The organism is Bacillus sp. JFL15 (assembly GCF_001184225.1).
Lineage (GTDB): Bacteria > Bacillota > Bacilli > Bacillales > Bacillaceae > Bacillus > Bacillus siamensis.
On record NZ_KQ236689.1, the window covers coordinates 401246 to 516588 of the forward strand.

Annotated in this window: 120 protein-coding genes and 2 other annotated features (2 of these 122 running past the window's edge); of the genes, 28 read left to right on the forward strand and 92 right to left on the reverse strand. The window is 46.3% G+C overall.

Annotated features, from left to right (window positions below; all coding sequences use genetic code 11):
• Together AD710_RS01930 and AD710_RS01935 are read right to left on the reverse strand one after the other, a co-directional pair.
• Window positions 1-191: the beginning of an arabinan endo-1,5-alpha-L-arabinosidase AbnA gene (locus AD710_RS01930; protein ID WP_049627149.1), read on the reverse strand. Its footprint begins 772 nt before the window's first position; the window shows 191 of its 963 coding nt (coding positions 1-191); its start codon is at window positions 189-191; the stop codon falls past the left edge of the window.
• A 141-nt stretch (window positions 192-332) separates the two neighbouring features.
• Window positions 333-1418, reverse strand: a complete 1086-nt coding sequence (locus tag AD710_RS01935; RefSeq protein WP_016938631.1) for a M42 family metallopeptidase — start codon at window positions 1416-1418, stop codon at window positions 333-335.
• A 183-nt stretch (window positions 1419-1601) separates the two neighbouring features.
• On the opposite strand from AD710_RS01935, the gene AD710_RS01940 reads away from it, so the two are divergent.
• Window positions 1602-1994 (forward strand): hypothetical protein, encoded by a 393-nt coding sequence (locus tag AD710_RS01940; protein WP_016938630.1) that lies wholly within the window; start codon window positions 1602-1604, stop codon window positions 1992-1994.
• Between the two features lie 13 nt (window positions 1995-2007).
• Here AD710_RS01940 and AD710_RS01945 read toward each other — a convergent pair whose 3' ends face one another.
• From AD710_RS01945 to AD710_RS01980, 8 genes are all read right to left on the reverse strand, one after another.
• The gene (locus tag AD710_RS01945; RefSeq protein ID WP_016938629.1) at window positions 2008-2271 is read right to left on the reverse strand and encodes a DUF1294 domain-containing protein; all 264 of its coding nucleotides are present in this window, start codon (window positions 2269-2271) and stop codon (window positions 2008-2010) included.
• Window positions 2272-2329: 58 nt separating this feature from the next.
• Window positions 2330-2689: a 50S ribosomal protein L20 gene (gene rplT / locus AD710_RS01950; RefSeq protein WP_007613019.1), complete on the reverse strand. Its 360-nt coding sequence runs from the start codon at window positions 2687-2689 to the stop codon at window positions 2330-2332.
• 31 nt (window positions 2690-2720) lie between these two features.
• Complete coding sequence (gene rpmI / locus AD710_RS01955; RefSeq protein WP_003152493.1) at window positions 2721-2921, reverse strand: 50S ribosomal protein L35; 201 nt, start codon at window positions 2919-2921, stop codon at window positions 2721-2723.
• Between the two features lie 12 nt (window positions 2922-2933).
• On the reverse strand, window positions 2934-3455 hold the full coding sequence (gene infC / locus AD710_RS01960) for a translation initiation factor IF-3 (RefSeq protein ID WP_071543361.1): 522 nt from the start codon (window positions 3453-3455) through the stop codon (window positions 2934-2936).
• Window positions 3456-3513: 58 nt separating this feature from the next.
• Window positions 3514-3644: a sequence feature (ribosomal protein L20 leader region), on the reverse strand.
• A gap of 180 nt (window positions 3645-3824) precedes the next feature.
• Window positions 3825-4508, reverse strand: a complete 684-nt coding sequence (gene lrgB / locus AD710_RS01965) for an antiholin-like protein LrgB (RefSeq protein ID WP_049627150.1) — start codon at window positions 4506-4508, stop codon at window positions 3825-3827.
• Window positions 4509-4520: 12 nt separating this feature from the next.
• Window positions 4521-4961 (reverse strand): antiholin-like murein hydrolase modulator LrgA, encoded by a 441-nt coding sequence (lrgA, locus tag AD710_RS01970; RefSeq protein ID WP_049627151.1) that lies wholly within the window; start codon window positions 4959-4961, stop codon window positions 4521-4523.
• A gap of 130 nt (window positions 4962-5091) precedes the next feature.
• Window positions 5092-5826: a LytR/AlgR family response regulator transcription factor gene (locus tag AD710_RS01975; protein ID WP_016938626.1), complete on the reverse strand. Its 735-nt coding sequence runs from the start codon at window positions 5824-5826 to the stop codon at window positions 5092-5094.
• Window positions 5804-7585, reverse strand: a complete 1782-nt coding sequence (locus tag AD710_RS01980; protein ID WP_047478306.1) for a sensor histidine kinase — start codon at window positions 7583-7585, stop codon at window positions 5804-5806. Before AD710_RS01980 ends, AD710_RS01975 begins: the two co-directional genes overlap by 23 nt.
• A 187-nt stretch (window positions 7586-7772) precedes the next feature.
• On the opposite strand from AD710_RS01980, the gene AD710_RS01985 reads away from it, so the two are divergent.
• On the forward strand, window positions 7773-8567 hold the full coding sequence (locus AD710_RS01985) for an HAD family hydrolase (protein WP_047478303.1): 795 nt from the start codon (window positions 7773-7775) through the stop codon (window positions 8565-8567).
• 44 nt (window positions 8568-8611) lie between these two features.
• Here AD710_RS01985 and thrS read toward each other — a convergent pair whose 3' ends face one another.
• From thrS to AD710_RS02030, 9 genes are all read right to left on the reverse strand, one after another.
• Entirely contained in the window at window positions 8612-10543 is a 1932-nt protein-coding gene (thrS, locus tag AD710_RS01990; protein ID WP_049628749.1) for a threonine--tRNA ligase, read from the reverse strand.
• Between the two features lie 410 nt (window positions 10544-10953).
• On the reverse strand, window positions 10954-11784 hold the full coding sequence (gene ytxC, locus AD710_RS01995; RefSeq protein ID WP_049627152.1) for a putative sporulation protein YtxC: 831 nt from the start codon (window positions 11782-11784) through the stop codon (window positions 10954-10956).
• Between the two features lie 65 nt (window positions 11785-11849).
• Window positions 11850-12491 carry a TVP38/TMEM64 family protein gene (locus AD710_RS02000; protein WP_029575352.1) on the reverse strand — a complete coding sequence of 214 codons (642 nt, stop codon included), beginning with the start codon at window positions 12489-12491 and terminating at the stop codon, window positions 11850-11852.
• Window positions 12492-12522: 31 nt separating this feature from the next.
• Window positions 12523-13458: a primosomal protein DnaI gene (dnaI, locus tag AD710_RS02005; RefSeq protein ID WP_016938619.1), complete on the reverse strand. Its 936-nt coding sequence runs from the start codon at window positions 13456-13458 to the stop codon at window positions 12523-12525.
• Between the two features lie 24 nt (window positions 13459-13482).
• Entirely contained in the window at window positions 13483-14895 is a 1413-nt protein-coding gene (locus AD710_RS02010) for a replicative helicase loading/DNA remodeling protein DnaB (protein WP_016938618.1), read from the reverse strand.
• Between the two features lie 110 nt (window positions 14896-15005).
• Entirely contained in the window at window positions 15006-15464 is a 459-nt protein-coding gene (gene nrdR / locus AD710_RS02015; RefSeq protein ID WP_003152473.1) for a transcriptional regulator NrdR, read from the reverse strand.
• Window positions 15465-15713: 249 nt separating this feature from the next.
• A complete protein-coding gene (speD, locus tag AD710_RS02020) occupies window positions 15714-16094 on the reverse strand; it encodes an adenosylmethionine decarboxylase (protein ID WP_003152471.1) in 381 nt (126 codons plus the stop codon).
• Between the two features lie 238 nt (window positions 16095-16332).
• On the reverse strand, window positions 16333-17355 hold the full coding sequence (locus AD710_RS02025) for a glyceraldehyde-3-phosphate dehydrogenase (protein ID WP_045925223.1): 1023 nt from the start codon (window positions 17353-17355) through the stop codon (window positions 16333-16335).
• A 207-nt stretch (window positions 17356-17562) separates the two neighbouring features.
• A complete protein-coding gene (locus AD710_RS02030) occupies window positions 17563-17949 on the reverse strand; it encodes a winged helix-turn-helix transcriptional regulator (RefSeq protein WP_049627153.1) in 387 nt (128 codons plus the stop codon).
• Window positions 17950-18132: 183 nt separating this feature from the next.
• Here AD710_RS02030 and AD710_RS02035 point away from each other — a divergent pair, with 183 nt between their 5' ends.
• Together AD710_RS02035 and AD710_RS02040 are read left to right on the forward strand one after the other, a co-directional pair.
• Entirely contained in the window at window positions 18133-19332 is a 1200-nt protein-coding gene (locus AD710_RS02035) for an MFS transporter (RefSeq protein ID WP_049627154.1), read from the forward strand.
• Between the two features lie 58 nt (window positions 19333-19390).
• Window positions 19391-20233, forward strand: coding sequence for an aldo/keto reductase (locus tag AD710_RS02040; RefSeq protein WP_049627155.1), 843 nt, complete (start codon window positions 19391-19393; stop codon window positions 20231-20233).
• 38 nt (window positions 20234-20271) lie between these two features.
• Here AD710_RS02040 and coaE read toward each other — a convergent pair whose 3' ends face one another.
• The 10 genes from coaE to AD710_RS02090 all read right to left on the reverse strand — a co-directional run bounded on the left by coaE (window position 20272) and on the right by AD710_RS02090 (window position 32396).
• Window positions 20272-20865 (reverse strand): dephospho-CoA kinase, encoded by a 594-nt coding sequence (gene coaE / locus AD710_RS02045; RefSeq protein WP_049627156.1) that lies wholly within the window; start codon window positions 20863-20865, stop codon window positions 20272-20274.
• Between the two features lie 15 nt (window positions 20866-20880).
• Window positions 20881-21513: a sporulation membrane protein YtaF gene (ytaF, locus tag AD710_RS02050; RefSeq protein WP_016938612.1), complete on the reverse strand. Its 633-nt coding sequence runs from the start codon at window positions 21511-21513 to the stop codon at window positions 20881-20883.
• A gap of 135 nt (window positions 21514-21648) precedes the next feature.
• On the reverse strand, window positions 21649-22479 hold the full coding sequence (gene mutM, locus AD710_RS02055) for a DNA-formamidopyrimidine glycosylase (protein WP_156187147.1): 831 nt from the start codon (window positions 22477-22479) through the stop codon (window positions 21649-21651).
• Between the two features lie 28 nt (window positions 22480-22507).
• Window positions 22508-25147 (reverse strand): DNA polymerase I, encoded by a 2640-nt coding sequence (gene polA, locus AD710_RS02060; protein ID WP_016938610.1) that lies wholly within the window; start codon window positions 25145-25147, stop codon window positions 22508-22510.
• 247 nt (window positions 25148-25394) lie between these two features.
• Window positions 25395-27134, reverse strand: coding sequence for a two-component system histidine kinase PnpS (gene pnpS, locus AD710_RS02065; RefSeq protein WP_049627158.1), 1740 nt, complete (start codon window positions 27132-27134; stop codon window positions 25395-25397).
• Complete coding sequence (locus AD710_RS02070; RefSeq protein WP_016938608.1) at window positions 27127-27846, reverse strand: response regulator transcription factor; 720 nt, start codon at window positions 27844-27846, stop codon at window positions 27127-27129. Before AD710_RS02070 ends, pnpS begins: the two co-directional genes overlap by 8 nt.
• 215 nt (window positions 27847-28061) lie before the next feature.
• On the reverse strand, window positions 28062-29000 hold the full coding sequence (mdh, locus tag AD710_RS02075) for a malate dehydrogenase (RefSeq protein ID WP_003152455.1): 939 nt from the start codon (window positions 28998-29000) through the stop codon (window positions 28062-28064).
• 45 nt (window positions 29001-29045) lie between these two features.
• A complete protein-coding gene (icd, locus tag AD710_RS02080) occupies window positions 29046-30317 on the reverse strand; it encodes an NADP-dependent isocitrate dehydrogenase (protein ID WP_016938607.1) in 1272 nt (423 codons plus the stop codon).
• Between the two features lie 160 nt (window positions 30318-30477).
• Window positions 30478-31596 carry a citrate synthase gene (gene citZ / locus AD710_RS02085; protein ID WP_016938606.1) on the reverse strand — a complete coding sequence of 373 codons (1119 nt, stop codon included), beginning with the start codon at window positions 31594-31596 and terminating at the stop codon, window positions 30478-30480.
• A gap of 335 nt (window positions 31597-31931) precedes the next feature.
• Entirely contained in the window at window positions 31932-32396 is a 465-nt protein-coding gene (locus AD710_RS02090; RefSeq protein ID WP_007408072.1) for a DUF441 domain-containing protein, read from the reverse strand.
• 97 nt (window positions 32397-32493) lie between these two features.
• Between AD710_RS02090 and ytvI the strand changes: the two genes are divergently transcribed.
• Complete coding sequence (gene ytvI, locus AD710_RS02095) at window positions 32494-33609, forward strand: sporulation integral membrane protein YtvI (protein ID WP_016938604.1); 1116 nt, start codon at window positions 32494-32496, stop codon at window positions 33607-33609.
• A 31-nt stretch (window positions 33610-33640) separates the two neighbouring features.
• Here the strand turns inward: ytvI and AD710_RS02100 are convergent, their stop codons facing one another.
• The 7 genes from AD710_RS02100 to dnaE all read right to left on the reverse strand — a co-directional run bounded on the left by AD710_RS02100 (window position 33641) and on the right by dnaE (window position 43954).
• Window positions 33641-34024 (reverse strand): FxsA family protein, encoded by a 384-nt coding sequence (locus AD710_RS02100; protein ID WP_045926841.1) that lies wholly within the window; start codon window positions 34022-34024, stop codon window positions 33641-33643.
• Window positions 34025-34134: 110 nt separating this feature from the next.
• Window positions 34135-35892 carry a pyruvate kinase gene (pyk, locus tag AD710_RS02105; protein WP_047476898.1) on the reverse strand — a complete coding sequence of 586 codons (1758 nt, stop codon included), beginning with the start codon at window positions 35890-35892 and terminating at the stop codon, window positions 34135-34137.
• Window positions 35893-35931: 39 nt separating this feature from the next.
• Window positions 35932-36891 carry a 6-phosphofructokinase gene (gene pfkA / locus AD710_RS02110; RefSeq protein ID WP_016938601.1) on the reverse strand — a complete coding sequence of 320 codons (960 nt, stop codon included), beginning with the start codon at window positions 36889-36891 and terminating at the stop codon, window positions 35932-35934.
• A 191-nt stretch (window positions 36892-37082) separates the two neighbouring features.
• A complete protein-coding gene (accA, locus tag AD710_RS02115) occupies window positions 37083-38060 on the reverse strand; it encodes an acetyl-CoA carboxylase carboxyl transferase subunit alpha (RefSeq protein WP_016938600.1) in 978 nt (325 codons plus the stop codon).
• Entirely contained in the window at window positions 38045-38917 is an 873-nt protein-coding gene (accD, locus tag AD710_RS02120; protein WP_016938599.1) for an acetyl-CoA carboxylase, carboxyltransferase subunit beta, read from the reverse strand. The genes accA and accD overlap by 16 nt, the downstream gene beginning before the upstream one ends.
• Window positions 38918-39243: 326 nt before the next feature.
• Window positions 39244-40476, reverse strand: a complete 1233-nt coding sequence (gene maeB / locus AD710_RS02125) for an NADP-dependent malic enzyme (protein WP_016938598.1) — start codon at window positions 40474-40476, stop codon at window positions 39244-39246.
• Between the two features lie 139 nt (window positions 40477-40615).
• On the reverse strand, window positions 40616-43954 hold the full coding sequence (gene dnaE / locus AD710_RS02130) for a DNA polymerase III subunit alpha (RefSeq protein WP_049627159.1): 3339 nt from the start codon (window positions 43952-43954) through the stop codon (window positions 40616-40618).
• A 143-nt stretch (window positions 43955-44097) separates the two neighbouring features.
• On the opposite strand from dnaE, the gene AD710_RS02135 reads away from it, so the two are divergent.
• From AD710_RS02135 to AD710_RS02145, 3 genes are all read left to right on the forward strand, one after another.
• A complete protein-coding gene (locus tag AD710_RS02135; protein ID WP_016938596.1) occupies window positions 44098-44439 on the forward strand; it encodes a sporulation membrane protein YtrH in 342 nt (113 codons plus the stop codon).
• The gene (ytrI, locus tag AD710_RS02140; RefSeq protein ID WP_016938595.1) at window positions 44436-44939 is read left to right on the forward strand and encodes a sporulation membrane protein YtrI; all 504 of its coding nucleotides are present in this window, start codon (window positions 44436-44438) and stop codon (window positions 44937-44939) included. Before AD710_RS02135 ends, ytrI begins: the two co-directional genes overlap by 4 nt.
• Window positions 44940-45044: 105 nt before the next feature.
• Window positions 45045-45236: a YtzJ family protein gene (locus tag AD710_RS02145; protein WP_049627160.1), complete on the forward strand. Its 192-nt coding sequence runs from the start codon at window positions 45045-45047 to the stop codon at window positions 45234-45236.
• Window positions 45237-45253: 17 nt separating this feature from the next.
• On the opposite strand, the gene AD710_RS02150 is transcribed toward AD710_RS02145, so the two are convergent.
• On the reverse strand, window positions 45254-46195 hold the full coding sequence (locus AD710_RS02150) for a DHH family phosphoesterase (RefSeq protein WP_016938594.1): 942 nt from the start codon (window positions 46193-46195) through the stop codon (window positions 45254-45256).
• A 115-nt stretch (window positions 46196-46310) separates the two neighbouring features.
• Between AD710_RS02150 and AD710_RS02155 the strand changes: the two genes are divergently transcribed.
• Window positions 46311-46613, forward strand: coding sequence for a YtpI family protein (locus AD710_RS02155; RefSeq protein ID WP_003152434.1), 303 nt, complete (start codon window positions 46311-46313; stop codon window positions 46611-46613).
• 28 nt (window positions 46614-46641) lie between these two features.
• On the opposite strand, the gene AD710_RS02160 is transcribed toward AD710_RS02155, so the two are convergent.
• The 14 genes from AD710_RS02160 to sppA form a co-directional block, all read right to left on the reverse strand.
• Window positions 46642-47958: a CBS domain-containing protein gene (locus AD710_RS02160; RefSeq protein ID WP_045926836.1), complete on the reverse strand. Its 1317-nt coding sequence runs from the start codon at window positions 47956-47958 to the stop codon at window positions 46642-46644.
• Between the two features lie 138 nt (window positions 47959-48096).
• Entirely contained in the window at window positions 48097-48783 is a 687-nt protein-coding gene (locus AD710_RS02165; RefSeq protein WP_049627161.1) for a metal-dependent hydrolase, read from the reverse strand.
• Window positions 48784-48843: 60 nt separating this feature from the next.
• Window positions 48844-49611, reverse strand: coding sequence for an SDR family oxidoreductase (locus AD710_RS02170; protein ID WP_016938591.1), 768 nt, complete (start codon window positions 49609-49611; stop codon window positions 48844-48846).
• A 135-nt stretch (window positions 49612-49746) separates the two neighbouring features.
• A complete protein-coding gene (locus AD710_RS20160) occupies window positions 49747-49875 on the reverse strand; it encodes a hypothetical protein (RefSeq protein WP_014470818.1) in 129 nt (42 codons plus the stop codon).
• A gap of 73 nt (window positions 49876-49948) precedes the next feature.
• The gene (gene argH / locus AD710_RS02175; RefSeq protein ID WP_047476892.1) at window positions 49949-51325 is read right to left on the reverse strand and encodes an argininosuccinate lyase; all 1377 of its coding nucleotides are present in this window, start codon (window positions 51323-51325) and stop codon (window positions 49949-49951) included.
• Entirely contained in the window at window positions 51322-52533 is a 1212-nt protein-coding gene (locus AD710_RS02180) for an argininosuccinate synthase (RefSeq protein ID WP_016938589.1), read from the reverse strand. Before AD710_RS02180 ends, argH begins: the two co-directional genes overlap by 4 nt.
• 151 nt (window positions 52534-52684) lie before the next feature.
• Window positions 52685-53197: a MogA/MoaB family molybdenum cofactor biosynthesis protein gene (locus AD710_RS02185; protein ID WP_016938588.1), complete on the reverse strand. Its 513-nt coding sequence runs from the start codon at window positions 53195-53197 to the stop codon at window positions 52685-52687.
• A 101-nt stretch (window positions 53198-53298) separates the two neighbouring features.
• Complete coding sequence (locus AD710_RS02190) at window positions 53299-54486, reverse strand: acetate kinase (protein ID WP_016938587.1); 1188 nt, start codon at window positions 54484-54486, stop codon at window positions 53299-53301.
• Window positions 54487-54798: 312 nt separating this feature from the next.
• Window positions 54799-55785 (reverse strand): class I SAM-dependent methyltransferase, encoded by a 987-nt coding sequence (locus AD710_RS02195; protein WP_045926834.1) that lies wholly within the window; start codon window positions 55783-55785, stop codon window positions 54799-54801.
• Window positions 55786-55846: 61 nt separating this feature from the next.
• A complete protein-coding gene (gene tpx / locus AD710_RS02200; protein WP_007408050.1) occupies window positions 55847-56350 on the reverse strand; it encodes a thiol peroxidase in 504 nt (167 codons plus the stop codon).
• Between the two features lie 114 nt (window positions 56351-56464).
• Window positions 56465-56905, reverse strand: coding sequence for a GerW family sporulation protein (gene ytfJ, locus AD710_RS02205; RefSeq protein WP_016938584.1), 441 nt, complete (start codon window positions 56903-56905; stop codon window positions 56465-56467).
• Between the two features lie 12 nt (window positions 56906-56917).
• Window positions 56918-57607, reverse strand: a complete 690-nt coding sequence (locus AD710_RS02210) for a DUF2953 domain-containing protein (protein ID WP_047476889.1) — start codon at window positions 57605-57607, stop codon at window positions 56918-56920.
• A gap of 76 nt (window positions 57608-57683) precedes the next feature.
• Complete coding sequence (locus tag AD710_RS02215; protein ID WP_049627162.1) at window positions 57684-58175, reverse strand: RDD family protein; 492 nt, start codon at window positions 58173-58175, stop codon at window positions 57684-57686.
• Window positions 58176-58188: 13 nt separating this feature from the next.
• The gene (sppA, locus tag AD710_RS02220; RefSeq protein WP_016938581.1) at window positions 58189-59196 is read right to left on the reverse strand and encodes a signal peptide peptidase SppA; all 1008 of its coding nucleotides are present in this window, start codon (window positions 59194-59196) and stop codon (window positions 58189-58191) included.
• 182 nt (window positions 59197-59378) lie between these two features.
• On the opposite strand from sppA, the gene AD710_RS02225 reads away from it, so the two are divergent.
• The gene (locus AD710_RS02225) at window positions 59379-60185 is read left to right on the forward strand and encodes an NAD kinase (protein ID WP_049627163.1); all 807 of its coding nucleotides are present in this window, start codon (window positions 59379-59381) and stop codon (window positions 60183-60185) included.
• A 16-nt stretch (window positions 60186-60201) separates the two neighbouring features.
• On the opposite strand, the gene AD710_RS02230 is transcribed toward AD710_RS02225, so the two are convergent.
• The 5 genes from AD710_RS02230 to AD710_RS02250 all read right to left on the reverse strand — a co-directional run bounded on the left by AD710_RS02230 (window position 60202) and on the right by AD710_RS02250 (window position 66211).
• Complete coding sequence (locus AD710_RS02230; protein WP_049627164.1) at window positions 60202-61797, reverse strand: amidohydrolase; 1596 nt, start codon at window positions 61795-61797, stop codon at window positions 60202-60204.
• Between the two features lie 22 nt (window positions 61798-61819).
• Window positions 61820-63406 carry an acyl-CoA synthetase MbcS gene (gene mbcS / locus AD710_RS02235; RefSeq protein WP_049627165.1) on the reverse strand — a complete coding sequence of 529 codons (1587 nt, stop codon included), beginning with the start codon at window positions 63404-63406 and terminating at the stop codon, window positions 61820-61822.
• Between the two features lie 148 nt (window positions 63407-63554).
• Window positions 63555-63776, reverse strand: a complete 222-nt coding sequence (locus AD710_RS02240) for an alpha/beta-type small acid-soluble spore protein (RefSeq protein WP_007408043.1) — start codon at window positions 63774-63776, stop codon at window positions 63555-63557.
• Between the two features lie 80 nt (window positions 63777-63856).
• Window positions 63857-65062, reverse strand: a complete 1206-nt coding sequence (gene thiI, locus AD710_RS02245; protein WP_049627166.1) for a tRNA uracil 4-sulfurtransferase ThiI — start codon at window positions 65060-65062, stop codon at window positions 63857-63859.
• A gap of 3 nt (window positions 65063-65065) precedes the next feature.
• Window positions 65066-66211 (reverse strand): cysteine desulfurase family protein, encoded by a 1146-nt coding sequence (locus AD710_RS02250; RefSeq protein WP_049627167.1) that lies wholly within the window; start codon window positions 66209-66211, stop codon window positions 65066-65068.
• Window positions 66212-66404: 193 nt separating this feature from the next.
• Here AD710_RS02250 and brnQ point away from each other — a divergent pair, with 193 nt between their 5' ends.
• Window positions 66405-67745 (forward strand): branched-chain amino acid transport system II carrier protein, encoded by a 1341-nt coding sequence (brnQ, locus tag AD710_RS02255; RefSeq protein WP_049627168.1) that lies wholly within the window; start codon window positions 66405-66407, stop codon window positions 67743-67745.
• Between the two features lie 112 nt (window positions 67746-67857).
• Here brnQ and ezrA read toward each other — a convergent pair whose 3' ends face one another.
• Window positions 67858-69549 (reverse strand): septation ring formation regulator EzrA, encoded by a 1692-nt coding sequence (ezrA, locus tag AD710_RS02260; protein ID WP_049627169.1) that lies wholly within the window; start codon window positions 69547-69549, stop codon window positions 67858-67860.
• A 195-nt stretch (window positions 69550-69744) separates the two neighbouring features.
• On the opposite strand from ezrA, the gene hisJ reads away from it, so the two are divergent.
• Window positions 69745-70557 (forward strand): histidinol-phosphatase HisJ, encoded by an 813-nt coding sequence (gene hisJ / locus AD710_RS02265; RefSeq protein ID WP_049627170.1) that lies wholly within the window; start codon window positions 69745-69747, stop codon window positions 70555-70557.
• Here hisJ and refZ read toward each other — a convergent pair.
• Window positions 70547-71170: a forespore capture DNA-binding protein RefZ gene (refZ, locus tag AD710_RS02270; protein ID WP_049627171.1), complete on the reverse strand. Its 624-nt coding sequence runs from the start codon at window positions 71168-71170 to the stop codon at window positions 70547-70549. The genes hisJ and refZ overlap by 11 nt on opposite strands.
• 126 nt (window positions 71171-71296) lie before the next feature.
• Here refZ and AD710_RS02275 point away from each other — a divergent pair, with 126 nt between their 5' ends.
• Entirely contained in the window at window positions 71297-71779 is a 483-nt protein-coding gene (locus AD710_RS02275; RefSeq protein WP_049627172.1) for a GAF domain-containing protein, read from the forward strand.
• 33 nt (window positions 71780-71812) lie between these two features.
• On the opposite strand, the gene AD710_RS02280 is transcribed toward AD710_RS02275, so the two are convergent.
• Entirely contained in the window at window positions 71813-73561 is a 1749-nt protein-coding gene (locus tag AD710_RS02280; protein WP_049627173.1) for a sensor domain-containing diguanylate cyclase, read from the reverse strand.
• A 290-nt stretch (window positions 73562-73851) separates the two neighbouring features.
• Between AD710_RS02280 and rpsD the strand changes: the two genes are divergently transcribed.
• Entirely contained in the window at window positions 73852-74454 is a 603-nt protein-coding gene (rpsD, locus tag AD710_RS02285) for a 30S ribosomal protein S4 (protein WP_003152406.1), read from the forward strand.
• Window positions 74455-74597: 143 nt separating this feature from the next.
• On the opposite strand, the gene AD710_RS19935 is transcribed toward rpsD, so the two are convergent.
• The 6 genes from AD710_RS19935 to AD710_RS02315 form a co-directional block, all read right to left on the reverse strand.
• Complete coding sequence (locus tag AD710_RS19935; protein WP_049627174.1) at window positions 74598-74828, reverse strand: PhrK family phosphatase-inhibitory pheromone; 231 nt, start codon at window positions 74826-74828, stop codon at window positions 74598-74600.
• A gap of 53 nt (window positions 74829-74881) precedes the next feature.
• Window positions 74882-75439, reverse strand: a complete 558-nt coding sequence (locus tag AD710_RS02295) for an SMI1/KNR4 family protein (RefSeq protein WP_049627175.1) — start codon at window positions 75437-75439, stop codon at window positions 74882-74884.
• Window positions 75440-76330: 891 nt separating this feature from the next.
• Complete coding sequence (locus tag AD710_RS02305; protein WP_049627176.1) at window positions 76331-77155, reverse strand: hypothetical protein; 825 nt, start codon at window positions 77153-77155, stop codon at window positions 76331-76333.
• Window positions 77156-77268: 113 nt separating this feature from the next.
• Entirely contained in the window at window positions 77269-77787 is a 519-nt protein-coding gene (locus AD710_RS02310) for a hypothetical protein (protein WP_049627177.1), read from the reverse strand.
• A 132-nt stretch (window positions 77788-77919) separates the two neighbouring features.
• Window positions 77920-78108, reverse strand: coding sequence for a hypothetical protein (locus AD710_RS18855; protein ID WP_082197854.1), 189 nt, complete (start codon window positions 78106-78108; stop codon window positions 77920-77922).
• 216 nt (window positions 78109-78324) lie between these two features.
• Window positions 78325-78825, reverse strand: coding sequence for a DUF4944 domain-containing protein (locus tag AD710_RS02315; protein ID WP_049627178.1), 501 nt, complete (start codon window positions 78823-78825; stop codon window positions 78325-78327).
• Window positions 78826-78910: 85 nt separating this feature from the next.
• Here AD710_RS02315 and AD710_RS02320 point away from each other — a divergent pair, with 85 nt between their 5' ends.
• Window positions 78911-79960 carry an amidase domain-containing protein gene (locus tag AD710_RS02320; RefSeq protein WP_049627179.1) on the forward strand — a complete coding sequence of 350 codons (1050 nt, stop codon included), beginning with the start codon at window positions 78911-78913 and terminating at the stop codon, window positions 79958-79960.
• Between the two features lie 567 nt (window positions 79961-80527).
• On the opposite strand, the gene hmpA is transcribed toward AD710_RS02320, so the two are convergent.
• Window positions 80528-81718, reverse strand: coding sequence for an NO-inducible flavohemoprotein (gene hmpA, locus AD710_RS02325; protein ID WP_049627180.1), 1191 nt, complete (start codon window positions 81716-81718; stop codon window positions 80528-80530).
• A 231-nt stretch (window positions 81719-81949) separates the two neighbouring features.
• Between hmpA and AD710_RS19745 the strand changes: the two genes are divergently transcribed.
• The 3 genes from AD710_RS19745 to AD710_RS20165 all read left to right on the forward strand — a co-directional run bounded on the left by AD710_RS19745 (window position 81950) and on the right by AD710_RS20165 (window position 83088).
• Window positions 81950-82123: a hypothetical protein gene (locus AD710_RS19745; protein WP_016938565.1), complete on the forward strand. Its 174-nt coding sequence runs from the start codon at window positions 81950-81952 to the stop codon at window positions 82121-82123.
• 180 nt (window positions 82124-82303) lie between these two features.
• Window positions 82304-82813, forward strand: coding sequence for a type 1 glutamine amidotransferase domain-containing protein (locus AD710_RS02330; RefSeq protein WP_016938563.1), 510 nt, complete (start codon window positions 82304-82306; stop codon window positions 82811-82813).
• Between the two features lie 146 nt (window positions 82814-82959).
• A complete protein-coding gene (locus AD710_RS20165; protein WP_269430475.1) occupies window positions 82960-83088 on the forward strand; it encodes a hypothetical protein in 129 nt (42 codons plus the stop codon).
• A gap of 15 nt (window positions 83089-83103) precedes the next feature.
• On the opposite strand, the gene AD710_RS02335 is transcribed toward AD710_RS20165, so the two are convergent.
• The 3 genes from AD710_RS02335 to AD710_RS02345 all read right to left on the reverse strand — a co-directional run bounded on the left by AD710_RS02335 (window position 83104) and on the right by AD710_RS02345 (window position 85503).
• A complete protein-coding gene (locus AD710_RS02335; RefSeq protein WP_016938561.1) occupies window positions 83104-83859 on the reverse strand; it encodes an SGNH/GDSL hydrolase family protein in 756 nt (251 codons plus the stop codon).
• Window positions 83860-84027: 168 nt separating this feature from the next.
• Entirely contained in the window at window positions 84028-84474 is a 447-nt protein-coding gene (locus AD710_RS19465) for a CotG/ExsB N-terminal domain-containing protein (RefSeq protein ID WP_049627181.1), read from the reverse strand.
• 159 nt (window positions 84475-84633) lie between these two features.
• Window positions 84634-85503, reverse strand: a complete 870-nt coding sequence (locus AD710_RS02345; RefSeq protein WP_049627182.1) for a cation diffusion facilitator family transporter — start codon at window positions 85501-85503, stop codon at window positions 84634-84636.
• A gap of 222 nt (window positions 85504-85725) precedes the next feature.
• Here AD710_RS02345 and AD710_RS02350 point away from each other — a divergent pair, with 222 nt between their 5' ends.
• The 3 genes from AD710_RS02350 to AD710_RS02360 all read left to right on the forward strand — a co-directional run bounded on the left by AD710_RS02350 (window position 85726) and on the right by AD710_RS02360 (window position 87655).
• Complete coding sequence (locus AD710_RS02350; protein WP_049627183.1) at window positions 85726-86532, forward strand: TrmB family transcriptional regulator; 807 nt, start codon at window positions 85726-85728, stop codon at window positions 86530-86532.
• 71 nt (window positions 86533-86603) lie between these two features.
• Entirely contained in the window at window positions 86604-87335 is a 732-nt protein-coding gene (locus AD710_RS02355; RefSeq protein ID WP_016938557.1) for an AzlC family ABC transporter permease, read from the forward strand.
• Entirely contained in the window at window positions 87332-87655 is a 324-nt protein-coding gene (locus AD710_RS02360; RefSeq protein WP_016938556.1) for an AzlD domain-containing protein, read from the forward strand. Before AD710_RS02355 ends, AD710_RS02360 begins: the two co-directional genes overlap by 4 nt.
• A gap of 41 nt (window positions 87656-87696) precedes the next feature.
• Here the strand turns inward: AD710_RS02360 and sr7p are convergent, their stop codons facing one another.
• The 3 genes from sr7p to acsA form a co-directional block, all read right to left on the reverse strand.
• Window positions 87697-87822, reverse strand: a complete 126-nt coding sequence (gene sr7p / locus AD710_RS20170; RefSeq protein ID WP_269430476.1) for a small protein SR7P — start codon at window positions 87820-87822, stop codon at window positions 87697-87699.
• A gap of 119 nt (window positions 87823-87941) precedes the next feature.
• The gene (gene tyrS / locus AD710_RS02365; protein ID WP_016938554.1) at window positions 87942-89207 is read right to left on the reverse strand and encodes a tyrosine--tRNA ligase; all 1266 of its coding nucleotides are present in this window, start codon (window positions 89205-89207) and stop codon (window positions 87942-87944) included.
• A gap of 50 nt (window positions 89208-89257) precedes the next feature.
• Window positions 89258-89490 (reverse strand) — a binding site (T-box leader).
• Between the two features lie 55 nt (window positions 89491-89545).
• Window positions 89546-91264 carry an acetate--CoA ligase gene (gene acsA, locus AD710_RS02370; RefSeq protein ID WP_049627184.1) on the reverse strand — a complete coding sequence of 573 codons (1719 nt, stop codon included), beginning with the start codon at window positions 91262-91264 and terminating at the stop codon, window positions 89546-89548.
• Between the two features lie 158 nt (window positions 91265-91422).
• Between acsA and AD710_RS02375 the strand changes: the two genes are divergently transcribed.
• Genes AD710_RS02375 through AD710_RS02385 form a run of 3 tightly spaced genes read left to right on the forward strand, consistent with a single transcriptional unit; the run spans window position 91423 to window position 93887 of the window.
• Entirely contained in the window at window positions 91423-92055 is a 633-nt protein-coding gene (locus tag AD710_RS02375; protein WP_045926814.1) for a GNAT family N-acetyltransferase, read from the forward strand.
• Between the two features lie 24 nt (window positions 92056-92079).
• Window positions 92080-92724, forward strand: a complete 645-nt coding sequence (locus AD710_RS02380) for an acetoin utilization AcuB family protein (protein ID WP_049627185.1) — start codon at window positions 92080-92082, stop codon at window positions 92722-92724.
• Window positions 92721-93887, forward strand: a complete 1167-nt coding sequence (locus AD710_RS02385; protein ID WP_049627186.1) for an acetoin utilization protein AcuC — start codon at window positions 92721-92723, stop codon at window positions 93885-93887. Before AD710_RS02380 ends, AD710_RS02385 begins: the two co-directional genes overlap by 4 nt.
• 11 nt (window positions 93888-93898) lie before the next feature.
• On the opposite strand, the gene motS is transcribed toward AD710_RS02385, so the two are convergent.
• From motS to AD710_RS02445, 12 genes are all read right to left on the reverse strand, one after another.
• Window positions 93899-94588 carry a flagellar motor protein MotS gene (gene motS, locus AD710_RS02390; RefSeq protein ID WP_049627187.1) on the reverse strand — a complete coding sequence of 230 codons (690 nt, stop codon included), beginning with the start codon at window positions 94586-94588 and terminating at the stop codon, window positions 93899-93901.
• Complete coding sequence (gene motP / locus AD710_RS02395; protein WP_049627188.1) at window positions 94578-95393, reverse strand: flagellar motor protein MotP; 816 nt, start codon at window positions 95391-95393, stop codon at window positions 94578-94580. Before motP ends, motS begins: the two co-directional genes overlap by 11 nt.
• A 68-nt stretch (window positions 95394-95461) precedes the next feature.
• Complete coding sequence (gene ccpA, locus AD710_RS02400; RefSeq protein WP_016938547.1) at window positions 95462-96466, reverse strand: catabolite control protein A; 1005 nt, start codon at window positions 96464-96466, stop codon at window positions 95462-95464.
• A gap of 278 nt (window positions 96467-96744) precedes the next feature.
• Entirely contained in the window at window positions 96745-97821 is a 1077-nt protein-coding gene (locus AD710_RS02405) for a bifunctional 3-deoxy-7-phosphoheptulonate synthase/chorismate mutase (RefSeq protein ID WP_016938546.1), read from the reverse strand.
• 236 nt (window positions 97822-98057) lie between these two features.
• A complete protein-coding gene (gene ytxJ / locus AD710_RS02410) occupies window positions 98058-98384 on the reverse strand; it encodes a bacillithiol system redox-active protein YtxJ (RefSeq protein WP_016938545.1) in 327 nt (108 codons plus the stop codon).
• Between the two features lie 25 nt (window positions 98385-98409).
• A complete protein-coding gene (locus AD710_RS02415; RefSeq protein WP_049627189.1) occupies window positions 98410-98823 on the reverse strand; it encodes a YtxH domain-containing protein in 414 nt (137 codons plus the stop codon).
• Window positions 98824-98855: 32 nt separating this feature from the next.
• Window positions 98856-99278, reverse strand: coding sequence for a DUF948 domain-containing protein (locus AD710_RS02420; RefSeq protein WP_016938543.1), 423 nt, complete (start codon window positions 99276-99278; stop codon window positions 98856-98858).
• Window positions 99279-99435: 157 nt separating this feature from the next.
• A complete protein-coding gene (gene murC, locus AD710_RS02425; RefSeq protein WP_016938542.1) occupies window positions 99436-100734 on the reverse strand; it encodes a UDP-N-acetylmuramate--L-alanine ligase in 1299 nt (432 codons plus the stop codon).
• 239 nt (window positions 100735-100973) lie between these two features.
• Window positions 100974-103556: a DNA translocase FtsK gene (locus AD710_RS02430; RefSeq protein WP_049627190.1), complete on the reverse strand. Its 2583-nt coding sequence runs from the start codon at window positions 103554-103556 to the stop codon at window positions 100974-100976.
• Between the two features lie 167 nt (window positions 103557-103723).
• Entirely contained in the window at window positions 103724-104329 is a 606-nt protein-coding gene (gene ytpR / locus AD710_RS02435) for a YtpR family tRNA-binding protein (protein WP_049627191.1), read from the reverse strand.
• Window positions 104330-104343: 14 nt separating this feature from the next.
• A complete protein-coding gene (locus tag AD710_RS02440) occupies window positions 104344-105153 on the reverse strand; it encodes a DUF1444 domain-containing protein (RefSeq protein WP_016938539.1) in 810 nt (269 codons plus the stop codon).
• A 15-nt stretch (window positions 105154-105168) separates the two neighbouring features.
• Window positions 105169-105492, reverse strand: a complete 324-nt coding sequence (locus AD710_RS02445; protein ID WP_049627192.1) for a thioredoxin family protein — start codon at window positions 105490-105492, stop codon at window positions 105169-105171.
• Window positions 105493-105689: 197 nt separating this feature from the next.
• On the opposite strand from AD710_RS02445, the gene AD710_RS02450 reads away from it, so the two are divergent.
• Window positions 105690-106136 (forward strand): YtoQ family protein, encoded by a 447-nt coding sequence (locus tag AD710_RS02450; RefSeq protein WP_016938538.1) that lies wholly within the window; start codon window positions 105690-105692, stop codon window positions 106134-106136.
• A gap of 32 nt (window positions 106137-106168) precedes the next feature.
• Here AD710_RS02450 and AD710_RS02455 read toward each other — a convergent pair whose 3' ends face one another.
• Window positions 106169-107242, reverse strand: coding sequence for a M42 family metallopeptidase (locus AD710_RS02455; protein ID WP_049627193.1), 1074 nt, complete (start codon window positions 107240-107242; stop codon window positions 106169-106171).
• 158 nt (window positions 107243-107400) lie between these two features.
• Between AD710_RS02455 and AD710_RS02460 the strand changes: the two genes are divergently transcribed.
• Entirely contained in the window at window positions 107401-107718 is a 318-nt protein-coding gene (locus AD710_RS02460; RefSeq protein ID WP_049627194.1) for a PepSY domain-containing protein, read from the forward strand.
• A 55-nt stretch (window positions 107719-107773) separates the two neighbouring features.
• On the opposite strand, the gene AD710_RS02465 is transcribed toward AD710_RS02460, so the two are convergent.
• The 3 genes from AD710_RS02465 to trmB all read right to left on the reverse strand — a co-directional run bounded on the left by AD710_RS02465 (window position 107774) and on the right by trmB (window position 111108).
• Window positions 107774-109471, reverse strand: coding sequence for an NAD-dependent malic enzyme (locus AD710_RS02465; RefSeq protein ID WP_049627195.1), 1698 nt, complete (start codon window positions 109469-109471; stop codon window positions 107774-107776).
• A gap of 79 nt (window positions 109472-109550) precedes the next feature.
• Window positions 109551-110396, reverse strand: a complete 846-nt coding sequence (locus tag AD710_RS02470; protein ID WP_049627196.1) for a YtnP family quorum-quenching lactonase — start codon at window positions 110394-110396, stop codon at window positions 109551-109553.
• 58 nt (window positions 110397-110454) lie between these two features.
• On the reverse strand, window positions 110455-111108 hold the full coding sequence (trmB, locus tag AD710_RS02475) for a tRNA (guanosine(46)-N7)-methyltransferase TrmB (protein ID WP_016938534.1): 654 nt from the start codon (window positions 111106-111108) through the stop codon (window positions 110455-110457).
• Window positions 111109-111293: 185 nt separating this feature from the next.
• On the opposite strand from trmB, the gene AD710_RS02480 reads away from it, so the two are divergent.
• Complete coding sequence (locus AD710_RS02480; protein ID WP_003152357.1) at window positions 111294-111572, forward strand: YtzH-like family protein; 279 nt, start codon at window positions 111294-111296, stop codon at window positions 111570-111572.
• Here AD710_RS02480 and AD710_RS02485 read toward each other — a convergent pair whose 3' ends face one another.
• The 4 genes from AD710_RS02485 to thpR all read right to left on the reverse strand — a co-directional run bounded on the left by AD710_RS02485 (window position 111573) and on the right by thpR (window position 115131).
• The gene (locus AD710_RS02485; protein ID WP_029575350.1) at window positions 111573-112370 is read right to left on the reverse strand and encodes a phosphotransferase family protein; all 798 of its coding nucleotides are present in this window, start codon (window positions 112368-112370) and stop codon (window positions 111573-111575) included.
• A 268-nt stretch (window positions 112371-112638) separates the two neighbouring features.
• Window positions 112639-113568 carry a YegS/Rv2252/BmrU family lipid kinase gene (locus AD710_RS02490; RefSeq protein ID WP_049627197.1) on the reverse strand — a complete coding sequence of 310 codons (930 nt, stop codon included), beginning with the start codon at window positions 113566-113568 and terminating at the stop codon, window positions 112639-112641.
• 52 nt (window positions 113569-113620) lie between these two features.
• Window positions 113621-114553, reverse strand: a complete 933-nt coding sequence (locus AD710_RS02495) for a hypothetical protein (protein WP_049627198.1) — start codon at window positions 114551-114553, stop codon at window positions 113621-113623.
• A gap of 26 nt (window positions 114554-114579) precedes the next feature.
• Window positions 114580-115131: an RNA 2',3'-cyclic phosphodiesterase gene (gene thpR, locus AD710_RS02500; RefSeq protein WP_047476840.1), complete on the reverse strand. Its 552-nt coding sequence runs from the start codon at window positions 115129-115131 to the stop codon at window positions 114580-114582.
• 88 nt (window positions 115132-115219) lie between these two features.
• On the opposite strand from thpR, the gene cysK reads away from it, so the two are divergent.
• Window positions 115220-115343: the beginning of a cysteine synthase A gene (gene cysK, locus AD710_RS02505; RefSeq protein ID WP_095241479.1), read on the forward strand. The gene runs 848 nt beyond the window's last position; only the first 124 of its 972 coding nucleotides appear in the window; it begins with the start codon at window positions 115220-115222; the stop codon falls past the right edge of the window.

The following is a 115343-nucleotide window of genomic DNA, read 5'->3' on the forward strand; positions in this document are numbered from 1 at the left end:
AGTCCCCTCTCACCTTCCAAACCGGTTCCGAATGCGTACCACGTGTTTCCTTCTTTCGCCATTGTCGGATCGTGCAGCAATTCATTCGACGCACCCCAAAACGCGGCAGATGCAGGAGATGAAGACAGCAGCAGCCCGGCTGTTACGGCTGCGCACGAAAAGCGGATCATGCGTTTGAATCTGTTTTTCATTTCATAACTCCTCCCTTTTTTAAAGCGCTTACAAAAATATTCTGTAAGATTTTTCTATGTCTTTTCTTATTGTAGTCATCGTGATCATATTTGTACATACAAAAAAAGAATCTGCTTAAAAAAAGCAGATTCTTCCGTTCATTATTGATATGTAATACGGTCAACCGTTTCCCGGTCTAATTTTTTAATTACTTCTGTGATCAATTTTACCGTATTCTCATAATCATCCCGATGCAAAATAGCGGCATGAGTGTGAATGTAGCGCGTTGCGATCGTAATAGACAGCGCCGGCACTCCGTTTGCGGTTAAATGAATGGAACCTGAATCCGTCCCGCCCCCGGCAATGGAATCGAATTGATACGGAATTCCCGCTTCTTCCGCCGTGTTTACGACAAGGTCGCGCAGCCCTTTGTGAGAGACCATAGATGCGTCATACAGAATAATTTGCGGCCCTTCGCCGATTTTACTTTGCGCTTCTTTTTCAGAAATTCCCGGTGTATCTCCGGCAATTCCGACATCCACACCGAACGCGATGTCAGGCTGGATGGTATGCGCCGCTGTTTTCGCCCCGCGCAGCCCGACTTCTTCTTGAACCGTTCCCACTCCGTATACTTCATTCGGATGATCGCTGTTTTTCAGATTTTTTAATACATCGATGGCAATCGCACAGCCGATACGGTTGTCCCATGCTTTCGCCAATAAATGTTTTTCATTGTTCATCACTGTAAATTCAAAATACGGCACAACCTGGTCACCCGGAAGAACGCCCCATTCCATTGCTTCTTCACGGCTGGACGCCCCGATATCGATGAACATCTCTTTGATATCGGCGGCTTTTTTTCTGGCGTCAGGCGGTAAAATATGCGGCGGCTTCGAACCGATGATTCCCGTGATGTCTCCTTTTTTTGTCACGACGGTGACGCGCTGGGCCAGCATCACCTGAGACCACCAGCCGCCGACGGTTTGGAAGCGGAGAAAGCCTTTATCAGTGATTTGCGTCACCATAAAACCGACTTCGTCTAAATGCCCTGAGATCATGATTTTCGGACCGTTTTCTTCGCCGGTTTTTTTGGCGATTAAGCTTCCCAGCCGGTCGGTTGTGACCTCATCGGCAAATGGTTCTATGTATGATTTCATCACTTGTCTGACTTCTCTCTCATTTCCCGGTATCCCTTTTGCGTCCGTTAACGCTTTCAGCATGGTGAGCGTTTCATCTAATTTTGTCATCAATAAACCTCCTTTTTTTCACTACCCTTCTTATTATACAGAACCGATGCAGAAGCATACGATTAATTCGCCTGAAAAACGGGTAAATGTTTTTATCTATTTCTTTTAAAAAAATGAAACCTTTTGTTTTGTTTTTCGTATTACATCAGATCATGACAAAGGTGAGGAGGTGCCTTCACACAGATGGCCATTACAGTATTCAGGATTGTCTTGCTTGCACTTCTTATTTATTTTATTTACATGGCGGTCAAATTCTACGCAAATCCGAAGAGAAGGCTCAGACTGGCACAATCAAAAGAAAATTTTTATTTTATTGATGAACAGAAAAACACGCGAAAAAATCTCCAGCTTACTTATAAAGGAGTGCTCTTTGAAGGAGAGAAGCATATCCCTTCCAAAGACCATCCGCTGTTTATTCATACGATATTTGTATGGACTGAGACTCCGGAAAAGCTGAGCAGCTTTTCTGCAGATGATTTCGAAGAAGTTGAGAAAAAGGTATTGGAGCGGTACCCGAATTGCAAGATTGATTGGGACCAGCCCATTAAAAAAGCAAAAAAAGCAGGCGGGCGCTGAGCCCTCCTGCTTTTTATTTATCATTCAAATAGATCACCACAAGAGCGGCTTCAACGAGAAAAAGCAGCGGCACCCCGTATAAAAAAGCTTTGTGCTTTGTCTTATGCCTGAAGGTGCGCATGCCGAGCCATACGCCGAGTGAGCCGAACATGGCGGCTGTGAGCCATATTCGTTTCTCTGATATTCTCCATCTGTGCGCTTTCGCTCTTCTTTTATCAGCGCCCATGATCCAAAAGCCGTATCCGTTTATCAGTACGGCATAAATGAAGAGAGCCATTAATTGTCACCCTTTACGTAAAAAAACCGCTCCCGGAAAGAGAGCGGCTTTTTTCAACTTACTTGTCTAACTGAGCTTTAGCAGCATCAGCAAGCTGATTGAAAGCAGTAAGATCGTTTACAGCAAGATCAGCAAGCATTTTGCGGTTTACTTCGATGCCTGAAAGCTTAAGACCGTGCATTAAACGGCTGTAAGAAAGACCGTTCATACGAGCAGCTGCGTTGATACGAGTGATCCAAAGCTTACGGAAGTCACGTTTTTTCTGACGACGGTCACGGAAAGCGTAGTTTCCAGATTTCATGACCTGCTGGTTTGCTACTTTGTATAATCTATGTTTTGAACCGAAATAACCTTTTGCTAATTTAAGAACCTTTTTACGACGCTGACGCGACACAGTTCCGCCTTTTACTCTTGGCATTATATTTCCCTCCTAATTGTTCCTTGTCCGATTACTTGATGTTAGCAAGCTGTTGTTTGATACGTTTGAAGTCTCCTGCGCTTACAATAGCACCCTTGCGAAGCTTACGCTTTTGCTTTTGGGATTTGTTGGCGAATAAGTGACTTGTATATGCATGAGAACGTTTTAACTTCCCAGAACCTGTCTTTTTAAAACGTTTAGCAGATCCGCGGTGAGTTTTCATTTTTGGCATGGGATTTCCTCCTTATTGCTTTTCGTTTTTCGGCGCGAGCATTAAGAACATGCTGCGGCCGTCCATTTTTGGTTTTGTTTCGACTGTCGCAACTTCCGCACATGCTTCAGAGAAACGGTCCAATACGCGCTGGCCGATTTCTTTATGAGTGATTGCGCGTCCTTTAAAGCGGATAGAAGCTTTCACTTTATCGCCTTTTTCAAGGAATTTAATCGCATTTCGCAATTTCGTGTTAAAGTCATGCTCATCGATTGTCGGACTTAATCTAACTTCTTTTAAGTTAATGATTTTTTGATTTTTGCGTGCTTCTTTGTCCTTTTTCTGCTGCTCGAATCTGAACTTACCGTAGTCCATGATGCGGCATACAGGCGGTTTTGCATTCGCTGCAACTAACACAAGGTCAAGATTTGCGCGGCCGGCGATTTCAAGTGCTTCCTGACGGGACTTGATGCCGAGCTGATCGCCATTTTGTCCGATCAGACGAACTTCACGTGCACGGATACCCTCATTAACCAATTGATCTTTGCTAATAATGAGCCACCTCCATAGTTTCTTCGAATTGATTCACAACGCGTTTTGACTGCATTCTGCAGGCAAACAAAAAGTGCGGGCATGACAACACACCCACACTACGAACATCTGCATAAATAAAAATGTACGGTCAACCTGCCAACTACATGAATGTGTCAATCAGGTGAGAAGCGGGTGCCTCTGCTTGTGATTTATATTCAATTCAATAACTATTCTACACAATACCGGAACGTTAGTCAAGAATGACTTATCCGGATCAACTTTTTCATTTTAACACGGCACCGGGGGGAGCGCAAGGAAAAATGTGAAATTTCGTTCTTTGCCGTCCGCGGATGGGCCGGACAATAAAAAACCCGGGTGTATGATCCGGGTTTATCCACCAATGAGCTGAACGAATACCGGAATGACCAGCACCGTCACCACTCCTACGACGACAACCGCGATACTTGCCATTGCCGCTTCTACTTCTCCCATCTCAATACCGACCGCAACACCGAGTGCGTGTCCGGATGTGCCGAGAGCCAATCCTTTAGAGATCGGGTGTTTCACTTTAAACAGTTTTAAGAATAATGCCCCGAGAGCATAGACAATGACGGCGTTGAAAATGACGGCGAAAGCAGTGATGTCGGTGATGCCGCCGATCCCTTTTGACAACGGAAGGGCAATTGCCGTTGTCGCCGCCTGCGGAAGCATGCTTTTCATAACGGCCGCGTCAAGATGAATGCCTTTTGCGATCAGATAGACAATCGTGACTGAGCAGATAGAGCCGACAATGATAGACGACATGATCTGCCACCAGTATTTTTTCAGCTTGTCACGCTGTTTGTATAAAGGAATGGCAAAAGCAATCGTCGCAGGCTCCAGGAAGAACTTAATAATGTCTCCGCCGCTTTTATAATCTTCATATGAAAAACCGCCGAGCTTCAGAAAAAGAATGCCAAGCACCATCGCGACAAACAGCGGGGTGAAGAGGAAAAAGCCTTTCGTTTTTTTAAATAAATACGTGCCGATGCCAAAGGCCGCAAGTGAAACGACAATACCGAAATATGGACTCATCCGATTTCCCTCCTAATGCTGCACAAGTTCATTTTCTTGATTGGAACGGCGCACCGTTTGTTTATCAGCCGGAGCTGCCTTCTGACGTTTTTGGCTGACTGACAGAATCAGCTGAGAAAAAAGGCCCGTCGCCCCTAACAGAATGATGGTGGCGAGTAAGATGACGAGTGCGATCTGCACGCCGTACTGCTGCATGACGCCAAGTGAATTCATCACGGAGATGCCCGACGGGACAAATAAAAATCCGATCAGTGACGTTAATGATGTTCCCAGCGTTTCTACTTGTTCAAGTTTTATCACTTTCAGGCATAAAAGGACAAATAATAGCACCAAACCTACTACGGAAGCGGGTATAGGAATGGGGACAACCGCTGCAATCCCATTAGATATGAGCATAATGCCGGCAAAAATAAATGCTTGTGTCAGAAATCCGTACACTTTCTTCGCACTCATTTTCTTCACCTCTTTCTCTAAGTTAGGTCCATTATAAAAGAGAAACCGGCTTATTAAGCGCTTTCATCACAAACGGCAGAATATTCAATCTGAAATGCAAAAAACGGCTGCTGAAATGCAGAAAGCCGCCTCATATAATATGAAGCAGCTTTTTTAAGTCCTTAGCGTATGTACGGCTGACGGGAATTTTAGAGCCGTCTTTTAAGATCAGATTGTAGGTCGAATTAAACCACGGATGAATTTCCGTAATATGCTCCGTATTCACGATGAACGCGCGGTGCACTCTCAAGAAGCCCGTCTCAGGCAGCTTTTTCTCAATGACAGCCAAGGTTTCATGAACGGAATAAGACGCGGCAAACGTTTTGACGGAAACGTGCCCGTCCTCCATGCCCGCAAAAATAATATCCTTCGTATCTAAAATGACAATGGATTCGCCGGCTGATACCGCAAGCTTATGCGCTCCGGCTGCGGTTTGCTGTTCTGAGACGGCTTCTGCCCTGTCCTGCTTCACTCTTTTAAACTTTCTGATTGTCTGGCGGACTCTTTCTTCATCAAAAGGCTTTGTTAAATAATCGAGCGCATCGACTTCAAAGGCCTTTAAAGCAAATTGGTCATACGCCGTCGCAAAAACGACAGCCGGCGGATTTTTCATGTTTTTCAGCCGCTTGGCAATGTCAAATCCGTTTTCTCCTGACAAATCAACATCTAAAAACAGCAGATCCGGTTTTTGATCCATCATGCTGTCAAAAGCGGATTCAATATTTTCCGCCTCGTTTATGTCATCTACTTCATTCGTCCGTTTCAGCAAATAAGCTAATTCATCCCTTGCCAGCATTTCATCATCAACGATTAACACCTTCAGCATGTTCTTCTCCTTTAGTCATCAGTTTCAAAGGCAGCTCAAATGATACGTCCGTACCTTTTTGGGGCTCACTTTCCAATCGCAGAGCGGCTTCAGGGCCGAACAGCCCGATCAGCCGCTGATTTAAATTGTAAAGTGCGGTTCCCGTTCCTTCTTTAGACGGCAGCGGACGGTTTCCGAGCACGGACAGCAATTCCGGATCAATTCCCCGTCCATTGTCCCTCACCCGCATTAAAACCGACGGGCCGGCGGATACCACGCTGACATTGACGGCACAGCTGTCCTGCTTTCTTGAAAATGCATGGCGGAGCGCATTTTCGACGAGGATCTGCAGCACAAAAGGAGGAATTTCGATGTCCTCCAAACCGTTTTCAATTTCAAGACTGATTTTATATTTCCCGGGAAAACGGGCCTGCTCCAATGACAAATATGCCTGCAGATGGTTCAGTTCTTTAGAAAGCGGGATGAGCAGCTGCCTTGCCCCCTGCAGGTTGGAACGGAAATAGACGCTGAGCTGCAGCAGAAGCTTTCGGGTTTTTTCCACATCCGTACGGCAAAGAGCAGAAATCGTATTGATTGCATTAAACAGAAAATGCGGATTGACCTGTGCCTGAAGCGCCTTTATTTCTGCATCTTTCAGCAATTTGCTCTGCAGTTCCGCCTCGCCGAGTTCAAGCTGGGTGGAAAACAGCATGGCGAGACCCTCTGCGAGCTCTTCTTCAACCCGGCTTAAACCGGACGGGCTTTTAAAGTACATTTTCAGCGTCCCGATTGTTTTGCCGTTTGACGTCAGCGGCAATACGATCGCCGCATGCAGCGGACAGGGATCGTGCGTGCATTCAATTTCTTCCTTTGATGTCGCTTTCATAATATGCCCCGTTTTAATGACGCGTTTTGACAATCCGGTGATCAGGCTTTCAGACGGAATATGATGGTCGGCACCCGCTCCGACGTGAGCTAAAATCTTTTCATTATCCGTAAGCGATACCGCGTCCGTTCCTGTTTGCCTGTGGATGATGGCAGCGACGCTTTTGCATGAGCTTTCATTCAGCCCCTGACGGAAAAACGGAAGCGTCTGGTCGGCAATCATCAGCACCCTGTGGGTTTCAAGAGCTCTTGCCCGTTCTTCCTTCCGGATCATCGATTGAATGATCGAAAGAAAAATAAAAGTCCCTGACCCGTTCACCAATATCATCGGGATGCCAATGATGCTCACTAGGGTCCAAGCGTCAGAAAACGGCTTGGCCATTAAAAGAATGAGCAGCATTTGCAATGATTCCATCCCGAGTCCGACCAGCGCGGCCACTCGCGGTGTCGGCATTGCATAGCGCTTTCTGAAATACCGCCCGATCCAGCCGGACAAAACCCCGGCTAAAACGGATGAGACGGCACAGCTGACTGCGGTCGCGCCGCCTAGTGATAAACGATGCAGGCCGGACAGTATGCCGACACCGATCCCTACATACGGGCCGCCCAAGAGTCCGCCGATTTCAACACCCATAATCCGCGTGTTGGCAATTGAACCGGACGGATTAATTTGAAACACCCAGTCATTATTCATAATTGTATTCTGCTGAATTTCTATTCCCGTATAGTTGCTGATAATACTGAACAGCGAGAAAATTGAAATCAGCACCGCTTTGCCTTTATAGCTCTCAGGCTGCTGGAGCGCCTGTCTGAACAATCTGGTATGAGCCAGAACAAAGCCCAATATGACGATTATTCCGACTCTTTCCAGCATCATAATGATCAAATGCAGCATGCTTTTTCACCTGTTCTTTCAAATTTTATTTTATCACGTTTTAACGCTTGAGACAGAATATGACACAAATCTGCCTGTTTTTTTCAAATCATCTGAAAACAAATCTTTCGCAGTCTATGTATCTATTGTAGAATAAACGGGAGCCTTGCGGCAGAGAGTTTCAGAATATAACAAAGAGGAGAAGATCATGAAAGCCGTATTTTTTGATTTGGACGATACACTGTTATGGGATGAAAAAAGCGTCAGAACAACATTCAGGGAAACATGTTTACAAGCAGAAAAAAAATATGGCCTTGACCCGCACACTTTTGAAGAAGCGGTTCGGAAAGCGGCACGGGAATTGTATATGTCATACGAAACCTATCCTTATACGGTCATGATCGGCATTAATCCGTTTGAAGGGTTGTGGGCGAATTTCTCCGAGCCGGTCAGCGAAGGATTTAAACAGCTGAATCAGATTGCGCCGGAATACAGACGAAACGCCTGGACGAACGGCTTAAAAAGTGTCGGCATAGACGATGCGGCTTACGGCGAATATTTGGCGGAGTTTTTCGCGGCGGAACGCAGACAGCGCCCGTATGTATATGATGAAACATTTGCGGTGCTTGATAAGCTGAAAGGTGTTTATGAACTGCTTCTGCTGACAAACGGCGATCCCAGCCTGCAAAAAGAAAAACTTGCCGGCGTTCCTGAGCTTGCGCCTTATTTTAATGAAATCGTCATCTCAGGCGCTTTCGGAAAAGGGAAACCCGACGCCTCTATATTTGAACACTGCCTCAGCCTCCTGAAGCTGAAAAAAGAAGATGCCATAATGGTCGGAGATAATCTCAACACTGATATTTTGGGAGCGAAACGGGCAGGCATCACGACGGTGTGGGTAAACCGGACGAATAAGAAAAATGAAACAGATATTACGCCTGATTATGTGATCAGCGATCTTCACGAGCTGTTTGCGATTATAGAGAAGCAGAAACAAAGATAAAAAAAAACCCCCATTCATTCAGAATGGGGTTTTTGTGTGTCTGTTTATTTTTTCGCTTCGGCTACAGCCTTTTTCACAAAATCGTCCAATGAAACGGTTTCGGATTTCTGCTCGCCGTATTTCCGGACGTTTACCGCGCCGTTTTCAGCTTCTTGGTCACCGACCACAAGCATGTACGGGATTTTTTGCATTTGCGCTTCACGGATTTTATAGCCGATTTTCTCATCCCGGCTGTCAAGCTCGACACGCAGGCCTTCGCGCTGCAGGCGCTCCTGCACTTTTTTCGCGTAGTCAAGATGCACAGACGGTGATACAGGAATGACTTGGAATTGCACAGGCGCAAGCCATGTCGGAAGAGCGCCTTTGTGCTCTTCGATTAAGAAAGCAACAAAGCGTTCCATCGTTGACACGACGCCTCGGTGAATAACGACTGGACGGTGCTGTTTGCCGTCTTCCCCGACGTAAGTGAGATCAAAGCGTTCCGGAAGAAGGAAGTCAAGCTGCACGGTTGACAATGTCTCTTCTTTGCCGATCGCCGTTTTCACCTGCACGTCAAGCTTAGGGCCGTAAAACGCCGCTTCGCCTTCCGCTTCATAGTAATCATGGCCGATTTCATCCATTGCCGCCTTCAGCATGGATTGCGCTTTATTCCACATCTCATCATCATCAAAATATTTTTCCGTGTCTTCAGGATCGCGGTAAGACAGGCGGAATGTGTAATCACTCAGGCCGAAGTCTTCGTATACGTCTTGAATCAAACGGACCGTGCGGATGAATTCTTCTTTAATTTGATCCGGGCGGACGAAAATGTGCGCGTCATTTAACGTCATGCCGCGTACGCGCTGAAGACCTGAAAGCGCCCCTGACATTTCATAACGATGCATCGTTCCGAGCTCGGCGATGCGGATCGGAAGCTCCCGGTAGCTGTGAATGTCCTGTTTGTAAATCATCATATGGTGAGGACAGTTCATCGGACGGAGCACAAGCGTTTCATTGTCCATTTCCATCGGCGGGAACATGCCGTCCTGATAATGTTCCCAGTGACCTGATGTTTCGTACAGGTCTTTGCTTCCGAGAACAGGCGTATAGACGTGTTCATAGCCGAGACTCAGCTCTTTATCCACAATGTAGCGCTCGATCACGCGGCGGATGGTCGCGCCTTTCGGCAGCCAAAGCGGCAGGCCTTGTCCGACTTTTTGAGAGTTGGCGAACAATTTTAGTTCTTTGCCCAGTTTTCTGTGGTCGCGTTCTTTCGCTTCTTCAAGCATGCGCAAATGCTCTTTCAGGTCATCCTTTTTAAAGAAAGCCGTGCCGTAAATGCGCTGAAGCATTTGGTTTTTGCTGTCTCCGCGCCAGTATGCGCCAGCAAGGCTGAGCAGCTTAAATTCTTTAATTTTTCCTGTAGACGGCACGTGCACGCCGCGGCAGAGGTCAAAAAATTCGCCCTGCTCATAAATGGAGACCGTTTCTCCTTCTGGGATGGCATCCAGCAGTTCAAGCTTCAGATTATCGCCGATTTCCGCAAACATGGCTTTTGCTTCCTCACGGCTCACTTCTTTTCGGATGATCGGCAGATTTTCACCGACGATGCGTTTCATTTCTTTTTCAATCTTCGGAAGGTCATCCGGCGTCAGCGCCTGCTCCATTTCAACATCATAATAGAACCCATTTTCAATAACGGGGCCTACTCCGAATTTCACATCTTTATAAATGCGTTTAATCGCCTGAGCCAATAAATGCGCCGTGCTGTGACGCATGATATTCAGGCCTTCTTCTGTGCCTTCTGTAATAATTTCTACGGCACCGTCCTCTTGAATCGGCGTTCTTAAATCAAATTCCTGTCCGTTCAGTTTTCCGGCTAAAGACTTTTTCTTTAATCCCGGACTGATGGATGCCGCGATATCTTCTGTTGTTGTTCCTTTCGGAAATTCCTTTACCGCTCCGTCCGGAAATGTGATGTTGATCATATCTGACATCTTCGTCACTCCTTTTTTTATGCAAATCAAAAACCCCGCCCCCTATGAAAGGGACGAGGTTAAATAAACGGAATCGTGGTTCCACCCTTTTTTCCGCGCGGCCGGTTTTTTTCGGCACCTGCGGCTCTAAACTCTGTAACGGGAGTTCCCGTCAGCTATTACTGGCGCTTATTCCGGCGTTCACAGCTGAAGTTCAAAGGCGGTAAAGACAATGATCCATAGCTGGAAAGCTTTCAGCCTGGGCTCTCCTCTCTTATAAAGCCGGTATCAATGCTTCATGTCCTTATCAATACGTGTAGCAATCATTAATCTGTTATGTATTATAAAATGTCTGTGAGAAAAATGCAACTCGGTTTTTCGTCTGATTTCGCACAGACAGCCCCGCTGCTGCCGCAAGGCCGTCTGTGCAGCTATCCTTCCGTCTTTTCCGCCGCAAACGCGCCTAACGGAAAAAGACGCACCCGCTCCTGAAACACGTTTTGAATCGTTCTGGACATCATATGCTCCGGTTTGTCCGTATACAGTTCTACCGTCTCAGGCGCGATAGAGATCAGCGGCGCAAGCAGGTGGGAATCTATATACATCGGGTGCTCCCGCACAAACCGTCTGTCTATGTATTTTTTCTGTTCCCGTTCTGACACATAGCGCAGCTCCCACAGTGTAAAAGCCCGGTCATGTACGATATGGACTTTCTTCATCCGCGGCGGATTGGATGTCACGTAATCTCTCAAAGACTGGATAAAGTTTTGATATTCCTGTTCCATCCGGTATTCATCTATCGCAGCCTCGGTATATTCCCTGAGCCGCTCATAATACCTGCCGAGCCGGAACGTCTGAAACGAAAGCACGGAAAAAACACCCGCATCAAGTGAAATCGTCCGGAGCGCTTCTGAAATAAACTGTGTGCGCGGCTCTTTCTTCGGCTCAAACGGATGATCATCAAGCTCCCCTTCCATAATGCTGTGTGCAAGCTGAAGGATTTGCTGCTGTTCATCCTGATCGGTGAAGCAGTATTCGTCTTCAATAAGCGAAAGCATATGCTCGTCTTCTTTACATTCTAAAAAAAATCTGACCAGGATCGGCTCAATAAAGCGCTGGACGCAAAAAGCCGATTCAGACCTTGCGATTCCGACTTTTTTTATGCCTTCACGGACAATAAAATGTCTCCGGTCGTCCGATTGCTGAATGAGATGTAAAAAAGCGGCGGTATCGTGGTCATCTTCAAAGATCACTTCAAGCATATTTGTCCCCCCTTACGGCATCTGTTACAAGTATATGGGGGATGTTTTTAAAATAGACGTAAAGGTTAGCTTTCACCGCCGAACAAATGGCGGACCTTCTTCTTAAAGATGAGGGGAAGCGATAAAAACACGATGTAAAGACAGATGACTCCGAGCATGTTCAGCACATTTCCGGACATAAAGCTCGCGCCAAGCACATTCAGAACGATCGTCCCCGGAATGATGCCCGCTGCGGTCGCCAAAAAATATGTCATCGGCCTGACTTTCGAAAGACCCGCGGCATAGCTGATCACATCAAAATTTACAGGCAGAATGCGAAGGATAAAAATATAAAAGAAGCCATTGGTTTTCATCTGCTTTTGAATGGCTTCCATTTTTCCGTGACGGCTTTTTTCTTTAAAGGCAAACAGCCCGGCCGCAAAAAAAGACGCGGCCGCAGCGCCCATTGAGCCCGCCAGCGTATACACGGTGCCGAAAAACGGTCCGAACGCCAATCCTCCGGCGACGGAAACGATTGATACGGGAAACAGCACAAAAGGCCTGACGATGGAAATTCCGATAAACACAAGCGGCGCAAAGACACCGAACGATAACACCCAAAGACGGATCTCCTTAGGCGACAGATTCAGATATTTGCGGTTTGCCCACAGCAAAAGGCCCGCTCCCGCCGCAGCCGCAGCCCATGTGACAGCCTTCTTATTCCTCATTCCCTCAAATCCTTCCCTTTGGACGCCGGCATTATGGACGGCGGCGGTTTTCCCCATCAAGACGGACAGGCGAAGCCAAATATAAAATCCGCTCCATCAATCTTGCCGCTTTTACCTCTTCCTTTTCTCCCCGCTGTGAATACGTAAAATGATGCTTCAGCTCGTCAGGTGAAAAATTAGACGAGAAAAACGTGGGAAGCTGCTGGCTCATTCTGTGCTGAAGCACGGTGCCGATGACCTCATCCCTGACCCAGCTTGTCATTGACTCCGCTCCGATATCATCAAGCATCAGGACGGGCGTCGTTTTGACCATATTCAGTTTCTCCTCCAGCGACTGATCCTGGAGCGAGTTTTTCAGCTCTCTGACAAATTCGGGAACATATACGATCATTGATGAATACTCTTTTTCCGCCAGCTCATTAGCAATGGCGGCTAGAATAAATGTCTTTCCGATTCCGAATTTTCCGTACAGGTACAGCCCTTTGCCTTTGCCCGTTTCATTATAGCTCTTCAGAAAATCCGTCACATGCTGGAAGATGCCGAGTCTGCTCGGATCTGTAATGTCGATCTGCTGAAACGTCGCGCCGAGAAGATCCCGCTGGATATACATGCTCTTCATCAGGGACTTTTGTCTTTTCTGGCGGTCGAGCTTTCTCTTTTCCGGACATTCGTAATATTCAATATCAATAGAACGTCCGTTGATCACAAGCTTCGGATGATAGCCTTCAAGCAGGCTGTTCGTCTCGTTGTCTTTTGAACAGAAGGCGCACTGCTTGCTTTGCTGAACGTATTCGTACAGTTTATTTAACCCTCTGTCAATCATGCTTTGATTAATTGCATCTTTCTGTTCCTTCAAAAAAGCCTGGACGTCTTTGTCGGCCATGACTTGCTGCTGCATTCGTTCCAGGCGTTTTTGAAAGTCAGGTCTCTTCGTCACGCCTTCTAAGGATCGGCTGATCGGTTCCATTCAGTATCACCCCGCTTCTCTGTCTCAGTAGGCAGAGTATTTTTTCAGTTTTTTCATTTCTTCCATCATTTTTTTCTTCTGTTCTTCGAGATCCTCCGCGGAAAGAGCCGGCTGCTGTTCAGACTTCTTCCCGGTTTCTTCTTCTTTCATCCAATCAGGGCGCTTTTCTTCCCGGACGGTTTTTTTGCCGCGCGCAGCGCCGTTTGTTTTGCCGTCCGCCCAATCAAGATACTGCCTGTGCTCTTCTATTGCGAGCTTCATTGCTTCCCGGACCGTTTTTACTTTCTTTCTGGCCCAGTGAGCGGCGATTTTTTGAATATAGTTTTTGGACAGCTTCATATCCGTTTTCAGCATGACATAATAAATCAGCACATTGGTGACACCGGGCTCAAGCTTCTGTTCGAACATAATATCAGCGATAATCTGCAAGTCTGCTTTGGACGGCTCGGTCCCGTCCGCAATGTCCTGAAGAAGCTTTCTCGGTGATATGGTCTCAAGCTGTGCAATGAGTTCGGCATTCAATGAATCGTCCTTTTCCGTCTTGTTTTCCCGCAGGCGGACAGGCTGTGTTTTATCAATCAGTTCCGGAAGCTTCCCGCTTCTTTCAATTTGGTACCAGTCGCTGGCCGCTTTCCTCAGCGCTTCGGCCGTTATCGTATCCTGTTCATTAATAGCGGTCATGACGACGTGCTGCATGGAGATAGGATCTATTCCGTATAAATATGAAAGCTTTTTAATGCTCTCCCGCACGTCCTGCGTGATTGATTTGCGCGGTATCATCGTTTCTGACAGTCCCGCCATGAAAAGCTCAAAATCAAACACTTCCTCCGTCACCGTATAGGAAGGCGCTTGTCCGACAGACGCCGTCTCATAGTCCTCGGGGAGCTTCATCGCTTCTTCCATATCCGGCGTCATTTTCCATTCGCTCGGCTGAAAAGAGGCAAAGGCGTGATTAAACGGACGCGTAATTTCCCTTGCGTCCGCGCCGACGGAAGGATGCGTGTAAAATTGTCTCAGCTGCTGGTATTTCGTTTTACCGACTCTGTTATAAAGAAAGACATTCAGCATGCCGTCTTCAAAAAAATCATTCGGTCTGAGCGGGGGCAGCAGCTCATAAATAAACATCCGTTCCTTTTGCTCGGACTCCCGGATATACACTTTCAGCAGCCCGATTCCTTCAAGCTTCCCCTGTTCATGATGAATCTTTTTTAAATTTGCCTGCATCATGCCCATCAGCTGTCTGTGCGTGGATTCAGCTCCCCACAAACGGTTCTGCTCAAGCTCCCCCCATAAAGTCATATACAGAGAGAATGCAAATGAACCGATCAGCGGCTGGTACAGATGTGTCAAAACCTGTCTGTCGACATCCTGAAGAAGCGAACGGCTTTTGACCGTATAAGGATCTACAGGCAATACGTCATTCCAATAGTCAGCCATGATTCTCAAACCTTCCGATATGTTTCTACTCTCATTTTACACCGTTTCCGTCATCTATCAAATGCCAATTTTGCTCATGAGAAAAGAGCCAGACATCATCTCTTAGCTCTTTAGCGCTCTTTCTTTATTAAATCTTTCAATTCATCAATAAACACGTTTATATCTTTAAACTGCCGGTAGACCGAGGCAAAGCGGACATAAGACACCTCATCTATTTTCGCCAGCCGGTCCATCACCATTTCTCCGACAAGTTCGCTTTTGACTTCAGATACGCCTTGGTTTCGCAGCTCTTTTTCAATGTCAAAGCACATGTCTTCAAGTGTTTTTAAAGGAACGGGCCTTTTTTCACAGGCTTTAATTAATCCGCGCAGCATTTTTTCACGGCTGAATTCTTCCCGGACACCTTCTTTTTTCACGACGATCAGAGGCATCTCTTCAAACTTCTCAAATGTAGTGAAGCGGTAATGGCAGGCTTCGCACTCCCGCCTTCTGCGGATTGATTTCCCTTCGTCCGCAGGCCGTGAATCAAGTACGCGGGAACCGTTATGCTGGCATGAAGGACATTTCAATTGGATCAGCTCCCATCTGTTTCATTGCTGTAATGCGGTTCGCAAGCTTCCGGTAAATGCCCGCCAACGTATCTAGGATGAGCCTATTGTGTTGGGAGAGCCGATAGACCGGCCTTATCTTTCTCTATTTTACAAAAAAATTGCTTAAAGAAAAAGCAATGCTGTTTTTTTACATTAGAAAAGGAGCATCAGCTTCAAAGCGCGTAATGGCTTTTTCAGCTTAGCTCCCTTGTGTTTGCGTTTTGAAAATTACAGTACTTTCGCTTGTGCCTGTTTAATCTGTACAGGCCCCATTCCTCTCGGTATTTCAATGTTTTCTCTTGTATCTGCATGTAATGCGTCCGCAATGTAATCAGCAGCCACATTAGGATCCAGGTCTCCACAAGTATAAACATCAATGCTTGCATATCCGTGTTCAGGAAAACTGTGAATCGTTAAATGTGACTCAGAGATAATAACGACTCCGCTTACGCCTTGCGGTGCAAATTTGTGAAATGCGACCTCGCGCACTTCAGCTCCTGATTTCAAAGCAGCATTTACAAACGTTTTTTCAATAAAATCCATGTCATTGAGCTTATCAAAATCGCATCCCCACAGCTCGGAGATGACGTGACGCCCCATTGTTTCCATAATCATGGACCCCCCTTAACAAGAATTAAAAAAGTGAATTTCCGAGAACTGACCCGGCCATTTACCACGGGGGAAAGTTAGTCCGGAGAGGTCCTAACCCTTTAAGTAATTCCGAAGCAGTCACGAGCAAGAAGTTCACGAAAGATAGTATACTGTGTTTAAGTTTATTTTGCAAGGAGTGTTTTTTTGCAAATATGGCGTTAAGGGTTTTTTCTAACAAATGTCCATGATCTTTATTCTACACAGCTGACGGGTGTTTCATTCGCGCGGCGACGTGGCGGATAAGATCAACGACCCGGCAGGAATATCCCCATTCATTGTCATACCAGGCGAGCACCTTTACTTTTCGGTCTTCCATCACCATTGTCGTCAGCCCGTCAATGATCGCCGAGTGTGAGTTCGTATTATAATCCGAAGAAACGAGCGGTTCATCCGAATAATCAAGAATGCCGTACATTGACGTCTTTGCGGCTCGTTGGAACGCGGCGTTCACTTGCTCGGCCGACACATCTGTTTTCAGGTCACAGACAAGGTCCACTAAGGACACGTTAGGAACGGGAACCCGCAAAGCCAGGCCGTGAAGTTTTCCTTTCAGATGAGGCAGCACGAGCGACAGCGCTTTAGCCGCGCCTGTAGAAGTCGGAATGATGGATTCTCCGCACGCTCTCGCCCTCCGCAGATCTTTATGCGGATTGTCGATATTTTTTTGGTCATTCGTGTAAGCGTGAACGGTCGTCATCAGGCCGCTCTCAATCCCGAATTCCTGATCAAGCACTTTGACGACCGGTGCAAGACAGTTTGTCGTGCAGGATGCATTTGAAATAATTACATGTTCATCCGGATTGAACTTTTCTTCATTCACTCCCATGACAATGGTAACGTCTTCATTTTTACCCGGAGCCGTTAAAATAACCTTTTTCGCCCCTGCTTCAATATGGCTCATCGCTTTTTCTTTTGAATTAAATTTTCCCGTTGCCTCTATAACGATGTCTATTCCGCACTCTTTCCACGGAAGCTCTCTCGGATCCCGCCGATTGAACAGCATAATATGTTTTCCGTTGACGATCAGACTGTCTTCGGCGGCTTCGACTTCTTGACCGTATTTGCCGTGAATTGTGTCATACTTTATCAAATGAGCAAGCGTTTCCGGGGGATAGCTTGCATTAATGGCTGTTATTTGAATTTGATCATCTTCCATTGCTTTTCTGAACACCATTCTTCCGATTCTTCCAAACCCGTTGATTGCTACTTTTACCTTCATGCCCAGGTCACCCCTTTTTAATATGCCACTCTAATTTAATTTTAATTATATATAGTATAACACATTAAAAGAAATCCGCCAGTACAACTTGATAAAAATCCGCCCTTATACCGATCAATATGTTGTTCAATCGGTTTTTTTGCATATAAAATGATCTTTTTTCCATAAAAAAAGCAGGATCAGCATCTCTGGCTGCCTGCTTTTTTCTTATATTTGTTCCGGATCTTTAAATTTGTCATTTAAAATGCTGTCCTCTAATACGGATGACACCTCGCCGTACCGTTTAGAAATATGCATCGCGCCCCAGTCGCACAGCGCGTTTAAAATTCTTTCCAGGCTGTGGCCGTATTCACTCAATTCGTATTCCACTTTCGGCGGCACCTGATTGTACACGATCCGGTTGATGACGCCGTCAGCTTCCAATTCCCGCAATTGCTGTGTCAGCATCTTTTGTGTAATGTCCGGCATAAGCCGCTTCAATTCGCTTGTCCGCTTTTTTCCGCGCATCAGGTGGCAGAGGATCACACACTTCCATTTTCCGCCGATCACTTCTAGCGTCGCCTCTACAGATATATTGTATTTTTTCTTCAGCAACGGTAATTCCTCCTCATCTATAGGAACTAAAAAGTGCCTATGGCACTTAAAAGTACGTTCTTTTCAATGACTCATCTATCGATCATAATGACATTTGCCGGCTGAAAAGGAATGTACTCTTATACTTATATCGTTTACCCGGCATCATTTCAACCATACAATTTCGTTCAAGGAGGAAAACAGATGTCTTCACATCGCCAAAGCTATTTACCAGCGCTGCTGGCATTAGCCGTCAGTGCTTTTGCGATCGGCACAACCGAATTTATCAGCGTCGGACTGCTGCCGCTTATATCTCATGATCTGCATATACCTGTGACAACGGCGGGACTTACCGTTTCCATGTATGCTCTGGGCGTAACATTCGGCGCCCCGGTTTTAACTTCTCTTACATCAGGCATGTCGCGGAAAACGCTGCTGCTCTGGGTAATGCTGATTTTTATCGCCGGAAATACACTTGCAGCGAGCGCTTCCTCAATCGGCGTCTTACTGGCGGCGCGGGTCATTTCGGCTTTTTCCCACGGCATTTTCATGTCTATCGGGGCAACCATCGCCGCCAATATCGTGCCGGAGCATAAAAGAGCAAGCGCGATTTCCATTATGTTCACGGGGCTGACGGTGGCTACAGTGACCGGTGTTCCGTTCGGGACCTATCTCGGCCAGCAATTCGGGTGGAGAATCGCATTTGCCGTCATCGTCGCGGTAGGAGTCATTGCATTCCTCACAAATGCGCTTCTCGTTCCGTCAAATTTGCGCAAAGGAACGAAAACCGCATTTTCCGAACAGATAAAACTCGTCAAAAACGGCCGGCTGCTGCTTTTATTTATTATTACAGCGTTAGGCTACGGCGGAACGTTTGTCGTGTTTACGTATTTATCTCCGCTTCTTCAGGAAGTAACCGGTTTTCAGAAAGAAACCGTCGCGGCCATCCTGCTTGTTTACGGAATTGCGATTGCGATCGGAAACATGATCGGCGGCCGGTTATCAAATCGGAATCCGCTGAGAGCATTGTTTTACATGTTCATTGTCCAGGCGGCTGTGCTGTTTGTCTTGACTTTTACCGCGCCGTTTAAAACAGCCGGACTGATCACCATTATTTTTATGGGGCTGTTGGCGTTTATGAATGTGCCGGGGCTTCAGGTATATGTCGTGATGCTGAGTGAACGTTTTGCGCCAAGCGCCGTTGATACAGCATCAGCCTTAAACATCGCGGCATTTAATGCCGGAATCGCAATCGGTTCTTTTGCCGGCGGGATTATAACAGATTCAATCGGGATTATTCATACCGCTTGGATCGGGGCGTTAATGGTGCTCAGCGCGGTCGTGTTAACCGGATGGAGCAGAAAGCTTGAAAAGCGGGATCGCACTGTCCTTGAAAGGAGGTGAGTTTTTCTTCAGCGCATTTTGATTTTTTTAACAAACAAACAATAGGAGGAACATATACATGACAACACATTTACAAGCAAAAGCGACATTGCATAACGGCGTAAAGATGCCTTGGTTCGGTATCGGAGTATTTAAAGTAGAGGAAGGCGCGGAGCTCGTCAATGCGGTGAAAACGGCACTGGCGCACGGCTATCGCAGTGTTGATACCGCCGCGATTTACGGAAATGAAGAGGGTGTCGGCGAAGGGATCCGCCAAGGGCTGCAAGAAGCGGGATTAAAACGTGAAGACATTTTTGTCACGTCAAAAGTGTGGAATGCCGATTTAGGGTATGAAGAAACGTTAAAAGCGTTTGACACAAGTTTAGAAAAACTCGGTTTAGACTATTTAGATTTATATTTGATCCATTGGCCTGTCGAAGGAAAGTACATCGATGCGTGGCGGGCGCTCGAAACCCTCTACCGGGATGGACGCATTAAGGCGATCGGGGTCAGCAATTTCCAAATTCACCATCTGAAACATCTCATGAAAGAAACGGAAATCAAGCCGATGATTAACCAGGTGGAGTACCACCCCCGTCTGACTCAGAAAGAACTGCACGCTTTCTGCGCCGAACAAAATATTCAGCTTGAAGCATGGTCGCCATTGATGCAAGGCCAGCTGCTTGATCATCCCGTCTTACAGGAAATCGCTGAGAAATACGGCAAATCAGCCGCTCAAGTGATTTTGCGCTGGGATTTGCAAAACGGCGTCATCACCATTCCGAAATCAACTAAAAAACACCGTATTGAAGAAAATGCAAATGTCTTTGATTTCGAACTGTCAGCTGACGATATGAAGCGGATTGATGATCTGAACGAAAATCTCCGTGTCGGCCCGGACCCTGACAATTTTGATTTTTAACCAGAAAAACACCGTTCGGTTTTCCGAACGGTGTTTATTTATGTCCAGCTGCTCAATATTTCCTCCAGCTGATGCTTCGTATAGTCAAGACTGCCGCTGTTATCAATGACGGCGTCAGCTTTTTTTGTTTTGTCTGCTAAAGGCATTTGCGACGTTATCCGGCTCATCGCTTCTTCTTCTGTAAGTGAATTCCGCTTCATCAGCCGTTTGAGCTGAATGTCTGCCGGTACGGTGACGACGAGCACTTTGCCGACCAGATAGTCAAGCCCGCTTTCATACAAAAGCGGTATATCCAAAACGACGAACCGCTCTTTTCGCGCAACGGCTTCATCCCGCTGTTTCATCATTTCCGCACGCACTGCCGGATGAACGATCTGATTCAGCATCAGACGCTTCTGTTCGTCCGTAAAAACGATAGAACCGAGTTTTTTTCTGTCAATGCCGCCGTTTTCCAGCAGGATGTCTTTTCCGAACGCTTCAACGATCTGTCCGTAAGCCGGCATTCCTTTTTCCACCGCCTGCCTAGCGATGACATCCGCATCAATGACTGTTATTTTTTTGTCGATCAGCATGCGCGCTACCGTGCTTTTGCCGCTGGCGATGCCTCCCGTTAAACCGATGACCAAGCTCAAAAAGCCCACTCCTTCTTACATTTTCCAAATCCCGATGATAATCAGCAGGATCCCCGGCAAAAATGTCATTTTATCTATCCAATTCCACCTTGAAAGAAAATGCCCGGCGTTGATGCCGAATGACACAAACAGCGAGCTCATCACCCCGACGGTCACGCTCATCATAACCGGAGAAAAACCGAGAATGGCCGCTCCCATGCCGGCGCCAAAGGCGTCAATAGATAAGGCGATACCGAGCAGAAGCGCTTCGACTCCGTTAATGGTTCCGGATTGATCAATATCGGCGCTGGTCGGCTTTTTCAAAATGTGAATCACGATGCCGAGCGATTTCACTTCAAGGTTTAGCAGCGTTTTTTCGTGTAATAAGTAATCCGGCTCTTTCGCCGGTTTAAAAAATTGATAGATGACCCATGCCCCGATTCCGATTAAGATCAGCCCGCCCAGTTTCTCCGTGACGGATACAGGGAAAATCTTTGTCAGAAAATGGCCGATCAGCATGGATATAAACATCACAGAGGCTGAACAGCAAGCGATCACGGCAATCGCTTTGAACGGGATTTTCATTTTTCTCAATCCATACGTAAACCCGACTGAAAAACTGTCCAAGCTGACAGCAAAAGCCAAAAGCAGCAAAGAAACAATCTCCATATCCGTTTCTCCCTTTCTCTTGATCGGCAATTGTGACATATGCCTATTGGGTGAATCACAATATATATATGGAGAAAGGTCATCAACTGTGTTAGAAAAAGTCATTCTGCTGCCGCCTGCTTGAACAGCTTCAGTTTATGATTTTTTTTGGCATTGGGCGCAGAAATGCGTACCCCTTCCGCCGACTACGATTTTAGAAATCATCGTGCCGCACGTTTTGCACGGCTCATCCTTTTTGCCGTATACGTAATGTTTGAGCTGAAACATTCCGATTTCCCCTTGAGAATTGATATAAGACCGGACGGTGCTCCCGCCCGCGTCAATCGCTTCCTGAAGGGTGTCTTTAATTTCTGTATGAAGCGTTTTTATCTGTCCGTCAGACAGGCTGTTCGCTTTTGTCTCAGGGTGAATCCGCGCCCGGAATAAAGCTTCATCGACATAAATGTTGCCGAGACCGACGACCGCTTTTTGATCGAGCAGGGCGGTTTTCACCGCGCGGTTCGTTTTTGCCAGCCGCTCTTTTAAATAGGCGGCGGTAAAGGCTTCATCATCTGGTTCGGGTCCGAGCTGTGAAAGCGGTAATGCATTCAGTTCCTCTCCCGGCGCAAATAAATGCATCGTGCCGAATTTCCGGACATCCCGGTAGCGGAGCTCTGTTCCGTCCGTCATGCGAAACACGACGTGAACATGTTTGTCGTCAGGCTCATCGGCCTGATAAAGACCGTATTTCCCCTCCATCCGGAGATGGGACACCATGACATAATGATCCAGGTGGAAAAGCAAAAACTTTCCCCTTCTTCCGATGGATCGGATGGTTTCTCCTGCAATCTGCCGCACGAATTCCTCCGGCTCGGCGGGTTTTTTGATGATATTCGGCCATCTGATGTCCGCCGATTCAATCGTTTTCCCCTTCACAAGACCGGTCAGAGTGCGCCGGACCGTTTCAACTTCTGGTAATTCCGGCACAATCATCACTTCCTTTTTCTCTGTTTATTTATTTTGCATCGTACCAAGACGGTCCTGAAGCATAATCCGCCTTTAACGGCACGTCTAATGCCAAAGCATGCTCCATCACTTCAGGAACCAGCTTCTCTAATATTTCAATTTCTTCCTTAGGCGCTTCAAAAATCAATTCATCGTGCACCTGAAGCAGCAGCCTTGCCTTCAGTTTTTTCTCCTTCAGCTCAGCTGCCATATCAATCATGGCTTTTTTAATAATATCAGCGGCGCTTCCCTGAATCGGCGTATTCATGGCCGTCCGTTCCGCAAAGCTCCGCAGGTTGAAGTTGCGGCTTGTCAGCTCAGGGATATAGCGGCGGCGCTGCATAAGAGTCGTCACATATCCTTTTTGTTTCGCTTCCTGCACCGATTCTTCCATATACGCCTTGACGCCCGGAAAGCTTTCCAAGTAGCGGTCAATAAAAGCGCCCGCTTCCTTCCTGGTAATGCCGAGGTTTTGAGACAGCCCGTAATCACTGATACCGTAAACGATCCCGAAATTGACGGCCTTTGCCTGACGGCGCATCGCCTGTGTCACTTCATCCTCGCTGACATGAAACACATCCATTGCGGTTTTTGTGTGAATGTCCATATCATTCGTAAACGCCTCAATCAGATTTTCATCTTTTGAAATATGCGCAAGCACCCTTAACTCAATTTGTGAATAATCAGCGGCGAAAATAAGCCAGTCCGGTTCTGACGGAACGAAAGCCTGACGGATTTTCCGTCCTTCCTCCAGCCTGATCGGAATGTTTTGCAGGTTCGGATCAGTTGAACTGAGGCGCCCGGTTTGAGTCAATGCCTGATTGAATCGCGTATGCACCTTATGAGAATCCTTGCGTGTGACTTTCAGCAGCCCTTCAATATAAGTCGATTGGAGTTTGCCGATTTGTCTGTATTGCAGAATGTAAGCGACGATATCATGTTTGTCTGCGAGCTTCTCCAACACATCGGCTGAAGTGGAATAGCCTGTTTTTGTTTTCTTTACTGGCGGCAGGCCGAGCTTTTCAAACAGAATGACGCCGAGCTGTTTTGGTGAATTGATGTTAAACGGTTCACCGGCGATGTCATGGATTTTTTCTTCATATTCTTTCAGCTTCGCGCCGAGCTCTTCGCCCATTCGCTTCAGTCTATCAACATCCACTTTGACGCCCATTGATTCCATTTCTCCGAGAATAAGCGCAAGCGGGAGTTCGAGATCTTCATATAATTCAAGCTGATTATTTTCTTCCAGCGCGTGCAGCAGTTTGTCCCGGAGGCTGTTAACGGCAGACGCTTTTCGCGCGAGATGATCGGCAAGCTCTTTTTCAGCCGGAACGGCGCGCTTTGCGCCTTTTCCGTAAACCGCTTCATCTTTTGAAACGATATTCAGGCCGTATTCTTTCGCTACGCTCGCGACATCGTCGTACGAATTGCCCGGGTTTATAATGTAGGCAGCAAGAAGCGCATCAAATTCCGTTCCCTTCAGCTCAATTCCCTGCCAGCGCAAAGCGACAACGGAGCGTTTGCTGTCAAACACCCACTTTTTCTTCGACTCATCTTCAGCCCAGGATTTAAACGCTTCGGACTGGATGGCGGTTTCTTTCGGAATATAATAAAGGCCTGTTTCATTCACGATGGAAAAGCCGAGTATCGGTTCTTCGTGATAGTTATCCCCGATTTGTTCGACGACTAAAGCGGACGGCGAAACGAGCATAGCTTCAGTGATTTCTTCGGCCGTTTCAACATTGATGTCCTCAAAATCTTCTTCCGCCGTTTCTCCGCTATCTTCACCGAGCCGCTCAAGCAGCGTGTTAAAACCGAGGTCTTTAAAAATGGCTACGACTTGTTCACGGTCGAACCCTTGATAATCTAAATCGTCAAGCTTGACTTCAATCGGCGCATTTGTCATAATCGTCGCCAGCTCTTTGCTCATCAGGGCTTGTTCTTTATATTCTTCGAGCTTTTCTTTTAATTTTTTCCCGCTGACTTCATCAATTGAATCAAGCAGTTTCTCAACCGAATGGAACTGCTTCAAGAGTTTAATTGCCGTTTTTTCGCCGACGCCGGGAACGCCCGGGATGTTATCGGAGGAATCCCCCATTAATCCCTTCATATCAATGATTTGCAGCGGTGTCAGACCGTACTTTTCTTCGACGTGTTCCGGCGTGTAATCTTCCACGTCGGTAATGCCTTTTCTCGTAATGGCAACGGTCGTTTTCCCGGTTGCAAGCTGCGTTAAGTCTTTGTCTCCGGAAAATACCTTTACTTCAAAGCCGTCTTTCTCAGCAGATACGGCAAGTGTGCCGATAATATCATCCGCTTCGTATTCAGGAAGCTCATAGCGGCTGATGTTATAAGCATCGAGGAGCTCACGGATGAACGGCATCTGTTCAGAAAGCTCCGGCGGCGTTTTTTGTCTTCCGCCTTTATATTCTTTAAACGTGCTGTGGCGGAAAGTCGTTTTTCCCGCATCAAAAGCCACCAGCATGTGGGTCGGTTTTTCATCCTCCAGCATTTTCATTAAAATCATCGCAAACCCGTATACGGCATTTGTATGAATGCCTTTTTCATTGCTTAGAAGCGGTAATGCAAAAAACGCCCGGTACGCCAGACTGTTTCCGTCGACAAGCACTAATTTTTTTCGTTCCGTCATTCAATATCCTCCTAAGAGCAAAAGCTCGTCATTCCTCTGTTTTTTTAATCTCACAGCTTCTCTTATTTTAACAAAGTTCAATTTGAAAGGAAAATGAGCGGACCCCGTCAAAACGCAAAAAAGGACGGGAACAAGAAAACACGTTCCCGCCGTCAAAATTGGCTCCTTGGATGAAGGGGTTCTGTTACATCCTAACAAGATAGGTTTAACAGGTCATGAAGAAATTGTTAATCCTTTGTAAAGCTGATCACGCTGCCGGCGGCCGCTTCAGCGTCACAGTGAACACAGTTCCCTGTCCCGGCTCGCTTGTGACTTCGATTTTGCCTTCATGGGCTTCTATTAAGTGCTTTACGATGGCAAGACCGAGCCCGGTTCCTCCCGAGTTGCGGCTTCTGTCTTTATCCACGCGGTAAAATCTCTCAAATATCCGCGGAATCTCTTCCTTCTGAATACCGATTCCCGTATCGGACACTTTGATATCAACAGCGGTTTCTTTCACATTTACCGAAATCGCCACCGTCCCTTTTTCAGGCGTGTAGGTTAAAGCGTTGTTCGCCAGATTCAGGAATACCTGCTTCAGCCTGTGCACATCACCCGTCACAAAAATCGGCTCCTCCGGAAGATCGAGCTGAAAACTGATGCCTTTTTCCTCAGCCTTATGCTGTAAAAGGGCTTCGATTTCATGGAGGATTTTTGCGGCGTCAAAGGATTCTACTCGCATCGTAAAGTTTTGCTGCTCCATTTTGGATAAATCCAATAAGTCCTGTACGAGGGATTGGAGCCGCTCACTTTCTTTCAGAATGATAGACAGAAAGTCTGAAAGCGCCTTTTCATCTTTCATCGCCCCGTCTAACAGCGTTTCCGTAAAGCCTTTAATCGAAGTGATCGGCGTTTTCAGTTCATGGGAAACATTGGCGACGAAGTCCTTCCTCATCTGCTCCAATTTTTTAATTTCCGTTATATCGTGAAAAACGAGAACAATGCCCTTCCATTCATCATCAGGACCCATGATCGGAACGCCGTCAACTTCAAAGTAGCGCCGCTCAATATTGATGGGAAGTCTCAGCAGCTGGCATTTTTTCGTCTCCGTCATAAAAATATCTTCGACGAGCCGAATGATTTCCTCATGCTCAAGCGCATCATGGTAAAGGCGGCGAAGCAGACGTTCAGGCTTTGTATGAAACTGCTTCGTGTACGATCGGTTCACGAGATTAATAAAACCTCTCCCGTCTATTAAAATCAAACCTGAACCGATATTTTCAATGACGGTTAACAGACGGTCGCGCTGCATATCCTGCGTTCTCGTCATTTCCATCAAATCGACCGCCAGACTGTTCATCGCACGCCCGAGACGGTCAGACCGCCTTGCGTAACCGCTGTAGGAGCGGGCGTCATAATTGCCTTTGGACAGCTCCGTCGCCACCTTCGTCGCGGCGTCGATTGATTTTTTGTAACGGGACGTCATGTTTGTATAAAAGAAAACGATAATGATAAAAGCGGTACAAAGACTTGCTGCCAGCATGCCCCACATTTCTCCGGTAATACTTGAACCGCCGCTGATTTCCGAGGAAACGAGCACATATCCCGCCGTTTGGCCGGCGTCATCTTTTACGGCAGCGCCGCGGATCACTTTGTTACCCGACTGTATGGCTGCCTCATTTTTATTGTGAGAAATGAACTCCTTTACGGCTGAATCATCAGCATGCCTGCCGGAATGAAATACGGCGTCACCCTTCTCATTGAGCACGGAGACGTTTATACCAAGGGTGCGGCCGGCGTCGCGGACCACCGTTTCATTGTTTTTATTGCCGATTCGGCCGGTGTCAAGAAGGCCCGCTATGTATACCGATTCCTTTTTCAGCTGATCCGCCGTTCTGTCTTTAGCGGCTGAAGAAATAAGCTGCTGTAAAAAAAGGCCGAGAACACTGAAAACCAATATGATACATACAACGAGTAAAGCGAACAGACGCACACGGACTTTATTCATTCATTTTTGGCTCCTCCAGTTTATACCCCAAACCTCTGATTGTTTTAATATAGATGGGTTTTTTGGTATTTGATTCGATTTTGTCGCGCAGATGGCTGATATGAACGTCAACAATCCGGGTGTCCCCGGCAAAATCATAGTTCCAGACTGCGCTCAGCAGAAGATCTCTCGTCAGCACTCTTCCCTTGTGTTTTCCCAAATACAGAAGCAGTTCAAATTCTTTAGGCGTCAATTCCAGCTGTTCTGACTTGAAGTACGCTTCGTAATGCTCCGGAAGAATTTTCAGCTCGCCGATAAGGATCTGCCCGTCCTTTTCCTCTTCTCTGCTTTGTGACAGCGAAGAAATGTCAGCCCTTCTTAAAATGGCTTTCACCCGCGCAGTCACTTCCCTCGGACTGAACGGCTTTGTCATGTAATCATCCGCTCCGAGCTCCAGTCCCAGCACCTTATCAAACTCTTCATCTTTTGCTGTCAGCATCAAGATCGGAACCATCATTTTCTGCTGTCTGAGCTGTTTACAGACGTCGATTCCGTCCACTTTCGGCAGCATGACATCCAGTACGATTAAATCCGGATTTTCCTTCTCTGCCTGCTCCAGAGCCTCTTCGCCGTCTGATGCGGTAATGACATCATAGCCGGACCGTTCCAGATTGTACTGTAAAAGAGTAACGATAGATTGTTCATCATCTACAACTAAAATTTTTTTGTTCATGCTGCGCCCTCCGCTGTCTATTTTCCCCGACATCCAATTTTCTCTATTTTATGTGCTGCATATCACTTTATGATTTCATTTTATCCAATACTGCCCGTTCAGACAATTCGCCTTTTTGATCATTTTCAGAGAAAGGATCGTTCAGAGAAAAAGAAAACGCTTTCATTAATTGTAAAAAGAGGAAGGCTTCTGATTCGGAAGCCTTCCCTTTTTTCTTATGACAATACTTTCATCACGTTTTTGACAGATTCAACTGATTTACTCAGCTGTGCTTTTTCATAGTCTGTCAGTTCAAGCTCAATGATTTGCTCTAGGCCGTTTCCTCCGATAATCGTCGGTACGCCTAAGTAAATGCCCTCATGACCGTATTCGCCTTCTAAATAAGCGATAGTCGGAAGCACGCGGCGCTGATCTTTCAAAATGGCTTCTACCATTTCTGTCAGTGATGCAGCAGGCGCATAGTAGGCGCTTCCGTTGCCGAGAAGGTTGACGATTTCCCCGCCGCCTTTTCTTGTGCGCTCTACAATCGCATCAAGACGGTCTTTCGGGATAAGTGTTTCGAGCGGAATGCCGCCCGCATAGGAATAACGGACGAGAGGAACCATGTCGTCACCGTGTCCTCCAAGAACAAAACCGGTCACGTCTTTTACTGACAGGTTTAATTCTTCAGCGACGAATGTTCTGAACCGCGCAGTGTCAAGCACTCCGGATTGTCCGATAACGCGTTCTTTCGGGAAGCCTGATTCTTTGTACACCGCATATGTCATCGCATCAACAGGGTTTGTTAACACGACGATAATGCAGTCAGGAGAATATTTCACGATCTCACGTGTGACGCTTCTCATGATTTTTTCGTTTGTAGATACGAGATCATCACGGCTCATGCCTGGTTTTCTCGCAATTCCGGCCGTGATGACGACGATATCAGAACCGGCTGTGTCCTCGTAGTTGGACGTGCCTGTGATTTTCGCGTCAAATCCTTGAACCGGACTTGCTTCGAGCATGTCAAGCGCTTTTCCTTTAGTCGGGTTTTCTAATTGAGGAATATCAACGAGCACAACATCCGCAAGCTCTTTTTGAGCTGTAAGGAAGGCTGTTGTCGCTCCCGTAAATCCTGCTCCGATAACAGAAACTTTACTGCGTGTTTTTCCCATGATTCTCTTCTCCTTTTTTGGCTTCATTAGAAGTCTGCTTTAGGTTCAGTCCATGTTTTTGATAAGCTCTTCACCGAACTCTGAACATTTCACTTCAGTTGCACCGTCCATTAATCTTGCAAAATCGTAAGTTACTACTTTTGAAGCAATCGTTTTTTCCATAGCTTTAATGACTAGGTCAGCAGCCTCATTCCAGTTCAGGTGTTCAAGAAGAAGCACTCCTGAAAGGATAACCGATGACGGGTTGACTTTGTCAAGGCCGGCATATTTAGGAGCCGTTCCGTGAGTCGCTTCAAAAATCGCATGCCCTGTTTCATAGTTGATGTTCGCTCCCGGTGCGATTCCGATTCCGCCTACCTGAGCGGCAAGCGCATCAGAGATATAGTCTCCGTTTAAGTTCATCGTCGCTACGACGTCGAATTCGCTCGGACGGGTTAAGATCTGCTGAAGGAAAATATCAGCGATGCTGTCTTTGACGATGATTTTTCCTGCTGCTTCCGCTTCGCTCTGCGCTTTATCAGCCGCTTCTTTTCCGTCTTTTTCGACGATGCGGTCATATTCGGCCCAAGTGAATACTTTATCTCCGTATTCTCTTTCGGCAAGCTCGTAGCCCCAGTTTTTAAATGCCCCTTCAGTGAACTTCATGATGTTTCCTTTGTGGACAAGCGTGACAGACTTACGGCCGTTTTCGATCGCATACTCAATGGCAGCTCTGACTAAGCGGCTTGTTCCTTCTTCAGAAACAGGCTTGATGCCGATTCCTGATGTTTCAGGGAAACGGATTTTGTTAACACCCATTTCATTTTGCAGGAAGCTGATCAGCTTTTCAACTTCTTCAGAACCTTTCGCATACTCAATTCCGGCATAAATATCTTCCGTGTTTTCACGGAAAATGACCATATCCGTATCTTCAGGACGTTTGACCGGAGAAGGCACTCCAGTGAAATATCTGACAGGGCGCAGGCACGTAAACAAATCAAGTTCCTGTCTCAGCGCCACGTTCAGAGAACGGATACCGCCGCCGACCGGTGTCGTCAGAGGTCCTTTGATAGCGATGAAGTACTCTCTGATGTCTTCCAGCGTTTCGGCAGGAAGCCACTCACCTGTTTTATTATAAGCCTTTTCACCGGCATAAACTTCTTTCCACGTGATTTTTTTCTCGCCTTTATATGCTTTTTCAACAGCGGCTTCCAATACTTTAGAAGCGGCGTTCCAAATATCAGGGCCTGTGCCGTCACCTTCAATAAACGGGATAATCGGATTATTTGGTACGTTTAATACTCCATTAGAGACTGTAATTTTTTCACCTTGTGACACAATATTACCTCCCAGTATGTAATTCATATTTAGAAAACATTTTATTTTTCTTGTATAGAAAATAAAATGATTTTTCTCAAGATTCTATCAAAATTGTAAACCAACTTGGTCTTGATTAACAAGAGGCTAACGACATGAAAATCACCAGCCTCCCGTTTGATCAGGCTCTTTCGTCAATCGGAACAAAAGTCTGCTTATCCGGACCCGTGTATTCAGCGCGCGGGCGGATGAGGCGGTTGTTATCGTATTGCTCAAGAATGTGCGCGATCCATCCGGACATTCTGCTGACCGCAAAGATCGGCGTGAACAGATCGTGGTCAATGCCGAGACTGTGGTACACAGATGCGGAATAGAAATCAACGTTAGGCGGAAGTTTTTTCTCAGATGTCACAATTTCTTCGACACGGATTGACATGTCGTACCATTTGCTTTCACCCGTCAGATTCGTCAGGCGTTTGCTCATTTCTTTTAAATGTTTGGCGCGCGGATCCCCATGCTTATACACGCGGTGTCCGAAGCCCATCACTTTTTCCTTTTTCTCCATTTTGCTGCGGATATAAGGCTCGGCATTTTCCACTTCTCCGATTTCTGTCAGCATTTTCATGACGGCTTCATTGGCTCCGCCGTGAAGCGGCCCTTTTAATGCGCCGATGGCTGCCGTGATGCCTGAGTAAATATCGGATAAGGTGGCGACACATACTCTCGCCGTAAATGTTGATGCATTCAGCTCATGATCCGCATGAAGAATGAGCGCTTTGTTAAACGCTTCCACTTCGATCGGAGAAGGATCTTCACCGTTTAAAGTGTAAAGGAAGTTCTCCGCAATACCGTACTCTTCCTTCGGTTCAACAGGATCAAGTCCTTTGCGGATTCTTGAGAAAGCGGCGACAATGCCCGGCACCTTCGCCTGCAGACGGATGGCTTTTCTATAGTTCGCTTCCGGATTCATGACATCGGCTTCACTGTCAGTCAGACCGAGTAATGAAATTGCCGTCCGGAGCGCAGCCATTGGATGTACGTTATTGAGGGGATAGGATTTGAAGTGCTCAATGATTTCTTGTGGAACGGCAGCTTCTTTCGCAAGCTGTTTTTTCAGTTCAGCAAGCTCTGTTTTATTCGGCAGGCGCAGATGCCACAGCAAATAAATGATTTCTTCAAAACTTGCATTCTCTGTCAAGTCGTCAATATCGTACCCTACATATGTAAGGGTATCGTCGATAATAGAGCTTACAGATGATGTTGTTGCTACAACCCCTTCAAGACCGCGTGTTGCTGTCATATTCAACCTCTCCTTTTCAATCAAAATTCCCCTTTAAAGAGTACATAAAACATACGGCTTACTTAAAATGAATCATGTAAACACTCCCTTTCCCCTTTAAGAAAATGCTTACATTTCATTGATTGCGGTTACATAACCGATATGCTTATAGAGGAACATAACAAATTCTTATAAGCTTATTTAAGTTTAAGCCTATTCTTATTATAAACAATAATCAGACATTTGTTAAATGTTTACCTATAATTTTTTTTTCTTTCTCGCACATTTTCTTGATTTTACGCGGTTTTTTCCTCTTTTTCCGCAAAAAAAAAGCGGCTTTAAGCCGCTTTTTTACTTTACGAAGTGAATATTTTTACGATCTGCATGGCCAGATAGGCAATTCCGGCGCCGATTAACGGACCGACGGCGACGCCGCCGAAAAGCGCGACGGCAAGTATCGTGCCGATCACCAGCGCCGTTGTAATATGAGGATCGTTTTCCAATAAGGTGAGACCGTTTTTGGCGATTAAGGCAACGGCGATTCCGGCGCCGAGAGCGATCCACGCATAATATGATTTCATCGCTTCTCCGAGCTGTTTAAAACCGATGTCACCTGTCGCAATCGGCACTAAAACGGCGATTGTAATGACGGTGACCCCCCAGTTGATTCCTTTTGACTGAATCACCGGGAACAATTTCTGGTCAAGACCGACAGCTTTTATCACAATAAGAAAGCCGACGGCAAAAAGCAATGACTGGTTTTTGGCTATCAATGCGATGGCCAGCAATAATAGTAAAAATAAATTCGCCTGTGTAAACATCCTGAAAGCACCATCCTTCATCATAACTGTATTCATATCCTTTTTTTTGACGAATAAACTAATGTAATAGGACGTGCCGACCGAGAGGAGGATCGATGTGAATCCGCACTATGCAACTGTTTTTTTCCGCGCGCTGTTTGTACTAGCTGCGGCCGGCGGCGCTTTAGCGGCCGGTTACGCCTCATTTTCGTTAACTTATCCGTTTCTGATCGCCCTTATTCTGTCGTCGGCGATCATTCCCGTGGTTGACTGGCTGGACAAACTGACGGGGCTGCCCCGATCAGTCAATACAGTCATTGTCCTGGCCTTCTTTTTGCTGATTCTTCTTGGCGCGGCGACTTTTCTCGTTGCGGAAATCATCTCGGGAACCGCCTATCTGGCCAAAACGCTCCCTCCCCATATCAGCGCCTTTATAACGTATTGCGAGGAGTTCTTCACTTCCCGCATTCAGCCATTGTACCACGAGCTGACTGTCTTATTTAACGGGCTGGAAACCAATCAGCAGGCATCCATCGTGACGCATATCCAGACCCTCGGTGATACAGCCGCTAAAAATGCGGGGCTGATGCTTTCACATCTTTTAGAGCTGGTGCCGAAATGGATTGCTTTCCTTCCCAATACGGCTGCCGTCTTCGTATTCGCAATGCTGGCGACTTTTTTTATGACAAAGGACTGGCACAAGCTGAAAGCGATGCTTTATTCCATTCTTCCGGAACGCGTTTCGGCAAACGCCAAGGCCGTGTCGGGAGAACTGAAAAAAGCGATGGCCGGTTTCATTAAGGCGCAGGCCGTGCTCATCCTTTTTACGATGATCATTGTCTTTATCGGACTGTTTCTTTTAGGAATTGAGCATGCGGCGACCATTGCCTTTTTTATCGGCCTGGTGGATCTTCTCCCGTATCTCGGCGCTGGATCGGTATTTGTTCCCTGGATTATGTATTTGGCCATTGCCGGTCAGCTTCCCCAAGCGATCGGTCTCGGTATTTTATATATTGTGGTTCTCATTCAGCGCCAGCTGACGGAGCCGAAGATTTTAAGCAAGTCAATCGGGCTTGATCCGCTTGCGACCTTAATCGCCCTGTTTGCCGGCTTTAAGCTGTTCGGAATTTTAGGACTGGCTGCGGGGCCTGCGCTGCTCGTTTTCATTCAGGCCTTTATCACAACGGGCGCTTTAAAAGAAATATGGGCCTATATTACTGTGCAGTCCAAATAAAAACAGCAGCCCTGCAAAAAGGCTGCCGTTTTTATTTGATAATGATCCGCTTGTTTTTTGACATTCCTCTCAGCCATTTGAACAAAAGCGGCTTCATGCGGTTCCGAGTGAACGGAATCAGAAGACAGGCCCCTGCAATATCGGACAAAAAACCCGGAAGCATCAAAAGCAGGCCTCCGATAAAGACGCATATTCCGTCAAGAAGCGCGTCCCCCGGCATGCTGCCGTGCTGCAGGTCGCGCATCACCCGATGATATACATCAATTCCCTGTCTTTTTGCCACCAAGGCGCCCAGCACGCCTGTCAAAATGATGAGAAGGACGGTCGGAAAAACGCCGAGCCATTTTCCCGCCAGCAGAAACAAGCCGATTTCAATTGCCGGACACACGATAAACAGTAAGAATAAAAGTCTCATTTTTCTGCCCTCCTGCCCTTCTAAAAGCGCGTCACCGTCCGCATGGGAATAGGAAAATCAACCTAAAGACAAAAGAGAAGGGAGAACCCCCCTCTCTTTTTTAAAGCTGTTTAAAGAACGCTTGCGCGGCCTTCATACACAGCGCCGCGGGCAGCGTCAACTGTGATAACCTGTCCTTCTGTTAAAACTGAAGTTGCGTTCTCCAGACCGACGATAACCGGAATGCCCAAGCTTAAACCGACTACTGCGGCATGGCTTGTCAGACCGCCTTCTTCCGTGATGAGCGCTGATGCTTTTTCAAGCGAAGCGATCATGTCACGGTCAGTGCTTGAAGCAACCAATACTGCGCCGTCTGTCATTTTTTGTTCAGCTTCCTTCGCATTTTTTGCAACAACAACCGGACCGAATGCTGATTTGCGTCCGATGCCTTGTCCTTTTGCGATTACGCTGCCGACAGTGTGGACTTTCATCAGATTCGTCGTGCCTGATTCACCGACAGAACCGGCTGTAATGACAATCAGATCACCGTGTTTCACGAGTCCGCTGTCAAGTGATTTTTGAACTGCATCTTCAAGCATTTCATCTGTAGAATTCGCGTTTTGGCCGCTTGCCGGGAAGACACCGAATACAAGGCCGAGTTTGCGTGATACAGACTCATTCACTGTAACGGCTACAATCGGAGCCTGCGGACGGTATTTCGCGATCATACGCGCCGTATGGCCGCTTTCTGTAGGCGTAACGATAGCTGCCGCGTTCAGATTGATTGCCGTGTGCGCAACGGATTGGCCGATTGCATCGGTAATCGTCATGCCGACCTGATCTCTGCGTTTAGACAGAATTTCTTTGTAGTTCAGAGATTCTTCCGTGCGTGTGGCGATGTTAAACATTGTTTGAACCGCCTCAACAGGATATTGTCCCGCAGCCGTCTCACCGGAAAGCATGATCGCATCTGTGCCGTCGAAAATAGCATTGGCAACGTCACTTGCTTCAGCGCGAGTCGGACGTGGGTTGCGCTGCATGCTGTCAAGCATTTGAGTCGCGGTAATAACCGGTTTGCCGAGCGCGTTGCATTTTTTGATCATTTCTTTTTGCACGAGCGGCACTTCTTCAGCCGGAATCTCTACGCCGAGGTCTCCGCGCGCTACCATTAAGCCGTCAGATACTTCCAGAATCGCATCAAGATTGTCGACGCCTTCCTGGTTCTCAATTTTAGGGATGATTTGAATGTCAGACGCGTTATGCTCTTCAAGCAGTTCGCGGATTTCCAGAACATCCGTAGAGCGGCGTACAAATGACGCAGCGATGAAATCAACGCCTTGCTCGATACCGAAGACGATGTCTTTAGCGTCTTTTTCAGTAATCCCCGGAAGGTTGACGCTGACGCCGGGAACGTTTACGCCTTTTTTATTTTTCAGCGTGCCGCTGTTTAAAATTTTTGTTTTGATTTCGTGTTTTTCCGGATTTGATTCAATCACTTCCAATCCGATTAAACCGTCATCCAGCAGGATAATAGACCCTGCTGACACGTCGTCTGCCAGACCTTCATAAGAAACTGAGAATTTTTCAAGCGTTCCCAGCACCTGTTTTGTAGAAACGATAATTTCATTTCCCGCCTGAAGCTCAAGCGCGCCGTTTTCCATATCGTGCGTGCGGATTTCCGGGCCTTTCGTATCGAGGAGAATCCCCACGTTTTTGCCGAGCTTTTTGCTTGCTTCTCTGATGTTTTTGATTCTTGCGCCGTGCTCTTCGAAATCACCATGTGAAAAATTCAGACGAGCAACATTCATACCCGCTTCCATCAATTTTGTCAGCATTTCTACACTTTCACTGGCCGGACCGATTGTACAAACGATTTTTGTTTTTTTCAACTCGTTCACTTCCTTCTGAAATCTTCAGCTTCGTCCGTCTTAAATAGACAGTTCTTTTGAAAGCTGATACATGTTTGGTTCAACAGTATGTTTTGATTCTAAAATTTCTATAATATCATGGTCTACAAGCTTGTTGTTTTGTATACCTACGCAGCGTCCGCCTTTTCCTTTAAGCAGAAGCTCAACCGCGTAAGCGCCGAGGCGGCTTGCAAGAACCCGGTCAGAAGCGCTTGGAGATCCGCCGCGCTGGATGTGCCCTAAAACGGATACCCGTGTTTCAAGGTTTGTTTCTTCTTCGATGCGTTTTCCGAATTCAACCCCGCTGCCTACCCCCTCAGCAACGATGATGATACTGTGTTTTTTGCCGCGGTCATGCCCTCTCTTCAAACGGCCGATAATTTCTTCCATATCGTAGTCCGCTTCAGGGATTAAAATGGATTCCGCTCCGCCTGCAAGACCTGCCCATAAAGCAATGTCGCCTGCATGGCGTCCCATCACTTCAATAACGTATGTACGCTCATGCGACGTAGCTGTATCACGGATTTTATCAATCGCATCAATTACGGTGTTTAACGCCGTATCAAATCCGATCGTAAAATCAGTTCCCGGGATGTCATTATCTATCGTACCCGGTACACCTACACACGGAAACCCGTGCTCCGTTAATTTTTTCGCACCCATATACGAACCGTCTCCGCCGATCACGACAAGACCTTCAATACCGAGTCTCTTTAAATTTTCGATTCCTTTTTCACGGCCTTCAACTGTTTTGAATTCAGGACATCTGGCTGTATACAGCTTTGTTCCTCCTCGGTGGATGATGTCACCGACCGAACCCAGTTCCAATTTCTCTATTTTTCCGCTGATTAATCCTGAATAACCGTTATAAATTCCGTAAACTTCTACATCGTGATAGATAGCTTTACGCACAACCGCTCGCACCGCTGCGTTCATCCCCGGGGAATCCCCGCCGCTCGTTAATACTCCTATACGCTTCATTTCCTATTCACCTCAGCAACATATATATGTTAAACATATCATGATCATTGCCCTAAAACAATGAAAAGGGACGCCTGAGCTCCCATGAAACCTTACCTATTATACAATTAAATAAACTGTTTTTAAATAAAATTTAAGGAATATCACAAAAAACACAAAAAATAAACGTGAGCCATAGGCTTCACGTCTATTCAGTTTGCCCCGATATATTGATCCTCAACCGAAACTTTTCCGATGGCTTTGTATTTTTCGTAGCGCTGTGAGATCAATTCTTCGGCGTTCAATGGGAGAAGAGATTTTAATGTTTCTTTTAGGATGCCGTCAATGTAGCCCGCCTGCTGCTTGATGTCATGGTGAGCTCCGCCCTTCACTTCTTTAATCATATTATCTATAATTCCTAATTCTAATAAATCGGGCGCAGTAATCTTCATGGTTTCAGCAGCTTTTTTGGCAAGGCTGGAATCTTTCCACAAAATGGACGCGGCTCCTTCAGGAGAAATAACGGAATACGTCGAGTTCTCCAGCATCAGCATGCGGTTGCCCACACCTAATGCAAGCGCCCCTCCGCTGCCGCCTTCGCCGATGACGATACAAACGACAGGCACTGTCAGGCCGGCCATTTCGAACAGGTTCTTAGCAATGGCTTCACTTTGTCCCCGTTCCTCCGCCGCTTTGCCGGGATACGCTCCCTTCGTGTCGATGAAGCAGATAATCGGACGGTTAAACTTATCCGCCTGCTTCATGAGGCGAAGCGCTTTACGGTAGCCTTCAGGGTGAGGCATCCCGAAATTGCGGACAAGGTTTTCTTTCGTGTCTTTTCCGCGCTGATGACCGATGACGGTGACCGGCATGCCGTGATATTTGGCAACTCCGCCGACAATCGCAGCATCGTCTCCGTATGTTCTGTCTCCGTGGCACTCAAAAAAGTCGGTAAACAGGTATTGAATGTAATCAAGGGTCGTCGGCCGTTCGGGAAGGCGTGCGATCTGCACTCTGTCCCAAGGCTTCAGGTTTTTATAAATTTCATCCTGGAGCTTGCTGAGCCGGTCTTCAAGCCTTGCGATTTCAGCGCTTAAATCCATCTCCGAATCTTGGGTGAATTTTTTCAGTTCGGCGATTTTTGTCTGCAGTTCAATCACCGGTTTTTCAAATTCTAATCTTGCAGCCACTCATGCTCACCTCCTGTTTGGTGCATGTCCAGCAGAAATGCGAGTTTGTCTTTCATGTCGTTTCTGTGAATCACCGCATCAAGCTGGCCGTGCTTTAATAAAAATTCCGCCGTCTGGAAATCTTCCGGCAGTTTTTCTCCGATCGTCTGTTCAATAATACGTCTTCCGGCAAATCCGATCAAGGCGCCCGGTTCAGCGAAATTATAATCACCGAGAGACGCGAAACTGGCCGATACGCCGCCTGTCGTCGGGTGGGTCATAACCGAAATAATCAGCCCCTGCTCTTCACTGAACAGTTTCAATGCAGAGCTTGTCTTCGCCATCTGCATAAGGCTTAAGACCCCTTCCTGCATACGTGCGCCGCCGGAAGCGGTAAAGATGATGAACGGGACTTTTTCCTCTTTCGCTTTTTCAATTGCCAGCGTGATTTTTTCGCCGACAACCGAGCCCATGCTGCCCATGCGGAATGTCGAATCCATGATCGCGATAACGGCAGGGAATCCGCTGATGGTCCCTTTTCCGGTAACAACCGCTTCATTCTGCGATGTTTTCTCACGGTCTTTTTCGATTTTTTCTAAGTATCCCGGGAAACCGAGCGGGTTTTCAGATATCATTCCCTGGTTGAATTCTTCGAATGAATTTTCATCCAGGAGGATTTCAATGCGCTGCTTTGCATTCATCGGGAAATGATGCCCGCAGTTCATGCAGACGCGCAGGTTTTTATCTAACTCTTTTGTGAGCATGATTTTTTTACATTTGGGGCACTTTGTCATAATGCCTTCCGGAACATCATGTTTTGCCTGCTCAGACGGCACGGAAGCATATTTTTTCTTTTTTGTGAATATATCCTTTAACAAATGATTACCTCCCTTTTGTGAAGGGTTCTCTTCACTGCATGTCTTCCGATTAGATAGACTTAATAATAACTTTACCGAAACTATTGTACTTTTTTTGTCAAACGGTGTCATCCTCCATTCGACATTTTTTGCTGAAAAGCAGGCGGAAACGGACGGATGACAGACCTTCAAAAGCGTTGCTCAGCCTTATCTGTCAGCGTTTTCAAAAGAAATAAGGATTCTGCTGAAATTTTTTTAAGACCTGCCCTTAAAAAAATGCCAGCAGTCCGTATATTGAACAGCAGCGCGTTGTTTTTCCCAACGCGCTGCCAATTCTTTTTGTGTTATTATTCGCCGATGACCGTAAGCTGTCTTGTTTTTTCAGCCACTTCCTCAGGGTCAACCGTAATTCTGGCGACGCCCGTTTCCATCGCCGCTTTCGCAACGGCTTTCGCAACGGCAGGAGCCACGCGTTTGTCAAATGGAGCCGGGATGACATACTCCGCGCTTAATTCATCCTCTGAAACGAGGGAAGCGATCGCTTCAACCGCAGCTATTTTCATTTCTTCGTTGATATGAGTCGCGCGAACGTCAAGCGCTCCGCGGAAGATTCCAGGGAATGCAAGTACGTTGTTGACCTGGTTCGGGAAATCAGAACGGCCTGTTCCGATTACGCTTGCGCCGGCTGCGCGCGCGTCTTCAGGCATGATTTCCGGATTCGGGTTGGCCATTGCGAAAATAATCGGATCTTTCGCCATGCTTTCCACCATTTCTTTTGTCAAAGCGCCTTCGACTGATACGCCGATAAAGACGTCTGCATCTTTAATGACATCCTGCAGCGAACCGTCATTGCGGTCTTGGTTTGTAAACTTGGCCACTTCGTTTTTCACCGCATTCATGCCGGCAGGACGCCCTTCATAAATGGCTCCTTTAGAGTCGCACATCACGATATCGCGAACGCCGAAATGGTAAAGAAGCTTGATGATCGCGATGCCTGCCGCTCCAGCTCCGTTTGCCACAACTTTAATAGATGACATGGATTTTCCTGATAATTTCAGCGCGTTTACAAGTCCGGCTACGGTTACGATGGCAGTGCCGTGCTGATCATCGTGGAAAACCGGAATGTTTGTTTCTTTTTTCAGGCGCTCTTCAATGATAAAACAGTTCGGCGCCGCAATATCTTCAAGATTGACACCGCCGAATGTCGGTTCAAGCAGCTTCACCGTGTCGATGATTTTGTCCACGTCGTTTGTGTTGAGCGCGATCGGGAATGCGTCCACGCCCGCGAAGCTTTTGAACAGAACCGCTTTTCCTTCCATAACCGGAAGTGAAGCTTCAGGCCCGATATTACCGAGACCGAGAACCGCTGATCCGTCTGTTACGACTGCTACCATGTTCCCCTTCATTGTATAATCATATACTTTATTTTTATCGTCATAAATCTCTTTACAAGGCTCAGCTACCCCCGGAGAGTAGGCAAGGCTTAAATCGTCCGCATTTCTGACTTCCACCTTTGCTTTTGATTCAAGCTTTCCTTGGTTTACTTTGTGTAAATGTAACGCTTCTTCTCTTAATGACATGCTAAACACTCCTTTTAAGTACTTTGTTACATATTCTGCCGCATAGACTGGTACAATCTCTGGAGGTGAAAAATTTCAGAATCTTTAAATAAGATAGCACAATTGTTTCAATTGTATAACAAAACCATTGTTGTTACCACTATTTTAACACGACGTTTTCGCGGCCCAGCAGCTCTTTTAAACGGTACAACGCCTGATGGTCCGCCTGAATATGAAAGGTGTCGGGCAGCCTGATGGTCTGCTTGTCTTTTTCATAATAAAGATAAACGCCGGTTTCCCCTTTATGCTCCAGTAAAATACGCTTCATCTTTTCCAAAAACTCCTGATTGTGCCGGCTGCCTTCGATTTTGATGTAAACAGACGGCGCTCTGTCTGTCTCCGTCTCCTCAAGAAGAGAGGCGGATGACATGATGAATTGTGTCTTCTCCTGCCGCTCTTCCATTTTTCCGGCGGCGAATAAAAGCGCGCCTTCTTTTAACAGCGGAGACAGCCTTCTGTATTGGTCAGGAAACACGACGGCTTCCATTTCTCCCGTTTCGTCGCTTAATGTGAGAAACGCCATATGCTGACCTGTCTTTGTCCGAATCGTTTTGATGCCTGCGAGCAAAGCGCCGATCGACAGCTGCCCCTTAGGCGCCTGACGCGCTTTTGCGATCGCTTGCGCACCCCGTTTTTTCAAGAGATCCCTGAAAGCGGACAAAGGATGGCTTGAGAAATAAACACCGAGAGCTTCTTTTTCAAACCGAAGCTTGTCCACGAGCGGAAATTCCTCAGCCTCTACATATTTTGGCTTAATGGAGAACGATTCTTCCAAAAACAATCCCATTTGGTCATCGTCTGCACGAAAAAGTTCAGCGTGCTCTAAAGCGACATCAACGGAGGCCAGCAAGGAGGCGCGGTTTTGATTGAATTCGTCCATGGCGCCAGAAAATATAAGGGCTTCGATTGTTTTCCGATTCACGCTTTTTGCAGGTACGCGAAAGCAGAAATCGAAAAGATCCTCGAACGGTTTATGTGTTCTTGCTTTATAAATATCTTTCACTGCCGAGACGCCTACGTTTTTCACGGCCCGCAAACTGTATCTGACGGCTCCGTTTTCCGGCGCAAACGGAAAACCGCTCTTGTTTATTGACGGCGGAAGAACTTGGATCCCGCTCCCCTTCGCTTCATGCAGATATTGCGATATTTTGTCCTCATTGCCGATGACGCTCGTCAAAAGACCGCACATAAAATATAAAGGATAGTGCGCTTTTAAATAGGCGAGCTGATAGCCGATCATGCTGTATGCGACAGCATGGCTTCTGTTAAATCCGTAGTTGGCGAATTTGACAATCAGATCGTAGACCTCGTTTGCAGTGACTACAGAATACTCCTTTTTTAAGCACCCTTCAACAAAATGGCTTCGCTCTCTGTCCAGAATGTCCTTTTGCTTTTTACTGACAGCCCGTCTGAGCAGATCCGCTTCACCTAATGAAAACCCTGCCATCCGCGAGGCGATCATCATAATCTGCTCCTGATAGACGATGACGCCGTACGTGTCACTGAGAATATTTCTTACATCCTCATGCGGCACTTCCACACGCGCCCGCCCGTGCTTCCGGTCGATAAATAATGGAATATTTTCCATCGGCCCCGGTCTGTAAAGCGCATTCACCGCGACAATGTCTTCAAGCCTCGACGGCTTCAAACGCTTCAGCACGCTTCTCATTCCTGATGATTCCAGCTGAAAAATGCCCGTCGTATCGCCGTTTGACAATAGGGAAAACGTTTTTTCATCCTGGTAAGAAATCTCAGAAAAATCAATTTTCGTATTCGTCTCTTTTTCAATCATCGTTTTAATGGATTCAATAAGCGTCAGGTTGCGCAAACCTAAAAAGTCCATTTTCAAAAGACCCAGATCTTCTAAGTGATCCATCGCATACTGCGTTAAATACACGCCGTCATGCCCTTCTTGAAGAGGGACAACTTCAGAAAGCGGATCTTTACTGAGAACAACGCCGGCCGCGTGTGTTGACGTATGCCTCGGAAGACCTTCAATTTTCCTGGCGACCTGAAACACTTTATGAAGAACGGCGGATTCAGACAGCCGCCTGTTCAGCTGAGCGGACTGCCGCCTCGCTTCCTCAAGCGTCATTCCCGGCTTTGACGGAATCAGGCGGGCAAGCTGGTCAGCTTCTTTCGGACTGATTCCGAACACTCTCCCGGTGTCTCTTAACGCCGCCTTTGCGGCCAATGTTCCGAAGGTGATAATCTGGGCGACGTGCATGGCCCCGTACTTATTTTGTACATACTGAATGACCTCATCCCTTCTCGTATCTGGGAAATCGATATCAATATCGGGCATGCTGATCCTCTCCGGATTAAGAAACCTTTCAAACAGCAGAGAATGTTTCAGCGGATCCACGTCTGTAATGAAAAGAGAGTAAGCGACAAGCGAGCCTGCCGCAGATCCTCTTCCCGGGCCTGTCACAATGCCCTTTTCATGCGCGTACTTCATAAAGTCCCATACGATGAGAAAATAATCACTGAATTTCATGCGCCTGATGACGTCCAGCTCATATTCAAGCCGGCGGACGGCGCGCTCATCAGGAGTGCCGAAACGGAGACGCAGCCCCTCGTGACAGACTTCCGCCAAATAATCATCGGCTGATTTGCCGTCCGGCGCCGGAAAAGACGGAAGGCGTGTCTGTCCGAGGCTGACATCGACCCGGCATTGCCCGGCGATACGCGCGGATGCTTCAATCGCTTCCGGATGCCGCGTGTAAAGCTCCGCCATCTCTTCAGGCGGCCTCAAGTGTAAATCCGGCAGATTTCCGCTCTGATCCTCCCATTTCTCACCGGCTTTAATGGCGCACAGGCAGCGGTACGCATCTTGATCTTCTTTCTTGATATAACGGACATCCCCCGCAGCGCAGACTGGGATTTCCGTCTCGGCTGACAGGCGGAGAATATCTTCCGATAACGTCTCATGACCTTTGAACGGCTGGTATCCTAAATAAAAACGGTCTTCTCCGAACAGTTCCCGGAATCCTTCGGCAGCTTTGACCGCTTCTTCAAATTTCCCGGCTTGCAGCAGACTTTCAATGTACCCGTTTTCACCGGGTGTAATGGCGATCAGCCCCTCATGATAGCTCTTCATCCATTTTCGCTTCATGCCGCCCTTTGCTATGGATTGCAGCGCACTTGAGATTTTCAGCAGGTTCTGATAACCGGTATTTGTCTCCGCCAAAAGAACAAGCGGGCGTGCTTCAAGTTCCGTTTCGTCCGTGTATATAGAAGCCGTCAGACCGATAATCGGCTTTATTCCGTTTGACTTGCATGCTTTATAAAACTCAATGGCGCCGTACAGCACATTTTCGTCCGTCAGCGCCAATGAAGAATAACCGAGCTCCTTCGCTTGTGTAACAAGATCTTTTACAGAAGCGGCGCTGTTTAACAGGCTGTAGCCGCTATGCACTTGCAGATGAACAAAAGACAATGCCGCCACTCCTTTCCGTATACGTTCATTTTGCCTTTCTACATTATAAGACGGGTTTTCTTAAGAAACAAATGTTCTTTTTTGACTCATCATCATACTTGTCCGCTTTGCTCAATATGATAGAAAAGTGAGGTGGTGTATATATGGATCAGGAAGCCGGCTTTATGGCGAATTTTATCAGCAGTTATTTTATCGCCCTCGGCGTTTTGCTCGGCGGAGCGCTCATCGGCGGCGTCGGAGCTTATTTATCAGGCGAGCCTCCGCTTACGGCGATTACAAAATTGGCGAACAGGCTGAAGATCTGGGCGCTTGTCGCGGCCATCGGAGGAACATTTGACGCCGTATACAGTTTTGAGCGGGGGCTGTTTGAAGGCAACACGCGCGACATCTTCAAACAGCTTCTATTAATAATTTCAGCGATGGGCGGCGCGCAGACCGGCTGGCTGATTGTGTCATGGCTGGCTCAGGAGAATATGCCTTCATGAGAATTCCCGAGTATTATAAAAAACCGGGATGGCAGCGTTTTTTTGCGGGAATGATGTGCGGAGCCATCGTCAGCTGGCTGTTCTTTCTGTTTACATACGGAACGTTTCAGGAAGAACAGGTGACGTTAATTGAAAAACAGCGGGAGCACGCACGGGATTTGAAAAACCAGATCTCCATCTATCAGAAAGACCTTCATAAATTAAATGAGGATAATAAACAAAGACTGCTTATCCAAAGTGTTGATGTGAAGCTGATCAATGGGGAAAAATACAGAATCGCCCAGCCTGATAAGATGAAATTTGAAGAACAGGTGAAAGATGATATTTCTGAAGTCATCACAAAGGATATTGAGAGCGTGTATAAAACAAAGGAGCTTTTAAAACGGACGATTGAAAACAAGGTGTACACCATAAATGAAAAGGAATATAAAGCTCAAGTAAAGGAACTGACGATTTATACGAGATTGTCTGTCGAAATTCATATTTCTTTTGCGACGTAATTATGTCATTTTTAAAAAATTTCCATAGATCTGTCGCTTTTTTCTCCGCTTTTTTATAAACTGTAAATGAGACATTTTCAATGATTCTGAAGGGAGGAAGGGAAAATGGAGGTTTTTAGTGAACGCCGCCTGGCAAAAGATCATGCAGACCGAATCAGAAAAGGCTATTCCGCATATGCAGAAACAGACACACTCGCTTCCCTCATAAAAAAAGAACTCCAAATCTGTAATCTCCGCGTCTACGAAGACCTGACTGATTTCGGCTGCTGGTTCATCCCCGTGACAGATGAACACTAAGAAAGAGGGTCTCCCCTCTACTTGTGTTCGTTACATATCTCTTCAAGATCAGCAAGAATCGGACCGGTTTCATCCCAGCTGAAGATGGATGCGCCGGCTGCAAGCGGATGTCCGCCGCCATTGTATTTCCGGGCAATTCCATTGATGACCGGGCCTTTTGAACGGAACCGGACTCTGATTTGGTCGTCTTCTTCTACGAAAAACACCCAAGCGCGAATACCGGAAATGTTTCCGAGTGTTCCGACGAGCTGCGACGCTTCAGAAGCGGTGGTTCCATATGTCTCCAAAATGTCTTTTTTAATGAAAACGGAAGCGACGCCGTTTTCAGACAATGACACATTTTGATAAATAAAGCCATTCAGCTTCACCACATTTAATTTCGTTTCATACAATTGATTAAACAGCTCTGACGATGAAAATGGGAACTCAATGAGCTCTCCCGCGTATTTTAATGTCTTTTTTGTGGTGTTCGGGAATAAGAAGCGTCCCGTATCACCGACGATACCCGCGTAGATCAGCTCAGCTGCTTTCGTATTCAGCTTCCAGCCGTGCTGCTTTCCTTCCAGGTACAGCTCATAGATCATTTCGCTTACAGAGCTTGCATTCGTATCGACCCATAACAGATCGCCATACGGATCTTCATTTGGATGGTGGTCTATTTTCATGAGCTTTGCGCCGGAATGGTAGCGCTGATCGTCGATCCGTGCTTGGTTTGCGGTGTCGCACACGATGACAAGAGCATCTTTGTAGGTTTCGTCACCCACCTCATCGAGGGAATATAAGAAAGACAGGGACGGCTCAGGCTGTCCGACGGCAAAAATATTTTTTTCGGGATACGTTTCCCGCAGGATTTCCGTAAGGCCGCACTGTGATCCGTAAGCGTCTGGGTCAGGCCTCACATGTCTATGTAAGATAATGGTGTCATATAATGATATGGTTCTGATCAATTCGGATTTCATCGTTTTCTCCTTTTGTTTTTATTCATTTAATCATACTCTTTATCCATGGAAAAGGAAAATCTTTCAGCAACGGTATAAACGGTTTTGCAAACTCATATAATGGAGGATTTCATTTATGCTGGTTTTTGTTTTTCTCATCGGGCTTTCTGCCTGCTTTTACGTGTATTACAAAGTAAAAGGCATCCAGACGAAACGGGCGCTGGAGAAGGAATGTTTTTCGGCTAAATCAAGTATGGCGTTAGGCGCGCTGGTGCTTTTGTACGGAGTAAACCAAATGATTCTGTTTCACTCCGTCCTGACCCTCGTCATCGGCGGCGTCTTCATTTTAATCGGAGCAGGCAGTGCATGGGCCGGGTATAAAGCCTATAAGCATTATGAACCTATCCATGCAAAAGAAGCGGAGAGAGACCACGCATAATGAATGTCAAGGGACCGAGATGCGTCCCTTAACTTCTCTCCATCAGCTGCACCATGAGCATCGCTTTTGAAACGATGCCGCTTTGGCTTGACACTTCCACTTCCATTTTCCCGAATTTCCGGCCCGCTTCTAAAATGCGCGGCTTCACTTCAATGACCGATTCCATCTGAACGGGCTTTAAGAAGAAAATCGTAATGCTTTCAATGACCAGCTCGCCGCGTTTGCGGGAGCGTAAAAATCGGCTGGCGGCCTGAGTTAAAATTGTCGTAAACACCCCGTAAGAAATCGTCCCGAGCTGATTGGTCATCTGCGGCGTGACTTCATATTGATAGACGGCCGGCGTTTTGTCATCTTCCTCTTCTTTAAATCCCCTTGAAACGATATCATCCAGCTTTTCCCCGACCTGAGGCTGCTTTTGAATCATTTGCAGCGCTTTTAAGACGTCCTGACGGCTGATCATGCCGATCAGTCTGTGGTTCCCGTCTGTCACCGGAAGCACTTCGATTCCTTCCCAAACCATCATTTGAGCCGCTGAGGCGACAGACGTTTTCCCGATGACCGTGACAGGGTTTTTGGTCATTACTTTTTCAATCGGGACTGACCGGTCATGTCCGGCGATATCTTTCGGTGTGAGAATCCCGTGGATTTTCATTTGCCCGTCAATGACAGGAAAGCGGCCGTGTCCGGTTTCATCGTTTTTTTCGTACCATTTCTCCAGCTTATCTTTAGGAGACAGCGTCACTGTCCGATCGGCGGGAGTCAAAATGTCCTCCACGAGCACAATCTCTTTTTTTATGAGCTGATCATAGATCGCCCGGTTGATCATCGCGGCTACCGTAAAGGTATCATAGCTTGTGGAGAGAATCGGAAGCTCAAGCATATCGGCCAGCTCGATAATGCTGTCGTCGGTATTAAATCCTCCGGTTACCAAAACAGCCGCGCCCGCTTCAAGCGCCTGGCGGTGGGCATTGATTCTGTTTCCGACGATTAACAGGTTCCCAGCCGCCGTATAACGCATCATCGCGTCAAGCTCCATCGCGCCGATCACAAACTTATTCAGCGTTTTATGCAGACCGGCTTTTCCGCCGAGCACCTGGCCATCTATCACATTGACAACCTCGGCATATGTCAGCTTTTCAATATTTTCCTTTTTCTTCTGTTCAATCCGGATGGTTCCCACACGTTCAATAGTGGAAACGAACCCTTTATTTTCGGCTTCCTTAATGGCTCTGTAAGCCGTTCCCTCACTGACTTTCATTTCTTTCGCAATTCTTCTGACCGAAATTTTTTCACCGACAGGAAGCGAATCTATGTACGATAGGATTTGTTCATGCTTTGTTGCCAAACGTTTCACCTCTAAGGACAGTCTTCTGCTTTTATTATAAGGGCACGGGGGATTCATTCGCAATGAGACGCCCGAAAAAAGGCGTCATCATAAAAAGACCTTCTGAACGTTTGGTTCAGAAGGTCTTTGACACATATGTCAGGCAAGCTCAATGGTCTCGCCGACCGCCATGACTTTGCCGACGCCTCCGGGCAGACTTTCAGCGAAAGCGTCAGGGTCCTGTTCAATGACAGGGAATGTATTGTAATGAACGGGAACGACCTGTTTCGCTCTCAGCCATTCAGCCGCGAGTTTCGCATCTTCAGGCCCCATGGTGAAGTTATCACCGATCGGCAGAAACGCCAGGTCAATGTGATTCAGTTCCCCGATCAGTTTCATATCTGAGAACAGCGCCGTATCGCCGGCGTGGAAAATCGTTTTGCCGTCAATCGTTAATAAAATCCCGGCCGGCATCCCGGTGTATGTGATGGTTTTGTTTTCTGCATCAGTGACCGCCGATCCGTGGAACGCCTGTGTCAGTTTCACTTTGCCGAAATCAAATTGGCGCGCTCCGCCGATATGCATCGGGTGGACGTTTAACCCTTTAAAGCCGAGATAAACGGCCAGCTCGTTCGGCGCAATAACGAGTGCGTCGTTTTGTTTGGCGATCTGCTCTGTATCTCCGACATGGTCATTGTGTCCGTGAGTAAGCAGAATGACGTCCGCTTTCACTTCTTCCGGCTTCAGATTGGTCAGACTGTTTCCGGTTAGGAACGGATCGAAAATAATGTTATGGGTTTTCGTTTCCACTTGAATAACAGAATGTCCGTGATAAGTCACTTTCATCGTTTTCACCTCATAAAAAATTAATATTTATCAAGTTCCCTTTTTGACAAACGAAAAAACTTACAGGGATTGATGCCTGTTAATCACATTCAGCCCGCCTGTTGCTTCTATGACCGTTCCGGTGACAAGATCGGAATCCTCTTCACATAAGAAGGCGATGATTCTTGCAATGTCTTCTCCGGTTCCGGACCTCCCGATCGGCGTGTTTTCTTTCCCGATTTTCCGTCTTGCTTCTTCTATAGACGCTTCTTTCATATCTCCTACAATATCACCCGGGCAGACCATGTTGGCCGTGATACCTGATTCGGCTTCTTCAATCGCGATGGTTTTCGTTAACGAAGCCAATCCGACTTTAGCCGCCCCGAAAGCGGAACGGTGAAGCCAGCCGGGGGCATGATCTGCGCCTTGGAAGCCGTATGTAATAATCCGGCCGAAGCGCTGCTGTCTCATTACCGGGATAACCGCTTTAAACAGATGGAAAACGGCGCTTAAATTCCCTTCAAGCATGCCATACCATTCGTCATCGGAGTAATCGGCAAGCTTTTTGCGCTCAAATATGTACGGCCCGGCGTTGTTAATCAGTATGTCAATTCTTCCAAACCGCTGAAGGGCTGCATCGGCGATCCGCATGAGATCTTCTTTTCGGGTTACATCGCCCTTAACGAATTGCAATCTGTCATGGCACCGGGGATAATCAGCCTTCAGACAAGCGACGGCTTCTTCGTCCTGTCTGTAATTCACTGTGACCGAAAAGCCTTTTTCCAGCAGCATTTCAGTCACTTTTCGGCCCAATCCCTTCGTGCCGGCAGTGATTAGAGCATGTCGCACATTGAATACCCTCCCCAAGCAACGTTGCCGCTTCAATAAAATAAAGTCGTTTCTCCCTCTACTTTACTATAAACAAGCGGCAATATCACTTTTTTGCACTTCATCCGCACGAAAAAAGCCGTCTTTACAGACAGCTTAATTTTCCGAAGGGGCTGAGGCTTCCTCCAGACCGACATAACCGCTTTGGTATGCCTCTGAGATGAGCCGGGCCGTTTCTTCACTTTCTTTTTCATCATAGATGTAGCGGTCTTGTTCTTTGCGCATTCCTTCTACCTCCCATCATTATAGATGTAGCGTGTCTGATATGACGGGAAAATATGAAGGAAATTTTAGCAAATTAAACGCCGGCGCAGGCTTTTGCTTTTACGAGCGCCTGTTTTACCTGCTGAAAGCCCGTTCCGCCGGCGCTCATTCTTTTTTCAACCGCATGATGCGGATCAAGCACGGTATAAATATCTTCTTCAAAGAGACTGCTGGCTTGAAGGAATTCTTCAAATGCCATATCACTTAAATAGATTCCTTTTTCAATACAGCTGTACACAAGCTTGCCGACCACTTCGTGCGCTTCTCTGAACGGCATGCCTTTTTTGGCTAAATAATCGGCAAGTTCCGTCGCGTTTGAAAAATCTTGTTTTGTCGCCTGTTTCATAATGTCTTTGTTTACGGTCATTGTTTCAATCATGCCCGTAAAAATCTGAAGGCTTCCTTCAACGGTTTTCACCGTGTCAAACATACCTTCTTTATCTTCCTGAAGGTCTTTGTTGTATGCGAGCGGGAGCCCTTTCATAATCGTGAAAAGCCCCATCATATCACCGTATACGCGTCCAGTTTTTCCGCGGATCAGCTCCGCCATGTCCGGGTTTTTCTTCTGCGGCATCATGCTGCTTCCCGTTGCGTACGTATCATCCAATTCAATGAATCTGAATTCCTGCGAGCACCATAGAATGATTTCTTCCGAGAAACGTGAAAGGTGCATCATCAGCATACTGCTGCTGCTTAAAAACTCGAGAATAAAATCTCTGTCGCTGACCCCGTCAAGACTGTTCTCATAAATGGAGTCAAAACCGAGCAGCTCCGCCGAATAGCTGCGGTCTATCGGAAACGTCGTTCCGGCAAGCGCCCCGCATCCGAGAGGCGATATGTTAATCCGCTTCAGCGCGTCACGGAAACGCTCTTTATCCCGTTCAAGCATCCAAAAATAGGCGAGCAGATGGTGGGCGAAAGAAATCGGCTGGGCCCGCTGCAAATGGGTGTACCCCGGCAGAATGGTCTCGACATTGGCCTCTGCTTTTTCGATCAGCGCTTTTTGGAACTGTTCAATCAGCCCGATGATATGGGAGACATGATCTTTCAAATATAGATGCATGTCTGTCGCCACTTGGTCGTTCCGGCTTCTGCCTGTATGGAGCTTTCCGCCGAGCGGTCCGATTTCTTCAATCAGCATTTTTTCAATGTTCAAATGAATATCTTCATAATCAACAGAGAATTCAAGCGTTCCTTCCTCAGCTTTTTGCAGGAGGGTCTGCAGCCCTTGACGGATGGCGCCTTCTTCTTCCTCCGTCAGAATGCCGCATTTTTTCAGCATTGCCGCATGAGCGAGAGACCCTGTAATATCCTCTTTGACTAAGTTTTGGTCGAATGTGATGGATGCACCGAACTCATCGACCCACTTTTCCGGTGTTTTTTGAAAACGGCCTCCCCAAAGCTTCTTCATGCTTCAATCTGCTCCTTCTTTTTCACAATGCTGTTTACTTTTGTCGGCAGTCCCCAAAGCTCGATAAAGCCGATTGCCGCATGATGGTCAAACGCATCGTCTTTTGTATATGTCGCAAGTTTTTCATCGTAGAGAGAATATTCCGACTTGCGTCCTTCTACAATGGCATGGCCTTTAAACAGCTTAACGCGCACAACGCCGGTGACGTGCTTTTGGGTTTCTTTCAGGAATGCAAGCAGCGCGTCTTTTAACGGTGAGAACCATAAACCGTTATAGATGATTTCAGACAGTTTTTGTTCAATTGCCGGCTTGAAATGAGCCACTTCTTTCACTAAAGTCAGATCCTCAAGCTCTTTGTGAGCCGTAATCAAAGTCATTGCGCCCGGGCATTCATAAACCTCACGGGACTTAATGCCGACCAGGCGGTTTTCGACATGGTCAATCCGGCCGATGCCGTGTTTTCCGGCAGTCTCGTTCAGCTTGAGAATCAAATCAGCAAGCGGGTAGGATACACCGTCGATTGAAACCGGCACACCGGCTTCAAATGCGATTTCGATGATTTCAGGAACGTCCGGCGTATTTTCTAGAGATGCTGTCAGGTCATATGCCCCTTCAGGCGGCGCCGCCCACGGGTCTTCTAATATACCGCATTCATTGGCGCGGCCCCACAGATTCTGGTCGATGGAATAAGGGCTGTCAAGATTGATCGGAATCGGTATGCCGCGGCTTGCAGCGTATTCAATTTCTTCTTCACGCGACCATTGCCACTCACGGACCGGAGCGATGACCTCCAGATCAGGGTTTAATGATTTAATGGATACTTCAAAACGAACCTGATCATTGCCTTTTCCTGTACAGCCGTGCGCCACGGCCACTGCGTTTTCCTTTTCTGCAACTTCAACGAGTTTTTTCGCGATTAACGGACGGGACAGTGCAGATACGAGCGGATACTTGCCTTCATACATTGTATGAGCCTGCATAGAAATAAGCGCGTACTCTTGGGCGAATTCTTCTTTTGCATCAATCACGTACGAATTTACAGCGCCTACTTCCAGCGCTTTTTGCTGAACGAATGCCAAATCCTTTCCTTCCCCTACGTCTAAGCAGCATGCAATAACATCGTATCCCTGTTCTTGCAGCCATTTTATCGCTACAGAAGTATCAAGACCTCCTGAGTATGCCAATACAACCTTTTTCTGTTCTGCCATGTTAAAAGCTCCTTTTGTATAAAAATTAGTTTTAATTAATAAAAATGCATTTTGTATGTATACACTGTAACAAGTAAATTTTGTTTTTTCAAGCTTTTTATAAAAAAAACTCCACCCATTTTTTTGAGCGGAGCAAAGCCTTTTTATACATTTATAAGTCTTTTCGGATCTCCCGGAGCACATGGGGCAGTTCAGGAATAATCAGTTTCTTCATTGCAAGCTTGACGGCGCCTGAGGAGCCCGGCGTGCAGAAGACTGCGGTATTTTGGATCACGCCCGCTGCCGCTCTGGACAAAATGGCGGCGGAACCGATGTCCTCCGTATAGCTCAGCATGCGGAACAGCTCGCCGAATCCCGGGAGCTCTTTTGAAAACAGCGGCGTGACCGCTTCAATGGTGACATCCCTTTCGGCAATGCCCGTCCCTCCGTTTAACAGCACCGCATCTGTATATTCATCCATACAGCCGGATAAAACGGCTTTCTGCAATTCACCTTTCTCATCTTTTACGATGTCATAAGCGATCGTCTCAAATCCCGCTTCCCTGATGAAATCCATCATGACGCGCCCGCTTTTATCGGTTTCTTTCGTTCTCGTGTCGCTGACTGTGATCACTTTGCAGCGCACCGCTGACGGGGCCTCCTGTTTATGTTCATGCACACTCATTGTTTCACCTCATCATTTATGTACTAAGCATATCGTAACGTTTGGCGCTTCGGCATTCAATAGAAAAGCACATCCTTTAAGGATGTGCTTTTTGTCGATCATTATTGTGCAAGGCGGACAACGTCGCGCGCGATCATGACCTCTTCATCAGTCGGAATAATGATGACTTTGACAGGAGAGTGCGGGTAGCTGATAAACGCTTCCTCGCCGCGCACGTTGTTCAGCGCAGGGTCCCAATAAACGCCCATGAATTCTAAGCCGCGAAGCACGCGTTCTCTGACTTCAACGCTGTTTTCACCGATACCGGCAGTGAAAATAATCGCGTCAACCCCGCTCATTCTCGCAGCGTAAGAACCGATGTATTTATGGATTCTGCTTGCGAACACTTCAAGCGCCGTTTCGGCTCTTTCGTTGCCTTCTTTTGAAGCTTCCACGATATCGCGAAGGTCACTTGAGAAACCGGATATGCCAAGCAGTCCGCTCTTTTTATTTAATGTATTTAATACTTCATCAGCCGTCTGATTCGTTTTTTCCATAATGTACGGAATCAAGGCAGGGTCGATGTTCCCTGAACGCGTTCCCATCGCAACACCCGCAAGCGGTGTGAAGCCCATTGACGTATCAATTGATTTTCCGCCTTCGACGGCTGCGATACTTGCTCCGTTACCCAGGTGGCAGGAAATCAGGCGCAAGTCTTCAAGCGGACGGCCAAGAAGCTCAGCTGCGCGCTGTGTCACGTATTTATGAGATGTGCCGTGGAAACCGTATTTGCGGATGCCGTATTTCTCGTAGTATTCATACGGAAGGCTGTACAAGTAAGATTGCTCAGGCATCGTTTGGTGGAACGCCGAATCAAATACTGCAACCGCAGGTACATCCGGAAGCACTTCTTTAAAGGCTTTAATGCCGACGATGTGAGCCGGGTTGTGAAGCGGCGCAAGTTCTGAAATCTCTTCAATCTCACGGATTGTTTCATCCGTAAGCAAAACAGAATCGCTGAATTTTTCTCCGCCGTGAACAACACGGTGGCCGATTCCGTCAATTTCATTTAAATCCTTTATAATACCGAATTCAGTCAGCTTGTGAAGCAGCATCTTCACCGCGACCGCATGATCCGGAATATCTGTCACTTCTGTATTTTTTTCGCCGTTAACAGAGATTGTGAAAACGCTGTCGGCGATACCGATCCGTTCTACTAAACCTTTTGTTAGCACCTTTTCTGAAGGCATTTCGAATAGCTGAAATTTTAAAGATGAGCTTCCTGCGTTAATTGCAATAATTTTAGACATAAATGACGCTCCTATCAAAATTCTTCTTCGTTTGTTTCGTTCTTTTTTCCCAGACCGTAACTGCAGTCCAAAAAATATCTGACTTTTCCATTTAAACATTGTCAACTCAGCATTTCAAGTCAACATCCATATTGGTACCGCTTACAAAATGAAGTCGTTATTTTCTGATAAATCCGCACTGTGCCAAATGGACGGCTCGGTCTTACGGAATGTTATGTTCTTTCCTTAAGTTGTGTCAGCAGCCTGATATCCATTCATTTTCAAAAGCAAAAAGCAGTGCGGGATTTTGCGTCCCACCCTGCTTTTTCGCCATTATTTTTCTTTTTGAATCCATTGATCCAATTTTGCCATCATCTCCCGCATCGCCTGCTGGTTCGCGAAGGAAGGAAGGTTGGCCAGAAGCGTTTGTTTCGGCGGCTTTGCGCCTTCGCCTTTTTTCTGCAAAATTAAAATGCTCTTTGCCTGCGCTTCGTCTTTAAACAGAGTAGCCGGCAGCTGAAGAAGGGCGTTGATATATACTTTTTCCGCAAAAAACCGCTTCAGTTTATCGCTTTGGGCGCTGTCAAACAGATGGTTCGGAATCATAAAAAACAAGTATCCGCCCGGTTTTGTATGCTTGACGCTCTGCTCAATGAATAAGTGGTGGGCAAATGAGTGGCCTTCATCCGCTTTCAGCTCAAACGCTTCTGCGCCTTCGTCATTCGGATAATAGCCGACCGGCAAATCGCAGAGGACCGCATCAGCCGGTTCGATAAATAACGGCTGAAGACTGTCCTGGCAGAACAGCTCCATTTCTTTTTCCTGCAGATTCGCCTGGGCATAAGCGATCTTCAGAAGGACATCATCGATTTCAATGCCGAAGCTTTTTGCCGCTTTGTCAGAAAGCTGGTTTGCCGCGGTCAATAGAAGGTTTCCGGTGCCGCAGGCGGGGTCCAGCAATGTCAGGCCTTTTTGGCCGCCCGTAAATTTATTCACGAGGTAACTGATGAAAAGGCCGATCGTATCAGGCGTCATCTGTCTGTTCGGATGGGATTTATCTTTCAATCCTTTTAAAATGGCGAGCTGGAACGCCTTGCGGATCCATTCAGGTTCCCATTGTTTGAAGTCCGCTTTCGCAAGCAGGCTTTTAAGCTGTTCGGTTTGTTTTTCCTGAAGCCGAAGCTGTTCGGCCGTTTCGAGAAAATACATCTCTCCCGCTTCCGCAAGCCCCTCAATATAAGACAGCTGAAGGCCTTCTGCTATTACTTGGGCGGCTTCATCTAAAAGTTCATAAATCTGACCGACATGGTCGTGTTGCATACTGTTTCCTCCTTGCCATGAAAAGAGCTCCGCGGCAGCACCCGGAGCTCTTTTTCTCTCTTTACTTGATTAACGCTTTTGCAGCTTCGATAGGCTTTTCATAATTCGGGTGGTTTGTCGCTTCGCTTACGTATTCCGCATAAACGACTTTTCCGTCCTGATCAAGAACGAATACGGAACGCGCCAAAAGACGAAGTTCTTTGATGTAAACACCGAATGCTTCACCAAATGACATCTCTTTATGATCCGATAATGTTTCAACTTTGTCGATTCCGTTCGCTCCGCACCAGCGCGCTTGTGCAAACGGGAGGTCGGCGCTGATAGTATAAACGTTCACATCGCCGAGTTTTGCTGCTTCTTCGTTGAAACGGCGCGTCTGCGCGTCACATACGCCTGTGTCAATGGAAGGAATAACGGATATGATCGTTACTTTCCCTTTCATATCTGCTAATGTCTTCTCTTCTAATCCGTTTGTCAAAACCGTGAAGTCAGGAGCTTGGTCACCCGGTTTCACTTCTTGTCCGATCAGCGTCACGGCTCCGCCTTTAAATGTAATCTCAGCCATTCTGATTCCTCCCTTATCTATGTATAGCTCTATCATAGTCGAGTTTTATGCAAACTGCAAAGGTTATGCCGCATCGTAAAAAAAGCTAACTGCGGGCGGCAGTTAACTTTTCTGTTATAAATCAATATCCGTTCTTTTTTGGTTCCGGCCTTTTTCATTCTTTTTAAACATATGCTGGATGCGTTCAATCGTTTGAGGCGCGGAGTCTAACAGTTTATCAATCAAATGGGTGTTCTCGTCTAAATGAAGCATACGCACGCCGTTTGTTCCGACAATCAGAAACGCAATCGGCGTAATGGATACTCCGCCGCCGCTTCCGCCGCCGAACGGGAGCTTCTGCTCTTTTCTTTCGTCGTCCTCGGTTCTTTTTTCAGCCGGTTTTGCTCCAAACTCGCTTCCGCCCGCCGCAAATCCGAAGCCGACCTTTGAAACCGTTAAGATTACGCTGCCGTCAGGCGTTTCAACCGGATCACCGATGATTGTATTCACGTCGATCATTTCTTTCAAATTTTCCATAGCGGTTTTCATTAAACCTTGAATGGGATGGTCTGCCATGTGCGCTCCTCCTTAAACTGATGAATCATTCTTTGAAGCAACCGGAACCGGCTGTTTCTTTCGTATGATAGAAAGTCCGTTCCGCCCGTATTTGAGCAATTTGAAAGCTGCACCTATAAGATGTCCAAAACGAAAAAAGAATATACACTGCAAATGCGTCTTGGATGCAGGCACTTGAAAAGACGGAATGACTTCGCACACCGGTTTATGTATAAAACGCAGATGGTCATACAGCAACGCCGTAATGCCTCCCTTTACGGCCCACAAGCCGCCGGCGGCGATTCCCGTAACGGCGGCGTCCTTTATTCCGATAACCGTCACCCATTCGAACTTCGTCACGCGGACTCCCGCAAGAAATGAGGCGCCGATTTGACGCATTCTGACGACCTGCTGCAGAATCATTTCTATTCTGTGAATGGTCTGTTTGACATCTTCATATGTGATTTTTTTCTTCTCTTTTTGCTGACCCTTTATTTTAGATTTTGTGTCTTGCTTGACATCAATTGACGCATCTTCGCTGTTTACTTTAATAACGGGCAGCGTTTTTTTAAAACGGATCAGCCCGTATAAGGCAGAGAGTTTAAACGTCATTTTGTCGTTATCTTTATCATGCAGATATTCGAAAGTCAGATGGATTTTCATCCTCATGAGCAGCCAGAACAAAATGAGAATGAGAATAACAGCTGCTGCGGCATATCCCATAAGCTTCACTTCCTTAGCTGCATTATCGCCAAAACCAAAAAAAATAAACCCGGATGTTTATCCGGGTTTATTGCTTTTATTTGCGGTACAGTGCTTCGTGAATCACCGTTGTGTCAGCAATAAGATCATGAATTCCCTGCTTCTTAGGCGTAAACGCAATGACAATATAAAGAATCCAGATTTTATCGATATAACGCCCCACTGCTTCCCTGAAAATGACGGTGCCCCATGTCAGCGGTTTTCCAGGCGTCAAAGAAGTGACTTTTAACCCGAAGACCATTTTGCCGAGTGTCTGATGAAACCATTTTGTCATGAACACAAAATAGGCGAGGTAGACGATCAAAGTTGTGACGGAATAGGCTGAGATTGTAAACATTCCGCTTGTTTTCGGTAAATTCATCAGCGTGAACACCGGTGAAACGATGAGATGGTTAAGCCCCCAGATCACCAGCCAATCGAGAAGAAACGCCCAAAACCGGATCCAAAAGCCCGCGTAAGCCGGGTCGAGCGCCCCCTGTTGTTCGGCTTCCTCTTCTTTGCCGTGAAAGCCTTCGTAAGTTGCGTCCATTCTTTCTTCCCCCCTACTTTGCATAGAGATACATCATCCGCGGCGAACCGGATTGCGAAATAAGCTCTTTCATATTCAGAAAATCAATTTCGCTTTTAAACATTTTCGCTGCGCTCATGGAAAAGAGCGAGCCTAATCCGAATCCTTCCTCATACGTGATGACTGAAGCGTTTTTCATATTTTTATGGTCCTTTTTCATCGCGCTGATCGTATCATCGTAAAAACCGAGATCGTCAACGAGGCCGATTTTTTTCGCTTGTCTGCCGTCGTAAACACGGCCGTCGGCAATTTTTTTCACATCCGCTTTTGACATGTGCCGGCCTTTTGAAATGACATTGACAAACCCTTCATACGAATCATTGACCATCGTCTGCATGATCTTTCTTTCTTCCTTCGTCATGTCGCGGGTCGGTGACATGATGTCTTTATGCGCGCCGCTTTTGATGGTTTCAAACTTGATGCCGAGTTCATCAGCGAGCTTAGAATAATTGACGCTTTCCATGATGACACCGAGTGAGCCGGTGAGCGTTTCCGGTGAAGCATAGATTTTATCAGCGGCCGTTGAGATGTAGTAGCCTCCCGATGCCGCCATGGAGCCCATGGATACATAAATCGGTTTCTTCGTTTCTTTCTTTAGTTCTTCCAGTTTTTTATGTATTTCCGCGCTTTCGTACACGCCTCCGCCTGGGGAATTGATTTTCAGGACAATTCCTTTGACGCTTTTATCTTCTTTCGCACGCTCTATTTGTTTTAAAAATGATCTGTGATCATACCCGCCTGAGCTGAGCAGGCCTGCGGACTCCCCGTTATCCTCAATCGTGCCGTCCACTTCAAGCACGGCGATTTTACTGCCGGGGCTTCCCTTATCAAGCGTCACTTCCTCTGTGTCATCTGTCAGGGATGCAAAGTCAGACCCTGTATCTCCGACATTTTTCAGCACCCCGACAGTCACACTTGCAATGACTGATACGCCGAAAATGCCGATGGCGATGACGAGCGCAATCCATCTTTTTGCATTCATTTGTTCTGCCTCCTTTTCTGTCACTATTCGTACGTTCTCCTGGAAAAAAAGATTCACTTTTTTCATGAAGCGCTTTCACTTAACGGATAAACAGGAAACATGTTACACTATTGCCACAGGTATTTTAACACAATATCTGATGGGAGAAAAACGTAAATATGACAGCAAAGGGGAATGGAGATATGACCGATCTTCGCCGCAATGTTTATTTTTTTCACAAACAAGACAACGAAACAAAAGAACAAGTCAGCTCTCTGAAGCAGCTTGCCAAATCGCACGGTTTTACAGTTGCGGCCCAACCGGAGGATGCCGGGATTATCGCCAGCATCGGCAGCGACGGCTCATTTCTGCAGGCCGTCAGAAAAACCGGATTCCGTGATGACTGCCTGTATGTCGGCATCGCTAAAAAAGGAAAAGCCCATTTGTACTGTGATTTTCACAGCGATGAGCCTGAAAAAATGGCGGACAGCATGACCGCGGAACAGCTTGAGGTCAGAAAATACCCGCTCATTCACGTAACGGTGGACGACAGCAATCATTTTCACTGTTTAAACGAGGTTTCCATCCGTTCAAGCATTATTAAAACGTTTGTGATGGATGTGTTAATCGATGATCTTCACTTCGAGACCTTCAGGGGCGACGGCATGATCATTTCCACCCCGACAGGCAGCACCGCCTACAATAAATCCGTTTCAGGCGCTGTTGTTGACCCTTTGATTTCCTGCATGCAGGTATCCGAACTGGCCTCTTTGAATAACAACACATACCGCACCCTCGGATCTTCGTTTATTTTAAGCGCGGACCGGAAGCTGACACTGCAGGTGGTGCAGGACGGCAATGAGCATCCGATTATCGGACTTGATAATGAAGCGCTCAGCACGAGAAATGTCAAAAAGGTTGAGATTACACTATCCGATAAAAAAATCAAAACGGTCAAACTGAAGGACAACTCTTTCTGGGAAAAAGTAAAGCGCTCATTTTTATCATAAAAAAAGAGGACGGGCATTAACGCCTGTCCTCTTTTTCATATACGATACGGCCGCCGACGGCGGTTTTGACAGCTTCCAATTCATGAAGCTTTTTCGGGTCCGTTTTAAACGGATCGCCGCTGAGAACGGTAAAGTCGGCATCATAGCCGGAAGCTATCCGTCCGCGGCTATGTTCTTTATGGATGATTGCCGCGCTTCCCTCCGTGTAAAGCTGAATGGCTTCGTACACGGTCAGGCACTCTTTTTCATAATAGGCCGGACCTTCCGGGTGCTGCTTGCTTGTACGGAGCACAGCCGATTGAATGCCCAGAATGGGATCTGCCGGTTCTATCGGGGCATCTGAACCTCCGGCGCACAGCAGCCCTTTCGACAGCAGGGTTTTCCAGGAAAAAGCCGTTTTCATCCGCTCTTCTCCGAGCCTGTCAATCACCCACGGAAAATCACTGGCCACAAAATGCGGCTGAAGATCAAGGCCGATCGGAAGCCGGGCAGCTCTTTCCATCAAACCGTGATCTAATACTTGCGCATGGATGAGCCTGTCTAGCTGTCCGGGCTTTGCCGGGTATCTTTCGATCACATCGAGCACCTTTTCAAATGCAAGGTCGCCAATCGCGTGCACGGCGATCTCCATCCCTTTCTCTCTCGCTTTATAAACAAGAGCGGCAAGGGTTTCGTCATCGTGCACCTGAACGCCGGAAACAGACGGATCATCATGATAAGGCTTTTTCAAAAGAGCCGTTCTGCCGCCGAGCGCGCCGTCTGCAAAGATTTTCATCGCTCCGTATTCCAGATAAGGCCCTGTCGTTTTTTCCAGAGCGCTCCACCTGTCGACGGCTTCGTGATGAACAAGCAGATGTGCCCGAAAAGGAAACAGGCCGCTGCCTGTTAAAGACTCATACGCGGCAACGGGAACGGACGCGTCTCCGTAGTATGCCAGATCCTCGGAATGCCCGCCGGTCAGGCCTTTTGACCAGCAGTCCGTGATTGCCGTTTGAAGAGCGCGTTTGACATAGTGAAGCGAGACGGGCGGAAGAGCCTGAGTCACAAGCTCTTGGGCTTTATCCAGCAGAAGGCCTGTCGGACCGGCACTGTCCCGGACGATAATCCCGCCGTTTGGATCAGGTGTATCGTTTGTAATCCCCGCCGCGCGCAATGCGGCCGAATTGACTGCAGCAGCGTGCCTGCATACCCGTTTCAGCAGGACGGGGCGATCGGGAAAGAGCGGGTCAAGGTCATGCTTCGTTACGTAAACCGGCTGTTCAAACAGATTTTCATCCCAGCCTTCGCCGATCAGCCATTCGCCATCTTCTAATTCACGCTCTGCTTCTTTTGCAGCCTGAAGTATCGCTTCTTTTGACGTCAGCTGTGACAAATCAAGGCGGAGCTGTTTTTCACCGTGTCCGATCAAATGCATGTGACTGTCTGTAAAACCAGGAAACATGACGGCCCCATGTAAGTCGATTTCCTCCGTATCAGGCGAACCGTATGTCTCGCGGAGCTCCTGAAAGCTGCCCGTCTGTCTGATGATGCCGTCTTCGGTATAGACGGCTTCAGTGACATGGTTCTCGTCAAGCATTGTATAGATGGTGCCGCCGTGCCAAATCGCTTTCATCCCCGCTCACCCTTTTTCTGTATTAAGCTTTTTTATCCGCCTTCAGCCGTTCTTCACGCTGTCTCAGCTCTACCCGTCTGATTTTTGCGGATGCCGTTTTCGGCAGGCTTTCGACAAATTCAATTTCTCTCGGATATTTATAAGGCGCCGTAATCGTTTTTACGTGGTTTTGCAGTTCTTTAACAAGTTCGTCACTGCGCTTCTCATCGTTTTGTAAAACGACATAAGCTTTTACGATTGAACCTCTGATTTCATCCGGGCTCGCCACGACGGCGCATTCTTTCACTTCCGGATGCTTGACGAGCGCGTCTTCCACTTCAAAAGGCCCGATTGTATATCCGGAGCTGACGATAATGTCATCATTGCGGCTTTCAAACCAAAAGTAGCCGTCCTCGTCTTTTTTCGCGCGGTCGCCTGTCAAAAAGTAATCTCCGCGAATCTGCTTCTTCGTTCTTTCAGGGTCTTTATAATATTCCTTGAATAAGGCCGGTGTGCTCAAGTGCACGGCGATATCGCCCGTTTCGCCTATTTCACATATTTCGCCTTCATCGTTTATAATTTCTACTTGATTTCCCGGTGTCGGTTTCCCCATGCTTCCCGGCTTAATATCCATATTCTTCAGGACGCCGACTAACAGAGTGCTCTCCGTTTGGCCGTAGCCGTCTCTCACTTTAATGCCGAAATGTTTCCGGAAGATGTCAATGACTTCCCGATTTAAAGGTTCACCCGCAGAAACTGCGCTGTGAAGGGCAGAAAGGTCATACTTGTCCAATTCCTCCACCTTGGCCATCAGGCGGTATTCAGTCGGCGTACAGCAGAAGACATTGATCTGATGGCGCTCAAGCATCTCCAGATACGTCTTGGCGTCGAATCTGCCGTGATAAATAAATCCTGTTGCGCCGCTTCCCAGAACGGCAAGCAGCGGGCTCCATACCCATTTCTGCCAGCCGGGCGCCGCGGTGGCCCAGACTGTATCGTCTTCAGAAATATCCAGCCATGCACCGGCGGATGTTTTTAAATGGGCAAAAGCCCAGCCATGTGTATGTACAACGCCTTTAGGCTGGCCGGTTGTTCCTGAAGTATAGGATAAAAACGCCATGTCCTCTCTAGTTGTATCAGCGGTTTGAAAACTGTCTCCGTCCGCTTCAATCGTTAAGAGGTTTTTCCAGCCGGCATCATTTTCACCAATGGCCAATGTCACGAGCTGATCGGTTTTCACCTCATCAAACGCATTTATAAATGAAGGATAAACGATAACGCCTTTCACTTCGGCGTGTTTAATGCGGTAGTCCAAATCTTTGGCGCGAAGCATCTCCGAGCAAGGAATGACGACCATCCCCGCTTTTAAGATCGCTAAATACACAGCATACGCTTCAAGCACTCTCGGAACCATGACAATCAGCTTATCGCCTTTTTCAAATCCGAGACCTTTCAGGCGGGCTCCGATTTTATTCGTTTCTTCCATCAGTTTTTCATATGTCCAGACTTTCTTGCTGCCTGTATGATCTTCCCAAATAAGCGCGTTCTTCTCTTTGGAACGGCTGAACTTTTCGATTTCATTTACTAGGTTATAGTTCTTTGGGGCGATTAAATCTTCTCGTTTTAACACGAACAACTCCTCACTTTCTTTCCCTATTATACATAAACATAGGACGTAACAATAAAGATATGCATAAATTGCTTCATGCCTTCTAGCTTTATTCATGAAAAAAGAGCGGGGAATTCCCCGCTCTCTTAGCCATTATGTGAAGTTGTGATTAAAACTGCTGCTGGCTGCTTCCGCCCATGCTTTGCTGAGCAAAAGAAACAAGACGTTTTGTGATTTCTCCACCGACAGAACCGTTGGCGCGAGAAGTTGTTTCCGGTCCAAGGTTTACACCGAATTCAGAAGCGATTTCATACTTCATTTGGTCGATAGCTTGTGCAGCTCCTGGCACTAAAAGCTGGTTGCTGTTTCCGCTGTTTGATTGTTGTGACATGTGTATCACCTCCTTGTGAGTATAGAATGTGATAAAACACATGTCCTCATTCAAAAAAACTTTGGTAATTGTATACAGTTCTAAAACAGGCCGGCAAATTTATCGTGAGCTTCTTGTTCTGAGTAAACAGTAATGGTCTCAATACCGGCTGCCGCCTCTGCAATCAGCGGTTCAAAATCAACAAAGCTTTCGAAATGCTCGATTTTTTCTTTTTTCGGGCGTGTTTTCAGACTTGGCGGCGTAAAGATGGTGCAGCAGTCCTCAAACGGCTGAATGCTTGTTTCATAAGTGCCGATTTCTTTTGATTTCTCGATGATTTCTGTTTTGTCCATTCCGATCAGAGGACGCAAAATAGGCGTTGCCGTAACGGCATTGATCGCATACATGCTCTCAAGCGTCTGGCTTGCCACCTGGCCGAGGCTTTCCCCCGTAATGATCGCGAGCGCTTTTCGTTCTTCTCTGATTCTGTCCGCGATCTGCAGCATGAGACGCCGCGTCGCCGTCATCGTATAGTTTTCCGGGATTTGTTTTTGGATGAGCTCCTGCGTCTTTGTAAACGGTACGATATGAAGCGTCATACTGCCTCCGAACTTTGCGAGGCATCCCGCGAGGTCCATGACTTTCTGCTTTGCCCGTTCGCTCGTATACGGCGGGCTGAAGAAGTGCACGGCCTCCACTGATAATCCCCGTTTCATCGCGTAAAAGCCGGCGACCGGACTGTCAAAACCGCCGGAAAGCATCAGCATCGCTTTCCCCGCGGAACCGACAGGAAGCCCTCCAGCGCCTTTTTCGTTACGAATGGTCAGGAATGTCGCTTCCTCCCTGATTTCAATCCGAAGCGGAATATCGGGATTCTTCACATCGACGGTTAATCCATCCGTGTTTTTCAAAATATGGCCGCCGATCTCAGCGTTCATCGCGTTCGTATCTAATTCAAACTGCTTGTAAGCCCGTTTGGTCTCGACCTTAAACGTATTCCCCGGCTTATATTGGCCTTCCATCGCGGCTAATGCCGTTTTTTTAATCTCTTCAAGCTTGCTTTCGCATTTAATGGCGAGACTGAAGCTCTGAATGCCGAATATATTCTTTAATAAGGAACAAATTTCCTCCGGGTTTTCTCCATTAAGTGTAATTGACATCCGATCCCGGTTTGAAAAGTATTTTACCTTTTTATAATCCTTTAATACCAGGCGGATATTCTGTTTTAATCTCTCAATAAAACTGCGTCTGTTTTTTCCTTTTGTGGATATTTCACCAAAACGGATTAAAATATGATCGTAATTCATTTGCTACCTCATCATTTTTTTTAGTTTTTGAACAGCCGGCGCCAGCGCGGCCATAAACGGTTCTGTAATATCAGCCATGTGGCTGAAGTTCAGGCTGACTCTGATGCTGCTTGATGCAATCTGTTCGCCTTTATTCATTTGCAGAAGAACACGGCTCGGCTTGTGCTCTCTTGCCGAACATGCCGCGGTCGTTGAAACATATATTCCTTTTTCCTCAAGCATGTGCAGCAGCACTTCCGCCTTGACGCCCGGAACGGAAAAATTAATGATATGCGGGGCGCTGTTTTTTACGGGGGTGTTGATGACGACCCCGTCCGTCCCGCTCAGCCTTTCCATCAGCGCATTCTTAGCCGCCTCCATAGAAGAAAGCCGCTCATTCATGTCACGTGCAGAAAGATTGACCGCTTTCGCAAGGGAAACGGCGCCTGATGTATGTTCTGTCCCGGCACGGATGCCTTTTTGCTGGGTGCCGCCCGTCATAAGCGGAATGAGCCGCGTTCCCTTTTTGACGATAAGCGCCCCGGTTCCTTTTAAGCCGTGAAATTTATGCCCTGAAATGGTGCAAAGGTCGATACCCGCTTCTTCTATAGACAGCGGGACTTTATGAATGCCCTGTACATGATCAACATGAAACAGAATATTCCGGTGCTGTTTTAACAGCGCTCCGATTTCTTTTACGGGCTGAATGGAGCCGACTTCATTATTGACATGCATAACGCTGACGAGTATTGTGTCCGGCCTGATGGCCGCTTTTACGTCTTCTAAAGAAACGAAGCCGCCTTGATCGGCCGGAAGATATGTGACCTCAAAGCCAAACAGCTCTGTCAGCTGATCAAGCGTTTCCGTCACGGAAGGATGCTCAATCGCTGAAGCAATGATATGTTTTCCTTTACTCATGTTTGCCCAGGCGGCTCCCTTTAACGCAGCGTTGTTCGCTTCAGTCGCGCCTGATGTAAATACAATATCATAATTTTTCAAACGCAAGGTTTTTTTTATTTGCTGAGCGGCCGCTTCAAGGAGCTGTTCCGTCTCAGTTCCTAATCGGTGCAGGGACGAAGGATTGCCGAAATACCGGCTGCTCGTCTGTTTGTACACATCCAATACCTCTTCATACGGCTCGGTCGTTGAGCTGTTGTCTAAATATATCATTTTTTTTACTCCTTTTATGAAAACGGTACATCGTATGATATTTATGCTACCATAACAAAAGTAAATATAAATTCGCAATAAATCGAGTATTGACTTCTCTGTACATTGCCATATAATAAGTAATGTTCGTTTTGTTATATTGTCTGACAATTAATTGACAGAATATTTCAACATAGTATTTAGGAGGACTTTTATGAAACACTCACTACCTGTCAAAGATACCGTTATTATCGGTTTCATGCTTTTCGCACTTTTTTTCGGGGCAGGAAATATGATATATCCGCCGGAGCTTGGACAAGCGGCTGGGCATAATGTCTGGAAAGCGATGGGCGGTTTCTTACTGACCGGCGTTGGTCTGCCGCTTTTGGGTATCATCGCCATCGCATTAACTGGTAAAGATGCAAAAGGGCTTACCGATAAAGCTCATCCGGTATTCGGCACTATTTTCACCGTTGTGCTTTATTTATCAATCGGACCGCTTTTTGCGATTCCGAGAACCGGAACCGTTTCATATGAAATCGGCGCAGTTCCGTTTTTGCATGGTGTTCCCGAAAGACTGTCGTTATTTGTTTTCACGCTAATCTTTTTTTCCATTACGTATTATTTAGCTCTTAATCCTTCCAAAATCGTGGACAGAGTCGGAAAGATTTTGACTCCTATTAAATTCGGTATTATTTTAATCATCGTCGTAAAAGCCATTGTCACTCCGATGGGCGGACTGGGCGCCGTACATCAGGCATATTCCGGAACACCGGTATTCAAAGGATTTTTGGAAGGCTATAAAACAATGGATGCGCTCGCTTCGATCGTCTTCGGTGTTGTTGTCGTCAACGCTGTTAAAAGCAGGGGCGTCACCCAGCGTAAAGCGCTCGCGGCCGCTTGTATTAAAGCGGGTCTTATAGCGGCGGCAGGTTTGACATTCATTTATTTATCTTTGGCCTATTTGGGAGCGACAAGCACGGACGCTGTAGGGCCGCTCGGCGAAGGCGCAAAGATTTTATCAGCTTCATCTGATTACCTGTTCGGTTCACTGGGCAACATCGTTCTCGGCTCTGCCATCACCGTTGCGTGTTTAACGACAAGCATCGGGCTTGTTACATCTTGCGGCGAATATTTTTCAAAATTGATTCCCGCTTTATCATACAAAATGGTGGTTACGATTGTCACGCTCTTCAGCCTGGCGATTTCAAATTTCGGGCTTGCTGAGATCATTGCATTTTCAGTTCCTATTTTATCAGCCATTTACCCGCTGGCGATTGTCATTATCGTCCTTTCCTTTATTGATAAAATCTTTAAGGAAAGACGGGAAGTTTATATCGCCTGCCTGATCGGAACCGGGCTCTTCAGCATTCTGGACGGCTTGAAGGCAGCCGGCATTCCGCTCGGATCATTAGATTCATTCTTAAACGCAAATCTTCCGCTTTACAACATGGGAATCGGCTGGGTGCTTCCCGGGATCGCCGGAGCGCTCATCGGCTGCATTATCACGCTTTTTACCAGCCCTCCTATCGAATTAAATAAAGTGAAATCGTAACATTCAGCGTCTGCGGCTTGACGATATCAGCCGCAGGCGCTTTTTATATTCCGTGAGAAACAAAAAAACTGCACCTCTGATGTACATCAGGGTGCAGTTTTTGCCTGTACGGCTATGAAGCGGATTGATCAGCTTTAATTTTTTTCACGGCGCCGGGAGCTGCTTTTTCAACAGCTTCTGCTGCCATCTCATAAGCTTCATTATAGCTGTAAGCGTAAAACAGCCGTTCAGCTTCTTTCAGCTGTTCAGATAAAATGTGATTCTGGCTTCGGAAGCGATTGCCGTACTGAATGATCCGCTCAATAAGCTTCACCTGAATGACAAGTTCCTTCGCCTCTTCGCTGACTTCTTCAACCATCTTTTCAGCTTCGGTAAGGTGTTTGGCGGCTTCCTCCATGTTCAGCGGCAGCTCTTCCAATTGGCTGACGGTTTCTTCTATATGATGATTTGCCGTCTCTAGCTTGTCCTTAACCTGCTCGGGAATCCCCGGCACGTTGCTTTTTTGCAGCATTCTGGCCGTATCAGAAATGGTTTTCCGAAGATGCGTCAGCGTTTCCCGCGCCTGCAGTTCTTCTTTTCTGAGCGCCTGCAGATTTTCACGGTATTCTGCATGCTCTTTCTGAGCCTCTTCCAGCTGTTTTTCGATGGCTTCGACTTCCTCAATCAGCAGGGAGTAAGCGACATGCTCACCGTCGAGTTTTTCTCTCGCCTGCTCAAGAAGCCGGCCGATCGTTTCCATCTGTTTTTCGAACGCGTTCTGTCTGCCGATTTCTCCCGCCGTCAGCTGATAGCTTTCCTTGACGAGCTCTGTTTCGGTTTTTGTGCGCTCTTTTTCGTCCTCAAGCTTCTCATACGCGATGATCAGTTCAGGCATTTTGCTTAAGACGGACTGACCGGCTTCCACTTCGCCTTCCAGCTGTTCATACATCGATTGAATGGTTTCATCAATCAGCTGAAGAATGGCGGACGCTTCGTCGACATCCAATTCTTCCAAAAGCGCATTTTCGGCCCGTTTCACTTGATTTGTGAGTGTTTCCAGCTCTTTTTCGATTTGAATATGCTCCAGTTTGTAGCCTTTTTCCGTCATTTCCCGGTAGCCGTCTTTCAGCTTGGCAATTTGGTTCGGCACGGTCTGTTTACAGTCCGCGAGCAGTTTCGGAACGTCATTTATGTATGTTTGAAGCTGATCCAGCCTGCGGTCCTGTTCAAGCAGCACTTTTCTCGCTTTGATGTAATTGCCGCCTTCCGTCTCTTCTTCAAACTCTTTTATGCCGCTCCAAATTTCATCGAGATCCGTCTCCAGGCTGTTATAAAGCTCACCGTAGAGATGGCTGTACGCCAGAAGGTTTTTCCGCGCTTTTGAATACCGCTCACGCACCTGTTCAATCTCTCCGCGGCTTTTTTCCTCGCTCGTCACAAGGTCGCTGATCCCACGCAGTATGCCTTCTATATTTGATTCAGCAGCGGTGAGGAGGTCGTCGATGTGGACAAGCACCTGATTCGCTTTTTTAAACCGGTATTTGTCGGCGTTCTCTTCGGCATCATAAAGGAGCTCTTCTACTTTCGGCAGATGGGCTGTGACAATTTCATCCCACTCTTCGCGCCATCTTTCAAAGAACTCTTCCGTCTCTCCGGTCATTTTCAGATGTTTGATCTTGGACATTTCTTCCACTATCGAACGGTTTAAAATTTCAATCTTCCATGACTCCAGCTGGTCAATTTCCGTATAAATTTTTTTCCTGAAAAAGTAGCCCGCCGCAAAGAGCGCGAGCAGTATAACCAATAATCCGATGACTAACTCCATAATGAGCCCCCTTGTTGTTCTCTTAATCTGTCAGGGTGTTTTATGTATTCAGAAAGATTTCAATATATGTATTGAGAAAATCTGTCGTTTTCATTGTTATTATGATACCATGTAACCAACATTTTTTGACCAGAAATCAAAAACTTTTTGCATAATTTCGGCAGGATTCTGCAATTTTTTAATGGAGTGACACAAATGGAAAAACGAGACGCTCATATCCACACGCCTTTTTGCCCTCACGGCTCGAAAGACACGCTGAAACAATATGTCGAAAAAGCCTTGGAAAAAGGCTTTGACTCGATCACATTTACAGAGCATGCCCCCCTTCCTCCGTCTTTTCAAGACCCTGTACCGCTTCAAGACAGCGCAATGGATCTCAGACAGCTGGAGGTTTATTTGGAGCGGCTGTCACAGCTGAAAAAGGAATACAAGGGACAAATCAGCATTCTGACTGGGCTTGAAACCGATTTTATCACAGGGTATGAAGAAGAAACCGCGGCGTTTCTTAACACATACGGCCCCTCACTGGATGACGGCATTTTATCCGTTCATTTTTTGAAGGCCGGTCCGTCTTATATATGCCTTGATTTTGATGAGCATGCGTTTCAGCAGCTGGCCGCGCACTTCGGCAGCGTTGAAGCCGTATATGAGCAATACTACAAAACTGTGTATTCTTCCATTGTAACACCGCTCGGACCATTTAAGCCAAAACGGGTCGGCCATATCACGCTCGTCAAAAAATTCACGCGCCTTTTCCCTTACAGCATGTCATCTCAAATAAGAGAGCTTGCGGCCCGCTGTCTTGACGCCGTGAAAGAGCATGGAATGGAGCTGGATGTGAATACATCCGGACTCAGAAAGAAGTTTGCCGGGGAAGTATATATAGAGGATTGGATGGCTGAGACGGCGAAGCAAAAAAAAATCCCGCTCATATTCGGGTCGGATGCCCATCAAGCGGAAGATGTCGGCAGTTCCTATGAAACGTACAAAAGCATCGTCACTTCATAAGCGCCGCATCGGGATGGCGGAACACGCTTTCGATCCAAATCTTCACCTCTTCAAAATACCTTTTATAAAAGTACGGCTCATGAGGCTGCATATAGAGCACCTCCGTAATATATTGAGGCTGGAGATACGGCATCATCAAGAGGGATTTCAATTGCAGAATAAAATGCGGCACGGGCAGCGTCAGCCGTTTGTGGCGTGACTGCCCTTCTTCAATCACCAGCTGGAAAATATATTTTTCTTTCATTAAGTAAGTAGACATAATTTCCCTGATAAGCACGGAATCAATCGTCACTTCCCGATACACAAAACGTGTTAATTGACGATGATCGTGCTGATAGGATAAAATATCGAAAATCACCCGCAGGATGCGTTCCTGCGCGTCTTCACCGTTCACACTGCCGGCGGCTTTTTCCAGCGCTTCAGTATAGCCTTCGTAAAACTCGGAAACTAAATGTTCCATTAATCCGCCTTTCCCTTTAAAATAGTAGGAGATGTGCGCAACATTTACATCAGCTGACTTTGCGATTTCACGGACGGACGTGCCGGAATAGCCTTTTTGGTTAAACAGCAGGACAGCGGCGTTAATAATTTTGTCTTTGGTGCTTACTTTCATACGGCTCACCCCTTTATGTGTTTACAATTCAAGCAGAAAGGCGCCGTTCCTGTAAGAACTTCTCGACAAATGCCGGCAGAACGGCCGGAACTTTGTTTGATATTATAGAAAAAGTGAGGGTTTTCCATGTTTCATGTCGAAAAACAGTCCGGAGATAAAGAAAAAAGTTATCAGCTTCTGGTTAAACAGCTCGAAGCCATGACAGAAGATGAAACGGATGCGATCGCAAATTACGCGAATGCGTCAGCGCTTTTATACCATTCATTACATGAGGTCAATTGGGCGGGGTTTTACTTCGCTAAAGAGGGCGAGCTTGTACTCGGACCGTTTCAAGGACTTCCTGCCTGTGTGCGCATTCCGTTCGGCAAAGGCGTATGCGGCACTGCCTACTCCAACGGCGCCGTGCAGCGGATTGCCGATGTGAATGCGTTCCCGGGACACATTGCCTGTGACGCGGCTTCCCAGTCAGAAATCGTCCTCCCGATCCGCGTAAACGGAGAAGTGATCGGTGTGCTGGACATTGACAGCCCCGTGAAAAACCGTTTTGATGAAACGGACGAAACCTATTTAGCAAAGTTTGTTGAAACGCTTGAAAAACGATTAGGATAAAAAAGGAGTTCGGCCCGCAGGCCGGCTCCTTTTTTACGTCGCCGTGCTGTTTTGATGGATGATCAGCCGGTTTTTACCGCTCCGTTTGGCGATATAAAGCGCCTCGTCCGCTTGCTGAACGAGCATTTTCAACGGCTTAGGGCCAGTCTTTGACCAGCAGGAAACGCCGCAGGAAATCGTTACGCGCGGCTCGGTGTTTTCCCGGATGGCGCGGACGAGCCTTTTGGCAATGCGCTCTCCGGATGACACGTTGATGTTCGGCAGATAGACAGCCAGCTCTTCGCCTCCCCATCTCGCGGCAACATCGTGCTCGCGGATATGGTTTTTCATAACGGAGGCCACCTGAATGAGGATCGAATCTCCCGTTTGATGTCCGTATGTATCATTAATGTGCTTGAAATTATCGATATCAACGAGGATAAATACACCCCGTTTATGGATTTTCATGCTGTATTGAATTTTCTCATCCAAATATGTTCTTGAATACAGCTCCGTCAGCTGGTCTGTCTGAACAAGATGCTCAAGCCTGTCGCGCAGCATGGAGTTTGTTACAGCCAATGTCGCATGGTGAATGAGCGCCTGAAAAAGCTTATACATTTCAAACGTAAAAGCATACAAATCCTTTTTCAATAAAATCGCAAATCCGAAGACGGTGTCATTTTCGATCATCGGCACCGCCATCAGCGAACCGTAGCCATTTTCGCCGAATACGGTCTTTCCGCTGCCGATAAACACACCCTTTTCTCCCTCGAACAGCTTTTCTTTCACAATGCTGATATACGGGTTGGCGCGTTCTGTCTTAAAAAAGGCGGTATGTCCGGGAAGCAGATTTTGCGTCTCAAAATAATCAATATGAAAAAAAGCCACTTCTTCGGCGTAAAACGATTGGGTCATGATGGCGGCGAGCTCCCGCATCGTATCAGTGAGCCTGAGACGCTGATTCAGCTGGCGCGATGTTTCATTAATGAGCTCCAGATTCGCAATGCTTTTTTTCGATTGCTCATACAGCTGCGCATTTTCAAATGCTTTTCCCGCCGCGCCCGTAAGCAGCAGCATTTCACTCAGCGTGCTGCACGAAAGCGCGGCGTCCTGCATTCCCTCCGTCTTCAGAACCCCGTAAGTCCCCTGCTGGCCTTTGATCGGCAGGTAAGCAGATGACCTGCCTTTCCTGAGCATTCTGCCTGATAAAAACACCTGCAGGGCAAACTGATCGGCGTCTTCTCCGTCCATATGCAATTCTTTTGCGGGGAGCTGTCTGTCCGTATCCTGGTCCTGCGAGATGAACAGTGAAAAACGGAAAGACTGGAAAGCCTTCCTCAAACTCGCCTGCAGCTTTTCCAATACTTCATCCTGATCTAAAAGCGAATGGAACATTTCTGTCATTCTGTGGATTTTCCGCTGATGCTTTGTTTTGTCAAACAGCCCGCTCTGTCTCACAGATTGATTGATAAATTGAGTAACGAGCTCAGGCAATGATTCCGGGATCGGCAGCCCGCCTTCCGTGCGCAGATAAAAGGATCTGCCGGACGTCTGATTCCTGATCATAAAACGGCCGTCACTCTCTTTCAGCGGAGCATAATTCGGTTCCTCTTCTGTTTTTATGGTGAAACGTGCTGATTCAGCCGGTGAAAGGGTCAATGAAAGAGATGTAAAGCAGGATTCTAGAGCTGAGGCCAGCCATAACAGCGAGTCGGATAATGAGACGGATTCAGATTTCGTTAAGAAAAAAGAAAGCATTTTCTGATGAAAAGCCGTCACTTCATCGATTGTTTGTTTTTTCATTTTTATCACCTAAACATGTACTACTCATTTTTGTACATTATATCATAAACCGGCAGTCTTCATGGAGAAATGGTTGACGGCGGCGGAGAAAAATCATATAATGTTCTTTGTGTGAAATATTGCAGCCTTTTTGTTCAGCTTCTGTGTTTGCATTTTGTTCCTTAGCTGTAAGGTGTATCGTGTAACTCTCTGCTGCTGGAGCGAGGATACATGAAAACAAAATGTGCACGGTCGGATCGAACAGACGGTTTTTATTTTCCACAAAATAAAACCAAAGGAGGAGTCACATTATGGCTCGCTATACAGGTCCATCATGGAAACTGTCCCGCCGCTTAGGAATCTCTCTTAGCGGTACAGGTAAAGAATTAGAAAAACGCCCTTACGCACCAGGTCCCCACGGTCCGGGACAGCGTAAAAAACTATCAGAATACGGTTTGCAATTGCAAGAAAAGCAAAAACTTCGTCACATGTACGGTGTAAACGAACGTCAATTCCGTACATTGTTTGACAAAGCTGCAAAAATGACTGGTAAACACGGCGAAAACTTCATGATTCTTTTAGATGCACGTCTTGATAACGTTGTGTACAAGCTTGGTCTTGCGCGCACTCGCCGTCAGGCACGCCAATTAGTTAACCACGGTCACATCCTTGTTGACGGAAGCCGCGTTGACATTCCGTCTTACCAAGTAAAACCTGGTCAAACAATCGGTGTTCGCGAAAAATCAAGAAACCTTTCTATCATCAAAGAATCTGTAGAAGTAAACAACTTCGTTCCTGAGTACCTTACTTTCGACGCTGAAAAGCTTGAAGGTACATTCACTCGTCTTCCAGAGCGCTCTGAGCTTGCTCCGGAAATTAACGAAGCGCTTATCGTTGAGTTCTACTCTCGTTAAGTAAAATGCTCTTTAAAGAGCATTGGATTAGACCCTAGAAACGTTGTTATATCAACATTTCTAGGGTTTTTCTTTTGGGCTGTCAGAATGGTGGACAGATGCCCCCTCTCTTTATTAAAAAAAGCCCCTGTCCAGGGCTTTTTTTATGTGCCAACTGGCCGCTCTGCTAATTTTAGAGTACCGACCGGGCGCTCTATTATTTTAACATCTGATGATTCTTGATTAATCTTAACTGCAGCTAAACCACTTAACGTAACGAAGGTTAGGGCTGTACAAAGAATCAATTTTTTCAAATATAATCCCTCCAGGTGCCTCATTTTCTCCTCGGCTAAAATAGCATGTTTAGGAAATTCAATACTTCTTTTATAAGGCATTATTGTTCCTGCTGGTTATTTTGATGGGCTGAAATCGGCCGTATACGGATGATTTAAAGCTCATCACTCTGGTGAGTTCTGTAATAATTCTCAGCAGTATAGATATTCCATTCCCAAAAACTTGATCCCTGAGATAAAATATACCTATCTAAGAATATCTCAAAATTAAGTTGCATTGGTTCATACTCAATAAATCCGCGGAACCATAAATAGTTTGGATCTGTGGAAATTTTGGTTTTGTCAATTAACAAATAACATCCGTCTAACAGATGTGCGACAGGAATAAACTGAGGCTCTAAAAAACCATTTTGCATATACTTTTCAATCTCTTCTAAATTAAGAATATGCAAACCCCCACCCACATTCTCACCGTAAATCAACAAATCAAATATTCTGGCTCCGTTATGCAATTTTAAAAAGGTTTTATAATCTTCAGGAAGTGAGACTTTTATTTTCTTCTCAAAACTCTCAATCTCCAGATCTGTTGCGCCTTTAGAGAAAGTACATTCTGTTTCTAAAAGCGTTCCTTCATTCCCTAAAATTTTCAAGCGGCCTTTTTCATCAATTAATTCTTTTAGACCTTGGAGCGTTTTTTCAACAAAAACTGCCATTGAGCCACCTCTTACTATTAGAGCAATGCTATTTTATTCGCAAGAGCAGGAGCCAACATTCAAGTGGAATCATCTGGAAGTGAAGCTTTCCAGCCGGCTACCGAAGTATGTTGGGACATAAAAAACTTTGTCTTTTTAGGGTAATACGACTTTAAATATGTTTTACCTGCTTTAATATCCTTCCCTAAAAATTCTCTATTATGGAGAAAAACCCTTCCATATTTTCCGCTATAAGTGTTACTTACATATAATCGTTTATTCCTCCTCCCCACCACTTATTTCCAGGTGCCTCCTGTTGTGGCACTTTAAACAGATCGTTTTATGATTATCAAGATTAAATGCCACGCTTGGATCATCTCTTAATGTGTTGGTATTTGCCTCCGTTATTAATCCACGACAACGTCCTCACAACACAAATAGCCATCCCTACTCAGAACGACTTTTCTTACTCGCTTCCAGCGTGCTGTATTATAAATTTTGTCTAATTCGTCACGTTGCCTTGCCATGCTTATTCCTTTTCTGATTTACCTGAACAGACTACACACGATAAGCAGAAGCACGTGAGCGAAATAAACCATGACGTCTCAAAAATGGGTGCGCATAAATTGTTTCCACGCTCTATCTCCTTTACTCAACATAATAAAAGCTTCTGTGGAAAGCGGCTTGGGCGTTGGCATTCTTTCAGCTGCACATCTCATATTCTTTCCTCATTCCTCAAAGGCTTGACTAATTGTTTTCATATACTCCCTCCAATCATATTCTTTCTAAACTTCTCCCGTACTCGGACTGTTAACAGCCAGTAGTCTATCCTGAGATTTACCGGATGCAGTTTACAGAGAATATAAAAAGTCTTTCCATTCGGAAAGACTCATAGTGGTGTATTATGTTGATTCATGGATTCATTATCTTACTATACTCCATTTCTTCCAAATCTCTTCTGACCTTAAAAAAAGGCTTAGCAAATGGTCTATCTTTTTTCTTCACTAATATATCTAAATGATTATAGTAAATATCTACACTATAAAAGAAATGAACAAATGGCATATATCTTATTTCAAAGAAAAAAGATAAATATTTATAAGTAAGTTTGCTATAAAGTTTATTTTTCTTAAATATAAATCTGCATTCTAAAAACTGAGCGGCACTTTTCTTTCCATGTAAATATGTTAGTACTTTTAGAAGAAAATACATAGTACGATACTTTGATATCTCTTTCTTAGACTTGCGATCATAAGGAGCTATCTTAATTAACTCATTCAGAATTTCTTCAAAAAGATGATATTGTGCAATATCCTCGCCTTTTCCTAACATATCGTCAACATATTCAAATTGTTTCAGTTTATTGTATGCATTAATTATTTTAGGAGATGCATGCTTTAGATTTTTACCAATGTGATCATTTATTTCACATAATAGTTGATTTTCATCAATTGGATGATCATCTTTCAAAATTCTCTTGTTAAATTCCGTAACATAGTCACAATATGTGTACATTTTAAGCAAAATAGGTGCAAATAATTCATTGTAAAAAATTCGCTGATTACTCTTTTTTTCTCTTTTTAACCCAAGCCGATGAGAAAAATATTGTGCAACGCAAGCACCAATAAATGCTCCAATTAGAGTAGTAGCAGAAGTTAAAATAGCTGGCTGCATTTTTTCTGGTATATTGTCGTTTATCCAATTAGTCATCCAAGTAAATAACCATTTAAAATCCAAGTCTTATACCTCCTCACCTTATTATCAGCAATAGAGAGTTAAAATGGAACCATTTACGTAATTTGTCGAACGATTTACCGGAAGCAGTATACTGAGAATATAAAAAAGCATCTCTATTCAAGATGCTCCTCAATGTGTAACTTTTTAATCCAATGTTGCAATGCATCATATATTTCTCCTGCTACTACTACGCTTTTATCATTCAGTTTGCCATTGTCCTTCAAAATTTTAAAACATTTATAAATTCTAAGTACTTCGGCAACAAACAAAACATCGTTAATTTTATTGAGTGTATGTCTTACTTCATTGTAAGTGTCAAAGCTAAGTTTGGGTTTTATTTCTAAATAAGTTGATACACTTACTTTGTCTTCTGCCCGCTCCCTAATTGATCTAATTTGTTGCGGACTAATCTTTTTTATATTTTCCGTTATTTCCATGTATAGGAATGACTTTATAAATTTCTTGGCTAATTCCTCTTCTTCCTTCTTAACTCTCTCGGCATCCGCATTGGCCTTTTCAATTTGAAGCTTTGCACCTCTCATTGAGCCTAAATAAGCAACACGAGCTGTAATAATTCCGACTAAAATTGTCACCAAGCCGTTTATTATAGCAACTATTATATCTGTGCTCATAATATCATCTCCTCTCTGATATTATCGGTAAAAGAGTATGATAATGGAACCATTCACGAATTTTGTCGAACGATTTACCGGACGCAGTTTACAGAGAACATAAAAAGCCCTCCCGAAGGAGCGCAATTCAAACTAATAATTATTTTTTAATGTTGCCGTTCCTCTACCGAAATCGTATTTTTCATTACATTGCTTACAGTAACAATCAATCTCGATACTTCTGAAACTAGGAATATTTTCTTTTCCATAAACTACTTGCCCACTTCCACAAGGGCATTTATATTCTTCTCTTATCACATCGCCGATCCCGGCACGTTTCATCCTTTGCCAACCCCATTTCCCCGCCTTTTAGGAAATGAACCCTACGCATTTATATGAGCATTTCTTTGCCGCTTTCGGAAAACAAAAAACGGACACCAATCAGAGCACAGTAAATCTGTACAATGATCAGTGTCCGCAGGCTTTCCGTCTTGGACTTATTTAATTAAATCTTCTCCCAGTTCAGATTAAGAACTGGTTAGAATAAACTCAATAAATTTAGTGATTAAATATAGTTTTCTTTGAAAGAACGAACTTTTCCGTACTGAATGATTGGTTATCTTGTTTCCATTTCACTTGAACCGTTATCTTAGATCCTTTTAGATCAGATTCTTCTAAGCGTTCTAAAAATGAAAATGATTTTTCTTTAGCTGATCCATCGCTAGAGGTACCACCTGAATAATCTTTCAAAGGGATATCGCTGTTAAAATCTGAAGAATCAAGAAGTGTTTTATTACCTTTCATTATTGTTATGGATTCTATATAAGTTTTATCAGTTTTATCTTTATCGCCAATCCAAAGGATCTCCCCACTGAACTCCTTTGGAGCATCTTCATTCTTTTTAAAGACTACCTCCCAGTTATGATCCTTACTTTTACCCTCCCAGTTAGGATATTCGAGATTGTAATGGTTATAGATTTTTAATGAAAAAAACACTAGGAAAATGATCACCAAAGCAGAAACTGTAAATAAAACGGGCCTTTTATACTCGTTCTTCATAAACAACCTCCAAAAAATGTATTGATTTTCCCTTTAAAAGTAATTACTATATAATAGTACCATAAATACAAAAAAGGAGAAACAAATGAAAAAAGTTGCATTGAGTCTTTTAGTAACATCAGTTTTGAGTTTTACTTTTCTTAATAATGCCCAAGCAGTTAAAGCTACAAATGAGAATTTAACAGTTAAGCAAGGGGAAACCGAAGTACAAAAGTACTTAAAATCACAACATTTGAATTATAACATTAATTCTCAGGATTACATTAATTTTCTTCAAAGAATTAATGAAAAAGCTGATGAAATAACAAAATCAGGCTACAATTTTTCTTTAATGGAAGTCTACTCTGATACTTACTTAGAGGAATTGGCTAAATACGCTGCCAAGGAAGAAAAAAAGGATGAGAATGGTGAAGTAGATCTTGAAAACTTTGACCTTTCTAAAAAAGTGGAAAATGAAACTGTTAAACAAGTACAACAAGAGAATATAAAAAAAGACAAGCAAGCTGAAGAAAAAGTTGAAGAAATCAAAGAGGAATCAGAACAAATTCCTATTGACTACATTGCGAGTACCAACTCCAATTCATTTTTGGTTTCACTCTTAAGCTCTAGCTATAATAGATCAGCGGCCAAAAAATATATGGTTAATAATTGGAATAAGAAGACGAGTAAATATGGATACTATGGGGAAAGTAGTGGTGGAGGAGATTGTACCAACTATGCTTCACAAGTAGTTTTAGCTGGTGGTATGCCTATGAATACCACAGGATTCAGTTTTAATCGGGGTCACCATAAAACAACTAAAGGTTGGTACAATCAATCAGTACCTAAAAGCTCAGCTAGAACGTATTCAACTTCATGGACTGTGGTTTCAGATTTCTATTCATATTGGGCAGGAACTAAAAAACACAAAGTCTACAATTTAACGAGCCCCAAGGCTGTTTCCAAATATGTGAAAACAGGTGACGTTATTCAAATGTATTCTAAGTCATCAAAAAAGTGGAAGCATACAGCAGTTATCTATGATGTATATAAAGGATATCCAAGATACTCTGCACATTCAAGTGCACACTTGTATGCACATTTAGAGTTAGACTGGAAACCAAAGTATTATAAATATAGAGTTATCAAATTCTAATCCTAACAAAAATTGAACTAGTTGCTGATGTACGACTGGTTCTTTTTGTAAAAAAACAAATTAGAGATGAATTATTGAATACTATCTATTATGATGTAAAAAGAAGAATATTCTGTGTATAAGTGTTCTTTTTGGTGCTTTCTACCCAGTCTGTTTAAATGAAATTTAACGGATAGTATGCTGCAATCCAAATTAATTATCATTCGTATAGTACTTGCCATTGGCGAGATAGTGATTTTATATTACGGTATCACGAAGAAATAGAGAAAGTAGGGACTCATCCTGCTTTCCCTATTTCTTCTATTGCATACTGCACATGGCTTTTTTTCTGCTGATAAGACGCTCCCTATTTTCACGCTATTTCCTCCTCAGCGCCAACAGGCTTTCCGTCTTGGACTTATATTCAATAAGACAATTCACCTCCATCCCATTTAATGCGGGTGACCTTACCCTGATTTGTATCTTTGTTTCCCTGTCTGTGGGCAGCGGAACCTTCCTTGCAAGAGAATAAAAAAAGCACCCAATCCGGGTGCTTCATACATTAAAATCATCGTCTTCCTTCTTCAATCACACCATACTCAGCTGCGGTTCGAATAATTCATAGTGAATCGATTCCGGCGGTGCATTGAATTCGGAAATCAGCTTTTTCATTTCTTTAATGAACGACGGTGATCCGCACAGGTAAAAATCAGCATCTTTATCTGTCATCACTTCTTCTAACAGCTGTTTGTCAATCCGGCCTTCCCGAAAACGAATGTTTTCTGAACGGTCTTGTTCGGACGGCTCACTGTAAATAAAGACGGTGTCAACAGATGAGTGTTCCGCGGCTTCTTCAGCTTCATGCCGCAGCGCATGATACTCGCCGCTCCTTGCCGCATGGATAAAGAGAACGTTTCGCTGCGGCTGGGCTTTGGCAACCGTCTTTAACATGCTGATCATCGGGGTAATTCCGACACCGGCACTGATGAGAACAAGATTCTTTTTGGAAGCAGGGTCTAATACGAAGTCACCGGCCGGAGCGCTGATCTCAATTGAATCTTTTTCATGTAATTGGTCATGCAGATAAGAGGAAACAACCCCTTCTTTTTTCACGGAAATCCGGTAATAATCCTTACCGGACACATCGGATAGGCTGTACTGGCGGATATGTGTATAACCCGTATCCGGAATGTATACTTTTACACTGATATATTGTCCCGCTTTGAATTCGGGGAGAACTTGTCCGTCTTCCGGTTTTAAATAAAAAGACATGATCTCTTTGCTTTCTTTTACTTTTTTATCAATTTTAAACGCCTTATAGTCTTTCCAGCCGCCTTTTTGTGTTTCCGCTTGTTCATACATCTCCTTCTCAATACCGATAAATGCGTCTGCAATGACGCCGTATGCTTTTTCCCATGCCTGAATGACCTCAGGAGAAGCTCCGTCTTTTAACACATCCTTTATCGCGATTAACAAGTACTTGCCAACGATTGGGTAATGCTCGGGCTTAACTCCGATACTCCGGTGTTTTTGGCTGATTTGTTTCACGACGGGAACGATGTTTTCCAAGCGGTCAATATTGGCGGCGGCCGCGATCACAGCATTCGACAAAGCTGTACGCTGGGTTTTTTTCTTTTGATTCGTCTGATTAAAGACATTCAGCAGCTCAGGGTGATGCTGAAACAGCAGGTCATAAAATCGTCCTGTGATTTCTTCACCATGCTCTTTTAAGACCGGCACTGTGCTTTTAACGATTTCAATTGTTTTTTCATCGAGCATTCAGAAATCCCTCCAAAGATGTCAGCATCTCGTTGAACTGAGAAAAGAATGATGTTGAATTCTTTTTTATAAATTTCCCTGATTAAAAAGCGTTAACCATCCCAATTTGAAGCGAATTCAGGAAAAACCATACAGATACTATCCGCCCCTTATGGCAAACTTCAAAATGTGGACTTGCCGTGGTGTACTTGTCCGTTGTCAGCATTTAATAAAGTACGGGAGGTGAGATGAATGGGTAAAAAATCGAAAGTATATTACTGTGACCCTAAGTATATTGTGACTGACACGTATACTGACAAAGAAGTGGTTTACGTATATCAGAAAGAAACAATTCATGAGGTTATTGATCCGGGCGATCCCGGGAAATGCGGATGTAAAAAGCATAAAAAAAGACACAAAAAGTAATTGGTTCGATTTCTTGCCTTATCTCAAGTTAAACACGCAAGTTTCAGCAGACCTCCGTACATTTTTGGCTTCTCTTTTTCAGAGGGGTCTTTTTTATGCTTTATCTCCAAGCAAATACGTTGAGAGAGCGCGATTTGCCTGATATCCTTGTCATATACAAACTACACAGGAGGCATGATGATGAGCAAAAAAATCGCAGTTCTGATAACAGACCAATTCGAGGATATTGAATATACAAGCCCGGCAGAAGCATTTAAAAAAGCAGGCCACAGTGTGGTGACCATAGATTTGGAAGCAGGAAAAGAAGTGACCGGCAAGCACGGTGAAAAAGTAAAGATCGATCAAGCGATCTCAGACGCAGACGCCGTTGAATTCGATGCGTTATTAATTCCTGGAGGCTTTTCACCGGATCTGCTTCGCGGAGATGACCGCCCGGGTGAATTTACTAAAGCATTCGTGGAAAATCAGAAACCCGTTTTTGCGATCTGCCACGGCCCGCAGCTGCTGATTGATACCGACCTTCTGAAAGGAAAAGATATCACGGGATACCGCAGCATCCGCAAAGACTTAATCAATGCCGGCGCAAATTATAAAGATGAAGAAGTCGTTGTCAGCCATAACATTGTAACAAGCAGAACACCTGACGATTTGGAAGCCTTTAATCGCGAATCATTGAATCTGCTGAAATAAGCGAATAAAAATGCACAGACCAGTTCAGTCTGTGCATTTTTTTATGGATTTATAAAGAAACACCAATAGTTAGACCTATTCTCTCCCTCATCCATAATAAGTAAAATAAAGAGTGGGTTTTTCAACACTCGACGGGAGGTTCGCTTATGTGGATAATCATTTTTCTGCTTATCATTTTAAACGGTTTTACCGGAAATATCGTCTCGCTTTTAAGAGCGCAACGGCGTGCAACTCAAAGAATGATTAAGCTTTTAGAAGAGAAAAGCCGAAAATAACCTTTCAGTGCTGTTTCATCCGTAGTAATAATAAAAATTTCGGCAGATTTCCTGAAAGATAATTTGATGCCCTGTCTCGTTCGGATGAAGGCCTTCTGACATGCACATTTTACGGAAAGCGGGATTATACGGGTCGATGAGATCTGTATCAAATAGGTCGGCATACGGTACAGAAAGCAGGGTGCAGGCTTCTTTCTGGGCTTTCACATAGTCAGCCAGCTTCAAACCCAGTTTATTTTTATCAGTATCACGGCGGACGATTTTTCCGTTTGACATTTTCGCCTGTTTCGTCGGGGTCACTGCAATGATGCTCGCGCCTTTATTTCTGTTGCGGAGCTGCTGAATGACTTGGCAGAAACCTCCGTAAAATGAAGTGATATCTTTTTCATCTGTGCCGATGGGGATGTGGCCGCACCAATCATCATCTGTTCCCTGCACGATAATGACATCTTGTCCCGACGTTTTAAGCGATTGCTGATAAATGTTATCGTTTCCGTTGTTACTCATATTGACGCCGCTGACAGACAGATTGGTGATTTCGGCGTTTGTCCGGTCTTTCAGAATGTCACCAAAGCTGTATTTCGCACGCAGCCCCCGGGCGACGCTGTCACCTAAGATCGCGATTTTCGAAGCCTTCCGCAGCCTGCTTATGCTGATGAAGTCAACGCTGATATGCCCGCTGTCCGTAATATGCAAAAGCTTGCTGCTGATATCCTGCGAATAGATTGTTTCTCCTTCAGAGTCTTGATACATTTCCTCATTCAGCTTCATTCGGCGTCATCCCTTCCTGTTTTATCCTTCGGCATGTTGTTCAAAAATCAAAAACGGACACGAACAAACAGCGTCATGTTGTCAGTTCAGTGTCCGCAGGTGATACTGGAGTTTTTATCCAGTCCCTTTATTGCCATTATAGCAGATCATATATCATCGTTTCTACAGTCAGCATTTAAAACAGCGTTTGCGGGAAGAGCGTCGTTTCTGATGGGACCGTCTTGTGCGATGTGTCCGTTTTTTGCTGCGTGAACGATGTGTCCGGTGCGTCCGTTTTTGGCTGCGTGAACGGTGTGTCCGGTGTGTCCGTTTTCTGCTGCGCGAACGGTGTGTCCGGTGTGTCCGTTTTCTGCTGCGCGAACGGTGTGTCCGGTGCGTCCGTTTTCTGCTGCGCGAACGGTGTGTCCGGTGCGTCCGTTTTTGGCTGCGTGAACGATGTGTCCGGTGTGTCCGTTTTTTGCTGCGTGAACGGTGTGTCCGGTGCGTCCGTTTTTGGCTGCGTGAACGGCGCTTGCTTTTTCTGGAAACCGGTTCTTGGTGCAAATACTCCCCTAACCCTTCTCTATGAGCAACGGCGACTCCATGTTCAATTTCTTTAACAGAAATAGCGTTCAATCGTATTCACCTCCCTTTTTCTTTACACCATAACGTATGAAATGAAAGTCTCTCTTGTATAAGCTTCTCTCTCAATCCGTGATAGAAATAGTCATTTACATAACAAAAAGACCCGTGTAAACGGGCCTCTCTGTTAAAACGCAAAATACAAGAACAGATTTATTTCTTCCTTTCACTCTCCGGCTCGGGATGAATCATCACTTGTGCTTGTTTAAATTCATCCGTAATATCCCTTTCAATGCGGTCACACAAGTCGTGCACGTCTTTAATCGTCACGTGAGACGCCACGACCATGTGAAAATCAATATACTCCTGCGGGCCGGACCGCCTTGTGCGAAAATCGTGAATTTCAATAAATTCGTGATGGAATGTTTCGATAATCTCTAAAATTGTTTTTTCTTCCTCCTCTGACAAACGGGTGTCAATCAGCGGCGGAAATGCTTCTTTCATTAATTTAAACGCTTCATATATGATATACACCGCCAGCACCATACCTATAATCGGATCAAGTATGTACCACTTCGTTAATGTAACGACCAAAAGGCTTGCCGCTACGCCTAATGATGTGTACACGTCAGTCAGTAAGTGCAGGGCATTTGATTTCATTGCCACGGAATTAACCTTTACAGCTTCTCTTTTTACTAATTTCGAGACGATCAAATTAATAAGAGCTCCCGCAAGCATCACAACGATTCCCAATACCGGCAGATGAACAGGCTCCGGGTTTACCAGTTTTTGAACGCATTCATATATCATCCAAATCCCCGCCGCAAAAATCAGCATTGTTTCGATCGTTCCGGACAGATTCTCGACCTTTCCATGGCCGTACGGATGCCCTGTATCAGCCGGCTTTTTTGAAATCCTGACGGAAATAAACGCGATGAAAGCGGCGATCAGATCTAAAAAAGAATGAATGGCTTCGGAAAGTATTGCGACAGACCCGGTTACCATGCCTACCGCTATTTTGAGCATGACGACCAGAGAATTGCTTATCACTGATAAAAAAGCGATTTTAGAGGTGTTTTCCACCGTGATCCTCCTCTTTTTGACTTCATGAATTTATCGTATCAAATGGCATCCGTGTGGGTCTACGGCAACGTTTTTCACAAGAGCCATACAAGTAACTCACCCCAAAATAAGTTGGAAAGCGACAACACAAGCGAATTGTTCTTTCAGCACTCAAGTCCCATTGACAACATACAACCGCTTACATTATAGTAGTTTCATGAATAACCACTATGGAGGATGTTTATGGAGGATGTTCTGAAAGAACTGCAGAAATTCGGATTTTCTCAATACGAATGCAAAGCATATATCGGATTGTTGAAACACTCGCCTGTTACCGGATATGAAATCAGTAAAAGGTCAGGCGTCCCCCGCTCAATGATCTATGAAGTATTGGGAAAATTAGTTGATAAAGGCGCTGTCTATATTGTGCCGTCTGATCCGGTTACATATGCCCCGCTTGCCGGAAAGGAATTAATCGATCGGCTGCGGCATGACTTCGAGAGCTCCTTCGGCTATCTTGAAGAGAAATTATTGGCGCTTGAAAGCGAGCAGGAGATGAATGTCATCCGCCGCATCAGCACAAATGATCATGTCATCAATGAATTGAAGGATATGATTGAAAAAGCCGAGGAAGAGTTATGGCTGTCTGTCTGGGAACAGCAGATTCCCTTTATTCAAGAGGCCGTTAACAAACGCGCCGCCGAAAAATTACCCGTCTTTTCGATTGTGTTCGGCCCTCCGGAAGTGAAGCTCGGAAATACGACACATCATAATATGTCTCCTGAAGTGGCGGAAAAACGCATGGGCGGAAGATTAACGATAGCAGCACGGGATAATAAAGAAGTCTTAATCGCCAATTTTTCCCCGCAGACGAATGCCTGGGCCATTAAAACAGAAGATCCCGCTCTCGTTCTCGTGGCCATGGAATATATGAGGCATGACCTGATGTTTGCGGAGCTTGTGAAAGAAGTCGGAGCTGAAAAAGTTGAAGGTCTGATGAAACAAAACCATGCGTTATTTCATGTCGTCACCGGAAATCGTTTCATTTAAATGTGAGCCGTATTTTCTTTGATTTTTTCATTAGTCGTTATCATTATAATCTCTAAGGAAGGAGTATAAAAATGATTCAGACAGAAGTGCAAAAAACAGCCGTTTCCCGGGAAATGAACGATACGTTTTTACAGGGGGTGCGGGATTGTGTGCCTACACTGCTGGGCTATATGAGTGTCGGTTTTGCTTTTGGCATTGTTGGCGTTGCCTCACACCTCAGTATTCTTGAAATTTGTTTGTTATCCTTATTGGTCTATGCCGGCGCCGCCCAATTTATTATTTGCTCACTTCTTGTTTCCGGGAGTCCGATTTCTGCCATTATTTTAACGACGTTCATCGTCAATCTGCGGCACCTGCTCCTGAGCCTGACCATCGCGCCTTATTTCACAAAATACTCTTTGGTGAAGAATATCGGCTTCGGTGCTTTGCTTACTGACGAATCTTTCGGGGTAGCAGTGAACAAGGCGGTTCAGAACGGCAGGCTGTACGATAAGTGGATGAATGGCCTCAATATAACCGCCTATGCGTGCTGGGTTATTTCTTGTGTGATGGGCGGGCTTCTCGGACAATGGATATCTGATCCTTACGCCCTCGGTCTGGACTTTGCTTTGCCCGCTATGTTTGCGGCGCTTTTAGTGCTGCAATTGCAGTCGTCCGCATCGGAAAAGCTGAAACACAGCCTCTCCCTTATTCTCTATATGATCATTTTTATGATCTTGTTATCGTATTTCGTCCCGTCACACATCGCGGTCATCGTCTCAACCGTAATTGTGGCAACAATCGGGGTGGTGACGGACAAATGAGCATCAGCACGCAAATGATCTGGATTATACTCGGCTGCATGATTGTTACGCTTGTGCCGCGCATTGTTCCTTTTATATTTGTCCGGAACATTCAGATGCCGGAATTGGCTTTAAAGTGGCTCTCCTTTATTCCGCTTTGTATTTTGACCGCCTTGGTAACGGAAAGCATGATCGTAAAAACAAACAGCACTTTGACCTTTGATTGGAAAGCAATGATCGTCCTCATCCCGACATTGCTTTGCGCAATGCGGACGAAAAGCTTATCCATCACGGTTATTACAGGTGTCGTACTGATGGCCGCCGTCAGACTGATATGGTGACAAACAAAAGCCTCCATCCCTTGGGAATGGAGGCTTTTGTTTTATGAGGTCGGATTTTCTTCTTCCGCCTCAGTTTCTTCGGCTTTGACTTCGGCGTTCATGCTTTGCTGCTGTTCCCAATGATCCAGCTGCAATCTTTCTTTCGCAATGGTAAACATGAAATTCATGGCGCAGCGCCCCTTCCCTGTTTTGCTTATACTACGTACTGTACTCATTTCCCGGTGCAGTATTCGCAAAACATAAAAAAGCAGCCTGCCGCATTGAGCGGCCGGACTGCTCTTTATTTTCAGTATGTGATCAGGAAGTATTTTTTCTTTCCGCGGCGCAGTACGGTAAATTGATCTTCGATGCGGTCTTCCGCCGTCAGCAGATGACCGATATCCGTCTGGCGCTCTCCGTTAATGTAAACAGCCCCGTTTTGAATGTCTTCGCGGGCCTGCCGTTTTGAAGGCGACAACTTAGATTCCACAAGCACGTCTACTAAAGACAGTTCTTCAGAGCGGTCTTTTTCAAGTGAAGGCACGTCTTTAAAACCTACCTTGACGTCTTGAGCGGAAAGCTCTTTAATATTGCCGCTGAACAGCGCCTGAGAAATATGAACGGCCTGCTCAAACGCTTCACGGCCGTGTACAAGTACAGTCACTTCTTCAGCAAGGCGTTTCTGCGCTTCCCTTTTCTCTGGAGCCGTCTCCGCTTTTTCAGCATAAGCTTCAATTTCCTCTTTTGATAAGAAAGTAAAGTATTTTAAATATTTGACGACGTCACGGTCATCTGTATTGATCCAGAATTGGTAGAATTCATACGGCGATGTCTTTTCTTTATCAAGCCAAATCGCGCCGCCTTCTGTTTTGCCGAATTTCGTGCCGTCAGCTTTTGTGACGAGCGGAATGGTAAGGCCGAACGCTTTCGCCCCTTCTTCTTCCGATTTTCTGATCAGTTCAAGACCTGCCGTGATGTTGCCCCACTGGTCACTGCCTCCGATTTGGAGTTTGCAGTTCTTTTCTCTGTACAGATTCAGAAAATCGTAGGATTGCAGGATCATGTAGCTGAATTCCGTGTAAGAAATTCCGGTTTCAATTCTTGAGCTTACAGTATCTTTCGCAAGCATGTAGTTGATTCCGAAGTTCTTTCCGACGTCGCGGAGAAAATCAATGATGCTCATTTTTCCGATCCAGTCAAAGTTATTCGCTATGACAGCTGGGTTTTCTCCTGCATCGAAATCTAAAAATCGGGAAAGCTGGTTTTTAATTTTTTGCGACCATTCGACAACGATATCCTGAGTATTTAACGTGCGCTCTGCTTTTTTACCGCTCGGATCGCCGATCAGCCCCGTCGCTCCGCCTACAAGCGCAATCGGATGGTGGCCTGCAAGCTGGAAACGGCGCAGTGTCAATATCGGTAGAAGGTGTCCGATGTGCAGGCTGTCCGCCGTCGGGTCGAAACCTGAGTATAAACGGATTTTTTCTTCGTTCAGCTGTTTATTCAGTCCTTCCTCATCCGTCATTTGCTGGATTAAGCCGCGGAAGGATAAATCTTCCAATAAGTTAGTCATTTTGTCTGCTCCTTTTTTTATGGAAATAAAAAACGCCCCTTCGTTTAAAACGAAGGGACGATATAATCGCGGTACCACCCTACTAATAAAAGCATAAAAAAGCTTTTATCACTCTTTTTGATAACGGACCGTGTCCGTTCTTCCACTACTGAAAGCCTTGGAAGGGCTTTGTTCGCAAAAGCGGTTCATGAGTGTATTCGGCATATCTTATGTGCTGATTTTCACCGGCCATCAGCTCTCTGGAACAATCAGATATCCTACTTGTCTCAATCAAAACCTTTTCGTATGAAGCTTACTCATTTTTAACATAAATAAGATGTGATGTCAACGCCGTCTCTTTAATCTTCCATTGTGGACAGGTCGCCTGCCGGCAGGTTCAGCTCCCACGCCTTCAGCACACGCCTCATGATTTTTCCGCTCCGTGTTTTTGGAAGTTTATCTTTGAATTCAATTTCCCGCGGTGCGGCATGGGCAGCCAGCCCTTGTTTTACAAAAAGACGAATGTCCTCCTTCAGCTGATCGGATGGCTCATGCCCTTCTCTGAGCGCGATAAATGCTTTAATAATTTCCCCCCGGACAGGATCCGGCTTTCCGATGACACCGGCTTCGGCAATTGCCGGATGTTCAACAAGTTTGCTTTCGACTTCAAACGGGCCGACGCGCTCGCCGGATGTCATAATGACGTCATCGACTCTGCCTTGGAACCAAAAATAACCGTCTTCATCCATATAAGCTGAATCTCCGGAAACATACCAGCCGCCCGGCATGAAATAAGATTCATATTTTTCTTTGTTATTCCAAATGGAATCCATCATGGACGGCCAGCCCTTTTTAATGGCGAGGTTCCCCATTCGGTACGGCGGAAGCTCATTCCCTTGGTTGTCAACGATCGCCGCTTCCACTCCCGGAATCGGTTTCCCCATTGAACCCGGCTTGATCTCCATGCACGGATAATTGCAGATAAGCTGTCCGCCTGTTTCCGTCATCCACCACGTATCATGGATGCGCTTGCCGAACACTTTATGTCCCCACTTAATAACCTCCGGGTTTAAAGGTTCTCCGACACTCAGGACGTGACGAAGTGAAGTAAGATCAAATTTGGACGCCATTTCATCTCCGGCGCCCATAAGCATTCTGAAAGCGGTCGGAGCGCTGTACCAGACGCTCACACCGAGCTTTTCAATCGTGCCGTACCAGTTTTCCGGACTAAATCTGCCCCCGACGATCACATTCGCCGCTCCGTTCAGCCACGGCGCAAAAATCCCGTACACCGTCCCGGTCACCCAGCCCGGGTCCGCCGTGCACCAATATATATCGTCCTCTTTAAGATCTAGCACCCACTTGCCGGTCTGGTATTGCTGAATCATGGCTTCATGAACGTGAAGCACGCCTTTAGGTGTTCCTGTTGACCCTGATGTATAGTGAAGCAGGTAGCCGTCTCTTCTGTCCATCCATTCAATATCAAGTCTCGTGCTTGCTCCTTCAGCCGCTTTATCATAATGAATGATTTTATCTCCGGCTTCTTTGCTGCCGCCGACAATGAAGATATGCTCCAGGTCGGGCAGGCTGTCCGCCGGAATCCGTTCAGCCAGTTCAGGTGTTGTCACGACAACCTTGGCCTGGCTGTTCAACAGGCGGTCTTTCACGGCGCCTTCCATAAATGCTTCAAATAAAGGGCCGGCAATCGCACCGATTTTAATTGCGCCGAGCATGATAAAATAAAGCTCCGGCGAACGCGGCATGAAAATGAAAACGCGGTCCCCTTTTTCAACGTTTCCATACCGTCTCAGCACATTTCCCGCCCGATTCGATTCCTCCATCATTTCTTTAAACGTGTATTTTTCTTCCCGGTTTGCGTCCTTGTAATACAGCGCTACTTTGTTTTTGCGAAATGATTCGGCATGACGGTCAATCGCTTCGTACGCGGCATTCAGCTTTCCGGTCTGATGCCAGGAAAACTCCGTCTCGACTTCTTTCCAATCGAAGCTGCGGTATGTTTCCTCATAATTTTGCAGATGATAATTCCCCTTTTCCGCTGGCAACGTTTTCAAATTCATGCAACATCCCCCTTTGCTTATCTATAGACTAATTATAGTAGATGTTCACAGTTTTCTCAATTTTTAAAATATAAATTACCGTACTATTGAAAACGCTTTATATTTTGTTATGCTTAAAGGAGATGTGTTTTTATTAAGAACCGACAGGCGGTGAATCAGTGAAACATCATAAAACGTACCATTCTTCATCTATTCAGACAGCAGCCGGCCCTCTTTTGGTAGAAGGGCCCGTTCCTCCAGAGAACTTAGCACAGTATGAGTTTCATGAAGGCCTGACAGCCTTTCGCCTTCCTCATGAACAGCACAAAGCGTTAGTCGAAATAGCCGGGCTTCCCGAAGGGCGGATCATCATCGCCAGGGACGGAGAGACGATTATCGGCTATGTGACGTATTTATATCCTGATCCGCTTGAACGGTGGTCTGACGGAAATATGGAAGATCTCCTTGAACTCGGGGCGATCGAGGTCGCTCCCGGCTACAGAGGCTGTTCTGTCGGAAAAACTTTGCTGACTGTCAGCATGATGGATGAACAGATGGAACGGTACATCATCATGACGACAGAATATTACTGGCATTGGGATTTAAAAGGGATGAAAAAAGACGTGTGGGAGTACAGAAAGATCATGGAAAAGATGATGAATGCCGGAGGTCTTGTCTGGTTTGCAACGGATGAACCGGAAATCAGCTCTCATCCGGCCAATTGTCTGATGGCCCGCATCGGCAGGCACGTCAGTCAGGAGTCAATTGAACAGTTCGACAGACTTCGTTTTTATCAGCGATTTATGTATTGACTGACATACAAAGGGGATAAAAAGATGATTGCAGAACAAATCATGAAACGGGACGTCATCACCGTCACAAAAAACGACTCCATAGAAACAGCCGTACATAAAATGAAGGCATATCATATCCGCCATCTCCCTGTCATCGACGAAGAACTGCACGTTGCCGGCATCGTCACAGACAGAGACATTAAACAGGCGGGCCCAGGCAGCTTTAAACAAGAAGACCGCGTCGCGTTTCTGACAAACAAAGTGGAAACCATTATGAAACGGAATGTCATCTGCGCCCATCCGCTTGATTTCGTAGAGGAAATATCGGCTTCTTTCTATGAGCATGGCATCGGATGTCTGCCGATTACGGTAAATCATAAGCTGACGGGCATTTTAACCAAAACCGATGTACTCCGGACCTTTGTCAGCCTGACAGGCGCAGCCCAGCCGGGATCACAGGTGGAAATTTTGGTGACGGATATGACCAAAAGTCTTGCTGATCTCAGCTGCATGTGCCGCGATCTTCAGCTGCAAATCTTGAGCGTGCTCGTTTACCCCCATGATTCCGCCGGGGCAAATATACTCGTCTTCCGGGTGAAGACGATGAATCCGCTCCCTTTTATCCGCAGCGTTCATGAAGCCGGGTACAATGTCTTGTGGCCGAAACAATTGAGGGATCAGTCATGAGAGACAGCGTTTTTGTTTACTCGCCTTCTTATCAGACGTATCAATTTCACCAGGATCACCCGTTCAATCAGCAGCGCGTGCTTTTGACATACGAGCTGCTTCAGGCGGCGGACGCGTTTGAAGAGGGAGATATCGCCGCTCCGCGCATGGCCTCTAAAGAAGAGCTGGCACTCGTTCATACAGAGGATTACATACAGGCGGTTGAACTAGCGGGGGCGGGCCGGCTCCCTGCCGCAGAAGGAGAAAGCTACGGGCTCGGAACGGAAGACACCCCCGTTTTTGCCGGCATGCATGAAGCCGCGTCGCTTCTGGTGGGCGGCACTTTAACAGCGGCAGATTATGTCATGACGGGACAGGCGAGGCATGCCTGCAATTTAGGAGGGGGCCTTCACCACGGCTTCCGCGGCAGGGCATCGGGCTTTTGTATTTATAATGACAGCGCCGTGGCCATCCAATACATTCAGAAAAACTACGGGGCAAAGGTGTTATACATTGATACCGACGCTCATCACGGCGACGGCGTTCAATTTACGTTTTATGACAGGTCAGATGTCTGCACAGTTTCATTTCACGAAACCGGGCGTTATTTATTTCCCGGGACGGGACAAGTGCTGGAAAAAGGAAGCGGGCAAGGCTACGGCTATTCTTTTAACATTCCGCTGGACGCTTTCACAGAGGACGATTCCTTTCTTCACGCTTACAAAACGGCCGCTTCAGAAATCGCGGCTTTTTTTAAACCGGATGTAATCCTGACCCAGAACGGAGCGGACGCCCATTATTACGACCCATTGACACACCTGTCTACTACCATCTCCATTTATCAGGAAATCCCCCGGCTCGCTCACTCATTAGCCCATCAACATTGCAGCGGCAGATGGATCGCGGTCGGCGGAGGCGGATACGATATTTGGCGAGTGGTTCCTAGAGCATGGAGCCGTATATGGCTTGAGATGAAAGGGATTGATCCCGGGGAGCGCATACCGCAGGAGTGGATTCATAAATGGCAGAAACACTCGCCCTATACCCTGCCCGCGTTTTGGAGTGACCCTGAACAATTATATCCTCCGATTCCCCGAAAAGAAGAAATATCAGAAAAAAACGTCCAAACCGTGGAAAAAGCGCTTTTTGCCATCCGGTCTGAACAGCGGTATAAAACAAAATAAAAAAACGACCCTTACGAGGAGGTCGTTTTTTTTATGACAATTTCCACACGGCGGTTTTCATTCATATGACCGGGGCTTTTGTTGTCCTTCACAGGTTTTGTATCCGCGTATCCGACTGAAATAAACCGTTTGGCGGAAAAGTCTTCTTTCGCGGTAAAATACCGGATCACACTCGCCGCTCTTGCAGACGACAGCTCCCAGTTTGACGGGAATTGATAGGTTGAAATCCGGCGGCTGTCCGTATGGCCTTCCACCTGAATGTCATTCGGAATTGTTTTCAAAAGCACTGCGATCTGATGCAGGACTGGCTCGGCGTTTTTCAGCACATCCGCTTTCCCTGTCTGAAACAGAACGGCCTCCTGCAGCACAAGGACCACTCCGCGCTCATCGCGCTTCGCCGTTAATTTGGAACTCAAATGGTGCGATTTTATGTATGTTTTCACGTTCTGCAGCAGCAAATCCTGTTCTTTATTTTCGTTTGCTTTGTCTGATGACGCCGGCTCACCCCCGCTGCCGTCTGTATGAATCGATGAAACGGCTGATTGAAATTTTTCTGCGTCTATTTGCGACATCGAAAAAAGCAATATAAAGAACACGAGAATGAGCGTGATCAAGTCAGCGAACGTTACCATCCATCTTGGTGAACCGCCGGAATTTTCCGGTTTGTTTCTTCTTTCAAAACGCTCTCTTCTAAGCTTCATGGACAGCGCCCTTTTTCTTGTTCACTGGCTGCTCTTTACGCCAGTCTTCTCTTGAGCTGAAAACGACGAGCTGACTTTCGAGGTTGCGGGGATTTTTTCCCGATTGGATGCCGACAACCCCTTCGATCATAACCTGTTTGATGAAAATTTCACTTTCCGTTTTTTCTTCAAGCTTTGCCGCGATAGGGATAAACACGAGATTGGCAAGCAGCGCGCCGTACAGCGTCGTCAATAGCGCAACAGCCATGTTCGGCCCGAGGGTATGCGGGTCATTTAAATTTTTAAGCATGAGCACGAGTCCGACAAGCGTCCCGATCATTCCCCAGGCGGGCGCGAAATCACCGGCTTTTTCAAAAACGCGTCTTCCTTTTCTGTGGCGTTCTTCCATCGCGGCGATCTCAGAATCCATCACCAGCCGGATCGTTTCTTCGTCCCAGCCGTCAATCGCAAGCAAAAGCCCTTTTTTCAAAAACGGATCCTTGATCTCGCGCGCCCGGTCCTCCAGAGACAGCAGCCCCTGTCTTCGCGCCTGCTCCGCAAGGCTGACAAATACTCTGACAAGGTCCTTCACATTGTCATCCTGACGGGAAAATACCTGTTTTAAAACAGAAGGGGTTTTCTTTAAATCGCGAGGCGGAAAGCTGATAAAGACCGCCGCGGCAAGGCCGCCTGTGACGATTAAAAAAGAAGTCAGATCTAAAAATGAACTGATTCCCGCAAGTCCCGTTCCTGAGAGAATTCCGATTGCGACAATAATACATCCTAACATAAATCCAACGGGTGTCAGATAATCAAAACGTTTCATATCTTCTCCTTACTCAAGTAAAAAAGCAAGATTCCACTCCTCAGAGTGAAGCTTGCTTTTCCGTTTTTTTATGACTTTGTTGATTGTCTTAATTCGATGCGGTGAGGCAGCTCAACGATATGCTCTTCAACCGGCTCTTTGTTCATCAGTTTTGTCAAAAGCCTCATCGCCACGGCTCCGATATCGTAAGTAGGCTGCACGACTGTGGAAAGCTGAGGGCGGACCATCAGGCTCAATCTCGTATTGTCAAAACCGATAATATCAAGATCGTCAGGAATCGACAGACCTTGATCCTGAGCCGCATGAATAATGCCGAGCGCCATTTCATCCGTTGCAGAAAGGATTGCCGTCGGCTTCCGCTCAAGGCCCATTAAGCTTTGAAGCGCCTCCATTCCGGAATCATAGGTGTAATCGCCTTCCGCTACGAACTGCTCATTAAACGGGATGCCCGCTTCTTCAAGCGCCCGTCTGTACCCTTGCAGTTTTTTCGAGCGGTTGATCGGCTCTGCCATCGGTCCGGAGACAAATGCGATATCGCGATGCCCTTTCTCAATGAAAAGCTTAACGGCATCATAAATCGCCTGTTCATAATCAATGGCGACAGAAGGCGTCTCTGCCTGTTCTTCCACTGATGCCGCCAATACGATCGGCACAGGAGAGCGCTTAAATTCTTCGACATGCTCGTCCGTAATGTTGCCGCCCATAAATACGATACCGTCCACTTGTTTGCCGAGCATCGTGTTTAACAGGTGCAGCTCCTTCTCAAGGTTTTGGTCCGAGTTGCTTAAAATAATATTATATTTGTACATCGTCGCGATATCTTCAATTCCCCGGGCAAGTTCCGAGTAGAAAATGCTTGAGATATCAGGGATGATGACGCCGACCGTTGTCGTTTTTTTGCTTGCCAGTCCTCTTGCCACCGCGTTCGGGCGGTAGCCGAGCCGGTCAATGGCTTCCAATACTTTTTTTCTGGTCGTCGGTTTTACATTCGGATTGCCGTTTACGACGCGGGAAACAGTCGCCATGCTGACATTTGCTTCTCTGGCCACATCGTATATCGTAATGTTGCTCACTGAAACCACTCCTTTTACTGGATACACTTATCCTTATCTATAGCATAAACACTTTATGTAAAGAAATGTCGTGCGTTTTCGCATTCTGTCGTTTATGGTTGTAAGCGTAAGTCAGTAGTGTACATTATTTTTCATTATTCATCAAATTTAAATACTTCTCATGAAATTATACACGTTTTTCCCAGTGATGAAAACGTTCACTTTCATTTTATAATTAAATAAAATGAAGAAACGAAAAAGGGCCGCACGAGGCGGCCCTTAAAGAACGGAACACTTTATTATGCTTTTACTTTAACCATCGGCTTTAATTCGTTCAGCCATTTTTCGAATTCAGGTATATCCATCTGCTGCGCAGAGTCTGAAAGGGCAACGGAAGGATCAGGGTGAACTTCGGCCATCACGCCGTCAGCGCCGATCGCAAGCGCCGCTTTTGCTGTCGGAAGCAGGAGATCGCGGCGGCCTGTTGAATGTGTGACGTCAACAAACACCGGCAAGTGAGTTTCCTGTTTCAAAATCGGCACGGCAGAAATGTCAAGCGTGTTTCTCGTTGCTGTTTCGTACGTTCTGATTCCGCGCTCACAAAGAATGATTTGGTCATTTCCTTGTGACATGATGTATTCAGCTGCATTGATGAATTCTGAAATCGTTGCGGCAAGACCGCGTTTTAACAATACCGGCTTTTTAACCGAACCTGCGGCTTTCAGTAATTCAAAGTTTTGCATGTTACGTGCGCCGATCTGAATGACGTCAATGTAATCAATCGCTTGCTCAATGTGGGCAGGCGTAACGATTTCACTGATCACCGCGAGGTCATATTCATCAGCGACGCGTTTGAGGATCTGCAGGCCTTCTACGCCGAGACCTTGGAAATCATACGGGCTTGTGCGGGGTTTGAACGCACCTCCGCGCAGGATTTTAATGCCTTGTTTTTTCGCAGCGGCCGCTACTTCCGCAACCTGCTCATAGCTTTCTACGGCACAAGGACCGACGATGAATCTCTGATCGCCGTCACCGACTTTTTCGCCTTTAATGTCAACGATCGTATCTTCTGCTTTTTTCTTCCGGGAGACGAGCAACGCTTTGCTGTGATCCTCTTCTTGAAGCTCAAGGCCGGCTTTGAAAATTTCTTTGAAAATATGCTGGATTGTTGAGTTTTCAAACGGGCCGTCATTGCTTTCAATAATGCGGTTAAGCATTGTACGCTCTCTGACGGGGTCAAATCGGTTGACACCCTGTGCTTCTTTTGCTTTACCGATTTCTTTTACAACGGCTCCGCGTTCATTGATTAATTTAAGGATTTGTAAGTTTAGTGCGTCTGCCTGCTGTCTTAGGCTCTCTAATTCCTTGTTGCTCATCTTTTTCATCCCTTCTATGCTATGTTTTATTTTAATGGTTAACATGCATCTTACTACAGTTATGCGAAAATAGGAATATGAAACAATAAATTTTTTCACATTTTACTTTATCACCAAAACGCTTTTAAGCTTTTATGCGTTGAAGTAACGTATATTGTTATCCTACATGATATGGCTGAAATGATCAATAGTTTTTTTCAAAAAAAAAACCGCCGGTATCATCGGCGGTCAGTAAATTATGAAAGGTGCTGCTCTATTGCGTTTTTTGTGATTTGGGAATGAGACGCGTGCCATTTCACTTCGCCGTTTGTAATGACGAATACTTGCGGGCTTTCATGTTTCACGCCGTATGTCTCGGCGATATAGTTTGAAAGCGGCCGGCTGTCCTGCACCTGCAGGTAATAAGAAGGCACTTCTGAATGCTCCGATGCAAAGGCGTCAAACTCCTGAAACGCCGCATGGCTGATCGGGCAGGTTGTGCTGTGTTTCAAAAACACGAACGTGCTTTCTTTCTCAGCGGCATTTTTGAACTCTTCTTCTGACGATATCAGCTGCTTTGTCATGTCTGTTATCTCTCCTTATTGAAGATCAGCGATTTGCCTGACCGGCTTTTTCCCCTGCATCTTCCGCTTCGGTTTTGATGCTTTGGGCCGTGTCCTGCATTTCGCTTCTCGTCTCTTCGGCTTTCTCGGTTAGTGTGCTCTTAGAACGGTCTTTTAAATCCTTCACTTTATTCATAATCTGGCCTGACTGATCAGCTACCAGCTGGGTGATGTTAGATGTTTTGTCCTTGGCGATGCTGACATATTGAGAGCCTTTTTCTTTCGCGTCGGCCGTCATTCTGTCCGTCTTATCCTTCAATGCGGAAGCCTGGCTGCCGAGATCGTCGCGCAGCTCCTTGCCTGATTTAGGCGCCAGAAACAAAGCCGTTGTCGCGCCGATAATTCCCCCGATCAGCGTTCCGATTAAAAAATCCTTACTATTGATTCCATCTTTGCTCATTATGATTCCTCCTTAGTGGATTTTTCTTATGATTAAAGCGATGTTTTTTTCTTTTGCTTCCACTTGTCCCATATTTCCATAGCGGCCTGGCTCCAGGTGACAACCTGACTGATCTTATCCTGGTTCTCTCTGACAGAGGCCGAAACGGAACCGGCTGCCTGCTTTATGGATGTATTAAACTGCTGGACGGAAGTTCCCACTTCCTGCACAGCATGGACAACCGTATTTAATTTCTCTGATTTTTCCTGAATGTCTTCCGCGAGACGGTTTGTCTTATGTAACAGCTCGGTTGTCTCGGCGGTGATGCCCTTCATCTGCCCTTCAAGGCCGTCTAAAGTCGACGCTACGTTTGTTAAGGTCATCTGCACGGACTTTAATGTTTTTGACAGATAAATGACGAGGATGAGAAATGCTACGGCAATGAGTGCGACGCTTAAGTAAAGAATGATAATCATCTAATACCTCCTTATTGCAGGATATAATGGTATATACCCAATTATTAAAATGATAAACATATATGAAAGGGGCTGTATGTATACTATTTCTCCGTTTATCGGTAAATCCCTTTGCAGCACGCGCAAAAAAGCAGTGAGAGCCCCACTGCTTTTTTTGTTACGCTATGACGTTTTCATAGGCCCTCATATATTTTTGAATGTCTCCGGCGCCCATAAAGATCAGCACTGCGTCTTTATGCGCTTTTAACACGGATGTGTCATTCTCTTCAATGAGTTCTGCGTTATCGATTTTTTCCTGCAGATCCGTGATGGTGAGTTTGCCGACGTTCTCGCGGGCAGAGCCGAAAATGTCGCACAGATACACGCGATCGGCCGCGCTCAAGCTTTCTGCAAATTCATCAAGGAATGATTGCGTCCGTGTAAACGTATGCGGCTGGAATACCGCGATGATTTCACGTTCCGGATATTTTTGGCGCGCCGCCTCAATGGTGACTTTAATTTCAGTCGGATGGTGGGCGTAGTCGTCTATCAGCACCTGGCTGCCGATCACTTTTTCATTGAATCTGCGTTTGACGCCGCCGAATGATTCAAGTCCGCGCTTAATCATGTTCACGTCTATCTCTTCATAGTGGCAGAGCGCAATGACCGCTAATGAATTGAGGACATTGTGATGGCCGTATGCCGGGATGTAGAACGTATCGTAAAACGTATTGCGGACAAAGACGTCAAATGTCGTGCCTTCCGTATTTTTCACGATGTTTCTCGCTTGAAAATCGTTTTCTTCTCCCGTGCCGTAATAAACGACAGGCACATTGGCGTGAATTTTCGGCAGATACTCGTCATCACCGCAGGCAATGATGCCTTTGTTGACTTGAAGCGCCATGTTTTGGAAAGCATCAAACACATCGTCAATGTTGGCGAAATAATCAGGGTGGTCAAAATCAATATTCGTCATGATCGCATAATCAGGCTGATAGCTTAAGAAATGACGGCGGTACTCGCAGGCTTCAAATACAAAGTATTCACTGCTTTCATTTCCTCTGCCCGTCCCGTCTCCGATAAGAAACGAAGTCGGCTTCGCCTGCTGCATCACATGTGCCAAGAGACCCGTAGTGGACGTCTTGCCGTGTGCACCCGTAACCGCGACACTTGTATATTTTTTCATATATTCAGCTAAAAATTTATGATATCTGATAACAGGAATTCCTTCAGCGAGCGCCTTTGCGATTTCCGGATGAGAATCAGGGAATGCGTTTCCGGCGATTACCGTTAAGCCCGGTTTGATGTTATCGGGGCTGAACGGATAGATCGGGATATTTCTTTTTTCAAGGGCAGCCTGAGTAAAAATCTGCTTCTCGATATCCGATCCCTGCACCTGATACCCTGTATCATGCAGGATTTGAGCAAGCGGGCTCATACCTGTCCCTTTTATTCCAACAAAATGATAAACAGTCATAATCGTACCTCCAACAAACGTCTATCTGTTCCCCAGTATATGACGCTCATTTCATTTTGCGACCGCCGCGGGCGAAAAGCCCGCACAGCGGCGCTTCCATTTATTTTTACGTTATCGTCAGTATCTGTAACTTTCTTTTTGATTAAACCTGCCGCATGATATTTCAGCGCGTGACAGTGATGCTGTTTGATGGTCCATCCATTATCATACCATGTTTGTGAGAAAAATGAACGATATTCTTATTCTTGAGCAATGTCAGCAGCCGTAATCAGCACTTCGCGGGGTTTGCTGCCCTTCGCTTCTGAGATCATGCCTTCAGCTTCCATCATGTCAATCAGCCTCGCCGCACGGTTATAGCCGATCCTGAACCTTCTTTGAAGGCTGGAGGTGCTGGCGCTGTTTTGCTCCACGACAAATTGGCACGCCTCAGGAAACAGCTCGTCCTCTTCCTTGAGGGCGGTTCCCTGCCTGATCAGTTCTTCCTGTTCAAACAAATAAGAAGGCGGGAGCTGCTTTCTGACATGAGAGACGACGCGGTCGATCTCGCTGTCTGACACAAAGTTGCCCTGCAGACGCACCGGTTTTCCGGTACCGTTTTCCCAGTAAAGCATGTCGCCTTTTCCGAGCAGCTTTTCCGCCCCCGCCATGTCGATAATCGTTCTGGAATCGACCTGACTTGAGACGGAGAATGCGATCCTCGTCGGGATGTTCGCCTTGATCATGCCGGTAATGACATCGACAGACGGACGCTGTGTCGCGACGAGGAGATGAATGCCGCAGGCTCTCGCTTTCTGCGCGATTCTGGCAATGCTTTCTTCCACATCGTTCGGCGCGACCATCATTAAATCGGCAAGCTCATCAATAACCACTACGAGGTACGGGAGCTTTTCGCCTGTCTTATGATCGGCCGTTAATTCATTAAAGCGGCCGATATCTCTCACACCTGAATGAGCAAACAGTTCATACCGCCGTTCCATCTCTTCCACAACCCATTTTAACGCCGCGGTTGCAGCTTTGGCGTCCGTGATGACGGGGCTGACTAAATGCGGAATTTGGTTATAAGGCGCAAGCTCGACCATTTTCGGATCAATCAAAAGCATTTTGACATCGCTCGGATCTGCTTTATAAAGCAGACTGACCAAAATGGTATTGATGCAGACGCTTTTTCCCGATCCTGTCGCACCCGCAATCAAGCCGTGCGGCATTTTTTTCAAATCAATGACGACCGGGTTGCCGGAAATATCGACACCGAGCGCGGCTGTAAGCGGAGACGGATTCGTCCTGAAAGCGGCGCTTCTGATCATCTGCCGTAAATCAACGACCTTGCTTACGCGGTTCGGAACTTCAATGCCGATCGTGTTTTTGCCGGGGATCGGCGCCTCAATCCGAATATCCTTGGCAGATAAACTCAGCTTTATATCATCTGCTAAGTTTGTAATTTTGTTTACTTTCACTCCCGGCTCAGGATGCACTTCAAATCTTGTGACGGACGGGCCTTGTGTGACATGAACGACTTGGGCGCGCACATTAAAGTTTTTCAGCGTGACGTTTAAAAGCTCGCGCTGTTCTTCAATCCATGATTGGTCGTCATGTCTCTGCGCCGGCGGTACGTCCAGAAGCGACAGATTCGGGAAAACATAGCCCGCACCGCCCTCTGGCGTCTTCGCCTGCTTGTGTTTATCGCTTTTAAGCATCATGACGTTAAATGGAACACTGCGCTCTTTCGGCCGCTCCGCCGTTTTCACGGGCTGTTCGTGATTCTTCGTTTTTTCTTCGGCAGGCGGGGCCGGGGCTTCGGGCGGCTCGATGACTGCAGATTCAGGCTCCGGTTCAGAATGCTGAGGGGCTTCGTTGAACTCAGGCTGTTCATCTGCTTTTTGTTCCGCGTCAGCCTCAGGCGATTCAGACTGCGGCTGAACTTCCTCTTCAGCGGGTTCTGAGTATGTATATACCGGTTCCCCAGCGGTTTCAAAAGCTTGAGCGGCTTCCGTCTCAGACTGCTGATACTCCTCCTGCTGCGGCGCTTGTTCTTCTGTGTGTTCAGACGGCCGGGACGCTTCATACTCAGTCTCATTTAAAGGCTGCGGCTCGGTTTGTTCCAGCTCTTGTTGATCTGTATAGCCGGCAGGTTCCGTGCTTTCCGGCTGCTGCAGGTCTTTAGCCTGGCGCGGTTCTGATGCACTGTACACTTGCTCTTTTGCATTCTCAGCCTCAGTGTGCGGCTGCTCTTTTTGGGCGGCCTGGAATTCTTCCGTTTCTTGTTTCACAGACGGTTCCGGCCGGGTGTCCGTCTGTTTTGTCATGCCGGATGCTGTGAATGCGGGCTCTTTTTCCGTTTCCTGACCGGACTTTGGCGGAACAAATTGCTCCTCTGACAGCAATGTCACGCTCTCTTCACGCTGTTTTTGCGGATTAGGCGTTTTTTTAATGCTGTGCTGAGATTGAAAACCGTAGACCGGTGAAGGAATGGAGGACGGTTTAAAGGGCTTTTTCACCGGCTCCGGCTCTTCATATGTATGCTGTTTCCGCTCCCGCTCCATTTGCTCCTTCCCGGCGGCATATCCCCGGGACGGATGGCGGCGTTCATGCCTTTCCTGCTGTCTCTGTTCCGTTCGCTTATAGCCGTCCGGAACGACAGGAAAGCGGAAATTCCCTTTCGGATATTCGTAATATATTTTAGGATCTTCCATGCGCGTTAATTTGCCTTCTGGCTGATCCGGTATCTGCTGTTTCGGGATTTGGGCATGTGTGTTCGGTTCATGTTCATGCTCTTCTTCTTTTTCACCTAAAAATAAGTCAAAAAATTTATTCAGCCAACTCATGTTTAATCACTCTCTAACTCCCTTATTAGTAGTCTGGGACGATATTTAGTATACCACTGCCGGGCCGCTCAGAAAAGATTAAGCTCCCAACTGAAGAAAGCCGTTAAGCAGGCCTGCTTAACGGCTTTCTCTCACATCATTCGATTCTGTGCGCTTATTTATGGGAGTTAGAATTGAAATGCTTCGCCGGCCTCGCGGCTGTCTTCAAGAACGAGAATGCCTTTTTCCGACGGTGCATCCGGCAAAGCGAGTTCTTTCGCAGAGCAGATCATACCGCTTGACGGAACGCCTCTTAAGTCAGCGTCTTTAATGACAAGTCCGCTCGGCATCACTGCGCCGACTTTAGCGACGACGACTTTTTGTCCTTTGTCTACGTTCGGCGCGCCGCAAACGATTTGAAGGGTTTCCTCTCCCACATTCACTTGGCAGATATTCAGTTTATCCGCATTCGGATGTTTTTCTTTCGATTCAACATGACCGACAACAAATTTCGGAGAAAGGTCAACTGTCAGCGTTTCTGAAACACCGTTTCTGTTCAGTATTTCATTCACGTCCTGAACGAATGTCTCAGACAATGCGACAGGGCCGTTGTCCTCAATCTGTAAATAAGAAGATACGTTAAAAATATTAAAGCCCGTCGTTTCTTTTGTTTCTTTGTTAAAGATTCGGACGACATCGCCTTCTCTTTCATAGCCGATTTCTTCACGTGCTGCATCTTTAAGAGAGATCAGAAGCGTATCTCCCACACCTTCTTTATTGTAAAAAGCGTTCATAAGAAAAATCCTTTCTAATCCTTTTTCGGCCGGCTTTTCGCCATGATAAACACAGGTTCCAGTCTGCCTTCATTATAGAGAAATGAAAGGGCCGTAATCGGCACCGTGCCGCTTGCAAAGAAGCTCATGGACATTTGCCCTAAAATATCATAACCCGATTCATTTCGAATGTCAGCAAGTATTAATACATCCTGATGCGGGACAGAAATCGCTAATTCGCCTTCAGCGGCCTGTTTGTATTCATGAAGAATCGAATCATTGAGAATCCGGCTGGCGTCATAGCCGTCATTCGCTCTGAAAAAATAAAAATAATTGCCCGCAACCGTATCCTGTTTCACGACCGAAGGGAGCGAGCGGAGATTGAATGATGCCGTTTCCCTGATCCGTTCTTTTGTCCAGTTTTCTTTCTCAAGCATCCGGCTGTCAATTAAGCGGTACGTCTTGCCGAGATCAAGCGCGTAGTAGATTCTGGTTTCGGCGGTATGGTCATCATACACGAGCGGAATGCCGTCGCCCGTTTGATCAGGAAATGACGTGGAGCGGATCACCGGATAAATTCCGGCTTCCTTTCCGGACATCTCCTGTCCGCTTCCTCCCATCGCCTCCATCGCTTCTGACACATAGTAGACGATCTCGTCGATCGCTTCTTCTTTTTTCGTCTCCCACTTGGCGATGATCGGCGGAAGTTCTAATGTGATGCCTTTTTTGGTCGTTTGATCCTCAACACGGAGGGTGTCTTTTTCTCTGTCAAAAAAGAAGGATCGGTTCTCGTGCTGCAGGCGCTGTTTTAATAGATCCGACAGCTTCCTCGACGTCATCTTCAAAGCCCGTGGCCTCCTTTATGCTTTAGCAAGGGAATCGGTTAAAAATTGCTCGATTTCTTCTTTTGTTTTGCGGTCTTTGCTGACGAAGCGGTTCACTTCTTTTCCTTCGTTAAATACCACAAAACTCGGAATGCCGTAGATTTCCCATTCCGCACATGTATCGATAAATTGATCGCGGTCTACGTAGTAATAAGTGAATTCAGGAAAGTCCGCTTCCAGCTCAGGGAGAAACGGCTCCACAAAGCGGCAGTCCGGGCACCAATCCGCTGAAAACATAAATACCGCCCAATCGTCCTGTACCGCTTTTTGCAATTCTTCCGTGCTTTCAATCTTTTTCATTGTCATTCCTCCATCTGGATTTTGAGTTTTTTTGTATGCTGATGTTTGTCCAATTGGATCATACCAGACTGTTTACAGCAAGACCAACTATATGCAATATCATTATCATATTTCATTTGCATTATCAAGCAAGTTTCGTTTACCATTTTGCTTATAGCTGTACGAAAATCTGAATATGGAATAAGGAGGAGCAAAAGATGCAGTTTGTCGTATATTTAGCCGGTGAAATCCACAGCGATTGGCGGAACGAGATCAAGAACAAAGCAAAAGCGCTGCACCTGCCGATTACGTTTGTCGGACCGATGGAAAACCATGAGCGCTCAGACAATATCGGAGAAGAGATTATGGGCGAGCAGCCTGATTCTGTTTTAAAGGACGCCAGAGCTTCTGATATCAACAATTTCCGTACAGAGGTGCTGATGGAAAAAGCCGATTTTGTGATCGCCCTGTTTGGCGAGAAATATAAACAGTGGAATACCGCGATGGATGCTTCTTATGCCATCGCAAAAGGCAAGCCGCTCATTCTGATCCGTCCGAAAGAGCTGCACCATCCGCTGAAAGAGCTTTCCGGCAAAGCGAATATTACGGTGGAAACCGTCAATCAAGCGATGAAAGCACTCTCTTATTTATTTGAAACAGAATAAGCAGGCCGCCTTATGCGGGCCTGCTTATTTTTTCACACATTTTCTCTGATCGTTTCGACCGTCTGCTTGTCACTCGCCATGACCAGCTTAATGAGCATTTCTTTCGCCGCGGCATAATCATCGACATGGATGATGGCGGCATTTGTATGAATGTATCTTGAACAAATGCCGATGACGGCTGACGGAACCCCGCTGTTTGATATGTGAACCCGCCCGGCATCCGTTCCTCCGCCGGAAGCGAAATATTGATAAGGGATATTGTGCGTTTCCGCCATATCAAGGACGAACTCTCTCATCCCGCGGTGCATGACCGTCGTTCTGTCGAGTATGCGGAGCAGCACTCCCTCACCGAGACGGCCGAACAGCTCCTTATCGCCGCTCATATCATTTGCCGGGCTGGCATCAAGCGCGAAGAAGAGATCAGGCTGAATCATGTTGGCCGCTGTCTGCGCCCCTCTCAGGCCGACTTCCTCCTGAACGGTGGCCCCGGCGTACAGGTTGTTCGGCAGCTCTTTTCCGTGCAGCTCTTTTAATAATTCAATGCTTAATCCGCATCCGTAGCGGTTATCCCACGCTTTGGACAATATTTTCTTCTCATTGGCCATCGGGGTGAACGGGCAGACCGGCACGACCTGCTGCCCCGGTCTGATCCCCATTTTGACCGCGTCCTCTCTGTCATCTGCACCGATATCAATCATCATATTTTTGATCTCCATCGGCTTTGCGCGCTGGGCATCCGTTAAAATGTGGGGCGGGATGCTTGAGATGACGCCGATGACAGGTCCGTTATCCGTCTGAACCTCGACGCGCTGGGCCAGAAGCACCTGACTCCACCAGCCGCCGAGCGTCTGAAATCTCAGCATGCCGTTATCCGTAATCTGCGTTACCATAAATCCGACTTCATCCATATGGCCTGCTACCATAATAGTGGGCGCATCTTCAGCACCGCGCCTTACGCCGAAAACACTTCCGAGTCTGTCCTGCACGATGTCATCCGCATATTTCGCAAGCTCCCATTTCATAAAGGAGCGGACCTGATGTTCATTTCCCGGTGCGCCGGGAAGCTGCGTCAGCGTCCGGAAAAGCGTTTTCGTTTCCTCATTCATATTTTCCCCTCATTTCTATGTAATGCTTTTATTTTATTAGAAAAACAACTGTTTTCCAAGCGGTCAGATTGAATGGGCTGCCAAACCGCCGCTTTACTTAACACTGTCTGGCATCTTCTGTATAATAAAAACTACGACATAATTGGAGGTGCTTCATATTGAAATTACGTCATTTTCTCTTAGGTGCAGGAGTCGGATTATTCGCTGCCATCGCAGTGAAAAAGTATGCGATGAAACCTTATATCTCTTCAGAAAAAGCGCTCCGTATCGTGAAAGCGGCTTTTAAACAGCGCGGACCGATAGACGGATCGTGGATTTACACAGAGCCTGAGCCTTACCAGGTAAACGGAGAAACCATCCAGGTATACAAAACCGGTGTGACACGTTCGGCTTTCGGCGAGCTGGAGCAATATGAAGTCATGGTCAATGCAAAAACAGGCCAGATTGTCGATGTCATTGATTCTGTCGCCTCATAATTCGGACAAGCAAAAAATAAAGCCCAAAACCATCAGCGTTTTGGGCTTTATTCGGTTACATCGGCCGAATCCGTTTGTATACAGGGTGCCACATCTCGTCCTGCACCGTTTGGATCAGATCCTCGGGCTCCGTTTCCGCTACACCGTCCTGGATGGCCGCTTTCGCTACGGCTACCGCTACAGTTGCCGATACCGTCCTAAGATCTTCCACTTTCGGGAGCATTGGCGCCCCAGGCTTGCCGACATCCACCATACCGGCGATGGCATTCGCGCAGGCGACGAACATATTGTCCGTAATGAGTCTTGCCTTTGTCACAATCGTGCCGAGTCCGAGTCCCGGAAATACGAGTGCGTTGTTCGCCTGGCCGATATGGTACGTCACGCCGTTATACTCAACAGGCGGGAACGGACTGCCCGTCGTGACAAGCGCGCGGCCTTCTGTCCATTTAATTAAGTCTTCTGGTTTTGCTTCTGATAATGTGGTCGGATTTGACATCGGCAAAATAGCGGGCCGTTTGACATGTGAGGCCATTTCTTTGACGATTTCTTCCGTAAATGCGCCTGATACAGTAGATGTGCCGATCAGAATCGTCGGCTTGGCCTGACGGACCGTCTCCGCCAGATCAATTGATCCGCCTTCACCGCTGCGGCTGTACTCTTTCACTTCATCGGCAGGCCGGGCGTACGGAACCTGAAAATCACGCAAGTCTTTCATGTCATCCGTTAACAGTCCGTTTCTGTCGATACACCAAAAGCGGCTGTATGATTCTTCTTCGCTTAATCCGGCATGCACCATTGCTTCACGCAGCTGCTCAGCAATTCCGATACCGGCCGTTCCCGCGCCGAAGACGACGACTTTATGTTCTTTTAAAGGCACTTTTGATGCTTTCGCGCAGGCTAAAACAGCTGCAAGCGATACCGCGCCCGTTCCTTGAATGTCATCGTTAAACGTACAGACTTTATCTTTATACCGTTTCAATATGCCGCGGGCGTTAGCCGTGCCGAAATCCTCCCAATGAAGCAGCGCATTCGGGAATGTTTCGAGGGCAAGCGAGACATACTCATCAATAAAGCGGTCATATTTCTCGCCGCGCACTCTTGAATGCTGGTTTCCGACGTAAAACGGATCATTTAAGAGGCTTTCCTGATTCGTCCCCGCGTCCAATACGACCGCAAGCACTCGTGACGGGTCAATTCCGGCCGCTGCCGTATACACCGCAAGTTTTCCGACGGAAATGGCGATGCCGCCGACGCCCCAATCACCGATTCCCAGAATGCCCTCGGCATCTGTCGCAACGATTAAATCAATGTTTTCATTTTTTCCGAACTGCTGAAATGCGGCGCGCATTCCCTCAGGATCATCTATCGACAAATACAGACCGCGGGGTTTTCTGTACTCATGGCTGTAACGCTGGATCGCGGTGCCGACTGTCGGCGTATATACGATCGGCAGCATTTCGCCTAAATGATCATTTAACAGCCTGTAAAATAATGTTTCATTCCGGTCATGGAGAGCAGTCAAGTACACATTTTTGCTCAGCTCGTCAGGCTGCGAACTGAACTGTTCGTAAGCCCGCTTCACCTGCTCTTCGATTGTCAATACCTTCGGCGGCAGAAATCCCTCGAGTCCGAGTTCCTTTCTTTCCTCTTGTGTAAAGGCCACCCCTTTATTTAAAAAAGGAGTAGAAAGAACTTCTAATCCGCGCAGAGTTGTTTTGATTTCTCCATCTTTTGTCACTTGAAATTGATTCACCTGTCTCTTCCTTTCAAAGCAATTTGTCTTAGGTTTGCTTTTATTCCCGAAATTCATACAGGTAAATCATTTGATCCGCTTATTTTTTCTCCCGTTTGACAGACGCCGCCACTTCGCCGTCTTCGCCCCATTTTACGGCTCTGTAAATCGTGTCGTGATAGAAAATCAGCCAGGCGTCTTTCTCTGCCGCGAACGCCTGCCATTTTTGCTTTTGCGGAATGGAGGTCATCGGATAGTCATCATATGCCAGCACCCATAACGGATTTTTATGGGCGTTTGTCGGCATCAGGTCGGCAAAATGCACAGCCGTTTCCCCTCCGTCTTCTAACACAATGACACTGTGTCCGTCACTGTGGCCGCCGGTGTGGTGCATCGTAATGCCTTCTGTGAGCTCATACGCGTTCTCAAAGGTTTCGACCTGATCTTGTACAGCCTCCCAATTTTCTCTCCAGTATGTATTTTTCGATCTGATATTAGGGTTTTTCATTTCTTGCCACTCTGTCGCAGAAGTGATAATGCGGGCGTTCGGGAAAACAGAGACAAGCTCCTCTCCGCGGTATTCCGTCAGGCCGCATGCATGGTCAAAATGAAGATGGGTCATTGCCGCAATATGAATGTCTTCACAGGAAAGCCCGAGTTCACTCAGAGATTTTTTCAGATTGGACTCCTGCGTTACGCCGTAATTCCTTTTCTGCTTATCGGAGAATTTCCCTCTGCCGATCCCCGCGTCAACCAAAATATTCAGGCCGTTTTTTCTGATCAGAATCGGGTCTGTTCTTAATTCAATCTGGTTTTTGTCGTTTACAGGGTATTTTCTCGACCATAAAGGCTTCGGGACAACGCCGAACATCGCTCCTCCGTCCATATGCGTTACACCGCCGTCCAGCCATGTTAATGAAATATTCCCAATATTCAATGTCTCCATCTTGATCCCTCCTGATGTAATGGTAGCAAATGGAGAAATAAAAAAACAGACTCCCGCATCAGAGTCTGTCTTTTGTTCTCCATTCAACTTCAGCCCGGTAAATCGGCTGGCCGAGCGCGGAGAATTTTTCTTCGTATTCTGTCATAATATTGCCTTTCGGATCGCTGTTGTGCAGATCGAGACTGACTTCCTTCAGGAGCAGGCCGTATTCGGAAAAACTTTTCAAAGAGTATTCAAACAACCCGCGGTTATCGGTTTTGAAATGAATCTCACCCGTTTCGCCCATGACTTCTTCGTATTTTTTCAAGAACGCTTTAAAGGTTAAACGGCGTTTTTCGTGACGGTTTTTCGGCCAAGGGTCAGAAAAGTTTAAATATACGCGCTTGATTTCTCCCCGTTCAAATACGTCATTCAGTGTTTCCGCGTCTATATTTAACAAACGGACATTGTGAGCCCCGCTGTCCTTTACTTTTTGGACGGCAGTGACGATGACACTTTTAAACAGCTCAATTCCGATATAGTTGATATCCGGATTCTGCTTGGCCATTCCTGAAATGAACTGCCCTTTTCCCGTACCGACTTCAATATGGATCGGGTTGTCATTGCCAAAGACCGTGTTCCACCGCCCTTTATACTGAGCCGGATCACTGATGGCGATGTCAGCGTTTTCTGCCAGAAAATCATTCGCCCAAGGTTTATGGCGCATTCTCATATGATTGACACCTCTATCTATAATTTCGAGTAACAACATACCATGAAACAAAAAGAGCCGCAAGCGCCTTTTAAAGGCTCCGGCTGCATAAAAAAAGAGGCTCCCCGGTCCGGAACACTCATGTGATGCATAAAACCGCACCGCTTTGCACAATGTATGACACAGAAAGGATGTGTATATGAATCATGGGCTTAACAAGCGAACATCAGGTCCGGTTATTAAAGGACATACTGGCCGACCACCAGTTGGATTGCTGCGGCACGGTTGCCGAGTATGAACAGCTCGAGCGCGTCATCAAATCGCTGATGGCCAACACCGGGCTTGATTCAAATATAAAAAACGTGCTCGAGGATGTATACCGCTACAGCCAGTCAGGCATCACGGCCGATTCCATCGACACGCATATTCAGGAGCACCAAAACCATTTGTCCCAATGGGTGGAGCAGATGGATTCGTACTCCTGACTACTTGACAATCCGCTTCATCAGGGCATGAAGCTCTTCCATGGCATCATGATACGCTTTGTCATTCCCTTTTGATTTGTGCCAGGCGATGAAGGTGATGGTCTCTGATAACATGTACCACGCCATCCGCAGCCGAAGCCCTTCCGTGAGCTTCATGCCGTACATCCCAAGCCAGCTGTCCCACGCTGGCTCTTCGACGTAATGATACAATAAAGGGCCAAGATCCATGGCCGGATCAGCTATCATCGCGCCGTCCCAATCTATTAAATACAGCTGGTCGTTTTCAGACAAAAGCCAGTTATTATGATTCACATCACAATGGCAAACGACTTTTTCACCGAATTGCACCTGATCCACATGAGCTTCCAAATAAGCAAGGCCTTCCTGAATGAGCGGCGAAAATTGCCGCACAGCAAAGACGGCCTGCTTCAGCTGCGACAAAAGAGCGCCCGGATCGAGCGGTTCTTTCCCCAATCTTTTCAGCATGTCAAGCAAGGCTTTAGATGTGTGGATTTTGCGGAGCAGCTCAGCCACCGGGCGTCCGCTCATATCCTTCGGCTTCAGCTCTCTGCCCGTCATCCAATGCTGAGCCGTAATAACGTCTCCGTTTTCCATCCGTTTCGTCCAAACCAGCTTCGGAACAATGCCTTCGGCGGATAACACGGCTAAAAAGGGCGAGCTATTACGTTTTAAAAAAAGCTGTTGGCCGTTATGTTTCGCATAATATGCATCTCCTGTAGCTCCTCCGGCGGGGAAGATCTCCCAATCGCTACCTAGTAATTGTCCCAACCAGTTCATATCAATGTTCAACCCATCATTTCTTAAAATATTTTAGAATAGGCCTCCAGCCTTTCTCTTTCGGCGGAGCAGCCTGTCATAAACAATTTCTTGAGAATAAAAAAGACAGCTATTGAGAGTCTCATATGCTAATCAATAGCCGTCTTATAAATTTTAGCGCTACAGCACAAACTTCGTCAAGCAAAACTAGCAAGAACACGTATGAATTCTGAAGATTTATGCCGCAAACGGTTCTTTGCCGAGAAAGATTTGACGGGTTTTATTTTTATTATGTTTTTATTTTTAACGGCGCCCCGCCCGGCATCAGCCGAAACGGCGTCGTTCCGACCAGTTCGCCGTCAGCGTGAAACGGAATTTTCCCATCTGTTTCAAAAATGAATTCCTTCCCCTTTATCACCGTCACTCCGTCCATTTTGATATGCCGGCCAAAGCTCATCGCCCATAAAAAACGATACAGCGAGAAAAAGGACAGGTTTTCCGCAATGACAATATCAAAATTGTTTTGGCGGGGATTTGCAGAAGGCGCCGCTTTCATACCGCCTCCGTAATAAGGATGATTTGCCGCAATGACAAACCAGACATTGCGGAATTCATGCCTTTGGCCGTCTGCCGTGCATGCAAACCGGAACGGCTGAAATCCCGAGGCCGTATGTATATGCGCAAGCGGGTAAATCACAAAACCGAGACGCAGAAACCGAAGAACACGCGAAAACGGAAACTCCGCGGCTGCCTTCGAAACCGAGGCGTCAAACCCTACAGACAGGTGGTTAATAAAATAAAGAGATTGTGCTTTGTCATGAAAAAAGTTGATGCTTCCCCCGAAAAATTTCCGTGTGAGCGGGCGGTGCAGACCTTTGATTTCATGGAGGAGCGCCGACTTCTTAACACCGAGGCCTTTGGAAAAGTCATTGTACGAACCGGCGGGCACAAAGGTCAGTTCAATCTGATCCATTCCTTTCAGTCCGTTAATGACTTCATGCATCGTGCCGTCACCGCCGATGACAAAAAGCCGCTTCAGCTTATGATCCTGCATCGTTGAAATCTGTCTCGCCAGCACCTCCGCATGCCCGGGATGTCCGGTCAGAAAGGAGCGGTGGCTGACACCGCGTCTGGTCAGCTCTTTTTGAACCGATTTCCAGACACGCCGCCCCCTCCCGCCTCCTGAGACCGGATTAATAATAAAAAACCATTGACTCATCGTTTGTTTTCACCTGCTTCATTGAAGAAGAGACAGCCTCCAAACGTCCGTTTTAATCAAGCCATTCCTGTCTCCGGCTTGAATCGCTCAAGCCGTAAGACAAAAGTGCCTTCGCCGCCTTCAGCTGATGGTGCTTGATCGGCGCCGTATTTTTCCGCTGCTTTTCCAGCCACTCTGCGGCGGTCCGTTTATCGGCTATATCCAGCCCGAATGGCGGCTCCGGGTAATCAAAATAAGACGTTCTGCTGAGCAAAAGCTTCCTGACGGGAATGTCGGCCTGCTTTTCTTTTACGATTTGCGAAACGACCGAGCCCGTGCGGTTCAGGCTGAGAGACGGATTTAATACTTGGCGCGTGCTGCCGGAACCCCTCTCTTCCCAAAAACGATGTTTTGATCCGATATATACGCTGTCCTCTTCAGCTTCCATAAAAGCAGCGCAGAAAATCTCCAGCGGGGAGATGATGATGATGCTCAGCTCGACGGACGCCTGCTGGATTTGAAGAACCGGATGATACATCACAAAATAGGAATCGGGCAGCTTTTGAGCCAGCATTTTTAATATCCTGTCCCTCTTGACCGCCTGCGAAAGCTCAGACTTTTGAGAAAGCGTGGAGCTCGCCCATTTTAATTGAAAGTCATACAGCTGTTCTTTGAAAAAAGACGCGAGCTCAGACTTTTGAGACGGAAGATGTCCGAACAGCGCCTCTTCTTCCTCCGGCTCATCAAACCATTGGTGCCTCTTTTCATTTATATCGGCCGTTATTTCTTCTTTTCTCTTTTTTAAGAAAAATTTTTTTCGGGCCGACGTTTGGCCGGTTTCACCGCCTTGAGGCGTTTCTGTTTCTTTTTCTTCTGTTTTCCGGTCATACGCTTCAAGGAGAGCCTCCCAGCGTTCTTTCTTCAGCCGGATAAACTGGTTCATATAATGATATGGATCAAGCTCATATCTTGATATGCAATCGTGAATTTTGATGATCTGTGCCATGTGATTTCCCCACTCCGAATATTTGTTTATGTCAATTGAAACTGTGCGATTTCTTCGTATTTTGGCGACCGGTCAAGGTGGGTCTGAAACAGGGAAAATCGGCTGACGGCGCTTTGCACCCTGCCGCTTTCAAACGGCACATCGTCCGGAAACGGCCGGTCTCCCGCCCACTTCCGCGCCATCGTCATATGAGGATGATACGGCCGTTTTTCCACTTGAAAACCGGCTTTTAAAACAGCCTGTTTTATATTTTCCCGCAAATCAAAGAGCCGTTCATTCCGTTCAGGTTCTAGGTGAAGCACTCTCGGCTGTCTGCGGTCGCCGAAAACATCCAGATGCTGAAACTGTACGGTAAACGGCTGCGCTTTCGACGCAGCATATGTGAGCAAAGGCAATAGTTTCGCAAGCCGGGCTTCATCCGCAGCCCCGAGAAAAATGAGTGTAATATGATAGTCATGCGGATGCACCCATTTTTTGAATGTTAACGCCGGCTCCTTTCTGGCTGCTTCCCAAATCGGTTCAGCAATGTCAGCAGGAATCGGAATGCCGATAAAATAATGCGGCAATGAAGCTTTCATATGAGGATCTCCCCTCTTTTGTTATGGTGTTATTATAAAACGGATACGCGGAGAGGAGAACCCTGTCCGCTTATTATGATAGGATATTATGTACCGAACGTTTTATACAGAAAGGAATGAGCCGGTCTTGAAAATCGCAAACAGCACGGCGGAGCTGATCGGCGGCACACCGATCGTAAAGCTCAATCGCCTTCAGCCAGAACATGCAGCTC

Excerpts from the sequence above, each read along its gene's own strand:
- AD710_RS01935 (WP_016938631.1), bottom strand. The coding sequence starts at position 1,418 with ATGACAAAATTAGATGAAACGCTCACCATGCTGAAAGCGTTAACGGAC.
- AD710_RS01940 (WP_016938630.1), top strand. The coding sequence starts at position 1,602 with ATGGCCATTACAGTATTCAGGATTGTCTTGCTTGCACTTCTTATTTAT.
- AD710_RS01945 (WP_016938629.1), bottom strand. The coding sequence starts at position 2,271 with ATGGCTCTCTTCATTTATGCCGTACTGATAAACGGATACGGCTTTTGG.
- rplT (WP_007613019.1), bottom strand. The coding sequence starts at position 2,689 with ATGCCAAGAGTAAAAGGCGGAACTGTGTCGCGTCAGCGTCGTAAAAAG.
- rpmI (WP_003152493.1), bottom strand. The coding sequence starts at position 2,921 with ATGCCAAAAATGAAAACTCACCGCGGATCTGCTAAACGTTTTAAAAAG.
- lrgB (WP_049627150.1), bottom strand. The coding sequence starts at position 4,508 with ATGAGTCCATATTTCGGTATTGTCGTTTCACTTGCGGCCTTTGGCATC.
- lrgA (WP_049627151.1), bottom strand. The coding sequence starts at position 4,961 with ATGAGTGCGAAGAAAGTGTACGGATTTCTGACACAAGCATTTATTTTT.
- AD710_RS01975 (WP_016938626.1), bottom strand. The coding sequence starts at position 5,826 with ATGCTGAAGGTGTTAATCGTTGATGATGAAATGCTGGCAAGGGATGAA.
- AD710_RS01980 (WP_047478306.1), bottom strand. The coding sequence starts at position 7,585 with ATGCTGCATTTGATCATTATGATGCTGGAAAGAGTCGGAATAATCGTC.
- AD710_RS01985 (WP_047478303.1), top strand. The coding sequence starts at position 7,773 with ATGAAAGCCGTATTTTTTGATTTGGACGATACACTGTTATGGGATGAA.
- thrS (WP_049628749.1), bottom strand. The coding sequence starts at position 10,543 with ATGTCAGATATGATCAACATCACATTTCCGGACGGAGCGGTAAAGGAA.
- ytxC (WP_049627152.1), bottom strand. The coding sequence starts at position 11,784 with ATGCTTGAAGTGATCTTTGAAGATGACCACGATACCGCCGCTTTTTTA.
- AD710_RS02000 (WP_029575352.1), bottom strand. The coding sequence starts at position 12,491 with ATGAGGAATAAGAAGGCTGTCACATGGGCTGCGGCTGCGGCGGGAGCG.
- dnaI (WP_016938619.1), bottom strand. The coding sequence starts at position 13,458 with ATGGAACCGATCAGCCGATCCTTAGAAGGCGTGACGAAGAGACCTGAC.
- AD710_RS02010 (WP_016938618.1), bottom strand. The coding sequence starts at position 14,895 with ATGGCTGACTATTGGAATGACGTATTGCCTGTAGATCCTTATACGGTC.
- speD (WP_003152471.1), bottom strand. The coding sequence starts at position 16,094 with ATGGAAACAATGGGGCGTCACGTCATCTCCGAGCTGTGGGGATGCGAT.
- AD710_RS02025 (WP_045925223.1), bottom strand. The coding sequence starts at position 17,355 with ATGAAGGTAAAAGTAGCAATCAACGGGTTTGGAAGAATCGGAAGAATG.
- AD710_RS02035 (WP_049627154.1), top strand. The coding sequence starts at position 18,133 with ATGTCTTCACATCGCCAAAGCTATTTACCAGCGCTGCTGGCATTAGCC.
- AD710_RS02040 (WP_049627155.1), top strand. The coding sequence starts at position 19,391 with ATGACAACACATTTACAAGCAAAAGCGACATTGCATAACGGCGTAAAG.
- ytaF (WP_016938612.1), bottom strand. The coding sequence starts at position 21,513 with ATGGAGATTGTTTCTTTGCTGCTTTTGGCTTTTGCTGTCAGCTTGGAC.
- polA (WP_016938610.1), bottom strand. The coding sequence starts at position 25,147 with ATGACGGAACGAAAAAAATTAGTGCTTGTCGACGGAAACAGTCTGGCG.
- pnpS (WP_049627158.1), bottom strand. The coding sequence starts at position 27,134 with ATGAATAAAGTCCGTGTGCGTCTGTTCGCTTTACTCGTTGTATGTATC.
- AD710_RS02070 (WP_016938608.1), bottom strand. The coding sequence starts at position 27,846 with ATGAACAAAAAAATTTTAGTTGTAGATGATGAACAATCTATCGTTACT.
- mdh (WP_003152455.1), bottom strand. The coding sequence starts at position 29,000 with ATGGGAAAAACACGCAGTAAAGTTTCTGTTATCGGAGCAGGATTTACG.
- citZ (WP_016938606.1), bottom strand. The coding sequence starts at position 31,596 with ATGACAGCAACACGCGGTCTTGAAGGGGTTGTAGCAACAACATCATCT.
- AD710_RS02090 (WP_007408072.1), bottom strand. The coding sequence starts at position 32,396 with ATGTTTACACAGGCGAATTTATTTTTACTATTATTGCTGGCCATCGCA.
- AD710_RS02100 (WP_045926841.1), bottom strand. The coding sequence starts at position 34,024 with ATGAGACTTTTATTCTTACTGTTTATCGTGTGTCCGGCAATTGAAATC.
- pfkA (WP_016938601.1), bottom strand. The coding sequence starts at position 36,891 with ATGAAGCGTATAGGAGTATTAACGAGCGGCGGGGATTCCCCGGGGATG.
- maeB (WP_016938598.1), bottom strand. The coding sequence starts at position 40,476 with ATGTCATTAAGAGAAGAAGCGTTACATTTACACAAAGTAAACCAAGGA.
- AD710_RS02135 (WP_016938596.1), top strand. The coding sequence starts at position 44,098 with ATGGATCAGGAAGCCGGCTTTATGGCGAATTTTATCAGCAGTTATTTT.
- ytrI (WP_016938595.1), top strand. The coding sequence starts at position 44,436 with ATGAGAATTCCCGAGTATTATAAAAAACCGGGATGGCAGCGTTTTTTT.
- AD710_RS02145 (WP_049627160.1), top strand. The coding sequence starts at position 45,045 with ATGGAGGTTTTTAGTGAACGCCGCCTGGCAAAAGATCATGCAGACCGA.
- AD710_RS02150 (WP_016938594.1), bottom strand. The coding sequence starts at position 46,195 with ATGAAATCCGAATTGATCAGAACCATATCATTATATGACACCATTATC.
- AD710_RS02155 (WP_003152434.1), top strand. The coding sequence starts at position 46,311 with ATGCTGGTTTTTGTTTTTCTCATCGGGCTTTCTGCCTGCTTTTACGTG.
- AD710_RS02165 (WP_049627161.1), bottom strand. The coding sequence starts at position 48,783 with ATGAAAGTGACTTATCACGGACATTCTGTTATTCAAGTGGAAACGAAA.
- AD710_RS20160 (WP_014470818.1), bottom strand. The coding sequence starts at position 49,875 with ATGCGCAAAGAACAAGACCGCTACATCTATGATGAAAAAGAAAGTGAA.
- argH (WP_047476892.1), bottom strand. The coding sequence starts at position 51,325 with ATGAAGAAGCTTTGGGGAGGCCGTTTTCAAAAAACACCGGAAAAGTGG.
- AD710_RS02180 (WP_016938589.1), bottom strand. The coding sequence starts at position 52,533 with ATGGCAGAACAGAAAAAGGTTGTATTGGCATACTCAGGAGGTCTTGAT.
- AD710_RS02185 (WP_016938588.1), bottom strand. The coding sequence starts at position 53,197 with ATGAGTGTGCATGAACATAAACAGGAGGCCCCGTCAGCGGTGCGCTGC.
- AD710_RS02190 (WP_016938587.1), bottom strand. The coding sequence starts at position 54,486 with ATGTCTAAAATTATTGCAATTAACGCAGGAAGCTCATCTTTAAAATTT.
- AD710_RS02195 (WP_045926834.1), bottom strand. The coding sequence starts at position 55,785 with ATGCAACACGACCATGTCGGTCAGATTTATGAACTTTTAGATGAAGCC.
- tpx (WP_007408050.1), bottom strand. The coding sequence starts at position 56,350 with ATGGCTGAGATTACATTTAAAGGCGGAGCCGTGACGCTGATCGGACAA.
- ytfJ (WP_016938584.1), bottom strand. The coding sequence starts at position 56,905 with ATGGCAGACCATCCCATTCAAGGTTTAATGAAAACCGCTATGGAAAAT.
- AD710_RS02210 (WP_047476889.1), bottom strand. The coding sequence starts at position 57,607 with ATGGGATATGCCGCAGCAGCTGTTATTCTCATTCTCATTTTGTTCTGG.
- AD710_RS02215 (WP_049627162.1), bottom strand. The coding sequence starts at position 58,175 with ATGGACGCAACTTACGAAGGCTTTCACGGCAAAGAAGAGGAAGCCGAA.
- sppA (WP_016938581.1), bottom strand. The coding sequence starts at position 59,196 with ATGAATGCAAAAAGATGGATTGCGCTCGTCATCGCCATCGGCATTTTC.
- AD710_RS02225 (WP_049627163.1), top strand. The coding sequence starts at position 59,379 with ATGACCGATCTTCGCCGCAATGTTTATTTTTTTCACAAACAAGACAAC.
- AD710_RS02230 (WP_049627164.1), bottom strand. The coding sequence starts at position 61,797 with ATGAAAGCGATTTGGCACGGCGGCACCATCTATACAATGCTTGACGAG.
- AD710_RS02240 (WP_007408043.1), bottom strand. The coding sequence starts at position 63,776 with ATGTCACAACAATCAAACAGCGGAAACAGCAACCAGCTTTTAGTGCCA.
- thiI (WP_049627166.1), bottom strand. The coding sequence starts at position 65,062 with ATGAATTACGATCATATTTTAATCCGTTTTGGTGAAATATCCACAAAA.
- AD710_RS02250 (WP_049627167.1), bottom strand. The coding sequence starts at position 66,211 with ATGATATATTTAGACAACAGCTCAACGACCGAGCCGTATGAAGAGGTA.
- brnQ (WP_049627168.1), top strand. The coding sequence starts at position 66,405 with ATGAAACACTCACTACCTGTCAAAGATACCGTTATTATCGGTTTCATG.
- ezrA (WP_049627169.1), bottom strand. The coding sequence starts at position 69,549 with ATGGAGTTAGTCATCGGATTATTGGTTATACTGCTCGCGCTCTTTGCG.
- hisJ (WP_049627170.1), top strand. The coding sequence starts at position 69,745 with ATGGAAAAACGAGACGCTCATATCCACACGCCTTTTTGCCCTCACGGC.
- refZ (WP_049627171.1), bottom strand. The coding sequence starts at position 71,170 with ATGAAAGTAAGCACCAAAGACAAAATTATTAACGCCGCTGTCCTGCTG.
- AD710_RS02275 (WP_049627172.1), top strand. The coding sequence starts at position 71,297 with ATGTTTCATGTCGAAAAACAGTCCGGAGATAAAGAAAAAAGTTATCAG.
- AD710_RS02280 (WP_049627173.1), bottom strand. The coding sequence starts at position 73,561 with ATGAAAAAACAAACAATCGATGAAGTGACGGCTTTTCATCAGAAAATG.
- rpsD (WP_003152406.1), top strand. The coding sequence starts at position 73,852 with ATGGCTCGCTATACAGGTCCATCATGGAAACTGTCCCGCCGCTTAGGA.
- AD710_RS19935 (WP_049627174.1), bottom strand. The coding sequence starts at position 74,828 with ATGCCTTATAAAAGAAGTATTGAATTTCCTAAACATGCTATTTTAGCC.
- AD710_RS02295 (WP_049627175.1), bottom strand. The coding sequence starts at position 75,439 with ATGGCAGTTTTTGTTGAAAAAACGCTCCAAGGTCTAAAAGAATTAATT.
- AD710_RS02310 (WP_049627177.1), bottom strand. The coding sequence starts at position 77,787 with ATGAGCACAGATATAATAGTTGCTATAATAAACGGCTTGGTGACAATT.
- AD710_RS18855 (WP_082197854.1), bottom strand. The coding sequence starts at position 78,108 with ATGAAACGTGCCGGGATCGGCGATGTGATAAGAGAAGAATATAAATGC.
- AD710_RS02315 (WP_049627178.1), bottom strand. The coding sequence starts at position 78,825 with ATGAAGAACGAGTATAAAAGGCCCGTTTTATTTACAGTTTCTGCTTTG.
- AD710_RS02320 (WP_049627179.1), top strand. The coding sequence starts at position 78,911 with ATGAAAAAAGTTGCATTGAGTCTTTTAGTAACATCAGTTTTGAGTTTT.
- hmpA (WP_049627180.1), bottom strand. The coding sequence starts at position 81,718 with ATGCTCGATGAAAAAACAATTGAAATCGTTAAAAGCACAGTGCCGGTC.
- AD710_RS19745 (WP_016938565.1), top strand. The coding sequence starts at position 81,950 with ATGGGTAAAAAATCGAAAGTATATTACTGTGACCCTAAGTATATTGTG.
- AD710_RS02330 (WP_016938563.1), top strand. The coding sequence starts at position 82,304 with ATGAGCAAAAAAATCGCAGTTCTGATAACAGACCAATTCGAGGATATT.
- AD710_RS20165 (WP_269430475.1), top strand. The coding sequence starts at position 82,960 with ATGTGGATAATCATTTTTCTGCTTATCATTTTAAACGGTTTTACCGGA.
- AD710_RS02335 (WP_016938561.1), bottom strand. The coding sequence starts at position 83,859 with ATGAAGCTGAATGAGGAAATGTATCAAGACTCTGAAGGAGAAACAATC.
- AD710_RS02350 (WP_049627183.1), top strand. The coding sequence starts at position 85,726 with ATGGAGGATGTTCTGAAAGAACTGCAGAAATTCGGATTTTCTCAATAC.
- AD710_RS02355 (WP_016938557.1), top strand. The coding sequence starts at position 86,604 with ATGATTCAGACAGAAGTGCAAAAAACAGCCGTTTCCCGGGAAATGAAC.
- AD710_RS02360 (WP_016938556.1), top strand. The coding sequence starts at position 87,332 with ATGAGCATCAGCACGCAAATGATCTGGATTATACTCGGCTGCATGATT.
- sr7p (WP_269430476.1), bottom strand. The coding sequence starts at position 87,822 with ATGAATTTCATGTTTACCATTGCGAAAGAAAGATTGCAGCTGGATCAT.
- tyrS (WP_016938554.1), bottom strand. The coding sequence starts at position 89,207 with ATGACTAACTTATTGGAAGATTTATCCTTCCGCGGCTTAATCCAGCAA.
- acsA (WP_049627184.1), bottom strand. The coding sequence starts at position 91,264 with ATGAATTTGAAAACGTTGCCAGCGGAAAAGGGGAATTATCATCTGCAA.
- AD710_RS02380 (WP_049627185.1), top strand. The coding sequence starts at position 92,080 with ATGATTGCAGAACAAATCATGAAACGGGACGTCATCACCGTCACAAAA.
- AD710_RS02385 (WP_049627186.1), top strand. The coding sequence starts at position 92,721 with ATGAGAGACAGCGTTTTTGTTTACTCGCCTTCTTATCAGACGTATCAA.
- motS (WP_049627187.1), bottom strand. The coding sequence starts at position 94,588 with ATGAAGCTTAGAAGAGAGCGTTTTGAAAGAAGAAACAAACCGGAAAAT.
- motP (WP_049627188.1), bottom strand. The coding sequence starts at position 95,393 with ATGAAACGTTTTGATTATCTGACACCCGTTGGATTTATGTTAGGATGT.
- AD710_RS02405 (WP_016938546.1), bottom strand. The coding sequence starts at position 97,821 with ATGAGCAACAAGGAATTAGAGAGCCTAAGACAGCAGGCAGACGCACTA.
- ytxJ (WP_016938545.1), bottom strand. The coding sequence starts at position 98,384 with ATGACAAAGCAGCTGATATCGTCAGAAGAAGAGTTCAAAAATGCCGCT.
- AD710_RS02415 (WP_049627189.1), bottom strand. The coding sequence starts at position 98,823 with ATGAGCAAAGATGGAATCAATAGTAAGGATTTTTTAATCGGAACGCTG.
- AD710_RS02420 (WP_016938543.1), bottom strand. The coding sequence starts at position 99,278 with ATGATTATCATTCTTTACTTAAGCGTCGCACTCATTGCCGTAGCATTT.
- murC (WP_016938542.1), bottom strand. The coding sequence starts at position 100,734 with ATGACTGTTTATCATTTTGTTGGAATAAAAGGGACAGGTATGAGCCCG.
- AD710_RS02430 (WP_049627190.1), bottom strand. The coding sequence starts at position 103,556 with ATGAGTTGGCTGAATAAATTTTTTGACTTATTTTTAGGTGAAAAAGAA.
- ytpR (WP_049627191.1), bottom strand. The coding sequence starts at position 104,329 with ATGAACGCTTTTTACAATAAAGAAGGTGTGGGAGATACGCTTCTGATC.
- AD710_RS02445 (WP_049627192.1), bottom strand. The coding sequence starts at position 105,492 with ATGAAAAAGATTGAAAGCACGGAAGAATTGCAAAAAGCGGTACAGGAC.
- AD710_RS02450 (WP_016938538.1), top strand. The coding sequence starts at position 105,690 with ATGCAGTTTGTCGTATATTTAGCCGGTGAAATCCACAGCGATTGGCGG.
- AD710_RS02455 (WP_049627193.1), bottom strand. The coding sequence starts at position 107,242 with ATGAATGAGGAAACGAAAACGCTTTTCCGGACGCTGACGCAGCTTCCC.
- AD710_RS02470 (WP_049627196.1), bottom strand. The coding sequence starts at position 110,396 with ATGGAGACATTGAATATTGGGAATATTTCATTAACATGGCTGGACGGC.
- trmB (WP_016938534.1), bottom strand. The coding sequence starts at position 111,108 with ATGAGAATGCGCCATAAACCTTGGGCGAATGATTTTCTGGCAGAAAAC.
- AD710_RS02480 (WP_003152357.1), top strand. The coding sequence starts at position 111,294 with ATGGGCTTAACAAGCGAACATCAGGTCCGGTTATTAAAGGACATACTG.
- AD710_RS02485 (WP_029575350.1), bottom strand. The coding sequence starts at position 112,370 with ATGAACTGGTTGGGACAATTACTAGGTAGCGATTGGGAGATCTTCCCC.
- AD710_RS02490 (WP_049627197.1), bottom strand. The coding sequence starts at position 113,568 with ATGAGTCAATGGTTTTTTATTATTAATCCGGTCTCAGGAGGCGGGAGG.
- AD710_RS02495 (WP_049627198.1), bottom strand. The coding sequence starts at position 114,553 with ATGGCACAGATCATCAAAATTCACGATTGCATATCAAGATATGAGCTT.
- thpR (WP_047476840.1), bottom strand. The coding sequence starts at position 115,131 with ATGAAAGCTTCATTGCCGCATTATTTTATCGGCATTCCGATTCCTGCT.